Origin of the sequence: Rickettsia endosymbiont of Urophora cardui, assembly GCF_964030725.1 — a bacterium.
Classification (GTDB): domain Bacteria; phylum Pseudomonadota; class Alphaproteobacteria; order Rickettsiales; family Rickettsiaceae; genus Rickettsia.
Window position 1 is genome coordinate 288,357 of sequence record NZ_CAXIPY010000007.1, and the last position, 115,343, is coordinate 403,699.

Consider the following 115,343-nt stretch of genomic DNA (forward strand, 5'->3'; position numbering starts at 1 on the left):
TTCTCCATGGCCAAAACCATTGATAGAGAAGATTAACTCAATGGTGCACAGAGTATACTCTAAATCTTTAGATATAAAAAAATTAACAATAAAGCAATTACAAGAAATTGAGAATTTTTTAAATAATTTACCAAGAAAAGTGCTCGGTTATAAAACACCCAATGAGGTATGGGAAGAAAATATAAATCTGGCTTAATTAATACTGGAATTTACCGCTCATTCTTTGTTTTACCATCAGTGTCTTTATCATATATTCTATAATCTACGGGAGTAGATTGAGCAATTTTAGTATTGTAATGTAGTAAGTTTACCATTCCTATACCAGGTATAACATCATGTACAGCTCCAGAATATTGATAACGTACAAGCTCAATCTTCTGACTGTATTGCTTTGATAATAAGGTGTCATCCCCCACTAATAAACACGGTGCTTCCCAATCTATATATTTTGACACTTCCTTATAGATTTCGCTAGGACGAAAATCCTTACTCTTTAACCATCGACTTGCACTATCGTGAGATAGATCTACTGGACTCACTTCAGATAATGCCTTGCTAGTATATCTGACACTACTTGCTTGTAAAAATGATTTATATAAGTCCTTGCTACATTTTGTTCTTGTCATTTTTATCTAAAACTATTTTTCTCTAGATTAACATACTTTTTGCTAAGTGCGAAACTCCTGATACTGATAAAACAGCTTTAACTGCTGCTGATATGCTTAATGACCGAGTGTTACCATGGTATGAGACTCAAGGAATACCAATACTTCGTATTCTGACAGATCGTGGGTCAGAATATAAGGGGAATATAGAGCATCATGCTTTTGAATTATTTCTAAGTATCGAAGGTATAGAGCATACTACTACGAAAGCATATTCTCCTCAAACAAACGGTATGTGTGAGCGTTTTAATAAAACCATGAAACAAGAATTCTTTGATACAGCTATGCGGAAAAAGATTTATACAGATCTTGATGACCTACAATTAGATCTTGATATCTGGCTAGAGTATTTCAATAATGAAAGACCTCATTCTGGTAAATATTGTTATGGAAAAACTCCTATGCAAACTTTTAAGGATAGTAAGAAATTAGCTGTTGAAAAGAATAATGAAATCTTGTATCTTAAATAGTCTATCCGCCAAAAACACTTCAAATCCTGATCATTTGTAATGGGATAGAGTTTTGACAACAAATTGCTAAGATTTTCAATAAAAATTAATAAGTTATGTTAATTTTTACTGATACATTTCTGTGTTGGTCTAATTTTGATATGGAGCTATTGTTAACGATTTTTTATCGTTCATCTAGTTTTTGCATGATGATATTTTTGATTTATGTGGAGTTAGACACGATTTGTAAATGATTTGCAATGCATCGTAAATTCAAACCAATAGCAGAGATTATTGGATTGATAATATCTCCTATCATACCTTTCAAGAAGTTTCTACCCATCCGACCATATTGCTTTAAGTGACCTATTATTGGTTCTATGGCACTGCGTCTCTTGATCATAGACTTGTCCTCTTGTAACAACTTCTTCCGCGTTTTTGGGGTATATACCTTACTCTTCTCCTTTACATTGCTACCACTATACCCAAGATCAACAAATGATTTCTTTATCTTGATTCCAGTGACACTCTCTACTGCTTCAAAGCTCTGATGCAATGTATGACCATCATAAGGATTATTATGAAACGATTTTGCGGATAAAACAAAATTTCTACGACCACTTACTACTACCGCTACTTTATTGCCAAACTCATATGGCTTGTTGCGTTTTCCCTTTCCTATACACTCTACTTCAGGGGCATGAAAACTATATAATACTTTGTTATCTTCTTTATATTGCTTTTTAGCTTCTCTTTTTAAAACAGATTGGTTATGTATTTGTTTTATTTTTTGCAATACTTCTTGATTTTTGAGAGACAAGTTTAATTGCTTATTTTTGATCTCACGCTCACATACTCTAATCAAACGACCCAGTAATATTTTTAAATGCTTCATTATTTTCCAACGCTTCTTGGCTTTACTATGTTCTTTATATTTCCATAGCTTTACTATATCGCGTTTATAGGTTCTAGCGTATGTTTCATTCAAATGTATACCCAAACTGTTGCAAAGCTTTACTATGCTAAGCCTAGCTTTATCCATTAAATAAACATCGTGTGGGTGTTTGATATTCTTAATTTGTACAGTCGTATCAGCGATGATTAATTCCAAATCTTTTTTTTTAATTGTGTTAGTTTTTATCCCAACCCTGATCAACTCCGATAATATCTCATTATATCCAGCTTCACCTAATACACTACGAAACCGTCGTATACTAGTTTCCGAGATAGCTATGTCTTTTTCTATATATTCCCACCCGCAGAAATACTGCCAATACATATTCTCTTTTAGCTCTTCCTCTGATAATGAATCTGAAAAATTATACATTGCTTGTAGCATCGTTATGCCAAGCATCACTCTATGACATTTTCTATTTCTACCAAATTTCTTAATACAAACATTTTTTGATAACCACTCTTCGAGCCTAGACCAATTTATTAATTCTCTTAATTTATATAGCTTATTATTTGGGTTTAATTCTTCTTTTAACAGGAGTTTCGCACTTAGCAAAATTGTGTATTAGTTAGAAGCCATTTAATGTTGTTCTGAATTGATGTTTTTATAACTTCCCAAGTTTGTTGATATAAAGTAATGTTTTCATTTATCCTCCTTTTGTTCATATCAAGCCAGGCCAATACAGCAAGGCAAATATGATTTCTTTGAGCTCGACCCGTGCGTGCCTGACAGCATTCAATACCACAAGTTTGTTTCAATTCTCGATGATAAACTTCTATAGACCAACGCGCCTTAACAATTTTCTCTATTTGCTCACGTGTAGGATTCTCTAAATTAGTTGTTATGTAATCAATGCGACCATTTTTTGCCACAAACTTAAATACCGTAACCCAACCGTATCCACGTAGGTGAATTTTTAGCCCTTCATCGGGAATCTCTAAAGTTTCCAAGCTAACATTACGATTAACTTTTCTATTTTTTCTTAGGTTGGTAACCCATATCCAACCTAAATTACGTATATGTTTTAAATTATCCAAACCACTATACCAAGCATCCATAACTATAGCATCAGGCTTGATACCTCTTTCTTTAGCTAAAGTAAGCATATCACAAAAATGCTCGTTCTTTGTTTTACCATCAGTTTCTTTATCATATATTCTATAATCTACAGGAGTAGATTGATCAATTTGAGTATTGTAATGCAGTAAGTTTACCATTCCTATACCAGGTATAACATCATGTACAGCCCCAGAATATTGATAATTTACAAGCTCGATCCTCTTACTGTATTGCTTTGACAATAAGGTGTCATCTCCTACTAATAAACAAGGATCTTCCAGATCAATATATTTTGACACTTTGCTATAGATTTCGCTAGGGCGAAAATCCTTACTCTTTAACCATCGACTTGCACTATCGTGCGATAGATCTAATGGACTTACTTCAGATAATGCTTTGCTAGTATATCTTACACTACTTGCTTGTAAGAATGATTTATATAAATCTTTGCTACATTTTGATCTTGTCATTTTTATCTAAAACTATTTTTCTCTAGATTAGCATATTATTTGCTAAGTGCGAAACTCCTGTTTTAATTTATAACCAAACAGTTTCCCTTGTTCTTGCGATTTGATAATGTTGTCTATTGGCATTGACTGAAATCCATAAGGTTTATGACCATATTTTATCATTTTCTTACGGATTGTTGTATTACTTCTTGTCTTAAAACCATATTATCTATAAGGCTTGTAGAGTTTTGGCGGACGGACTAAATATGTATCTGACAGTCAAAATTTAACTGACAATCAGGGGCAAAATTTATAGTGTCTGTAAGATCAAATCTTGACTTCTACAATTTAGATGAGATGAGCATCAAGATCAAAGGCGAAGTATTCATATTATGGAGAGCTGTTGACTCTGAGGGGCATGAATTAGAAGTGTTATTACAGAAGCGTCGCAACAAGAAATCAGCTATTCGCTTTTTATCAAGATTATTGGGTAATTATCCGACTCCAAGAGTAATTGTTACTGATAAGCTCAAGAGTTACATTAAACCGATTAAGCTTATGTGTTCTAAAACTGAGCATCGTACCCATAAGAGACTAAATAATCGCGTTGAGAATGCTCATCAACCAACTAGGCGAAAAGAAAAGATACTGATTAAATTTAAGCATCCTAATTCAGCACAATATACATTATCACTGATGGGAAAAGTCAGAAATATATTTGCTGTAAATGTTGGTAGATATACTAAAACAGCATCTGAACAAAGAATTGCATTTGCATCCGCTAAAGACATTTGGGATGAAGCGACTCAAAGACTTCTTGCTGCCTGAAATCTAAAAATATAGCTCTTCTTGACAAGATCTTACTTAACTTGACGGTGCCCTTGAAGCTGATATAATACATAGTTCTAAAGTGTACGGTGCACACTTTGGTGATGAGTTACTCGATATAATGAATTTTGCTGAGCCTGATAATATACGTTTTATGCCTGATTGGTTTAAGATGACATTAACTGGTGCTATTGCAGATGATCAAATTATTGATTTATCTAATAAAGGTATAAATGATCAGAAATCATTAAAAAGTTTATTATTAGCCCATGGATTAGACAAGATAGAGGGCTTAGATTTATCATATAATACCCTGTAATAGTTGAGATTATATCTTACATTTAGTAAAATAAATTAATTATTAAATGGAGATAAAGAATGAACTTAAATCAAAAAATAATAAAACCAAAATTAGGTTTACTTGAATTAGCTAAGAGCCTTGGTAGTATATCATCAGCATGTAAAGCGATGGGATATAGTAGAGATAGTTATTACAGATTTAAAGAACTGTATGAAACTGGTGGCGAAGAAGCGTTGTATGAAATTAGTCGAAGAAAGCCAATAATAGCGAATAGAGTTGATCCTGCTGTAGAGAAAGCAGTACTAGATATGGCAATAGAATATCCAGCATATGGTCAGCTAAGAGTATCAAATGAGCTTAAAAAAACTGGTGTACTTGTATCACCTGGGGGAGTAAGATCAATTTGGTTACGTAATGATTTAAACAACATCAGTAAAAGACTTAAAGCATTAGAAGCAAAAATGGCTCAAGATGGTATTGTGCTTACTGAGGCACAATTACAAGTGCTAGAGAAGCGTCGTAATGAAAAAGAAGCTCATGGAGAAATTGAGACACAGCATCCAGGGTATCTAGGATGCCAAGATACATATTATGTAGGCAACTTTAAGGGTATAGGTAAGGTTTATTCTCAGGTATTTATTGATAGCTACAGCAGAGTAGCTGATGTTAAACTATATACTGATAAAACAGCTTTAACTGCTGCTGATATGCTTAATGACCGAGTGTTACCATGGTATGAGACTCAAGGGATACCAATACTTCGTATTCTTACAGATCGTGGGTCAGAATATAAGGGGAATATAGAGCATCATGCTTTTGAATTATTTCTAAGTATCGAAGGTATAGAGCATACTACTACTAAAGCATATTCTCCTCAAACAAACGGTATGTGTGAGCGTTTTAATAAAACAATGAAACAAGAATTCTTTGATACAGCTATGCGGAAAAAGATTTATACAAATCTTGATGACCTACAATTAGATCTTGATATCTGGCTAGAGTATTTCAATAATGAAAGACCTCATTCTGGTAAATATTGTTATGGTAAAACTCCTATGCAAACTTTTAAGGATAGTAAGAAATTAGCTGTTGAAAAGAATAATGAAATCTTGTATCTTGAATATGTATCTGACAGTCAAAATTTAACTGACAATCAGGTACGAAATTTATAGTGTCTGTAAGATCAAATCTTGACTTCTACAAATACCCTTACAGAAGGCATTTATGCCGTAATCTTAAGCCCTCCATTTTACAAAATGCAGGGTGATTAACTTTTAGCACTTGTTTTTAACTAGGCGCCCTATATGTCTATGAAGACTTTAGAGTCTTGGCTGATGAACTGGGTCTACATAACTTGTAATAAACATCTATTTAAACCCTGAGGCTCATATGACCCATCAAATACACGATATAGTCTATCCGCCAAAAACACTTCAAATCCTGATCATTTGTAATGGGATAGAGTTTTGACAACAAATTGCTAAGATTTTCAATAAAAATTAATAAGTTATGTTAATTTTTACTGATACATTTCTGTGTTGGTCTAATTTTGATATGGAGCTATTGTTAACGATTTTTTATCGTTCATCTAGTTTTTGCATGATGATATTTTTGATTTATGTGGAGTTAGACACGATTTGTAAATGATTTGCAATGCATCGTAAATTCAAACCAATAGCAGAGATTATTGGATTGATAATATCTCCTATCATACCTTTCAAGAAGTTTCTACCCATCCGACCATATTGCTTTAAGTGACCTATTATTGGTTCTATGGCACTGCGTCTCTTGATCATAGACTTGTCCTCTTGTAACAACTTCTTCCGCGTTTTTGGGGTATATACCTTACTCTTCTCCTTTACATTGCTACCACTATACCCAAGATCAACAAATGATTTCTTTATCTTGATTCCAGTGACACTCTCTACTGCTTCAAAGCTCTGATGCAATGTATGACCATCATAAGGATTATTATGAAACGATTTTGCGGATAAAACAAAATTTCTACGACCACTTACTACTACCGCTACTTTATTGCCAAACTCATATGGCTTGTTGCGTTTTTCCTTTCCTATACACTCTACTTCAGGGGCATGAAAACTATATAATACTTTGTTATCTTCTTTATATTGCTTTTTAGCTTCTCTTTTTAAAACAGATTGGTTATGTATTTGTTTTATTTTTTGCAATACTTCTTGATTTTTGAGAGACAAGTTTAATTGCTTATTTTTGATCTCACGCTCACATACTCTAATCAAACGACCCAGTAATATTTTTAAATGCTTCATTATTTTCCAACGCTTCTTGGCTTTACTATGTTCTTTATATTTCCATAGCTTTACTATATCGCGTTTATAGGTTCTAGCGTATGTTTCATTCAAATGTATACCCAAACTGTTGCAAAGCTTTACTATGCTAAGCCTAGCTTTATCCATTAAATAAACATCGTGTGGGTGTTTGATATTCTTAATTTGTACAGTCGTATCAGCGATGATTAATTCCAAATCTTTTTTTTTAATTGTGTTAGTTTTTATCCCAACCCTGATCAACTCCGATAATATCTCATTATATCCAGCTTCACCTAATACACTACGAAACCGTCGTATACTAGTTTCCGAGATAGCTATGTCTTTTTCTATATATTCCCACCCGCAGAAATACTGCCAATACATATTCTCTTTTAGCTCTTCCTCTGATAATGAATCTGAAAAATTATACATTGCTTGTAGCATCGTTATGCCAAGCATCACTCTATGACATTTTCTATTTCTACCAAATTTCTTAATACAAACATTTTTTGATAACCACTCTTCGAGCCTAGACCAATTTATTAATTCTCTTAATTTATATAGCTTATTATTTGGGTTTAATTCTTCTTTTAATTTATAACCAAACAGTTTCCCTTGTTCTTGCGATTTGATAATGTTGTCTATTGGCATTGACTGAAATCCATAAGGTTTATGACCATATTTTATCATTTTCTTACGGATTGTTGTATTACTTCTTGTCTTAAAACCATATTATCTATAAGGCTTGTAGAGTTTTGGCGGACGGACGATATAATATCATCACACAATCTTAATAATATATCAAAGCAAAAGCTAATTGAATTAATTAAACCTTTCAAAAAGGATATCAACACAAAAGACAAGGATGGTCGCACACCTATTATGTTGTACTGCATATTATTCAGCGAAAATACCAACCCCCTTGTACTGCAGACATTAATCTAACTGAAATTATAAACTTATTAGTACAATATACCACTTTACATTCTCTAGTATCTCGCTCAACTGGTGAGGAGAGTATAACAGAAAAAATGTTCAAGTCAACATCCTTATTTAAAGCAGGAGTACTAAATCAATTACTGAACTATTATAATGCATTATTACCGTTTAAGAATGATTCTATATTTAAAAAAGAGTTAGAAAGCTTTTATTTCCAAATTGTACTGATATTACCATATGTTGAAGATGAGATAATGCTAAGAAATATATTGGATAATATAGAGCTTCAAGTGGATCTATTATATGATCCAGCATTGTATAATGATTCATGGGTTAATACACTGTTATGTGAAGCAATTCATTTAGAAAATCAGGTGTTGGTTCGAGTGTTAATCTCGTATGATAGTCGGTATAACACCAGAAGCGATCTATTGGATTTTATTAGAAAACATCCAGCACTGGAGCAATTGATTGTTAATGATCTTAGGATACTGAAGGTTGGTACTATTATAGCACAACAATTTATTAGACTTGAGGAATTTAACAATCATCAAGCATTAGCCCTAAAAATTAATAGCATAGTCCAGTTATCTTTAGTACACAATCAAGACTTTAATGTGCTGAAACAAGAATTTGGATTCAATAATAATATATTCCATGCTATTGCATTAGATAACACTATAAGTGTACAAGATTGTTTTAAAATTTTTAAACATTTCGGTCAGCGGATAGAGTATTTATTGGAATATAATGCTTTAGGTCATAGACCTCTTTATAATGCGGTTTTCATTTGCAATAAGAACTTCTTAACGTTTTATAGTAGTGTCACTAAAATAAATAACGTTGATATTGATGATAAATGGATCGTAGATAAATATGCTAATAATGTTGCACATATTTTAGCAAGAATACAATATGATGATAACGTAAAGTATGTATTAACGTTATGTAATGCAGTATATGAAGTATTACCTTACAAAAATCATTATCAACAAAGTGCTATATGTGATGCAATTATATTCAGGAATATTCCATTTATCAATTACTGGGAACAGAATAACTTTGGTTTCACAGAACTAGATAAGGGTGGCAATTCACTGTGGCAGTATTATGTAATATCAGGGTATGAATCTCAAGAACCATATATATTAGAACAGTCATTAGAATTGATATATGAGAAACTAAAATCAAAGATTGCGCAAACTATATATAAGAAAAATCATATGGGTCTTACTCCAATTCAATTGGCAATCAAAACACTTCGCGTAACAGCATTAGAATTACTCTTAAATTCACATACTTTAAAGGACCGAATAACTTTCACTGATAAAGATAACGAAGGGTATTCAATCTCAGATATTATGGCTATGAATTTTGGTAAAAATTATCATAATAATGTGCGAATAGCAGCTATACGAAATATTGTAAATTTATTAATACCGTTTGTTAATTCAATAAAAAGTAATTATCATGATGGCTCTCAAAGAATTCTTGATATTCTGACACAAAAATTACAGAAACCATTATGGTTATTTCTGAATGACTTATTTCGGACGGAAGTGCTCAATATTCTAAGAAAGAATGGCCACACCACCATATCGGATCAGCATAATGATTTTTTCATTAGAGCTAATGATGTAATACAAGCAGCTATATCAAGGATCAAACTTCAAGATTTATCTCAAAAGTTTAAAGATACAATAAATGCATTACAATTTGATATTGTCTTCTGCAAAACAAATGTATGGGGTGATAATTTAATCAATGTGCTAATGACCAAAGAGCATATAGGCTTTACTCAGGAGTATATGATTCCATTGATAATAGAACTCTTGTCGCCTGAATTAAAGCAACATTATATGCACATGAGCAATAATATTGGACAATTGCCAGTTCATATAGCTGCTGAGAGTCCTAACGATATTATAGATTATTTTTTATTATCGGCTCTGTCTCATCAATTGTGTAAATTTCGTGAACCATTAAATTCTACCATCAAATTTGATCATAAAATGAGCCATAGCTTCATTCCAATTGGGGATAGGCATAGACCATTTTTTGGTAATATAATCAATTGTCAGATATAAAACTTTAAATACTGCGTCATCATTTGGAAAGATGCGTTTATTCTTAGTAACTTTTCTCAATTGGCTATTCAGCGATTCTATCGCATTTGTAGTGTAAATAATCTTACGAATCTCCTTTGGATATTGCAAGAAAATTATCAAATTATCCCAATTATTATACCAAGATTTAGCTATATGCGGATATTGCTTACTCCATTTTTGATCAAATGACTCAAGAGCTAATTCTGCTTCTTTTTCAGTAGCAGAAGTATAGATTAGTTTCAAATCCGCTGCTAATTGCTTTCTATCTTTATATGATACATATTTGAGGCTATTCCTGATCTGATGGACAATACAAATTTGATGTTCAGTTTTCGGATATACTGATGCAATAGCATCAGACATACCAGTTAGATTATCACTACAAGCAATTAAGATATCTTTTACTCCTCGATTCTTCATTTCAGTAAAATTACCAAGCCAAAATTTAGCTCCTTCATTCTCACTTATCCATAAGCCTAAAATATCCTTTCTGCCAGATAAATCTATTCCTAAAGCTACATATACTGATTTATTAATAATAAGTTTATCTTGTCTTACTTTCACTACTAAACAGTCAAAATATACTATAGGGTATACTGATTCAAGAGGTCTACTCTGCCAAATCTTGACCTCATCTATTACTTCATCTGTAATCCTGCTGATTAGGCTCTCACTGATCTCAGCTCCATATAATTCTTGCAATTGTGTTTTAATATCAGACACACTCATACCCTTCGCATATAAGGATATTATCTTTTGGTCTAAGCCATCTATTCTTGTTTGTTTCTTTGAGACTATTATAGGTTCAAATTTACCTTGTCTGTCTCTTGGAACATTTAGCTCTATAGTACCATTCTCACTAATCAGATTCTTACTAAAACTACCATTCCTCGCATTCTCAGTTTCAGCTCTATCATACTTGCTATAACCTAAATGTTCTGACATCTCAGCATGCAGTGCTCGCTCTAAAATACCCTTGGTTAATTCCTTAATTAATCCATTCTGACTTAGTACTGTTTTTAAATCTACTCCGCCTTCTATCAGCAAATCTATTGCTTCATTTATTTTTTTATTCTTCTCTATTTGCATTTCTGTTACCTATATTTTTAATTACTTCTAATATAGGCTCAACAAAAATTTACACAATCATTGCAAAAGACTCTTATTATCAAATGTCAATAGTATTAATACACTCACATCTCCTCCAGAACGTACGTTATATTCTATGAATGTTGTCGATTATACTGCATTATTGGATAATCCAGCTTTATTCAAACGTTTACTTCATGCATTAATAAACGCAAAGTTAAAACTAAAAATATCAGATCCCATAATATTCAAAACAGCATTTTTGAAAAAACTGCATTCTTGGTTATCAAAGGATGAATTAGAAAACCTAAAAATATTTAGTATAATATTATCTCAAAATGCAATACCAAGTAGTATTAGCACAAAGCAATCCCTAGAACTGATCAAAGCAAGACAATCGAGTATTAATGCACGTGATGTATCGTACTACGGTGTAAATTATTCATTATATTCCTATATAATTAACAGTGGTCATTATATCAAATTTAAAGATTCTGTATCCATAATAATAACGGAGAAATATTTAACAACCTTATTAAAATCATTTCATCAGTCATCATCGCAGATAATACTTATAGCATTATTATTTGATGGTCATGCTAGTGCGGCTATTATCACTAAAAACAGTTTAAAGGAATATCATGCATATTTCCAAGATTCAAGTTATACAGAAGGAGAAAGGAAAGTTCTATAATTAGTCCGTCCGCCAAAACTCTACAAGCCTTATAGATAATATGGTTTTAAGACAAGAAGTAATACAACAATCCGTAAGAAAATGATAAAATATGGTCATAAACCTTATGGATTTCAGTCAATGCCAATAGACAACATTATCAAATCGCAAGAACAAGGGAAACTGTTTGGTTATAAATTAAAAGAAGAATTAAACCCAAATAATAAGCTATATAAATTAAGAGAATTAATAAATTGGTCTAGGCTCGAAGAGTGGTTATCAAAAAATGTTTGTATTAAGAAATTTGGTAGAAATATAGCTAACACGGAAATGTTTCTACCACATATTAGGAAAAACTTAGGCATTGATCAATAATTTTATGTAAACAGTTTTTAAAGTTAGTCCAGCAATGTTTAATAGGATTTAGATCTGGTGAATATGTGAGTAAATACAAAAACTATGGTAAAAACCTTTTCGCGTTAGCTATAGAAAATGTCATAGAGTGATGCTTGGCATAACGATGCTACAAGCAATGTATAATTTTTCAGATTCATTATCAGAGGAAGAGCTAAAAGAGAATATGTATTGGCAGTATTTCTGCGGGTGGGAATATATAGAAAAAGACATAGCTATCTCGGAAACTAGTATACGACGGTTTCGTAGTGTATTAGGTGAAGCTGGATATAATGAGATATTATCGGAGTTGATCAGGGTTGGGATAAAAACTAACACAATTAAAAAAAAAGATTTGGAATTAATCATCGCTGATACGACTGTACAAATTAAGAATATCAAACACCCACACGATGTTTATTTAATGGATAAAGCTAGGCTTAGCATAGTAAAGCTTTGCAACAGTTTGGGTATACATTTGAATGAAACATACGCTAGAACCTATAAACGCGATATAGTAAAGCTATGGAAATATAAAGAACATAGTAAAGCCAAGAAGCGTTGGAAAATAATGAAGCATTTAAAAATATTACTGGGTCGTTTGATTAGAGTATGTGAGCGTGAGATCAAAAATAAGCAATTAAACTTGTCTCTCAAAAATCAAGAAGTATTGCAAAAAATAAAACAAATACATAACCAATCTGTTTTAAAAAGAGAAGCTAAAAAGCAATATAAAGAAGATAACAAAGTATTATATAGTTTTCATGCCCCTGAAGTAGAGTGTATAGGAAAGGGAAAACGCAACAAGCCATATGAGTTTGGCAATAAAGTAGCGGTAGTAGTAAGTGGTCGTAGAAATTTTGTTTTATCCGCAAAATCGTTTCATAATAATCCTTATGATGGTCATACATTGCATCAGAGCTTTGAAGCAGTAGAGAGTGTCACTGGAATCAAGATAAAGAAATCATTTGTTGATCTTGGGTATAGTGGTAGCAATGTAAAGGAGAAGAGTAAGGTATATACCCCAAAAACGCGGAAGAAGTTGTTACAAGAGGACAAGTCTATGATCAAGAGACGCAGTGCCATAGAACCAATAATAGGTCACTTAAAGCAATATGGTCGGATGGGTAGAAACTTCTTGAAAGGTATGATAGGAGATATTATCAATCCAATAATCTCTGCTATTGGTTTGAATTTACGATGCATTGCAAATCATTTACAAATCGTGTCTAACTCCACATAAATCAAAAATATCATCATGCAAAAACTAGATGAACGATAAAAAATCGTTAACAATAGCTCCATATCAAAATTAGACCAACACAGAAATGTATCAGTAAAAATTAACATAACTTATTAATTTTTATTGAAAATCTTAGCAATTTGTTGTCAAAACTCTATCCCATTACAAATGATCAGGATTTGAAGTGTTTTTGGCGGATAGACTAATTAATTAAGCCAGATATAATCAATTTTTAATCTCTCAGGGTTTAATTCCCCGAAGCTCTGCTTCGTGATATCATAAGAAACAACTAAAACTTTTTTAGATACCTCGTAGCTCTGCTGCGAGGAGCATCATTTAAATATAGATATATCATGGCTCATTTAACGATAGATGAAAGATTTAAAATATACGAAATGAATAAGAGTGGTTATAGCTCGCGATATATAGGGACAAAGATTGGCCGTGATAAAAGCACTATATGTTATGAACTCAAGAGAATGAGGCATAATTATAGACCAGATAGGGCTAACACACTTGCTTGCAGTTTAAGGCAAGGTAAGAGAAAAAGAAAATTAGATATTGATAATAATTTACGAGCAGAAATAATAAAGCAGTTAACACAGGGTATTTCACCAGATATAATTTCAGGTAGACGTAAACTATCACGAGATACTGTCAATATTTCTACAGAGAGTATATACCAGTTTATTTATACATCTCCTATAGCACAAAGGCAAAAATTATATTTATCTTTAGCAAGAAAAAGGAAAAATAGGTTGCATCATGGTACAAGAATCAGAAACAAAAGAATTACAATACCAAATCGAGTTTCCATTACTGAAAGACCAGAGATAAATAGAAAGATAGCAGCAATAGGTCATTTAGAAGGTGATTTAACTTTTAACAAAGGTAATCAAAGTCGTAATATAGGCGCTCTTGTGGATATCAGAACACAAAAAGTGTTTCTCACTTTAAACCGTTCAAAAAGAACACAAGATGTGATTGGTAACATGAATAAAAAACTTAAACAATTGTCGCATATAATCAAAAGCATAACGTTAGATAATGGCAAAGAATTTACCAATCATGAACAACTATTGCCAAAATCTGAACGAAAAGTATATTTTTGCAATCCTTATTCTCCATGGCAAAAACCATTGATAGAGAAGATTAACTGTAATAGTTGAGATACCGTCTTGAGTGTCAACAACTTTTTCATTATTTTACCTCAATTTTATTTTACAGGGTTTTTATATTTGCACTAAAAGATGTTTTGTTATTAAGAACACCATAAATTATGTGAAGCAACTTACGCATAGCAGCAATCACTATAACCATTTTAGATTTTCCAACATTGCTCAAACGTTGACTAAAATCCTTAATAATCGGATTATGTTTTATAGTCTATCCGCCAAAAACACTTCAAATCCTGATCATTTGTAATGGGATAGAGTTTTGACAACAAATTGCTAAGATTTTCAATAAAAATTAATAAGTTATGTTAATTTTTACTGATACATTTCTGTGTTGGTCTAATTTTGATATGGAGCTATTGTTAACGATTTTTTATCGTTCATCTAGTTTTTGCATGATGATATTTTTGATTTATGTGGAGTTAGACACGATTTGTAAATGATTTGCAATGCATCGTAAATTCAAACCAATAGCAGAGATTATTGGATTGATAATATCTCCTATCATACCTTTCAAGAAGTTTCTACCCATCCGACCATATTGCTTTAAGTGACCTATTATTGGTTCTATGGCACTGCGTCTCTTGATCATAGACTTGTCCTCTTGTAACAACTTCTTCCGCGTTTTTGGGGTATATACCTTACTCTTCTCCTTTACATTGCTACCACTATACCCAAGATCAACAAATGATTTCTTTATCTTGATTCCAGTGACACTCTCTACTGCTTCAAAGCTCTGATGCAATGTATGACCATCATAAGGATTATTATGAAACGATTTTGCGGATAAAACAAAATTTCTACGACCACTTACTACTACCGCTACTTTATTGCCAAACTCATATGGCTTGTTGCGTTTTCCCTTTCCTATACACTCTACTTCAGGGGCATGAAAACTATATAATACTTTGTTATCTTCTTTATATTGCTTTTTAGCTTCTCTTTTTAAAACAGATTGGTTATGTATTTGTTTTATTTTTTGCAATACTTCTTGATTTTTGAGAGACAAGTTTAATTGCTTATTTTTGATCTCACGCTCACATACTCTAATCAAACGACCCAGTAATATTTTTAAATGCTTCATTATTTTCCAACGCTTCTTGGCTTTACTATGTTCTTTATATTTCCATAGCTTTACTATATCGCGTTTATAGGTTCTAGCGTATGTTTCATTCAAATGTATACCCAAACTGTTGCAAAGCTTTACTATGCTAAGCCTAGCTTTATCCATTAAATAAACATCGTGTGGGTGTTTGATATTCTTAATTTGTACAGTCGTATCAGCGATGATTAATTCCAAATCTTTTTTTTTAATTGTGTTAGTTTTTATCCCAACCCTGATCAACTCCGATAATATCTCATTATATCCAGCTTCACCTAATACACTACGAAACCGTCGTATACTAGTTTCCGAGATAGCTATGTCTTTTTCTATATATTCCCACCCGCAGAAATACTGCCAATACATATTCTCTTTTAGCTCTTCCTCTGATAATGAATCTGAAAAATTATACATTGCTTGTAGCATCGTTATGCCAAGCATCACTCTATGACATTTTCTATTTCTACCAAATTTCTTAATACAAACATTTTTTGATAACCACTCTTCGAGCCTAGACCAATTTATTAATTCTCTTAATTTATATAGCTTATTATTTGGGTTTAATTCTTCTTTTAATTTATAACCAAACAGTTTCCCTTGTTCTTGCGATTTGATAATGTTGTCTATTGGCATTGACTGAAATCCATAAGGTTTATGACCATATTTTATCATTTTCTTACGGATTGTTGTATTACTTCTTGTCTTAAAACCATATTATCTATAAGGCTTGTAGAGTTTTGGCGGACGGACTAGCTCCATATCAAAATTAGACCAACACAGAAATGTATCAGTAAAAATTAACATAACTTATTAATTTTTATTGAAAATCTTAGCAATTTGTTGTCAAAACTCTATCCCATTACAAATGATCAGGATTTGAAGTGTTTTTGGCGGATAGACTACACAATTGATGAGACAGAGCCCGTGATCACTATAGCGTCTAGGTCTTCCTCGTTTCATTTCCTCTCTGTAATCAGCATACCAGCCAATCGCCAAATCACTGGCAATCATAAAATCTATGCGACCCCTATTGCGTAAAAAATTATTATATTCTGACCAATTCGTTATTTTATCAGGAGTTTCGCACTTAGCAAAAAGTATGTTAATCTAGAGAAAAATAGTTTTAGATAAAAATGACAAGAACAAAATGTAGCAAGGACTTATATAAATCATTTTTACAAGCAAGTAGTGTCAGATATACTAGCAAGGCATTATCTGAAGTGAGTCCAGTAGATCTATCTCACGATAGTGCAAGTCGATGGTTAAAGAGTAAGGATTTTCGTCCTAGCGAAATCTATAAGGAAGTGTCAAAATATATAGATTGGGAAGCACCGTGTTTATTAGTGGGGGATGACACCTTATTATCAAAGCAATACAGTCAGAAGATTGAGCTTGTACGTTATCAATATTCTGGAGCTGTACATGATGTTATACCTGGTATAGGAATGGTAAACTTACTACATTACAATACTAAAATTGCTCAATCTACTCCCGTAGATTATAGAATATATGATAAAGACACTGATGGTAAAACAAAGAATGAGCATTTTTGTGATATGCTTACTTTAGCTAAAGAAAGAGGTCTCAATCCTGATGCCATAGTCATGGATGCTTGGTATAGCGGGTTGGAGAATTTAAAACATATACGTAATTTAGGCTGGCTATGGGTTACCACCCTAAGGAAAAATAGAAAAGTTAATCATAATGTTAGCTTGGAAAGTTTAGAGATACCCGATGAGGGGCTAAAAATTCACCTACGTGGATACGGTTGGGTTACGGTATTTAAGTTTGTGGCAAAGAATGGTCGCATTGATTACATAACAACGAACTTGGAAAATCCCACACGTGAGCAAATAGAGAAAATTGTTAAGGCACGTTGGTCTATAGAGGTTTATCATCGAGAATTAAAACAAACTTGTGGTATTGAACGCTGTCAGGCACGCACGGGCCGAGCTCAAAGAAATCATATTTGCCTTGCAGTATTTGCCTGGCTTGATATGAATAAAAGGAGGATAAATGAAAACATTACTTTATATCAACAAACTTGGGAAGTTATAAAAACATCAATTCAAAACAATATCAGATGGCTTTTAACTGATTCGCAACTTTGCTAAGTGCGAAACTCCTGTTTATATTTAGAATACTTGCGTGATTTACTAAAAGGGGCTTTCTTCCGAGATCTCATATAATCTGGATTATTTTTAATTCAGGACATCTTACCAGATTATCACCACTCTTGCTCTACAAATCTTATTTATGCAACAAAGCCATGCGGTTAAACTGCTTTGTTTCTTTTTCAATTTTATCCATTGCGTTTAGTTGATTTTGGTATCCACACAAAGTGATACATTATTCTAAAAACATGATGACTATTACGCCTCAATTCCATTCTACTAAATTATAATATGCCAACGCTTATATTATAACGCTATCCATCTAGGGAGCAAGCTCCCTAGATTTTCGCTATGCGGTTAAATCTACTCCGCCTTTTATCAGTAAATCTATTGCTTCATTTATTTTTTTATTCTTCTCTATTTGCATTTCTGTTACCTATATTTTTAATTACTTCTAATATAGGCTCAACAAAAATTTACACAATCATTGCAAAAGACTCGTTTTTTCTTTCTTATTCCATGCGAATCAAAAAACTTCATTGCGAGGAACGAAGCGACGTGGCAATCTCATCAAACATCCTGAGATTGCACACATACAAAACTTACAGTTTCTCCTCGCAATGACAATTCTTAATCCACGCCACCACGGAGTGGCAACTAACCCACTATCTTATTACTACCCATAACGTTATAGCCGCAATCTACATAATGAATTTCGCCCGTAACTCCGGATGCAAGTTGGCTAAATAAATATACCGCCGCTCCTGCTACGTCTTGCTGAAGAGTATTGCGTCTTAGCGGAGCAGTTGCCGCATGAGATTTAAGCATAGTATTAAAGTCACCAATAACGCTACCTGAAAGAGTCTTAATAGGACCTGCTGAAATAGCATTTACACGGATATTATTTTCACCCATATCATTTGCTAAATACCTAACACTTGCCTCTAATGCAGCTTTTGCTACACCCATAACGTTGTAATTTGGTATAACTTTCTCAGCACCGTAATAGCTTAATGTTACTATACTACCACCATCATTCATTAACTTTTCAGCTTCTCTTGCAAGCTCAACTAAAGAGTAGCATGATATATGCAAACTATTATTGAAATTGCCAAGGCTAGTATCTATATACCGTCCTTTAAGTTCGTTTCTATCGGAAAAAGCCATGCCGTGCAGTAAGAAGTCAAAAGTTCCCCATTTTTCTTTTACTTCAGCAAATAAATTAGTAATTGATTCTGGATTTGTAACATCAAGCTCGCTAACAAAATTGCATCCAACTTCTTCCGCAAGAGGTTTAACTCTTTTTTCTAAAATTTCTGATTGATAAGTAAAGCAAAGTTCAGCACCATGTTTGCGTGCGAGCTGTGCTATCGCCCATGATATGGACATATTATTTGCAATACCGGTAATTATACCTTTTTTCCCCTGTAATAATCCTGTAGTCATAATCTCCTGTATAAATATAAAACATCAAGTAGACGAAGTTCAACTTGGAAAAGAGCAAGGAGCCTATAAGGCGAGGAACGGAGCGTATACTTAATACGTGAGTACCGCAGATCTTATAAGACGACGCAGCCAATTTTTCAAGTTCAACGAGTATACCAAAATATAACTTGCCTGGATGATAGCATGATGTATTATTTTGTAAATAAAATAATTGTGATAAAAAAATGTATAAACCGAAGATTAGCTGTTTATTATTAGGTCTATTAAGCGGCTTGGTTTTTGCTCCGACTTTTCTATTACCTGCATTGTTAACCTTATCTTATCTTTGCTATTTGGTACAAAAATCTAAAGATTGGCAAGAGGCAGCAAAGCTTGGATATATATTCGGTTTTGGGCATTTTTTAAGTGGCATATATTGGATTAGCATCGGTGTTAGCGTTTATATATCAGATTTTTGGTGGGCTATTCCTTTCGCATTATGTGGCTTACCTATAATTTTAGCTGTTTTCGTATCTGCAAGTTGTGTATTTAGTTTTTTCGTTAGAAATAACAAATATTATCACTTTATATTTTGCCTATATTGGGTGTTATTTGAGTGGGTAAGATCGTGGATATTTACCGGTCTTCCTTGGAATTTAATAGGTTATGCTTTTTCATTCTCGGATATTTTAATCCAATCTTTAAATATAATTGGAATATATGGGCTTAGTTTTATAGTAATCTATATTTCCACTTCTTTTTATCCATTTTTTACCAAACAGTTTGATCAGTTAAAAGTTTTATTACTGACTTCCAGCATCACCTTAGCCGTGATAATTACTTATGGCAGTGTAAGGCTATATAATAATCCTACAAATTTTACTGATATAAAAGTCCGTTTAGTGCAACCATCAATCCCTCAAACCGATAAATGGAATGAAGAAGAATTTTGGCATAATTTAATGCGCCATATTAATTTATCAGAGCACTCACAGCCTATAGACTTAGTTATTTGGTCGGAGGCAGCTTTAGTAGTACCTTATGATATACCTGTGGTTAAATCAGAGTTGTTAGGGCTACTAAATTCGGTAGATGCTACTTTGATTACAGGTGGGATATCCGATAATAAAAAACGGGGAGAGGATTTTGAACTCTATACTGCTATGTATGCTCTTGAAAAGAACGGCAATAAATTATTTGAATATCATAAATCTCATCTAGTGCCTTTTGGTGAATATATGCCATTTAAAAAAATACTACCTTTTAAAAAGCTAACTCATGGTTTTATTGATTATACTGAAGGGAATGGCGAACTTGTCCATCTTGATAAATATAACCTAAAAATAAAACCTTTGATTTGCTATGAATCTATTTTCCCTGATTTTGTCCGAACAAATAATGAAACAGCTGATGTAATAATTAACGTTACAAATGATGCATGGTATGGAAAATCTAGCGGACCATATCAACATTTTCATATTAGCAAAAGTAGAGCTGTAGAAAATGGTTTACCGATGGTTAGATTAGCAAATAATGGTATTTCTGCAATAATAGACCCTCTTGGTAGGGTAATAAAAAAATTAGATTTAAACGAAACAAATTATATTGACGGTTTAATTCCTAAAAAACTAGATTCTCCCACAATTTTTTCGAAATTCGGAAATATTACTATTCTGCTAATCGTATTTTTTATATTTTTAGTTAACTATTTATTAGATAAAAAGTCCGTCCGCCAAAACTCTACAAGCCTTATAGATAATATGGTTTTAAGACAAGAAGTAATACAACAATCCGTAAGAAAATGATAAAATATGGTCATAAACCTTATGGATTTCAGTCAATGCCAATAGACAACATTATCAAATCGCAAGAACAAGGGAAACTGTTTGGTTATAAATTAAAAGAAGAATTAAACCCAAATAATAAGCTATATAAATTAAGAGAATTAATAAATTGGTCTAGGCTCGAAGAGTGGTTATCAAAAAATGTTTGTATTAAGAAATTTGGTAGAAATAGAAAATGTCATAGAGTGATGCTTGGCATAACGATGCTACAAGCAATGTATAATTTTTCAGATTCATTATCAGAGAAAGAGCTAAAAGAGAATATGTATTGGCAGTATTTCTGCGGGTGGGAATATATAGAAAAAGACATAGCTATCTCGGAAACTAGTATACGACGGTTTCGTAGTGTATTAGGTGAAGCTGGATATAATGAGATATTATCGGAGTTGATCAGGGTTGGGATAAAAACTAACACAATTAAAAAAAAAGATTTGGAATTAATCATCGCTGATACGACTGTACAAATTAAGAATATCAAACACCCACACGATGTTTATTTAATGGATAAAGCTAGGCTTAGCATAGTAAAGCTTTGCAACAGTTTGGGTATACATTTGAATGAAACATACGCTAGAACCTATAAACGCGATATAGTAAAGCTATGGAAATATAAAGAACATAGTAAAGCCAAGAAGCGTTGGAAAATAATGAAGCATTTAAAAATATTACTGGGTCGTTTGATTAGAGTATGTGAGCGTGAGATCAAAAATAAGCAATTAAACTTGTCTCTCAAAAATCAAGAAGTATTGCAAAAAATAAAACAAATACATAACCAATCTGTTTTAAAAAGAGAAGCTAAAAAGCAATATAAAGAAGATAACAAAGTATTATATAGTTTTCATGCCCCTGAAGTAGAGTGTATAGGAAAGGGAAAACGCAACAAGCCATATGAGTTTGGCAATAAAGTAGCGGTAGTAGTAAGTGGTCGTAGAAATTTTGTTTTATCCGCAAAATCGTTTCATAATAATCCTTATGATGGTCATACATTGCATCAGAGCTTTGAAGCAGTAGAGAGTGTCACTGGAATCAAGATAGTCCGTCCGCCAAAACTCTACAAGCCTTATAGATAATATGGTTTTAAGACAAGAAGTAATACAACAATCCGTAAGAAAATGATAAAATATGGTCATAAACCTTATGGATTTCAGTCAATGCCAATAGACAACATTATCAAATCGCAAGAACAAGGGAAACTGTTTGGTTATAAATTAAAAGAAGAATTAAACCCAAATAATAAGCTATATAAATTAAGAGAATTAATAAATTGGTCTAGGCTCGAAGAGTGGTTATCAAAAAATGTTTGTATTAAGAAATTTGGTAGAAATAGAAAATGTCATAGAGTGATGCTTGGCATAACGATGCTACAAGCAATGTATAATTTTTCAGATTCATTATCAGAGGAAGAGCTAAAAGAGAATATGTATTGGCAGTATTTCTGCGGGTGGGAATATATAGAAAAAGACATAGCTATCTCGGAAACTAGTATACGACGGTTTCGTAGTGTATTAGGTGAAGCTGGATATAATGAGATATTATCGGAGTTGATCAGGGTTGGGATAAAAACTAACACAATTAAAAAAAAAGATTTGGAATTAATCTCTCAGGGTTTAATTCCCCGAAGCTCTGCTTCGTGATATCATAAGAAACAACTAAAACTTTTTTAGATACCTCGTAGCTCTGCTGCGAGGAGCATCATTCATCGCTGATACGACTGTACAAATTAAGAATATCAAACACCCACACGATGTTTATTTAATGGATAAAGCTAGGCTTAGCATAGTAAAGCTTTGCAACAGTTTGGGTATACATTTGAATGAAACATACGCTAGAACCTATAAACGCGATATAGTAAAGCTATGGAAATATAAAGAACATAGTAAAGCCAAGAAGCGTTGGAAAATAATGAAGCATTTAAAAATATTACTGGGTCGTTTGATTAGAGTATGTGAGCGTGAGATCAAAAATAAGCAATTAAACTTGTCTCTCAAAAATCAAGAAGTATTGCAAAAAATAAAACAAATACATAACCAATCTGTTTTAAAAAGAGAAGCTAAAAAGCAATATAAAGAAGATAACAAAGTATTATATAGTTTTCATGCCCCTGAAGTAGAGTGTATAGGAAAGGGAAAACGCAACAAGCCATATGAGTTTGGCAATAAAGTAGCGGTAGTAGTAAGTGGTCGTAGAAATTTTGTTTTATCCGCAAAATCGTTTCATAATAATCCTTATGATGGTCATACATTGCATCAGAGCTTTGAAGCAGTAGAGAGTGTCACTGGAATCAAGATAAAGAAATCATTTGTTGATCTTGGGTATAGTGGTAGCAATGTAAAGGAGAAGAGTAAGGTATATACCCCAAAAACGCGGAAGAAGTTGTTACAAGAGGACAAGTCTATGATCAAGAGACGCAGTGCCATAGAACCAATAATAGGTCACTTAAAGCAATATGGTCGGATGGGTAGAAACTTCTTGAAAGGTATGATAGGAGATATTATCAATCCAATAATCTCTGCTATTGGTTTGAATTTACGATGCATTGCAAATCATTTACAAATCGTGTCTAACTCCACATAAATCAAAAATATCATCATGCAAAAACTAGATGAACGATAAAAAATCGTTAACAATAGCTCCATATCAAAATTAGACCAACACAGAAATGTATCAGTAAAAATTAACATAACTTATTAATTTTTATTGAAAATCTTAGCAATTTGTTGTCAAAACTCTATCCCATTACAAATGATCAGGATTTGAAGTGTTTTTGGCGGATAGACTAAAAAGCTTAAAATGATGCTCCTCGCAGCAGAGCTACGAGGTATCTAAAAAAGTTTTAGTTGTTTCTTATGATATCACGAAGCAGAGCTTCGGGGAATTAAACCCTGAGAGATTAATTTTTACTGAACAAACAGTTTGAGTCTGGCTATTTAGTAAATCTGTAATATGATCAATTATTGGCTCAATCTTCTTTTCTAATAGCACTTCTAATGCAGTAACTACATTCAATTCTCCATACATTTTTGCTAATTGTAATATTTTAAGATATATTTTATGCCCTTTATATGGATATATAGAGATAAGCTGGTCATATACCTGACGAAATATAGCACGTGGGAATAAAGCTTCATAATATTGATATTGAACAAATGCTCCAGGTTTACGTACTAAACTATCAATAATATGTCTATAATCAATAACATAGCCATTGCTGATTCTAGACATTTTGTAGAAGTCAAGATTTGATCTTACAGACACTATAAATTTCGTACCTGATTGTCAGTTAAATTTTGACTGTCAGATACATATTCAAGATACAAGATTTCATTATTCTTTTCAACAGCTAATTTCTTACTATCCTTAAAAGTTTGCATAGGAGTTTTACCATAACAATATTTACCAGAATGAGGTCTTTCATTATTGAAATACTCTAGCCAGATATCAAGATCTAATTGTAGGTCATCAAGATTTGTATAAATCTTTTTCCGCATAGCTGTATCAAAGAATTCTTGTTTCATTGTTTTATTAAAACGCTCACACATACCGTTTGTTTGAGGAGAATATGCTTTAGTAGTAGTATGCTCTATACCTTCGATACTTAGAAATAATTCAAAAGCATGATGCTCTATATTCCCCTTATATTCTGACCCACGATCTGTAAGACTGAAGTTTTGACAAAAAGATAACCAAACTTATAAAGTATGATATAAATACGCTCAAATACAAAATGGTTTTTAGTGTGTATGATTATGCAAGAAATGTTGCAAGAAATAAAAAATTTTCCCCTATAATCAAGATGTGGTTTTAGAATTAATACTATCACTAGTAACTAATGATAGCGTTAAAGCAAGATCTGTTGTTGAATTAACAACTAATAAATATTTTCAGCGTAGTTGGTCAAGTGTATACAGAGCTATAGAGAATTTTTACTGTGCTCGTGATGAATCATTAAATATAAGAGATGAGCAACGTTTTAAGACTCGAGAAGATATAGAAAAATACTTAATAAGTAAACTGATTAATGAGGGTAAAAACTTACTGCAAATAGATACTACAGTGAATACCAGCCAATCGCCAAATCACTGGCAATCATAAAATCTATGCGACCCCTATTGCGTAAAAAATTATTATATTCTGACCAATTCGTTATTTTATATTTAGAATACTTGCGTGATTTACTAAAAGGGGCTTTCTTCCGAGATCTCATATAATCTGGATTATTTTTTAATTCAGGACATCTTACCAGATTATCACCACTCTTGCTCTACAAATTTTATTTATAGCTAACACGGAAATGTTTCTACCACATATTAGGAAAAACTTAGGCATTGATCAATAATTTTATGTAAACAGTTTTTAAAGTTAGTCCAGCAATGTTTAATAGGATTTAGATCTGGTGAATATGTGAGTAAATACAAAAACTATGGTAAAAACCTTTTCGCGTTAGCTATATGCAACAAAGCCATACCTCATTGGGTGTTTTATAACCGAGCACTTTTCTTGGTAAATTATTTAAAAAATCCTCAATTTCTTGTAATTGCTTTATTGTTAATTTTTTTATATCTAAAGATTTAGAGTATACTCTGTGCACCATTGAGTTAATCTTCTCTATCAATGGTTTTTGCCATGGAGAATAAGGATTGCAAAAATATACTTTTCGTTCAGATTTTGGCAATAGTTGTTCATGATTGGTAAATTCTTTGCCATTATCTAACGTTATGCTTTTGATTATATGCGACAATTGTTTAAGTTTTTTATTCATGTTACCAATCACATCTTGTGTTCTTTTTGAACGGTTTAAAGTGAGAAACACTTTTTGTGTTCTGATATCCACAAGAGCGCCTATATTACGACTTTGATTACCTTTGTTAAAAGTTAAATCACCTTCTAAATGACCTATTGCTGCTATCTTTCTATTTATCTCTGGTCTTTCAGTAATGGAAACTCGATTTGGTATAGCTAACGCGGAAAGGTTTTTACCATAGTTTTTGTATTTACTCACATATTCACCAGATCTCAATCCTATTAAACATTGCTGGACTAACTTTAAAAACTGTTTACGTAAAATTATTGATCAATGCCTAAGTTTTTCCTAATCTGTGGTAGAAACATTTCCGTGTTAGCTATATTGTAATTCTTTTGTTTCTGATTCTTGTACCATGATGCAACCTATTTTTCCTTTTTCTTGCTAAAGATAAATATAATTTTTGCCTTTGTGCTATAGGAGATGTATAAATAAACTGGTATATACTCTCTGTAGAAATATTGACAGTATCTCGTGATAGTTTACGTCTACCTGAAATTATATCTGGTGAAATACCCTGTGTTAACTGCTTTATTATTTCTGCTCGTAAATTATTATCAATATCTAATTTTCTTTTTCTCTTACCTTGCCTTAAACTGCAAGCAAGTGTGTTAGGCTTTGTTGCATAAATAAGATTTGTAGAGCAAGAGTGGTGATAATCTGGTAAGATGTCCTGAATTAAAAATAATCCAGATTATATGAGATCTCGGAAGAAAGCCCCTTTTAGTAAATCACGCAAGTATTCTAAATATAAAATAACGAATTGGTCAGAATATAATAATTTTTTACGCAATAGGGGTCGCATAGATTTTATGATTGCCAGTGATTTGGCGATTGGCTGGTATGCTGATTACAGAGAGGAAATGAAACGAGGAAGACCTAGACGCTATAGTGATCACGCTATATTACAGTGTTTGAAGATCAGATGCTTATTCGGTCTTAAGTTACGCCAAACCCAAGGCTTTATAAACTGGCTCTTTGAAATATCGGGTTTATCTATTAGATGTCCAGACTATACAACATTAAGTAAGCGTATGAAGTCATTAGATCTTAGGTATTTACATGGAAATCAAGATAAAGAATTTAGTTGTATTTCAATGGATAGTACAGGGATACAAGCCTACACAGGGAACGAATGGCTAGAAAATAAGCATGGTAAGCAATATAAGCGTCGCATATGGAAAAAGCTACATATCGTTATAGAAGATCAAGGTATGATACTTGCCGATAGTACCACAGAGCATACTATAGATGATAGATCACAGATTGGACTACTAATAGCTAATGTCAGAGCCAAGGATTTTCTGGGAGATCGAGGGTATGACGGTGAATCTACATATCAATTGTTGAGAAAGAAGAAGATAAAACCAGTTATTAGACCCCCAAACTCTTCAGTAAAAGTTCAATCGCTTAGGGATAAAACTGAGAGAGATGCAGCTGTTATATATCAACAAAACAAAGGATACCAAGCATGGAGGGTAAAGAATAATTATGGTAGAAGGGAGCGTGTAGAGAACACGTTCTTTCGATTTAAAACTTCTTTTGGTAGTAAGTTTCTATCAAGACATGATCAAAATATGACAAAAGAAATGTCTATTAAATGCCACTTATTAAACAAAATGTTTGAAATTGGTAAACCTATCTCTGTGCCTGTTGGCTAGGCTAGCATTGCGGGGTTAGGGGCAGTATATTCAAAAGCTTATTTATGCAACAAAGCCATGCAAAAGTAGGTAAGCAAAGGTTCTTGAGTAAATTATTTAGCGGTTGCGGAGTTATTATCTGTTTACTCATGCAACCTCCATTGTTTTAAAGCAATGTAATTGATCATATTCAGACAGTATTGGTTGATTAATTTTTACTGAACAAACAGTTTGAGTCTGGCTATTTAGTAAATCTGTAATATGATCAATTATTGGCTCAATCTTCTTTTCTAATAGCACTTCTAATGCAGTAACTACATTCAATTCTCCATACATTTTTGCTAATTGTAATATTTTAAGATATATTTTATGCCCTTTATATGGATATATAGAGATAAGCTGGTCATATATAGCTAACACGGAAATGTTTCTACCACAGATTAGGAAAAACTTAGGCATTGATAAATAATTTTACGTAAACAGTTTTTAAAGTTAGTCCAGCAATGTTTAATAGGATTGAGATCTGGTGAATATGTGAGTAAATACAAAAACTATGGTAAAAACCTTTCCGCGTTAGCTATACCTGACGAAATATAGCACGTGGGAATAAAGCTTCATAATATTGATATTGAACAAATGCTCCAGGTTTACGTACTAAACTATCAATAATATGTCTATAATCAATAACATAGCCATTGCTGATTCTAGACATTTTTTGTAAACATTTGTTACCATAGTAAAGCTCTATTTCTTCAGAATAAATATAAGCTTTTAAAGTATAACCTATTAAGCGACTAGGCACAGAATAAGCTACAGATAAAATACTAACTGTACTGCTTGGATTAACACGTACTGATAATATTGTAGGTGCATTCCATTTCCTGATTGGTAACTCTTTTAAATGAACTAATTCTTCAGCTAATTTTTCTTTTCTACAGCTATTTCGCTTTTCTTTAATTTGTGTAAGGAATAATTCATAAGCTTTTAAATCAACAAAATTACGTGATCCACGTAATAGCAGATGTTGATTCACTGCTTGCTTAAATGTATCATGACTTTTTTCAACAGAACCATTTTCATGACTGACGCCTGGATTATTTCGCGATGGTGCAACATTGTAATAACCAAGCAATTCTTGCCATCTTTCTGTAAATTGTCTACTATTACCACATTGCTTGGTAGCTGCACTTAAATTATCTGTACGATGCTCTGGTAAAACTCCACCTAACTCCCATACAGCTTTTTCAAACCCTGATGCTAATGTATCAAAACTTTCACTATGGCATATGCTAAAAGTTTCCCAACATGAATAAGGCAACATAAAATGAAATAGTAAGTGAGGATATGGTTGCCCACCAATACAAATACCCAATTGATTCATATTGGTCCAATCAGACTGACTCTGTTTGCCAGGAAGAATATTTTGTAAAAAGATTACTGTCTTATCCTTACCATGTGCAGCTCTCCATTGTTTCAACCTTTTCTGCAAACAGCGTAATTGCTTCCCATTATAATTCCCATGATACTTTTCTGTCAAATATGCTAATATGGTAGTTGCTTGCAACTCCGGTGCTGATTCTAGCATTGATTCTATTTCATCCCAGTGCTTCACAAATGGATCCTTACGTGTCCTATATTTACGTATTGTGCGTAATTCGCTTGGATACTTATTAATACGTAAATACTTACGTGCCGTTTTTACACTCATACCTGCTTTTGCAGCAGAAATTATCTGATTATATTTTTTGATCTTTTGCATTAAAATACCTACTTGGTTATTTGTACATGTCATCAGTAATTCTCGAATAATATTTAAATATTTAAAAATAAATTTTTATTCGATTTTACTGTCCATAGTTACTTCTTTTTTATAGGTAATTTTAATGTTCGTTGAGGGTAATTCTAATATTCGTTAGTCACCTAAATTAGCGTCTTGAGTCATTTGATCAAAAATGGAGTAAGCAATATCCGCATATAGCTAAATCTTGGTATAATAATTGGGATAATTTGATAATTTTCTTGCAATATCCAAAGGAGATTCGTAAGATTATTTACACTACAAATGCGATAGAATCGCTGAATAGCCAATTGAGAAAAGTTACTAAGAATAAACGCATCTTTCCAAATGATGACGCAGTATTTAAGGTTTTATATCTGACAATTGATTATATTACCAAAAAATGGTCTATGCCTATCCCCAATTGGAATGAAGCTATGGCTCATTTTATGATCAAATTTGATGGTAGAATTTAATGGTTCACGAAATTTACACAATTGATGAGACAGAGCCAGCTGTTGAAAAGAATAATGAAATCTTGTATCTTGAATATGTATCTGACAGTCAAAATTTAACTGACAATCAGGTGCGAAATTTATAGTGTCTGTAAGATCAAATCTTGACTTCTACACTTAATGGCTATGACCTATCAAAATATATGGGGATTGCGTCCTAAAAACAAAAATAGTCGTATTGTGATTGGAGGCAGCTTGTTTTTGCCATTATTACTGGAGTATCCGGAAGCTCCTAAAGCTCAGTCGCTTGCTGATAAGAAACGTTTTGAAATATTATATCTAACTGATTAATCCCTGTTGGGTTAAATTCCCCGTGGCTTGCCACGATTATTTTATCTATGTTTTTCATGTCCTAGTTTCTTATCTAATTTGATGTTTAATTTAGTTGGTGTTGTTATTATGCTCTTTTGAATATTTTGTCTTTTTTCTTGAGATAATAAATTTTCATTATTATTGGATATTTTCGCTATAATCTGATTAATATTATTCTGCTCCAGTTTTATCGCTTTATCGTTATTTAAAATTAGCTCTCCAATTTTTTCACCAATTTTAGGAGCATATTTTACGGCAAAAATTGAAACAGGTAGAACTACAATAGAAAAAGCTGCCCCTGCTGTTGCAACGCTAATCGCTCCGACTAAAAGGGCACAAGCAGCACCAGCAATTTTTCCGGTAGTTTGTTTAAATAGATTACTTTTTCTTGTAAGTTCTGAAGATATTTCTAATACTTTACTAAATTCTTGTTGTATATAAGTGTTTACTTCATTAGGGGTTTTGTACTTATTTATGCCATATCTTAAAGATGTACGGAATAATTTTACGTGCGATTGGGCATAATTAATTATTTCGTCGAAATTCTTTTCTTTTAAAAGAACTTTAAACACGTTTTTAATTTTTAATTTTTCTTCACTACTTATTTTTTCAGCTCCAAAATACATTTCTACTAGATTTTCTGCTACGATATCCTGTGATTGTTCAGAAATATTTTGATTATTCTCATCTTCTGGAGTAATCAGAATTACAAATAATTTTAGAGCTAGAGAAAAACTATCATCATTAATAACACGTAGCCTTAAGTGATTTTTAAGCCTTGAAATACATGTATTTATATATTTTTTAGCTTCAGGTTTTGAATTAAGTCTTATCGCATAATCTATAGCAAGCATATTTGCAAGAGTTGAGCAGGTAATTTCGGTAAGGTTATTAATAAAATTATTAATAATGTCTTTTTTAAATAAAGTAGTATCTATATTATTCATGTTGAAGATAATTCTCGTATATATAATATTAATTTGGCATAAATAAGGTTAGGAGGGTGAGCTACTGAAAGTTTGTAAATATTTTTAGGTGTTAATACTTCTTCATTTCGTACTCTTACAAATGATATAAGTGTGTTAGGCGGCATATAAGAATAGATTTTATGAAATATTTTTAGGAAAGTTATAAAATCCACAGCTGCATATTTTATATTTATACTATAATTATTTACACGAATATTTTCGTTTTCGATTGCCGGAATATTATTGTTAAAAAAGACTGAGTTTATTGATATATCTATAGGTTCTAGTAGATTATATTTATTGCTTAAACCTTTTATTTTAGGAATTAATTCTTGATAATTTAAGCAGGTTACTTTATTTGGTAAACTTAAATCGACATATTTCTTATAGGATTCTAAAATTTCTTCTTTAGAATTTTGTACGGAATAAAGCTTTAATACTTCTTCAGTTAAACTTTCTTGAGCTAATTGTTTATTAAGAATTGATTGTGCATATTCTTGCTGTAAACTTTTTATTACCCAAACAGTTAATGAAATAAAGAAAAAATATATAATAAATTGAAAGAATATAAGATTCTTTAAATACACAATATATTTTTGAAACATCTCTTTACCTTAAATAATTTAAGTTTTTTCGTCAATGATACTAACAAATAAAGGGATTTCTACTCTATTTGATATATCAATTATTTTATCCTTATATATAACGTAATCTATATACAAATGAGGTAATTTATTTTTTACGCTTGTCATATGATCATTAAGCATTTTGATTGACTCATCTACTGAGATGCCTTGAGTATTGTAATTAAGCAATAGTTTAATTAATAAGTGTCTTTTTGAGACCAGTAAAATATTATCTATATTTGTTAATTCCCATTTTATTTCTTTTACTTTAAAAGATGGATTAAGGGTAATAATAAGTTTTTCAAGTAGTTCAAATGGTAATGGTACTGGTGCTTCCAGTAATTTGTCTATTACGTATAAGTCAGCAAGACTAGTAGTATTTTTAATATATGGATATTTATGTTTTATATTATCATATTCTTGATTTGTGGCATAATATTTTTCATTAATAAAGTTAGTATCTTTATAATTTATATCTGTACGATATTTCATAACACCAGCAGTAATTATTAGTGTTGCAAGTAATGCAGCAGATAATTTAAATGTTAAGCTTCTTATAATAGTTAGCTTTTTTATTGATTTTAGATAACTATTAGAAGCAGGAAAGTTTTTATGTTTGATAAGTAATTTACTGATATTTGTATCTATAAGCCGAGTATTCTCTAGATTCGGTTCGTTTAATATGTTATCAACTGGAACAAGGATTACACGATAATCTTCAAAGCTTATAGGCTCTAATAAAGATTTTAATTCTTCATCTACTATAAGAATAATGCAAACTTCTTTATTGAGATTATTGATATAGTTTTTAAATAATATTAAATAGTCATTAATTTCCTGTTCTATAATACCTTGAACATAACTAGCTGTCTTATCAAATGGATATTCAAAATTTCTAATGGTGATTATATTATTTTTATGTTTGATAATGAACTTTATACCGCCAGCTTGTGTTGTAAAAGTACAAATTTGAAAATAATTTGCAAATTTATTATTTTCTACATTTTGAACTATTTTATTGATAATAACTTGTAGTTCTAGCGTTAAAAAATACATTCCTTTAAAATTAAACAATCTATTTTCTATTACGCATGAAACTATATCGCTTAAAGGAGCTTTTAAAGGAGATGACATAATTAAAAGCGACCAAATCTCGCTTGGTTGAGAAGTAACCTCATAAACACAATGAGCTATAATATCTTCTTTCTCAAAATACCCTGCAATAAATTGTTCAATAGGATCTATCTTGACTATAGATTGCAATACTGGCAACTGATCATGACGCATCTTGCATTCAGTATTATCAAGTAAAAAGTAAATATCACTTTTGGAAAATTTATTAAAAAAATTCTTATATAAGCTTAAATCAATTTGCTCTTCTTCCTTATAAGGAATAAATAATTTATCTAATATTTTATCGCCAAGAAAAGCACTAAGAAAAATGCCTTTATTGCCTAATAAAACTACAATATTTTTTTTCAGTTTAAATAAGTCAAAAATATTTTTCATGAATATTTTTTATAAATTAAGTTTATTTTGATTATAATTCATTATATATAATTAATTTTTATACTTATCATAATATATATGTCTAAATTTACCACCGAAGAAATTAGAAGTAAATTCATATCTTACTTTAAAGCAAATAATCATACGCATGTAAGTAGCAGTCCGCTCATTCCTCATAACGATCCGAGCCTTATGTTTGTTAATTCTGGTATGGTACAGTTTAAAAATGTCTTTACTGGGCAAGAAAAAAGACCGTACGACAAAGTAGTAACCAGTCAAAAATCGCTGCGGGCAGGCGGAAAACATAATGACCTTGAAAATGTTGGCTATACTGCAAGGCATCATACGTTTTTTGAGATGCTCGGTAATTTTTCTTTCGGTGATTATTTTAAAGAGCAGGCTATATATTATGCTTGGAATTTACTGACTAAAGAGTTTGAATTACCAAAGGATAAGCTTTATGCAACAGTTTATCACACTGACGACGAAGCAGCCTCTTATTGGAAAAAAATAGCGGAGTTTTCAGATGATCGCATAATTAGAATTAAAACAAATGATAATTTTTGGTCAATGGGGGATCTAGGTCCATGCGGTCCGTGTTCAGAAATATTTTATGATCATGGTGAGCAAATATATGGTGGTTTACCTAGCACCAAAGATGAAGATGGTGACCGCTTTATCGAAATTTGGAATATGGTATTTATGCAACATGAACAGATTGATAAAGACACCAGAATAGATTTGCCGAAGAAGTCGATTGATACCGGCATGGGTCTTGAGCGTATGACAGCAGTGCTACAGCATGTTAATAATAATTATGATATAGATCTATTCCAAGAAATAATTAGTTTCACAGAGAATATATTAAAGGTGAAAGTAGAGGCAGAGGCAAAATTCTCATACCGTGTTATTGCTGATCACTTAAGAGCTTGTAGCTTTTTGATAGCTGATGGGGTAGTGCCATCAAATGAGGGACGTGGTTACGTGCTACGCCGCATTATGAGAAGAGCTATGCGTCACGCTCATATACTCGGGTCAAAAGAGCCGCTAATGTATAAGTTACTGCCGAAACTTGTTGATTTAATGGGTAATACATACCCTGAGCTTAAACGAGCAGAAAGCTTTATAAGTATTATATTGGAGCAGGAAGAAATTAGATTTAAAACTACTTTAGAGCGTGGTTTAAAATTACTTTCCGAAGAAACAGAAAATCTAAATGCAGGCGGTAGATTATCAGGTGAAGTAGCATTTAAGTTATATGACACATATGGGTTTCCTCTTGATTTGACCGAAGATATTTTAAAAAATTGTAATATTGCTGTTGATCATCAAGGATTCGAGCAGCAAATGCTTGAGCAAAAAGAGCGTGCTAGAAAATCTTGGCTTGGATCAGGTGAATCTAAAACTGATCAGCTATGGTTTGATATTAAAGCAAAATATGGCAGTACGGAGTTTTTAGGCTACAATCTTAATGAAGCTGATGGAAAAATAGTTGCTTTAATTAAAGATAATGCTTTAGTAAACGATATTAGCGAAATAGATACGCAATTTCTCTTAATAGCCAACCAAACGCCTTTTTATGGTGAGTCAGGTGGGCAGATGGGCGATATCGGAGTAATTAAAACCCAAAATTGTGAAATAGACGTAATAGATACTCTAAAATATCTAGGTTCTATCATAGTTCATAAATGTATATTGAAAAAAGGTAAGGTTACTACGGATGAAAATGCTAATTTTAGTATTGATGTTAAGTATAGGCAAAATTTAAGAATTCACCATTCGGCAACTCATTTGCTTCATGCTGTATTGCATCAGGTACTTGGCAAGCATGTTACGCAAAAAGGATCACTCGTTGCTACTTCTTATTTAAGATTTGATATTAGCCATCCTAAAGCTTTAACTCCTGAAGAAATTGTTTTAATTGAAGATAAGGTAAATGAGATTATTAGAGATAATCATGAAGTAGATACTACGCTTATGTCTACCGAAGATGCGGTAAAACAAGGAGCTATGGCATTATTTGGCGAGAAATACGATTCTGAAGTTAGAGTAGTTAAGATGGGTGAAACTTCGCTTGAGCTATGTGGCGGTACGCATGTCAGACATACCGGTGATATTGGTTGCTTTAAAATTACCAGCGAATCAGCTATTGCAGCAGGTATTCGTAGAATCGAAGCAGTTTGCGGTGAGTTTGTAATTAAGCTAATTAGGGAAAAAGAGGGGCTACTTAAAAATATAGAAAATAGCCTAAAGACCAACAAAAATGAGCTTGTTAGTAAAGTTAACAATATTTTAGAGCGTAATAAAGAGCTTGAAAAGGAGTTAGAAAAAACTTATTTAGCTAGTTTAGATTTAAGCGTCGAGCAGATTGAAAAACAAGCCGAAAAGATCAAGGAAATTAAGTTAATTTATCGTCATGTAGAAAATTTAGACAATAAAATTTTACGTCAAGCTGCCGAGAATTTAGTTAAAAAAGCAGAAAATTTAGTAGTGGTGTATGTTGGAAATAATAGCTCTAAACTATCTATTACTGTTGCAATAAGTAAGGCTATAACAGATAAATTTAAAGCAGGTATAATTGCAAAAGAACTTTCGTTATTTTTAGGTGGTAGCGGTGGCGGTGGGCAGCCTTCCATTGCCCAAGCTGGCGGAAGCGACCTTGCCAAATTACCGAAAGTCAAAGAAAAGCTACAAAGCCTATTAGATATTTAATATAAACTTTAAAAATGATGCTCCTCGCAGCAGAGCTACGAGGTATCTAAAAAAGTTTTAGTTGTTTCTTATGATATCACGAAGCAGAGCTCCGGGGAATTAAACCCTGAGAGATTAAAAATTGATTATATCTGGCTTAATTAATTATAGAACTTTCCAAGCTTTAACTGTTTTTGTTGAAATGCTTTATAAGAAGGTTTGCCTGAACCTTGATTCTGTACATAATTACGTAATTTCTGCTCATCACCATGTTTACCTACTGTGCTCATAAAATATCCTTTACTCCAAAACTCACTTCCCCATAATTTTTCTTTAAGATTTGGATATTTCTCAAACATTTTCTTAGAAGTAATACTTTTTATGATTTGAGTTATTTTTGTTGGGCTATACATTGGTATTGACTGTAATAAAAAATGTACGTGATCTTTATCTACTCCTATTTCTAAAAATCTAATTTCATAACGATCTTCTATGTGCTCACAAATTTTACACAAATAATCATCTAGTTCTTGATTGAATATTACTCTTCTATACTTTGCCGGCGTTACTAAATGATATATTAGTACTGTGACATTATGACTCTTATGTATATAACTGCTTTCTTCCATTCAAGTAGTATATCACGAAGCAGAGCTTCGGGGAATTAAACCCTGAGAGATTAATTTTTACTGAACAAACAGTTTGAGTCTGGCTATAGTAAATCTGTAATATGATCAATTATTGGCTCAATCTTCTTTTCTAATAGCACTTCTAATGCAGTAACTACATTCAATTCTCCATACATTGTTGCTAATTGTAATATTTTAAGATATATTTTATGCCCTTTATATGGATATATAGAGATAAGCTGGTCATATACCTGACGAAATATAGCACGTGGGAATAAAGCTTCATAATATTGATATTGAACAAATGCTCCAGGTTTACGTACTAAACTATCAATAATATGTCTATAATCGATAACATAGCCATTGCTGATTCTAGACATTTTTTGTAAACATTTGTTACCATAGTAAAGCTCTATTTCTTCAGAATAAATATAAGCTTTTAAAGTATAACCTATTAAGCGACTAGGCACAGAATAAGCTACAGATAAAATACTAACTGTACTGCTTGGATTAACACGTACTGATAATATTGTAGGTGCATTCCATTTCCTGATTGGTAACTCTTTTAAATGAACTAATTCTTCAGCTAATTTTTCTTTTCTACAGCTATAGCTAACACGGAAATGTTTCTACCACAGATTAGGAAAAACTTAGGCATTGATCAATAATTTTACGTAAACAGTTTTTAAAGTTAGTCCAGCAATGTTTAATAGGATTGAGATCTGGTGAATATGTGAGTAAATACAAAAACTATGGTAAAAACCTTTCCGCGTTAGCTATATTTCGCTTTTCTTTAATTTGTGTAAGGAATAATTCATAAGCTTTTAAATCAACAAAATTACGTGATCCACGTAATAGCAGATGTTGATTCACTGCTTGCTTAAATGTATCATGACTTTTTTCAACAGAACCATTTTCATGACTGACGCCTGGATTATTTCGCGATGGTGCAACATTGTAATGACCAAGCAATTCTTGCCATCTTTCTGTAAATTGTCTACTATTACCACATTGCTTGGTAGCTGCACTTAAATTATCTGTACGATGCTCTGGTAAAACTCCACCTAACTCCCATACAGCTTTTTCAAACCCTGATGCTAATGTATCAAAACTTTCACTATGGCATATGCTAAAAGTTTCCCAACATGAATAAGGCAACATAAAATGAAATAGTAAGTGAGGATATGGTTGCCCACCAATACAAATACCCAATTGATTCATATTGGTCCAATCAGACTGACTCTGTTTGCCAGGAAGAATATTTTGTAAAAAGATTACTGTCTTATCCTTACCATGTGCAGCTCTCCATTGTTTCAACCTTTTCTGCAAACAGCGTAATTGCTTCCCATTATAATTCCCATGATACTTTTCTGTCAAATATGCTAATATGGTAGTTGCTTGCAACTCCGGTGCTGATTCTAGCATTGATTCTATTTCATCCCAGTGCTTCACAAATGGATCCTTACGTGTCCTATATTTACGTATTGTGCGTAATTCGCTTGGATACTTATTAATACGTAAATACTTACGTGCCGTTTTTACACTCATACCTGCTTTTGCAGCAGAAATTATCTGATTATATTTTTTGATCTTTTGCATTAAAATACCTACTTGGTTATTTGTACATGTCATCAGTAATTCTCGAATAATATTTAAATATTTAAAAATAAATTTTTATTCGATTTTACTGTCCATAGTTACTTCTTTTTTATAGGTAATTTTAATGTTCGTTGAGGGTAATTCTAATATTCGTTAGTCATTGATAGAAACTTACTACAAAAAGAAGTTTTAAATCGAAAGAACGTGTTCTCTACACGCTCCCTTCTACCATAATTATTCTTTACCATCCATGCTTGGTATCCTTTGTTTTGTTGATATATAACAGCTGCATCTCTCTCAGTTTTATCCCTAAGCGATTGAACTTTTACTGAAGAGTTTGGGGGTCTAATAACTGGTTTTATCTTCTTCTTTCTCAACAATTGATATGTAGATTCACCGTCATACCCTCGATCTCCCAGAAAATCCTTGGCGCTGACATTAGCTGTTAGTAGTCCAATCTGTGATCTATCCAGGAGTTTCGCACTTAGCAAAAAGTATGTTAATCTAGAGAAAAATAGTTTTAGATAAAAATGACAAGAACAAAATGTAGCAAGGACTTATATAAATCATTTTTACAAGCAAGTAGTGTCAGATATACTAGCAAGGCATTATCTGAAGTGAGTCCAGTAGATCTATCTCACGATAGTGCAAGTCGATGGTTAAAGAGTAAGGATTTTCGTCCTAGCGAAATCTATAAGGAAGTGTCAAAATATATAGATTGGGAAGCACCGTGTTTATTAGTGGGGGATGACACCTTATTATCAAAGCAATACAGTCAGAAGATTGAGCTTGTACGTTATCAATATTCTGGAGCTGTACATGATGTTATACCTGGTATAGGAATGGTAAACTTACTACATTACAATACTAAAATTGCTCAATCTACTCCCGTAGATTATAGAATATATGATAAAGACACTGATGGTAAAACAAAGAATGAGCATTTTTGTGATATGCTTACTTTAGCTAAAGAAAGAGGTCTCAATCCTGATGCCATAGTCATGGATGCTTGGTATAGCGGGTTGGAGAATTTAAAACATATACGTAATTTAGGCTGGCTATGGGTTACCACCCTAAGGAAAAATAGAAAAGTTAATCATAATGTTAGCTTGGAAAGTTTAGAGATACCCGATGAGGGGCTAAAAATTCACCTACGTGGATACGGTTGGGTTACGGTATTTAAGTTTGTGGCAAAGAATGGTCGCATTGATTACATAACAACGAACTTGGAAAATCCCACACGTGAGCAAATAGAGAAAATTGTTAAGGCACGTTGGTCTATAGAGGTTTATCATCGAGAATTAAAACAAACTTGTGGTATTGAACGCTGTCAGGCACGCACGGGCCGAGCTCAAAGAAATCATATTTGCCTTGCAGTATTTGCCTGGCTTGATATGAATAAAAGGAGGATAAATGAAAACATTACTTTATATCAACAAACTTGGGAAGTTATAAAAACATCAATTCAAAACAATATCAGATGGCTTTTAACTGATTCGCAACTTTGCTAAGTGCGAAACTCCTGCTATCATCTATAGTATGCTCTGTGGTACTATCGGCAAGTATCATACCTTGATCTTCTATAACGATATGTAGCTTTTTCCATATGCGACGCTTATATTCTGAAGTTTTGACAAAAATTCTAATTTTTCTGACTAAAGTAAAAATTTATATTTAAAGTTAAATATTTAGTGCTTTTATCAGCTTAAAAGCGATATTTCTACAATTTAAAGTAAATTATTGGATATATAATACAAATTATAGATTGATACACTCGCCACTTTTTTTAATAAAAATTTTTTGTCAAAACTTCAGTAACAATGTTAAAGAGTTAAAAGAGGGGATTGATCATTATCTGAATAAATATAATTATCACAGATTTCATTCAAGTATTGGTTATAAAAAGCCTATGAATGTATATCTGAATTATATGCAAAATTATCAGCAAATTGCTGCCTGATAATCGAAAAATTAGGAAAACATACTACTCATTTTTTTGTCTTGATTTTTCATGTATGGACCTCCTGTAGAATGCAAGAAAAAAATAACATCAATAATAAAAACAAACAAATGCAGTCATGTATCCGGCTTATAGCTGATAAATCAACCTAATTTATTCTACAGCCCTGATGGAATTCGCTGGCTTACAAACTATATACTTATCAGTCCATCGGCTTCTAAAAGAGCCACTGAAAAACGCAGTTTTTTTGTAAGCTAAGGTTTGTCTTATTTACCATCAATATTAATTATCTCAAGCATATTTCGGGTTGGAATCTCTTACATATTGTTTTGCTTTTACCTATTCATTATATAAATCACCATTTATTTTACTTATAAGTGCTATGCTACACACTCTTTAGCTACAAACTTTACTCTCTACATAATCATCTCCTGATCTTAGTACAGCAAACACCACTCTTGCCAACTTATTAGCTATGGCAACTGTCGTTTTATTATGGCTACTTCGCTCAGATATAGCTAACGCGAAAAGGTTTTTACCATAGTTTTTGTATTTACTCACATATTCACCAGATCTAAATCCTATTAAATATTGCTGGACTAACTTTAAAAACTGTTTACATAAAATTATTGATCAATGCCTAAGTTTTTCCTAATCTGTGGTAGAAACATTTCCGTGTTAGCTATAAATTAAACATCCATTTCGTAAATTGGCTAAAATCTTTTTTAGATTTCTGTTCTTCCGATGTAAATCTTATCTTGGCATTTAGTACAGCTCTAGCCCCTTGAATTAATAAAGTGCGTAAGTATACATCACCTCGCTTGCTAATTCCCAGCAGCTTATCCTTCCCACCACTTGAATGTTGTCTTGGCACTAATCCTAGCCATGCCGATAATTGCCTGCCATTCTCAAAACTTGTAGCATTACCTATTGATGCTATTAAAGCAGTAGCAGTAATTAAACCAAGACCAGGTATAGCTCTTAATCGTTGATATTGAGTTAGGTTACTTGCTATCATTGTTAATCGTTTTTCTATCTCTTTTATTTTTCTGTTATTATCTAAGAATTCTTCTTTTAGTTCACTAAATGTTTGATAACTTAACTGGCTTAATTTCCCTGCATCTAAAATCTCAATTAATTTTGTGATAACCTTATTAATGCCTTGAGGAACAATAAAACCAAACTCATGTAGTAGCCCCCTAATTTCATTAGCAAGTGCTGTACGATTTTTTACCAATCTCTCTCTTACCCTATGTATTGATAAAATTTCTTGTTGCTCTATAGTTTTAATTGCAACAAATCTCATATTAGGTCTTGTCACGGCTTCACATATCGCTTCAGCATCTGCTTGATCATTTTTATTAGTTTTAACATATGGTTTGACAAATTGCGGTGCCATTAGTTTTACTTCATGCCCTAATTTAGTTATTTCTCTTGCCCAATAACTAGAACCACCACAAGCTTCCATCCCTACTAAACATTGTGGTAAATTAGCCATAAATGTCAAAACCTGATCTCTCATCAATTTTTTCTTTAATACTGTCTTGCCATTTTTATCTACACCATGAATTTGAAAAATTCTTTTTGCAATATCTATACCAATTGTAGTAACCTCCATATGGACCTCCTTAATTGTTGTTTTAATATGTTAAATATTAACCCTAGAAGATTAGCAACTGCTTTTCATTCTCTATATCAGGAGGTCCATACCATTAGTCCACTATCACCAGATCATAGAAATATTAGAAATAATCATCAGGTCAAACCATTTGCACCAGTAATACGCAAAAGTAATAAACATGGTAAGTGGGAAATTACAATAAAATCAAGTTTTGATGGAAGTAATCAAATTACCAAAACCTCATTTAATAAAAAGCTAGCATTACCCAATAATATTAGTGAGTATAAACCAGCAATATTAGACAAAATTGCTACAGTTTTTGATACATTATGTACCCAAATAGAATAAATAAATTTTGTTATTACTAAAAAAGTATAAAAAAATTGGAATACATTTCTCCTTATTGAAAGGATTTTGTCAAAACTTCAGTTATTATTGCTTACCATGCTTATTTTCTAGCCATTCGTTCCCTGTGTAGGCTTGTATCCCTGTACTATCCATTGAAATACAACTAAATTCTTTATCTTGATTTCCATGTAAATACCTAAGATCTAATGACTTCATACGCTTATTTACTGAAGTTTTGTCAAAACTTCAGTAAAATCTATGCGACCCCTATTGCGTAAAAAATTATTATATTCTGACCAATTCGTTATTTTATATTTAGAATACTTGCGTGATTTACTAAAAGGGGCTTTCTTCCGAGATCTCATATAATCTGGATTATTTTTAATTCAGGACATCTTACCAGATTATCACCACTCTTTCTCTACAAATCTTATTTATGCAACAAAGCCGGAGTTCATAAGGCGAGGAACGGAGCGTATAGTTAATACGTGAGTATCACAGCTCTTATAGAATGACAATGCCAATTTTTGAAATTCATCGAGTATATCACCATCTAATGAGGGCACTACCCCAAGTAAGACCCGCACCAATAGCCGAGAATAAAATAATATCACCTTTTTTGATTTTACCTGAAGCTTTGAGAGTACTTAAAGCAAGGGGAATAGAAGCAGCTGAACAATTAGCATGTTTTTCTACAGTTTTTACTACTTTATGATCTTCGACATTTAATAGCTCGGCAAGCTTATTAATGATGCGTACATTTGCTTGATGGGGGATAAAATAGTCAATATCGTTTACAGTAAAATTATTATTGCGTAATAATTCCTCTATAGATTGGTGCATTTTCTCTACTGCAAGACGGAATAGTTTCTGCCCCTGCATAATGATTTTACCGCTGCTGCCATTCATACTTACGCCACCATTGGTGTATAATATTTCGTAATCTGCACCGCTTGAAAAAATATTACTATCTATTACACCAGAATTATCATCGCTACGTTGTAGGATTACACTGCCTGCTCCGTCGCCAAATAAAACACAAGTAGCTCTATCTTCCCAATCCAGTAAAGAGGTCATTTTTTCAGCACCTATCAGCAGGATAGTTTTATATTTACCGGAGGAAATAAGAGAATTTGCTACTTGCACGCCATAAACAAAACCGGCACATACGGCTTGTAAATCAAATGACGGAACATTATTTAAACCAAGATAACCTTGTAGTTTAGTTGCAACTGATGGAAAGCTATTATCAGGAGTAGTAGTGCATGTAATAATTAAATCAATATCATTTACTGAAATGCCAGCATCTGCTATAGCCTTTTCAGCGGCTTTTAAAGCAATATGAGAAGTATATTCAGTATCACCTGCTATATGACGCTGCGAAATACCGGTTCTTGTTCTGATCCATTCATCGTTAGTGTCAACAAATTTTGCAAGTTCATCATTGCTAACAATTTTTGAAGGAAGATATCCGCCGCAGCCAATAATTTTACAGGTCATAAAAATTTAAGTTTAAGCTACTTCTTCTTCAGTTTCGATTTTTTTCGTTACTACTTGACGATTATTATAAGTACCATCAATTAAAGAAACGTGATGCGGAAGTTTATATTCACCAGTGTGAGAGTCAACTATTACATTAACTTTACCAAGTGCTAAATGTGAACGTCTCATATTACGTCTTGATTTTGATGTTTTCTTCTTTGGAACTGCCATTATTTACCTCTTTTATTAAAAAGTATTTGTCAAATTAGTGAAGCAGTATATTATAATCTTATAATAAAATCTAGATAAAATTAAATTTATGAAATTTTTCTTAATATTCGTCTCCACTATATTCGTCATTTTTTCCTTAAGCGGTTGCCAAACTATTGAAAATAGAGGGCAATCTATAGATGACTCAGCACTTACAAAATTAGAAGCAAAAAAACTAAGTAAAACAGAAGTGGTAGAGCTAATCGGTACTCCTACCATGATTCCAGAATATTCTCAAGATACCTGGTATTATGTCGAGCGAGTGATGTCACAAAGAGCTTGGCTTAATCCTAAAATCGTAAAACAGAGAATAGTAAAAATTACCTTTGATAGTCGTAATTTAATGCAAGAGGTTGTTGTAATTGATGATTCACATAGACATGATATTGAAACGATCAGTGAATATACGAAAACATACGGCACTGAACTTCATGGCTTACAAAAATTCGTTAAAAACCTAGGTAGATTTAATAAAACTACTGGTGGAAATAAGAATAAAAGCAAGAAAAAGAAATAAGTTGTTGTACTGTCATCCTGCGTAAGGCTTGCCTTGCGTGGATACCGGCTTTGTTGCATAAATAAGCTTTTGAATATACTGCCCCTAACCCCGCAATGCTAGCCTAGCCAACAGGCACAGAGATAGGTTTACCAATTTCAAACATTTTGTTTAATAAGTGGCATTTAATAGACATTTCTTTTGTCATATTTTGATCATGTCTTGATAGAAACTTACTACCAAAAGGGCTCTGTCTCATCAATTGTGTAAATTTCGTGAACCATTAAATTCTACCATCAAATTTGATCATAAAATGAGCCATAGCTTCATTCCAATTGGGGATAGGCATAGACCATTTTTTGGTAATATAATCAATTGTCAGATATAAAACTTTAAATACTGCGTCATCATTTGGAAAGATGCGTTTATTCTTAGTAACTTTTCTCAATTGGCTATTCAGCGATTCTATCGCATTTGTAGTGTAAATAATCTTACGAATCTCCTTTGGATATTGCAAGAAAATTATCAAATTATCCCAATTATTATACCAAGATTTAGCTATATGCGGATATTGCTTACTCCATTTTTGATCAAATGACTCAAGAGCTAATTCTGCTTCTTTTTCAGTAGCAGAAGTATAGATTAGTTTCAAATCCGCTGCTAATTGCTTTCTATCTTTATATGATACATATTTGAGGCTATTCCTGATCTGATGGACAATACAAATTTGATGTTCAGTTTTCGGATATACTGATGCAATAGCATCAGACATACCAGTTAGATTATCACTACAAGCAATTAAGATATCTTTTACTCCTCGATGCTTCATTTCAGTAAAATTACCAAGCCAAAATTTAGCTCCTTCATTCTCACTTATCCATAAGCCTAAAATATCCTTTCTGCCAGATAAATCTATTCCTAAAGCTACATATACTGATTTATTAATAATAAGTTTATCTTGTCTTACTTTCACTACTAAACAGTCAAAATATACTATAGGGTATACTGATTCAAGAGGTCTACTCTGCCAAATCTTGACCTCATCTATTACTTCATCTGTAATCCTGCTGATTAGGCTCTCACTGATCTCAGCTCCATATAATTCTTGCAATTGTGTTTTAATATCAGACACACTCATACCCTTCGCATATAAGGATATTATCTTTTGGTCTAAGCCATCTATTCTTGTTTGTTTCTTTGAGACTATTATAGGTTCAAATTTACCTTGTCTGTCTCTTGGAACATTTATCTCTATAGTACCATTCTCACTAATCAGATTCTTACTAAAACTACCATTCCTCGCATTCTCAGTTTCAGCTCTATCATACTTGCTATAACCTAAATGTTCTGACATCTCAGCATGCAGTGCTCGCTCTAAAATACCCTTGGTTAATTCCTTAATTAATCCATTCTGACTTAGTACTGTTTTTAAATCTACTCCGCCTTCTATCAGCAAATCTATTGCTTCATTTATTTTTTTATTCTTCTCTATTTGCATTTCTGTTACCTATATTTTTAATTACTTCTAATATAGGCTCAACAAAAATTTACACAATCATTGCAAAAGACTCACCAAAAGAAGTTTTAAATCGAAAGAACGTGTTCTCTACACGCTCCCTTCTACCATAATTATTCTTTACCCTCCATGCTTGGTATCCTTTGTTTTGTTGATATATAACAGCTGCATCTCTCTCAGTTTTATCCCTAAGCGATTGAACTTTTACTGAAGAGTTTGGGGGTCTAATAACTGGTTTTATCTTCTTCTTTCTCAACAATTGATATGTAGATTCACCGTCATACCCTCGATCTCCCAGAAAATCCTTGGCTCTGACATTAGCTATTAGTAGTCCAATCTGTGATCTATCATCTATAGTATGCTCTGTGGTACTATCGGCAAGTATCATACCTTGATCTTCTATAACGATATGTAGCTTTTTCCATATGCGACGCTTATATTGCTTACCATGCTTATTTTCTAGCCATTCGTTCCCTGTGTAGGCTTGTATCCCTGTACTATCCATTGAAATACAACTAAATTCTTTATCTTGATTTCCATGTAAATACCTAAGATCTAATGACTTCATACGCTTACTTAATGTTGTATAGTCTGGACATCTAATAGATAAACCCGATATTTCAAAGAGCCAGTTTATAAAGCCTTGGGTTTGGCGTAACTTAAGACCGAATAAGCATCTGATCTTCAAACACTGTAATATAGCGTGATCACTATAGCGTCTAGGTCTTCCTCGTTTCATTTCCTCTCTGTAATCAGCATACCAGCCAATCGCCAAATCACTGGCAATCATAAAATCTATGCGACCCCTATTGCGTAAAAAATTATTATATTCTGACCAATTCGTTATTTTATATTTAGAATACTTGCGTGATTTACTAAAAGGGGCTTTCTTCCGAGATCTCATATAATCTGGATTATTTTTAATTCAGGACATCTTACCAGATTATCACCACTCTTGCTCTACAAATCTTATTTATGCAACAAAGCCATACTACCAAGGCTCTTAGCTAATTCAAGTAAACCTAATTTTGGTTTTATTATTTTTTGATTTAAGTTCATTCTTTATCTCCATTTAATAATTAATTTATTTTACTAAATGTAAGATATAATCTCAACTATTACACTTTATAAGTTTGGTTATCTTTTTGTCAAAACTTCAGTGATTAGGCTCTCACTGATCTCAGCTCCATATAATTCTTGCAATTGTGTTTTAATATCAGACACACTCATACCCTTCGCATATAAGGATATTATCTTTTGGTCTAAGCCATCTATTCTTGTTTGTTTCTTTGAGACTATTATAGGTTCAAATTTACCTTGTCTGTCTCTTGGAACATTTATCTCTATAGTACCATTCTCACTAATCAGATTCTTACTAAAACTACCATTCCTCGCATTCTCAGTTTCAGCTCTATCATACTTGCTATAACCTAAATGTTCTGACATCTCAGCATGCAGTGCTCGCTCTAAAATACCCTTGGTTAATTCCTTAAATGATGCTCCTCGCAGCAGAGCTACGAGGTATCTAAAAAAGTTTTAGTTGTTTCTTATGATATCACGAAGCAGAGCTTCGGGGAATTAAACCCTGAGAGATTAATCCATTCTGACTTAGTACTGTTTTTAAATCTACTCCGCCTTCTATCAGCAAATCTATTGCTTCATTTATTTTCAGGAGTTTCGCACTTAGCAAAGTTGCGAATCAGTTAAAAGCCATCTGATATTGTTTTGAATTGATGTTTTTATAACTTCCCAAGTTTGTTGATATAAAGTAATGTTTTCATTTATCCTCCTTTTATTCATATCAAGCCAGGCAAATACTGCAAGGCAAATATGATTTCTTTGAGCTCGGCCCGTGCGTGCCTGACAGCGTTCAATACCACAAGTTTGTTTTAATTCTCGATGATAAACCTCTATAGACCAACGTGCCTTAACAATTTTCTCTATTTGCTCACGTGTGGGATTTTCCAAGTTCGTTGTTATGTAATCAATGCGACCATTCTTTGCCACAAACTTAAATACCGTAACCCAACCGTATCCACGTAGGTGAATTTTTAGCCCCTCATCGGGTATCTCTAAACTTTCCAAGCTAACATTATGATTAACTTTTCTATTTTTCCTTAGGGTGGTAACCCATAGCCAGCCTAAATTACGTATATGTTTTAAATTCTCCAACCCGCTATACCAAGCATCCATGACTATGGCATCAGGATTGAGACCTCTTTCTTTAGCTAAAGTAAGCATATCACAAAAATGCTCATTCTTTGTTTTACCATCAGTGTCTTTATCATATATTCTATAATCTACGGGAGTAGATTGAGCAATTTTAGTATTGTAATGTAGTAAGTTTACCATTCCTATACCAGGTATAACATCATGTACAGCTCCAGAATATTGATAACGTACAAGCTCAATCTTCTGACTGTATTGCTTTGATAATAAGGTGTCATCCCCCACTAATAAACACGGTGCTTCCCAATCTATATATTTTGACACTTCCTTATAGATTTCGCTAGGACGAAAATCCTTACTCTTTAACCATCGACTTGCACTATCGTGAGATAGATCTACTGGACTCACTTCAGATAATGCCTTGCTAGTATATCTGACACTACTTGCTTGTAAAAATGATTTATATAAGTCCTTGCTACATTTTGTTCTTGTCATTTTTATCTAAAACTATTTTTCTCTAGATTAACATACTTTTTGCTAAGTGCGAAACTCCTGATTTTTTTATTCTTCTCTATTTGCATTTCTGTTACCTATATTTTTAATTACTTCTAATATAGGCTCAACAAAAATTTACACAATCATTGCAAAAGACTCCCAAATGATGACGCAGTATTTAAGGTTTTATATCTGACAATTGATTATATTACCAAAAAATGGTCTATGCCTATCCCCAATTGGAATGAAGCTATGGCTCATTTTATGATCAAATTTGATGGTAGAATTTAATGGTTCACGAAATTTACACAATTGATGAGACAGAGCCTCAGGCAAACCTTCTTATAAAGCATTGCAACAAAAACAGTTAAAGCTTTTTGGATAGATACCTCGTAGCTCTGCTGCGAGGAGCATCATTTAAATTCAAGCAGCATCTGACCTTGGACCACATTATCCTTTTCGCTTACGAAAATTTTGGCTATTTTCCCGTCACGTTCGGCTAAGATGATATTTTCCATTTTCATAGCGGTTAAGATCATAATTTCCTGCCCTATTGTTACTTCTTGTCCTTCTTTCACTTTAATTGATGAAATTTGACCGTTAAGAGGAGCTTGCAGTTCAGCATTTTCTTCTGTTACTACTTTCGAAACCATTAACCCTTCAAGTTCTGAAATACGAGGGGAGCGAACAAAGGCTTTTACGCTAATACCAGCATGTGATAGTAAATAACCAGTTCTGATATTTTCAATTTTAATATTTGTCTTTTTGCCATTAATTATGGCTACAAAAAGCTCATTACCTAAATTCCAGTTACTACGAATATATATTCGGTCACTTTCATGGCGTATATTATAGCCATTTTCAACAGGCGTAATTAGAACGGGGAATAATTTATCGTCAATCGTTACCACCCATCTAGTACCGATTTTATTAGCTTGGTTATTGATATTTCCAGAAATTAAAGAAGCACGTCTTTGCTCAGATATATAAATAAAAATAGCGGTTGCTAAAAATACTCCCGTTACTTCTGATGTTAGACTTGCACCGGAAAACCCATCTGGATATTCTTCTTGAATAAAAGCAGTAGAAATATCACCGCTAACAAAACGAGGATGAAGCATCACTGCTTCTAAGAAACTAATATTATGAGAAATACCATTAATAATGTAAGAGCTTAAGGCAGAACGCATTACCTCAATTGCCTGCTCTCTTGTTTCGCCGTAAGTACATAATTTTGCGATCATCGAATCGTAGAACATGCTAACTTCACCGCCAAGTCCAATGCCCGTATCTATACGAATATTTGGGCTTTTTACAGGTTCAGAATACGCCGTAATCCTACCACTTGAAGGCAAGAAACCACGACTTGGATTTTCAGCACAAATTCGTGACTCAAACGCCCAGCCCTTTAACTTTACGTCATCTTGCGTAAATGATAATTTTTTACCGGCAGCAATTTTTATCATTTCCTTAACGATATCTATACCGGTTATTAATTCGGTAACAGGGTGTTCTACCTGCAATCTCGTATTCATTTCTAAGAAATAGAAATTTCTCTCACTATCTACTATAAACTCAACAGTACCTGCAGAGTAATATCCAACCTTTTTAGATAGCGATATTACTTGCCTATACATTTCTTGCCTTATTTCTTCGGTAATGAATGAGCTTGGAGCCTCTTCAATTACTTTTTGATGGTGACGCTGTATTGAACATTCACGTTCCCCAAGACATACGCTATTGCCATACTGATCAGCAAGCAGTTGAATTTCAATATGACGAGGTCTTTGGATCAATTTTTCAATAAACAACCTATCATCACTAAAACTATTACCGGCTTCAAGCTTGGCAGATTCAAAAGCATTTGCCATTTCAGAAGGATTATTTACCACCCTCATACCACGCCCGCCACCACCGGCAGCTGCTTTGACAATCACCGGAAAGCCTATTTCTTTTGCGATATCTATTGCTTGTTTAACATCATTTATAGTTCCCATATAGCCAGGAACAGTACTAACTCCCGCATCTATTGCTATTTTCTTTGCTTCAATTTTATCACCCATTTTCTTTATAGTAGCAGCATTAGGACCTATTAAAACTACTCCCTCTCTTTTAAGAACATTGGCAAAATTAGGGTTTTCAGATAAAAAGCCATAGCCGGGATGTACGGCATTTGCACCGCTTTCACGAATTGCCGAAACAAGATTCTTAATAGATAAATAGCTCTCTGTTGCAGGTGAATCACCTATATAATAAGCTTCATCTGCATGCTGAACATACATTGAGTTTGTATCGGCTTCAGAATATACGGCAACCGACCTTATCCCCATTCTTCTTAAAGTACGGATTATCCTAACAGCAATTTCGCTACGATTAGCGATTAAAATTTTATCAAATAAAGGTTTAGGCATAGTTTTTTGTTTATATTATTATGAACTTTAATAATGTCATTCTTTCATAGGGTTGGCGTTATTGCGTAGAACGTATGTCATTCCCGCTTAAGGCTTGCCCCACGTGGATCGAAAAGCACCCTCGGTGTCATGCCGTGGCTTGACCACAGCATCTATAAAACAATTAAAAATACTAAATTTTATTAGTATTTTTAACTGGATCCCGTGGTCAAGCCACGCGGGATAACATCAAATGCGTCTTACCTACGCAAGGATGACAGCTATAACGGCAAATTATCATGCTTCTTCCAAGGCAATTCTATCTTTTTAGTACGTAAAAAATTTAGGGCTTTACATATTCGCCATCTTGTATTTTGTGGTCTTATTATATCATCTAAATAGCCTCTAGATGCTGCAACAAAAGGCGATGTTACTACTTTTTTATATTCATCGATTTTTTGTTTTTTAGCCTCCGGATCTTTGCATTCTTCCCTAAATATTATTTCAGCAGCTCCCTCTGCCCCCATCACGGCAATCTCGGAATTAAACCAAGCATAATTTATATCGCCTCTAAGATGCTTAGAGTTCATCACTATATAAGCTCCGCCGTAAGCTTTGCGAGTAATCACGGTAATTTTCGGCACTGTTGCTTCAGCATAAGCATATAAAAGTTTAGCACCATGCTTAATAATACCATCATGCTCTTGCGAAGTACCTGGCAAAAACCCCGGCACGTCAACAAGACTTACTATAGGAATATTGAAAGCATCACAAAATCTAATAAATCTTGCTGCTTTTCTTGAAGCATTAATATCTAAACATCCCGCTAAATGCAATGGTTGATTCGCAACAAATCCTACCGGATAACCTTCCATATAGCCAAAACCAATGATGATATTCTTAGCAAAATCCGGTTGTAATTCAAAAAATTCTCCCTCATCTACAATACGCTCGACAAGCTCTTTCATATCATAAGGTTTATTCGGAGTATTAGGGATTAGAGTACTTAAAGACATATCAACCCTATCAGCAGGGTCAACAGTAGGACGAATAGGAAGGGGACTACGATTAGATGACGGCAGAAAATTAAAGAACCTACGAATTTCTAGCAATGCTTCTATGTCATTATTAAATGCAAGATCAGCCACACCGCTTTTGGTAGTGTGCATACGTGCACCGCCAAGTTTCTCTTGGCTTACGTCCTCGCCAGTAACGGTTTTTACTACATCAGGACCGGTTACAAACATATAGGAAGTATTTTTAACCATGAATATAAAATCGGTTAAAGCAGGCGAATAAACAGCACCGCCCGCACAAGGACCCATAATTAAGGTAATCTGAGGAATAACACCTGATGCTAAAACATTACGCTGGAATAGCTCACCATATCCAGCAAGAGCATCCACACCCTCTTGAATTCTTGCACCACCTGAATCATTAATGCCGATTACGGGAGCACCAGTTGCTATAGCTTGATCTAAAATATCGCAGATCTTTTTAGCATGATACTCACCAAGTGAACCGCCAAGCACTGTAAAATCTTGGCTATAAATAAAAACTAATCTACCATTTATTGTGCCATGACCCGTTACAACACCATCACCTAAAAACTTCTTATCATCCATCCCAAAATTTTCGCATCTATGAGCTACAAACATTCCTGTTTCGGTGAAACTATTAGGATCTAGTAATACTTCTATTCGCTCACGTGCTGTTAACTTATCTTTCTTATGCTGGGTATTAATTCTATCTTCACCACCCCCTTGCCTCGCAATATTTTTTTTCTTGTCAAGTAACTCCGCAGAGATTATATTACTTTGATTCATAGATATTTATAATTTTATTTTTCAAAATATCCGTAGTATAATGCAATAATGTTAGCGTGAAAAGATAATTATTTATGTCATCTACCAAAGATAGCAAAGAACAAACTATAAAAACTAAAATAAAGCCTAATTTTAGCAATTTATCATCTGCTCTAAAAAAGAATTTACAGAGACGAAAAAAAGCTAAGGAAGAAAAACCTAACAAATGATGCTCCTCGCAGCAGAGCTACGAGGTATCTATCCAAAAAGCTTTAACTGTTTTTGTTGAAATGCTTTATACTGAAGTTTTGACAAAAATTCTAATTTTTCTGACTAAAGTAAAAATTTATATCTAAAGTTAAATATTTAGTGCTTTTATCATCTTAAAAGCGATATTTCTACAATTTAAAGTAAATTATTTGATATATAATACAAATTATAGATTGATACACTCGCCACTTTTTTTAATCTCTCAGGGTTTAACCGCATAGCGAAAATCTAGGGAGCTTGCTCCCTAGATGGATAGCGTTATAATATAAGCGTTGGCATATTATAATTTAGTAGAATGGAATTGAGGCGTAATAGTCATCATGTTTTTAGAATAATGTATCACTTTGTGTGGATACCAAAATCAACTAAACGCAATGGATAAAATTGAAAAAGAAACAAAGCAGTTTAACCTGTTTTGAAACTCGGTCGCTTGCGGCCGAGTTCTTCATTTCCCCGAAGCTCTGCTTCGTGATATACTACTTGAATGGAAGAAAGCAGTTATATACATAAGAGTCATAATGTCACAGGGTAAATTCCAGTATTAATTAAGCCAGATTTATATTTTCTTCCCATACCTCATTGGGTGTTTTATAACCGAGCACTTTTCTTGGTAAATTATTTAAAAAATCCTCAATTTCTTGTAATTGCTTTATTGTTAATTTTTTTATATCTAAAGATTTAGAGTATACTCTGTGCACCATTGAGTTAATCTTCTCTATCAATGGTTTTTGCCATGGAGAATAAGGATTGCAAAAATATACTTTTCGTTCAGATTTTGGCAATAGTTGTTCATGATTGGTAAATTCTTTGCCATTATCTAACGTTATGCTTTTGATTATATGCGACAATTGTTTAAGTTTTTTATTCATGTTACCAATCACATCTTGTGTTCTTTTTGAACGGTTTAAAGTGAGAAACACTTTTTGTGTTCTGATATCCACAAGAGCGCCTATATTACGACTTTGATTACCTTTGTTAAAAGTTAAATCACCTTCTAAATGACCTATTGCTGCTATCTTTCTATTTATCTCTGGTCTTTCAGTAATGGAAACTCGATTTGGTATTGTAATTCTTTTGTTTCTGATTCTTGTACCATGATGCAACCTATTTTTCCTTTTTCTTGCTAAAGATAAATATAATTTTTGCCTTTGTGCTATAGGAGATGTATAAATAAACTGGTATATACTCTCTGTAGAAATATTGACAGTATCTCGTGATAGTTTACGTCTACCTGAAATTATATCTGGTGAAATACCCTGTGTTAACTGCTTTATTATTTCTGCTCGTAAATTATTATCAATATCTAATTTTCTTTTTCTCTTACCTTGCCTTAAACTGCAAGCAAGTGTGTTAGCCCTATCTGGTCTATAATTATGCCTCATTCTCTTGAGTTCATAACATATAGTGCTTTTATCACGGCCAATCTTTGTCCCTATATATCGCGAGCTATAACCACTCTTATTCATTTCGTATATTTTAAATCTTTCATTTATCGTTAAATGAGCCATGATATATCTATATTTAAATGATGCTCCTCGCAGCAGAGCTACGAGGTATCTAAAAAAGTTTTAGTTGTTTCTTATGATATCACGAAGCAGAGCTTCGGGGAATTAAACCCTGAGAGATTAAAAATTGATTATATCTGGCTTAATTAATTATAGAACTTTCCCAGTACTAATATATCATTTAGTAACGCCGGCAAAGTATAGAAGAGTAATATTCAATCAAGAACTAGATGATTATTTGTGTAAAATTTGTGAGCACATAGAAGATCGTTATGAAATTAGATTTTTAGAAATAGGAGTAGATAAAGATCACGTACATTTTTTATTACAGTCAATACCAATGTATAGCCCAACAAAAATAACTCAAATCATAAAAAGTATTACTTCTAAGAAAATGTTTGAGAAATATCCAAATCTTAAAGAAAAATTATGGGGAAGTGAGTTTTGGAGTAAAGGATATTTTATGAGCACAGTAGGTAAACATGGTGATGAGCAGAAATTACGTAATTATGTACAGAATCAAGGGATAGTGGACTAATGGTATGGACCTCCTGATATAGAGAATGAAAAGCAGTTGCTAATCTTCTAGGGTTAATATTTAACATATTAAAACAACAATTAAGGAGGTCCATATGGAGGTTACTACAATTGGTATAGATATTGCAAAAAGAATTTTTCAAATTCATGGTGTAGATAAAAATGGCAAGACAGTATTAAAGAAAAAATTGATGAGAGATCAGGTTTTGACATTTATGGCTAATTTACCACAATGTTTAGTAGGGATGGAAGCTTGTGGTGGTTCTAGTTATTGGGCAAGAGAAATAACTAAATTAGGGCATGAAGTAAAACTAATGGCACCGCAATTTGTCAAACCATATGTTAAAACTAATAAAAATGATCAAGCAGATGCTGAAGCGATATGTGAAGCCGTGACAAGACCTAATATGAGATTTGTTGCAATTAAAACTATAGAGCAACAAGAAATTTTATCAATACATAGGGTAAGAGAGAGATTGGTAAAAAATCGTACAGCACTTGCTAATGAAATTAGGGGGCTACTACATGAGTTTGGTTTTATTGTTCCTCAAGGCATTAATAAGGTTATCACAAAATTAATTGAGATTTTAGATGCAGGGAAATTAAGCCAGTTAAGTTATCAAACATTTAGTGAACTAAAAGAAGAATTCTTAGATAATAACAGAAAAATAAAAGAGATAGAAAAACGATTAACAATGATAGCAAGTAACCTAACTCAATATCAACGATTAAGAGCTATACCTGGTCTTGGTTTAATTACTGCTACTGCTTTAATAGCATCAATAGGTAATGCTACAAGTTTTGAGAATGGCAGGCAATTATCGGCATGGCTAGGATTAGTGCCAAGACAACATTCAAGTGGTGGGAAGGATAAGCTGCTGGGAATTAGCAAGCGAGGTGATGTATACTTACGCACTTTATTAATTCAAGGGGCTAGAGCTGTACTAAATGCCAAGATAAGATTTACATCGGAAGAACAGAAATCTAAAAAAGATTTTAGCCAATTTACGAAATGGATGTTTAATTTATCTGAGCGAAGTAGCCATAATAAAACGACAGTTGCCATAGCTAATAAGTTGGCAAGAGTGGTGTTTGCTGTACTAAGATCAGGAGATGATTATGTAGAGAGTAAAGTTTGTAGCTAAAGAGTGTGTAGCATAGCACTTATAAGTAAAATAAATGGTGATTTATATAATGAATAGGTAAAAGCAAAACAATATGTAAGAGATTCCAACCCGAAATATGCTTGAGATAATTAATATTGATGGTAAATAAGACAAACCTTAGCTTACAAAAAAACTGCGTTTTTCAGTGGCTCTTTTAGAAGCCGATGGACTGATAAGTATATAGTTTGTAAGCCAGCGAATTCCATCAGGGCTGTAGAATAAATTAGGTTGATTTATCAGCTATAAGCCGGATACATGACTGCATTTGTTTGTTTTTATTATTGATGTTATTTTTTTCTTGCATTCTACAGGAGGTCCATACATGAAAAATCAAGACAAAAAAATGAGTAGTATGTTTTCCTAATTTTTCGATTATCAGGCAGCAATTTGCTGATAATTTTGCATATAATTCAGATATACATTCATAGGCTTTTTATAACCAATACTTGAATGAAATCTGTGATAATTATATTTATTCAGATAATGATCAATCCCCTCTTTTAACTCTTTAACATTGTTAAAATCATTAATAAAGATACAATTATATTTTAAAGTTCTAAAAAACCTTTCTATTACTATATTATCAATACTTCTACCTTTGCCATTCATTGAAATTTGGATATCATGCTCCTTGAGAATATTTATGTGGTCATAACTGGTATATTGGCTACCTTGATCACTATTAAATATCTGTGGAGCGTTATACTTACTGAGAGCTTGTTTCAAGACATCAGTTACAAGAGATGCATCCATAGAATTTGACAGTTTATAGCTCAATATGGCCTTGCTATGCCAATCTATAATAGCTGCCATATACATAAAGCCACCATTAGTTCTAATGTAAGTAATGTCACCACTCCAAACCTCATTCACATTAGGCACATACACTTGCTTTGTTGAGCCAGATTTAGTCCAATATTGATCAAGTAAGTAGCTATAGATCTTATGCTCACTATCGTTTCGAGAAGTAGATTTTTTCTTATGTGGGTAAATAGCTTCTATACCCATCATCCTCATATATTTCAGTACTCGATCTTTACCGACAATAAAACCATCTTCTAGTAACTGTTGATGAATATAGCGATAACCAAATTCAGGATTATCTGTATATATTTCATCTATTCTATTTAAAATACTTAATTTATTTATACTCATCTCCTTGGATTTATAGTAGGCTGTAGATCGACTAATCTTTAATAGTTCACACTGTCTTGATTTTGAGAGTTGATTTAGCTTGGAGTGTACAAGACTCTTTTTATTTGATAAATCCAAGCTTTTGAGCTTTCCCACGGCCCAGTCCCTCTCAACTGTGATTCTACCAAGAGCTTTAGCAAGTTCATCATTTTGCTCTTGTAAATGATTTATTTGTTCTTGATATTCACTCAAAACTTTAGCTGGTTCAAAAGCTAATGCCGCATTACCTAAAAACTGTTTTTTCCAATTTTGAATTGTTTTAACACTTATTGCATATTTTGAAGCTAACTGACCAAGTGTCGACTCCTCTTTTATTAATTCTAATACTATCCCCGTTTTTTCTGAAGCACTGAAAATTTTTACTTTATTTTTCTTCATCTTTCCTCTTAAGTTTATTGCTATTTATTCTAACTTATTGCGGAAACACACTCCTTCATTTTTTTGTCCAATTTTTTCATGTATGGACCTCCTGTAGAATGCAAGAAAAAAATAACATCAATAATAAAAACAAACAAATGCAGTCATGTATCCGGCTTATAGCTGATAAATCAACCTAATTTATTCTACAGCCCTGATGGAATTCGCTGGCTTACAAACTATATATAGCTAACACGGGAAGGTTTTTACCATTGCTGCCGTTATTGCATCACGAAAATCTTTAAAGTTTTTAATAATTTTTCTCAAGTAATTTTTAAAATTAGCCCAACAGTGTTCAATAGAATTTAAATCTGGAGAATAGACCGGTAGATAAATAAGAGTACAACCCGCTTTTTCTATTAATTCCTTTACCAACGGTGACTTATGAATACTCGCATTATCCATTATTACACATTGTCCAGGTTTTAGTGATGGGCATAATAGCTCACCTACCCACTGATTAAATAATTGCTTATCAATATAACCGGAATGCTCTAACGGAGCAATTAATTCTTTGGTGCCCTTATTATAACCAGCAACTATATTTACTCGCTCAGTAGCAAAACCTGCTTGCTCTGAGTAAGCTCTTGTTCCTCTTTCTGACCATCCGTACAACATGGTTATATTATTACTTACCCCCATTTCGTCACAATACACAAGTTTATCAGATGCTATTTGATCAATATATTCCACAAATTGTTTTCTAGCTTCTTCATCCCTGCCTTTGTATTTTGGCTCTTTTTTTATATGTAATTTTCATTCTATGAAGCGTGTCATAAAATGTGCTCATTGGCAGCTCGGGCGCTACTGCATCTCTTATATCTATAGCTCGGCTATCAGGATTATTTGCTAAAAATTCAATTATATTCTCCTTATTAGTAAACCTAGCATCACGTCCACTTTGCAGATGTTGTCTTGAGCTGTAGTCTCCATTTTCTTTATAACGTCTAATCCAATTTGATATCGTATGACGCTCTATACCTAATAAGTCTGATATTGCTTTTATTCTATATTTAGAGGTTTTGTGAAGACTGATTACCCTATCTCTTAAATCCTGACTGTATGCTTTCATCTCTACCGTAGTTAAAATCATTATCTTACATTATTCTAAGGAATAATTCTAGTCGCGTTAGCTATACTTATCAGTCCATCGGCTTCTAAAAGAGCCACTGAAAAACGCAGTTTTTTTGTAAGCTAAGGTTTGTCTTATTTACCATCAATATTAATTATCTCAAGCATATTTCGGGTTGGAATCTCTTACATATTGTTTTGCTTTTACCTATTCATTATATAAATCACCATTTATTTTACTTATAAGTGCTATGCTACACACTCTTTAGCTACAAACTTTACTCTCTACATAATCATCTCCTGATCTTAGTACAGCAAACACCACTCTTGCCAACTTATTAGCTATGGCAACTGTCGTTTTATTATGGCTACTTCGCTCAGATAAATTAAACATCCATTTCGTAAATTGGCTAAAATCTTTTTTAGATTTCTGTTCTTCCGATGTAAATCTTATCTTGGCATTTAGTACAGCTCTAGCCCCTTGAATTAATAAAGTGCGTAAGTATACATCACCTCGCTTGCTAATTCCCAGCAGCTTATCCTTCCCACCACTTGAATGTTGTCTTGGCACTAATCCTAGCCATGCCGATAATTGCCTGCCATTCTCAAAACTTGTAGCATTACCTATTGATGCTATTAAAGCAGTAGCAGTAATTAAACCAAGACCAGGTATAGCTCTTAATCGTTGATATTGAGTTAGGTTACTTGCTATCATTGTTAATCGTTTTTCTATCTCTTTTATTTTTCTGTTATTATCTAAGAATTCTTCTTTTAGTTCACTAAATGTTTGATAACTTAACTGGCTTAATTTCCCTGCATCTAAAATCTCAATTAATTTTGTGATAACCTTATTAATGCCTTGAGGAACAATAAAACCAAACTCATGTAGTAGCCCCCTAATTTCATTAGCAAGTGCTGTACGATTTTTTACCAATCTCTCTCTTACCCTATGTATTGATAAAATTTCTTGTTGCTCTATAGTTTTAATTGCAACAAATCTCATATTAGGTCTTGTCACGGCTTCACATATCGCTTCAGCATCTGCTTGATCATTTTTATTAGTTTTAACATATGGTTTGACAAATTGCGGTGCCATTAGTTTTACTTCATGCCCTAATTTAGTTATTTCTCTTGCCCAATAACTAGAACCACCACAAGCTTCCATCCCTACTAAACATTGTGGTAAATTAGCCATAAATGTCAAAACCTGATCTCTCATCAATTTTTTCTTTAATACTGTCTTGCCATTTTTATCTACACCATGAATTTGAAAAATTCTTTTTGCAATATCTATACCAATTGTAGTAACCTCCATATGGACCTCCTTAATTGTTGTTTTAATATGTTAAATATTAACCCTAGAAGATTAGCAACTGCTTTTCATTCTCTATATCAGGAGGTCCATACCATTAGTCCATTATAAGGTTCAGGCAAACCTTCTTATAAAGCATTTCAACAAAAACAGTTAAAGCTTTTTGGATAGATACCTCGTAGCTCTGCTGCGAGGAGCATCATTAATATTGATATGCAAATTATAAAAATTTTTCTTATAGCTAACGCGAAAAGGTTTTTACCATAGTTTTTGTATTTACTCACATATTCACCAGATCTAAATCCTATTAAACATTGCTGGACTAACTTTAAAAACTGTTTACATAAAATTATTGATCAATGCCTAAGTTTTTCCTAATCTGTGGTAGAAACATTTCCGTGTTAGCTATAACATTTGAGTTATCAATTTATTTTTCTATTTGTTGTGGTTGAGAATTTGCTGCTTCTACTTCAATAATTTCGGATTTGGAAGAAACAATTTGATAGCGTTCAAGACTTGCAGGTAGCGTTTTATTTCCTGAATCAATACCAAGTTTTTGGATATTCTTAACTCTTGACATAAAATTACGATTAAAAGAAGCCGCAAACTTATCATAATTAGTAACCATATTATGTAGATTATTACCAATTTTTTGAGAATAATCTGCTATAGTACCAATAGAGCTTAATAACTTTCTTACCTCTTCAATGATTATGTTATAATTTTCTGAACGACGATGATCGGTAATTTGAAATTTTGCGAATGACAGCATATTCATAAGTCCACTAGGTCCTACTGGAAAAATACTACAACCCCAAGCTTTTTGTAAAAAATTAGGATCGGCTGCAATAACTTTCTCGACCGCCTGTTCAGTGGGTAAAAACATCAAAGTAATGACATTGTTATAATTCTGCTCTTTTTTATTTAAGTCAGCTAAAATATTTTCAGCATAATCTTTATTAGCTAACGATTTTAAATGATAATTCATAGTTTTGCTAAGATTTCCGCTATTATCCTGCTCATCAACCAAAAATTTGGAAGCTTTTGAATCAATCACCATCAAATTACCGGAAGGCAGAAAAATAAGTGCATCAGGTCTTAATTTAGTACTATCTGAGGTAGTTAAACCATATTGCATGATGAAATCTAAATTAGAACGTAATCCTGATGATTTTAAGATATTTTCGAGAGTAATCTCAGCAAGTAGCCCTGCCCCAATAGGCGAAAGTAACGATTGTTTGATTAAGTCCACTGTGCTTTTAGATTGCTCAATATCTTTGTTAAGCGTTCCTACCATAGTAATTAAACGCTCAAACTCACTATTAAACTTTCCAGAAGCAGTAGCAATATTTTTCTCAGCTAGCTCTCTTGCTGCTGTGTTTTCCATTTTATGGATTTCGATAAGTTGCTTGGATAAATCCTTGCCTAGATCAAATAAAGCAGCTTTAGCCGAAGAAAAGGACTCATTGCGTATTTTTTCCGAATCTTTAATAGATTGTTCTTGATACTCTACTCTGCACTTTAGTTGCTCGATTTTTTGTAAGTAAGCTATTTTTTCTTGATTAAGTAGCTGATTATTATTAGTAATTTCCAAATTTTGATCTGTTAAGAATTGTAGCTCTGTTTTTAAAGTTCTAACTTTTATATAAAACCATATATTTAAGCTCACTAAAACGAGTAAAACTATTGCAGCACTTGATAGTAAATAATTCATAAAATATGATAAGCAGTTTTAATCCCTGTTGGGTTAAATTCCCCGTGGCTTGCCACGATTATTTGAATCAAAGCAGGACGGTCCGCAGGAAAATTTGCCGTAAATACCCCGTAGGCTTGCCTCGGGAATAGGCAAATTTAGTTCTGCGAATTTATTTTTAATTATACTTGATCTTTTTAAATTTGCACTATTTATTCTTTTTAAGAAATAGTTAAAAATTTAAAAATGATGCTCCTCGCAGCAGAGCTACGAGGTATCTATCCAAAAAGCTTTAACTGTTTTTGTTGAAATGCTTTATAAGAAGGTTTGCCTGAACCTTGATTCTGTACATAATTACGTAATTTCTGCTCACATGACTAACGAATATTAGAATTACCCTCAACGAACATTAAAATTACCTATAAAAAAGAAGTAACTATGGACAGTAAAATCGAATAAAAATTTATTTTTAAATATTTAAATATTATTCGAGAATTACTGATGACATGTACAAATAACCAAGTAGGTATTTTAATGCAAAAGATCAAAAAATATAATCAGATAATTTCTGCTGCAAAAGCAGGTATGAGTGTAAAAACGGCACGTAAGTATTTACGTATTAATAAGTATCCAAGCGAATTACGCACAATACGTAAATATAGGACACGTAAGGATCCATTTGTGAAGCACTGGGATGAAATAGAATCAATGCTAGAATCAGCACCGGAGTTGCAAGCAACTACCATATTAGCATATTTGACAGAAAAGTATCATGGGAATTATAATGGGAAGCAATTACGCTGTTTGCAGAAAAGGTTGAAACAATGGAGAGCTGCACATGGTAAGGATAAGACAGTAATCTTTTTACAAAATATTCTTCCTGGCAAACAGAGTCAGTCTGATTGGACGAGTCTTTTGCAATGATTGTGTAAATTTTTGTTGAGCCTATATTAGAAGTAATTAAAAATATAGGTAACAGAAATGCAAATAGAGAAGAATAAAAAAATAAATGAAGCAATAGATTTGCTGATAGAAGGTGGAGTAGATTTAAAAACAGTACTAAGTCAGAATGGATTAATTAAGGAATTAACCAAGGGTATTTTAGAGCGAGCACTGCATGCTGAGATGTCAGAACATTTAGGTTATAGCAAGTATGATAGAGCTGAAACTGAGAATGCGAGGAATGGTAGTTTTAGTAAGAATCTGATTAGTGAGAATGGTACTATAGAGCTAAATGTTCCAAGAGACAGACAAGGTAAATTTGAACCTATAATAGTCTCAAAGAAACAAACAAGAATAGATGGCTTAGACCAAAAGATAATATCCTTTATATGCGAAGGGTATGAGTGTGTCTGATATTAAAACACAATTGCAAGAATTATATGGAGCTGAGATCAGTGAGAGCCTAATCAGCAGGATTACAGATGAAGTAATAGATGAGGTCAAGATTTGGCAGAGTAGACCTCTTGAATCAGTATACCCTATAGTATATTTTGACTGTTTAGTAGTGAAAGTAAGACAAGATAAACTTATTATTAATAAATCAGTATATGTAGCTTTAGGAATAGATTTATCTGGCAGAAAGGATATTTTAGGCTTATGGATAAGTGAGAATGAAGGAGCTAAATTTTGGCTTGGTAATTTTACTGAAATGAAGAATCGAGGAGTAAAAGATATCTTAATTGCTTGTAGTGATAATCTAACAGGAGTTTCGCACTTAGCAAAAAGTATGTTAATCTAGAGAAAAATAGTTTTAGATAAAAATGACAAGAACAAAATGTAGCAAGGACTTATATAAATCATTTTTACAAGCAAGTAGTGTCAGATATACTAGCAAGGCATTATCTGAAGTGAGTCCAGTAGATCTATCTCACGATAGTGCAAGTCGATGGTTAAAGAGTAAGGATTTTCGTCCTAGCGAAATCTATAAGGAAGTGTCAAAATATATAGATTGGGAAGCACCGTGTTTATTAGTGGGGGATGACACCTTATTATCAAAGCAATACAGTCAGAAGATTGAGCTTGTACGTTATAGCTAACACGGAAAGGTTTTTACCATAGTTTTTGTATTTACTCACATATTCACCAGATCTAAATCCTATTAAACATTGCTGGACTAACTTTAAAAACTGTTTACGTAAAATTATTGATCAATGCCTAAGTTTTTCCTAATCTGTGGTAGAAACATTTCCGTGTTAGCTATATCAATATTCTGGAGCTGTACATGATGTTATACCTGGTATAGGAATGGTAAACTTACTACATTACAATACTAAAATTGCTCAATCTACTCCCGTAGATTATAGAATATATGATAAAGACACTGATGGTAAAACAAAGAATGAGCATTTTTGTGATATGCTTACTTTAGCTAAAGAAAGAGGTCTCAATCCTGATGCCATAGTCATGGATGCTTGGTATAGCGGGTTGGAGAATTTAAAACATATACGTAATTTAGGCTGGCTATGGGTTACCACCCTAAGGAAAAATAGAAAAGTTAATCATAATGTTAGCTTGGAAAGTTTAGAGATACCCGATGAGGGGCTAAAAATTCACCTACGTGGATACGGTTGGGTTACGGTATTTAAGTTTGTGGCAAAGAATGGTCGCATTGATTACATAACAACGAACTTGGAAAATCCCACACGTGAGCAAATAGAGAAAATTGTTAAGGCACGTTGGTCTATAGAGGTTTATCATCGAGAATTAAAACAAACTTGTGGTATTGAACGCTGTCAGGCACGCACGGGCCGAGCTCAAAGAAATCATATTTGCCTTGCAGTATTTGCCTGGCTTGATATGAATAAAAGGAGGATAAATGAAAACATTACTTTATATCAACAAACTTGGGAAGTTATAAAAACATCAATTCAAGAGTCTTTTGCAATGATTGTGTAAATTTTTGTTGAGCCTATATTAGAAGTAATTAAAAATATAGGTAACAGAAATGCAAATAGAGAAGAATAAAAAAATAAATGAAGCAATAGATTTGCTGATAGAAGGTGGAGTAGATTTAAAAACAGTACTAAGTCAGAATGGATTAATTAAGGAATTAACCAAGGGTATTTTAGAGCGAGCACTGCATGCTGAGATGTCAGAACATTTAGGTTATAGCAAGTATGATAGAGCTGAAACTGAGAATGCGAGGAATGGTAGTTTTAGTAAGAATCTGATTAGTGAGAATGGTACTATAGAGCTAAATGTTCCAAGAGACAGACAAGGTAAATTTGAACCTATAATAGTCTCAAAGAAACAAACAAGAATAGATGGCTTAGACCAAAAGATAATATCCTTATATGCGAAGGGTATGAGTGTGTCTGATATTAAAACACAATTGCAAGAATTATATGGAGCTGAGATCAGTGAGAGCCTAATCAGCAGGATTACAGATGAAGTAATAGATGAGGTCAAGATTTGGCAGAGTAGACCTCTTGAATCAGTATACCCTATAGTATATTTTGACTGTTTAGTAGTGAAAGTAAGACAAGATAAACTTATTATTAATAAATCAGTATATGTAGCTTTAGGAATAGATTTATCTGGCAGAAAGGATATTTTAGGCTTATGGATAAGTGAGAATGAAGGAGCTAAATTTTGGCTTGGTAATTTTACTGAAATGAAGAATCGAGGAGTAAAAGATATCTTAATTGCTTGTAGTGATAATCTAACTGGTATGTCTGATGCTATTGCATCAGTATATCCGAAAACTGAACATCAAATTTGTATTGTCCATCAGATCAGGAATAGCCTCAAATATGTATCATATAAAGATAGAAAGCCATTAGCAGCGGATTTGAAACTAATCTATACTTCTGCTACTGAAAAAGAAGCAGAATTAGCTCTTGAGTCATTTGAGCAAAAATGGAGTAAGCAATATCCGCATATAGCTAAATCTTGGTATAATAATTGGGATAATTTGATAATTTTCTTGCAATATCCAAAGGAGATTCGTAAGATTATTTACACTACAAATGCGATAGAATCGCTGAATAGCCAATTGAGAAAAGTTACTAAGAATAAACGCATCTTTCCAAATGATGACGCAGTATTTAAAGTTTTATATCTGACAATTGATTATATTACCAAAAAATGGTCTATGCCTATCCCCAATTGGAATGAAGCTATGGCTCATTTTATGATCAAATTTGATGGTAGAATTTAATGGTTCACGAAATTTACACAATTGATGAGACAGAGCCTGATATGGAGCTATTGTTAACGATTTTTTATCGTTCATCTAGTTTTTGCATGATGATATTTTTGATTTATGTGGAGTTAGACACGATTTGTAAATGATTTGCAATGCATCGTAAATTCAAACCAATAGCAGAGATTATTGGATTGATAATATCTCCTATCATACCTTTCAAGAAGTTTCTACCCATCCGACCATATTGCTTTAAGTGACCTATTATTGGTTCTATGGCACTGCGTCTCTTGATCATAGACTTGTCCTCTTGTAACAACTTCTTCCGCGTTTTTGGGGTATATACCTTACTCTTCTCCTTTACATTGCTACCACTATACCCAAGATCAACAAATGATTTCTTTATCTTGATTCCAGTGACACTCTCTACTGCTTCAAAGCTCTGATGCAATGTATGACCATCATAAGGATTATTATGAAACGATTTTGCGGATAAAACAAAATTTCTACGACCACTTACTACTACCGCTACTTTATTGCCAAACTCATATGGCTTGTTGCGTTTTCCCTTTCCTATACACTCTACTTCAGGGGCATGAAAACTATATAATACTTTGTTATCTTCTTTATATTGCTTTTTAGCTTCTCTTTTTAAAACAGATTGGTTATGTATTTGTTTTATTTTTTGCAATACTTCTTGATTTTTGAGAGACAAGTTTAATTGCTTATTTTTGATCTCACGCTCACATACTCTAATCAAACGACCCAGTAATATTTTTAAATGCTTCATTATTTTCCAACGCTTCTTGGCTTTACTATGTTCTTTATATTTCCATAGCTTTACTATATCGCGTTTATAGGTTCTAGCGTATGTTTCATTCAAATGTATACCCAAACTGTTGCAAAGCTTTACTATGCTAAGCCTAGCTTTATCCATTAAATAAACATCGTGTGGGTGTTTGATATTCTTAATTTGTACAGTCGTATCAGCGATGATTAATTCCAAATCTTTTTTTTTAATTGTGTTAGTTTTTATCCCAACCCTGATCAACTCCGATAATATCTCATTATATCCAGCTTCACCTAATACACTACGAAACCGTCGTATACTAGTTTCCGAGATAGCTATGTCTTTTTCTATATATTCCCACCCGCAGAAATACTGCCAATACATATTCTCTTTTAGCTCTTCCTCTGATAATGAATCTGAAAAATTATACATTGCTTGTAGCATCGTTATGCCAAGCATCACTCTATGACATTTTCTATTTCTACCAAATTTCTTAATACAAACATTTTTTGATAACCACTCTTCGAGCCTAGACCAATTTATTAATTCTCTTAATTTATATAGCTTATTATTTGGGTTTAATTCTTCTTTTAATTTATAACCAAACAGTTTCCCTTGTTATTGCGATTTGATAATGTTGTCTATTGGCATTGACTGAAATCCATAAGGTTTATGACCATATTTTATCATTTTCTTACGGATTGTTGTATTACTTCTTGTCTTAAAACCATATTATCTATAAGGCTTGTAGAGTTTTGGCGGACGGACTATATACTCTCTGTAGAAATATTGACAGTATCTCGTGATAGTTTACGTCTACCTGAAATTATATCTGGTGAAATACCCTGTGTTAACTGCTTTATTATTTCTGCTCGTAAATTATTATCAATATCTAATTTTCTTTTTCTCTTACCTTGCCTTAAACTGCAAGCAAGTGTGTTAGCCCTATCTGGTCTATAATTATGCCTCATTCTCTTGAGTTCATAACATATAGTGCTTTTATCACGGCCAATCTTTGTCCCTATATATCGCGAGCTATAACCACTCTTATTCATTTCGTATATTTTAAATCTTTCATCTATCGTTAAATGAGCCATGATATATCTATATTTAAATGATGCTCCTCGCAGCAGAGCTACGAGGTATCTAAAAAAGTTTTAGTTGTTTCTTATGATATCACGAAGCAGAGCTTCGGGGAATTAAACCCTGAGAGATTAAAAATTGATTATATCTGGCTTAATTAATTATAGAACTTTCCTATTACTTAAAGCTACATTGCAAATAAGATAAAATTATTATATAATTCCTTAAAACAATACTAATGGTTATATTATGTTAGACATACTTCTTTTTGTACATATTACTATCGCAATATTATTAATTATAGTTATCCTAATGCAACGTAGTGGTTCAGATGGAATTAGCAGTATAAGCGGTGGGGGAAATATGGGAGTAATAAGTGCTAAGACAGCAAATAATTTTCTTACTAAAAGCACTGTAATACTTGCTTCATTATTTTTAATAAATGCAATAATACTTGCTAATCTTTCTTCTCAGAAGAAACCGGATTTGGTATCTAAAATCAATGAAATTGAAGAAAATCAAGTAGATAATAGTCTGCCTATAGCTAAATAAATTGTAATAAAAAATTATGCAAAAAATAATAAAGTTAAAAGATTTAAAAATAGGCAATGATCTACCTTTTACTCTGATTGCAGGACCTTGTCAAATTGAGGGGCTAGATCACGCTTTGTTTATGGCAGAAGAGCTTGTTAAATTAACTACTAAACTTAATATTCCATTTATATATAAGTCTTCTTTTGATAAAGCTAATAGAACTTCTATAAACGGTGCTAGAGGTCTTGGAATTGATAAAGGCTTGGAAGTTTTAGCAGAAGTAAAAAGAGCATTTAACTGTCCTATAGTTACTGATGTTCATAGTGAAAATCAATGTGCTGAGGTAGCTAAAATAGTTGACATGTTACAAATCCCAGCGTTTTTGTGCAGACAAACAGATTTACTTCAGGCTGCAGCTGCAACCGGAACAATAGTAAATGTTAAGAAAGGGCAGTTTCTAGCTCCTTGGGATATGAAAAATGTACACAAGAAGTTAGAATCATTTGGAGCAAAAAATATATTGTTAACTGAACGTGGTACATGTTTTGGTTATAATAATTTAGTATCAGATATGCGTGGTCTTGCAATAATGGCTGAGCTAAATACTCCTGTAATTTTTGATGCTACTCACTCCGTGCAGCAACCTGGTGGGCTTGGAGGAAGCACTGGAGGAGAGCGTAAATATGTAGAATTACTTGCAAAAGCTGCAGTTGCAGTAGGTGTTGCTGGTCTTTATATGGAAGTACATCAGGATCCGGATAATGCTCCAAGTGATGGTCCATGCATGATTAGGTTAGATAATTTAGAGCGTGTCCTTACAAAGCTCAAAAAATATGATGAAATTACTAAAGAAAAATAGTAATGATAACCTACAAAGAATCTGAGAATGTTGAGTTACGTTCAGGGACAATTACGGCTTTGTTGCATAAATTGTAGAAGTCAAGATTTGATCTTACAGACACTATAAATTTCGTACCTGATTGTCAGTTAAATTTTGACTGTCAGATACATATTCAAGATACAAAATTTCATTATTCTTTTCAACAGCTAATTTCTTACTATCCTTAAAAGTTTGCATAGGAGTTTTACCATAACAATATTTACCAGAATGAGGTCTTTCATTATTGAAATACTCTAGCCAGATATCAAGATCTAATTGTAGGTCATCAAGATTTGTATAAATCTTTTTCCGCATAGCTGTATCAAAGAATTCTTGTTTCATTGTTTTATTAAAACGCTCACACATACCGTTTGTTTGAGGAGAATATGCTTTAGTAGTAGTATGCTCTATACCTTCGATACTTAGAAATAATTCAAAAGCATGATGCTCTATATTCCCCTTATATTCTGACCCACGATCTGTAAGAATACGAAGTATTGGTATCCCTTGAGTCTCATACCATGGTAACACTCGGTCATTAAGCATATCAGCAGCAGTTAAAGCTGTTTTATCAGTATATAGTTTAACATCAGCTACTCTGCTGTAGCTATCAATAAATACCTGAGAATAAACCTTACCTATACCCTTAAAGTTGCCTACATAATATGTATCTTGGCATCCTAGATACCCTGGATGCTGTGTCTCAATTTCTCCATGAGCTTCTTTTTCATTACGACGCTTCTCTAGCACTTGTAATTGTGCCTCAGTAAGCACAATACCATCTTGAGCCATTTTTGCTTCTAATGCTTTAAGTCTTTTACTGATGTTGTTTAAATCATTACGTAACCAAATTGATCTTACTCCCCCAGGTGATACAAGTACACCAGTTTTTTTAAGCTCATTTGATACTCTTAGCTGACCATATGCTGGATATTCTATTGCCATATCTAGTACTGCTTTCTCTACAGCAGGATCAACTCTATTCGCTATTATTGGCTTTCTTCGACTAATTTCATACAACGCTTCTTCGCCACCAGTTTCATACAGTTCTTTAAATCTGTAATAACTATCTCTACTATATCCCATCGCTTTACATGCTGATGATATACTACCAAGGCTCTTAGCTAATTCAAGTAAACCTAATTTTGGTTTTATTATTTTTTGATTTAAGTTCATTCTTTATCTCCATTTAATAATTAATTTATTTTACTAAATGTAAGATATAATCTCAACTATTACAGATGATTTTTGTAAAATTAGCGAGCAGTGGATTAATCCATTCTGACTTAGTACTGTTTTTAAATCTACTCCACCTTTTATCAGCAAATCTATTGCTGCATTTATTTTTTTATTCTTCTCTATTTGCATTGCTGTTACCTATATTTTTAATTACTTCTAATATAGGCTCAACAAAAATTTACACAATCATTGCAAAAGACTCGATTATATTACCAAAAAATGGTCTATGCCTATCCCCCAATTGGAATGAAGCTATGGCTCATTTTATGATCAAATTTGATGGTAGAATTTAATGGTTCACGAAATTTACACAATTGATGAGACAGAGCCGATGTTTTATTCATATTAGCTTTGAAAAATTCTTTAAAAAATTCTGAATCTTTGATCTCATGACTATGCCCTTTCTGATAACCAGTCGCTGCCTCTAAAGTACCTTGCTTATCTTTTAATTTTTTCCATTTATATATAGTATCACGACTTACATTAAATAATTTACTTACCTTACTTATTCGTATCCCTACCTCTACAGCTTTTATAACTCTTAGTCTTAGTTCTATTGCATATGCTCGTGCCATATCTCTTTATATGCTTATTAATAATTGCTTAGTATAACTTGATACTTTCACTTTGTCAGTATATTAATGATTTTTGCTATACTTACTTCCAAACCTAGATTAATCCAGAATTCAGGTTAATACGAAACTCGCGTAAAGTTAGCATTTTTTTACTTCCTTGCTTCGTCAATTACCTCGTAATTTCCTCGCAATGACGACTCTCAATCCATGCAACAAAGCCTACTGTGGCTTAGGAACTAGATCCAGAAAATAATAAAAAATACTAATTTTATTAGTATTTTTAACTGGCTCTAGTTCATAAATCACGGGATGACAATTGGAAAACCGATCTATGAGGGCAAGCCTTAAGCGGGAATGACATAGAATAGATACCGGGCCATTACTTCCAAATTAGCTTGGATTGACCTTTAGGAATGTGCTATACTTTATCCATTAAATTCTTAGCTATATCGGTTTCTGAAAGATTATTATTTTGGGTTGAGTGAAAATATTCTGAAACAAGTTTAACAACTTCATCAGAAAATTCATCTTGTAGTTCTTTACTTGCTAATAATTTTTGGCTTTCAATTAATTTAATAGTTTCAACTTTCTTATGCTCTAAAAATTCTTCAATTTCTTTAGTTTTTTCTTGAACTATTTTTTCTGTAATTTCATTATTTTCTTTGGTCATTTGAAGTTGTAGAGCTTCTAAATTTTTTATTTGCTCTTCAGTTTGTTCAAATAATAATTTTGCATCGTCTTTTAATTTTTCAGCTTTTAGAACTCTCTCTTGTACTTCTAAAACTTTCGTATCCAAAGATTTTAAAATTGCTTTTTTTGCTGGTCTATAAATTAAATACACAAAAATTATAAAACTAATAGCAAGCCAAAAGCTTTCATCTAGAAAATGCATTATTATTGTATTTTTATATTTTTTAGTAAGTTTATATCTGCTTTAGTGCCAGTGATTTTTTCGATAATACTAGCAGCAAGCATTATAGTCGCATCTACTTTACTAGTTCTAAATTTTTCTGCAACTAATTTTATATCTTTAATATTTTGATTTATCAGCTTTCGTAGGTTTTGTTCTAAATTAGTTTTTTTAATCAAAAATTCTGCCTCTAAAGAATCTATTTTTTCTTTTTTTAACCTATCTATTTTAGTACTTATTCTTATTATTTCTTCATTATAGTATTTATTTAACTTTTCGATTTCTAAAGCTAATTCATCGGCTTTTGCAATATTATCTTGAATATTGGATTGTCTATTATTTAAAACTCTTTCAATTTTAGGAACTATAAATTTGTAGACAAAAATATATAATAAGCTAAAAGTAACTATTAGCCAAAAAATTTGTGAATAATATGTATTAATATCAAATTGAGGCATATTATTTAAAAGCAAATCTTAGGAAAAGATAAGTAGCATTGCGATTACAAAAGAAAAAAGCCCCATTGCTTCAGCAAGACCTGCACCAATAAGTGCCATTCTCTGAAGCTGTGTGGTAGCTGAAGGATTTCTAGCTATTGAATTAAGTAGTGAACTAAATATATTACTGACGCCTAAAGCTGCACCAAGCATTCCAATAGCCATACAACCAACACCGATGAACTTTAAAGAAACCATATCCATAAAAAAACTCAACTTTAATTAATTAAAAAACTCTAGTGTAAATTAACTGCATCATTAAGATATACACAAGATAAAATAGTAAAAATATAAGCCTGAAGAATCGCAACAAAGATTTCAAACCCAATTAATATAACCATAAGAGGTATTGGTAGAAATTTCAAGTAAATCATCAATGTTACAACAAAGCTAGCAATTACTTTTAATAAAATATGACCTGCCATCATATTTGCCGCAAGCCTTAAGGATAAACTAGCTGGTCTTGCTAGATATGTAAATAATTCAATTATGATCATTAGCGGGGCAAGCCATAGAGGCGTACCGTGGGGCAAGAAAAGTGATAAGAAACGCATACCGTGCTTTACAAAGCCAACTATAGTCACCATTAAAAATACTAGAATTGCTAAAGCAAAAGTAATAATGATATGGCTGGTAACAGTAAACCCGTAAGGTATCATGCCAAATAAATTACAAAATAAAATAAAAACAAATAGAGTGAAAATTACAGGAATAAACTTGCGTCCTTTACTGCCTACATTCTGATTTAGCATATCAGTTACAAGGTTATAGATTATTTCGCCACTTATTTGTAACCTTGATGGTACTAACCTAGGATTTGAAAAAGCCAAGTAAAAATAAGTTAAAGCTAAAACACTAGCAAGTAGCATATAGGCAGCTGAATTAGTAAAGCTAATATCGAAATCCATAACTTTAATTTCTATCAGCTTTTTTATATCAAATTGTACTAAAGGATTATGAAGCATTTTGTTATTTCTTACTGATTAGCCTTTGCCTGACTATATTAAATCCTGCTATAATTCCGATTATAGTAAATATAATAATAAATAAAGATTTAGAATGAAAGAATTTATCAGTTAATAAACCAATAACAAACCCTACCATTGTTCCGGAAACTAAATCTATAGCTATAGTAAACGGACTTATTTCCTGTTGCAAGTTAGAACTAGGGGTTTTATCAATTTTTAACTGATTAATTCTTGTTTTAATATCTTTTAATTTATCATTATCCACTATAAATCTATTTTATTTTTTGATTCTTCTATGGCTTTATCTATTGCTGCTGAAATACTATTTATACTATAATTCTCAGTTTGTACTCCGTTAACAAAGAAAGAAGGAGTTCCTATAAATTTTGGTGCTTTTGTTATAAAATTAGTGTTAGCAATTAAGGTTTCAGTAATTTGATCATCGCTTAAACATTTTTTGTACTCTTCCGGAGTAACGCCGCCGAGCTGACCTATATCAGTTAATAACTCTCTATATTTATTGCTAACTGACCATTTATCTTGTTGCTTTAACATAATATCATGAAACAGCATAAAGCTATTTATGTCACCTTTGCAACGTGCTAAAATAGAAGCATCTAAATCTTGTTTAGTAGCAATAAATTCTCTAGTAACATATGCTATTTTATTAGTATCTATATATTTTTGTTTAAGTTCAGGAAAAATTGTAGAGTGATAATAAGCACAATGCGGGCAAGTAGGAGAGAAATATTCAACTAAAACTATTTTAGAGTCTTTATTCCCAAGAACCATATCATTTTCATCAATCTTAAAAGTAACCTTAAAAGTTTTTACTTCAGGCTTTTGCTCTATTTGTTCTTGCACAGCCGGAGTTATTACAGCTGGAGTTGTTGTTTCGGTTGTTTGATTGTTGTTTTCATCTGAAGTTGAAGCCTGAGCTGGAGTTATGGATTCAGATGATTCTTGCTCTACTACTTTCTCTTCTGAGCAACCACTCAAAAGCAATAGAAATATTAACGTAATAAAACTATTTTGCATAATTTAACCCTTTATAATATTGATTTAACAATCTGAAGTTTTGACAAAAAATTTTTATTAAAAAAAGTGGCGAGTGTATCAATCTATAATTTGTATTATATATCAAATAATTTACTTTAAATTTGTAGAAATATCGCTTTTAAGCTGATAAAAGCACTAAATATTTAACTTTAAATATAAATTTTTATTTTAGTCAGAAAAATTAGAATTTTTGTCAAAACTTCAGAACAATACAATAAGGTTTTATTTACTTTATTTCAATAGTAAATAAATTTGCTATATAAAATTATCTGCTTTATCATTTAAGCAAAATGTGTTATGCTAGACAGGATAATAGTCTAACATTGGATTCTTAAGCACTAAGTAATTACTACGGAGGGATTAATAATGGTAAATATAGCACAATCCGAAGACAAAACAGAACAACAAAAATCTGAGTTTAAAATAGGACAAAGAATTGTTTATCCTGCACACGGAGTAGGTGCAATTACAAATATAGAGAACCATACTATCGCAGGTACTGAGATAAAGGTATATGTAATCTCTTTCCTTCAAGATAAAATGACTCTAAAAGTACCGGTTAGTAGAGCTACAGTTGTAGGGCTTAGAGCAGTTGCGAGCAAAAAAGATCTAGATTTAATATATTCAACCCTTCAAGGCAAGCCAAAACAGGGTAATAGAATGTGGAGCAGAAGAGCTCAAGAATATGAAGGAAAGATTAATTCAGGTAATATTGTAGCAGTTGCTGAGGTATTACGTGACTTACATAAAAATGTCGATAATGATCGTTCTTATAGTGAAAGAACTCTTTATGAAGCAGCTCTAAATAGACTTGCAGGTGAACTTGCTATTCTTGAAAACATAGATTCATCTGAAGCTATTAATAAGTTAGTGGAAGTATTACGCGAAAAGTTGGTGGTATAGTATCCCTTTGATACTTCAAGATTTGGTAAGTCAAATTTCGGGGTTCGCCTTTGCTCACGTATTAATCTCTCAGGGTTTAATTCCCCGAAGCTCTGCTTCGTGATATACTACTTGAATGGAAGAAAGCAGTTATATACATAAGAGTCATAATGTCACAGTACTAATATATCATTTAGTAACGCCGGCAAAGTATAGGAGAGTAATATTCAATCAAGAACTAGATGATTATTTGTGTAAAATTTGTGAGCACATAGAAGATCGTTATGAAATTAGATTTTTAGAAATAGGAGTAGATAAAGATCACGTACATTTTTTATTACAGTCAATACCAATGTATAGCCCAACAAAAATAACTCAAATCATAAAAAGTATTACTTCTAAGAAAATGTTTGAGAAATATCCAAATCTTAAAGAAAAATTATGGGGAAGTGAGTTTTGGAGTAAAGGATATTTTATGAGCACAGTAGGTAAACATGGTGATGAGCAGAAATTACGTAATTATGTACAGAATCAAGGTTCAGGCAAACCTTCTTATAAAGCATTTCAACAAAAACAGTTAAAGCTTTTTGGATAGATACCTCGTAGCTCTGCTGCGAGGAGCATCATTATGTATTAGTTGATATTTGATCTTACATTTAATAAAAATAATGTATTAAAAATACAGATAAAAAAATGGAAGGTCACAATGCACTTAAATCAAAAAATAATAAAGCCAAAATTAGGTTTACTAGAATTAGCTAAGAGTCTTGGTAGTATATCATCAGCATGTAAAGCGATGGGATATAGTAGAGATAGTTATTACAGATTTAAAGAACTATATGAAACAGGAGGTGAAGAAGCGTTGTATGAAATTAGTCGCAGGAAGCCAATAATAGCGAATAGAGTTGATCCAGCGATAGAGAAGGCAGTAATGGATATGGCAATAGAATATCCAGCATATGGTCAAGATGCGAGTATCAAATGAGCTTAAGAAGAGCGGTATACTTGTATCACCTGGAGGAGTAAGATCAATTTGGCTACGTAATGATTTAAACAATATCAGTAAAAGGCTTAAAGCATTAGAAGCAAAGATGGCTCAAGATGGGATTGTTCTTACTGAAGCTCAGTTACAAGTACTACTGAAGTTTTGACAAAAATTCTAATTTTTCTGACTAAAATAAAAATTTATATTTAAAGTTAAATATTTAGTGCTTTTATCAGCTTAAAAGCGATATTTCTACAATTTAAAGTAAATTATTTGATATATAATACAAATTATAGATTGATACACTCGCCACTTTTTTTAATAAAAATTTTTTGTCAAAACTTCAGTAAAACGACTTCTTTACAAAAACTCAAATGAAAAAAATTTTAGGAATTGAATCAAGTTGTGATGATACTAGTGTTTCTATAATAACTGAAAATAGGGAAATCTTATCGAATATAGTCATATCACAAAATACAGAACATGCAGACTATAAGGGAGTAGTGCCGGAAATAGCCGCACGTTCTCATTTAGCTAATCTCGAAAAAGCTATGAAGCAGGCTTTACTTGAAAGCAATACTAGCTTAGCTGCAATTACGGCAATAGCTGCAACTTCAGGACCTGGTTTAATTGGCGGCGTTATAGTCGGATCAATGTTTGCAAAGTCCCTTTCTAGCGTTTTAAATAAGCCTTTTATTGCAGTAAATCATTTAGAAGGACACGCATTAACTGCAAGATTAACCGATAATATCCCATATCCATATTTGCTTTTATTAGCTTCCGGTGGGCATTGTCAATTTGTCACAGTACTTGGGCTTGGAAAATATAAGATTCTTGGTAGTACTATAGACGATGCAGTAGGTGAGGCTTTTGACAAAGTAGCTAAAATGCTTGATTTACCTTTCCCAGGTGGTCCTAAAATCGAAAAAAGGGCCAAGCTGGGCGATTCTTACAAATATAAATTCCCAAAGCCAATTATTAATAGTGGTGATTGTAATATGTCTTTCTCAGGGCTTAAAACGGCAGTGCGTACTCTAATAATGAGTTTACAAAAGATTAACGATACTGTAATTAACGATATAGCAGCAAGTTTTCAGTTTACGATAGGGGAAATTTTAAGCAGCAAAATACTAGAAGCTATTAAAGTTTATGAACGAATAACAAATGATTTTAATAGAAATATAGTAATAGCCGGCGGGGTGGCTGCTAATAAATATTTGCAAAAAGTGTTAAGTGATTGTACCAAAATACATGGCTATCAGCTTATTTATCCGCCCACAACGCTATGTACCGATAATGCTGCGATGATTGCTTATGTTGGACTTGAGCGTTATAATAATGGGTTATTTACGCCTTTAAATTTCTGTCCTAAAGCTAGATGGAGCTTAGAAGAAATATAATTATACCTTTGATACTTCAATATTTGGTAAACCGTAAGCGTCTTGTAAAAGCGGTCTAGACAAAATGTGACTATTCCAGTTTCTGAAGTTTTGACAAAAATTCTAATTTTTCTGACTAAAGTAAAAATTATAATGGACTAATGGTATGGACCTCCTGATATAGAGAATGAAAAGCAGTTGCTAATCTTCTAGGGTTAATATTTAACATATTAAAACAACAATTAAGGAGGTCCATATGGAGGTTACTACAATTGGTATAGATATTGCAAAAAGAATTTTTCAAATTCATGGTGTAGATAAAAATGGCAAGACAGTATTAAAGAAAAAATTGATGAGAGATCAGGTTTTGACATTTATGGCTAATTTACCACAATGTTTAGTAGGGATGGAAGCTTGTGGTGGTTCTAGTTATTGGGCAAGAGAAATAACTAAATTAGGGCATGAAGTAAAACTAATGGCACCGCAATTTGTCAAACCATATGTTAAAACTAATAAAAATGATCAAGCAGATGCTGAAGCGATATGTGAAGCCGTGACAAGACCTAATATGAGATTTGTTGCAATTAAAACTATAGAGCAACAAGAAATTTTATCAATACATAGGGTAAGAGAGAGATTGGTAAAAAATCGTACAGCACTTGCTAATGAAATTAGGGGGCTACTACATGAGTTTGGTTTTATTGTTCCTCAAGGCATTAATAAGGTTATCACAAAATTAATTGAGATTTTAGATGCAGGGAAATTAAGCCAGTTAAGTTATCAAACATTTAGTGAACTAAAAGAAGAATTCTTAGATAATAACAGAAAAATAAAAGAGATAGAAAAACGATTAACAATGATAGCAAGTAACCTAACTCAATATCAACGATTAAGAGCTATACCTGGTCTTGGTTTAATTACTGCTACTGCTTTAATAGCATCAATAGGTAATGCTACAAGTTTTGAGAATGGCAGGCAATTATCGGCATGGCTAGGATTAGTGCCAAGACAACATTCAAGTGGTGGGAAGGATAAGCTGCTGGGAATTAGCAAGCGAGGTGATGTATACTTACGCACTTTATTAATTCAAGGGGCTAGAGCTGTACTAAATGCCAAGATAAGATTTACATCGGAAGAACAGAAATCTAAAAAAGATTTTAGCCAATTTACGAAATGGATGTTTAATTTATCTGAGCGAAGTAGCCATAATAAAACGACAGTTGCCATAGCTAATAAGTTGGCAAGAGTGGTGTTTGCTGTACTAAGAGATCAGGAGATGATTATGTAGAGAGTAAAGTTTGTAGCTAAAGAGTGTGTAGCATAGCACTTATAAGTAAAATAAATGGTGATTTATATAATGAATAGGTAAAAGCAAAACAATATGTAAGAGATTCCAACCCGAAATATGCTTGAGATAATTAATATTGATGGTAAATAAGACAAACCTTAGCTTACAAAAAAACTGCGTTTTTCAGTGGCTCTTTTAGAAGCCGATGGACTGATAAGTATATAGTTTGTAAGCCAGCGAATTCCATCAGGGCTGTAGAATAAATTAGGTTGATTTATCAGCTATAAGCCGGATACATGACTGCATTTGTTTGTTTTTATTATTGATGTTATTTTTTTCTTGCATTCTACAGGAGGTCCATACATGAAAAAATTGGACAAAAAAATGAAGGAGTGTGTTTCCGCAATAAGTTAGAATAAATAGCAATAAACTTAAGAGGAAAGATGAAGAAAAATAAAGTAAAAATTTTCAGTGCTTCAGAAAAAACGGGGATAGTATTAGAATTAATAAAAGAGGAGTCGACACTTGGTCAGTTAGCTTCAAAATATGCAATAAGTGTTAAAACAATTCAAAATTGGAAAAAATAGTTTTTAGGTAATGCGGCATTAGCTTTTGAACCAGCTAAAGTTTTGAGTGAATATCAAGAACAAATAAATCATTTACAAGAGCAAAATGATGAACTTGCTAAAGCTCTTGGTAGAATCACAGTTGAGAGGGACTGGGCCGTGGGAAAGCTCAAAAGCTTGGATTTATCAAATAAAAAGAGTCTTGTACACTCCAAGCTAAATCAACTCTCAAAATCAAGACAGTGTGAACTATTAAAGATTAGTCGATCTACAGCCTACTATAAATCCAAGGAGATGAGTATAAATAAATTAAGTATTTTAAATAGAATAGATGAAATATATACAGATAATCCTGAATTTGGTTATCGCTATATTCATCAACAGTTACTAGAAGATGGTTTTATTGTCGGTAAAGATCGAGTACTGAAATATATGAGGATGATGGGTATAGAAGCTATTTACCCACATAAGAAAAAATCTACTTCTCGAAACGATAGTGAGCATAAGATCTATAGCTACTTACTTGATCAATATTGGACTAAATCTGGCTCAACAAAGCAAGTGTATGTGCCTAATGTGAATGAGGTTTGGAGTGGTGACATTACTTACATTAGAACTAATGGTGGCTTTATGTATATGGCAGCTATTATAGATTGGCATAGCAAGGCCATATTGAGCTATAAACTGTCAAATTCTATGGATGCATCTCTTGTAACTGATGTCTTGAAACAAGCTCTCAGTAAGTATAACGCTCCACAGATATTTAATAGTGATCAAGGTAGCCAATATACCAGTTATGACCACATAAATATTCTCAAGGAGCATGATATCCAAATTTCAATGAATGGCAAAGGTAGAAGTATTGATAATATAGTAATAGAAAGGTTTTTTAGAACTTTAAAATATAATTGTATCTTTATTAATGATTTTAACAATGTTAAAGAGTTAAAAGAGGGGATTGATCATTATCTGAATAAATATAATTATCACAGATTTCATTCAAGTATTGGTTATAAAAAGCCTATGAATGTATATCTGAATTATATGCAAAATTATCAGCAAAGTGCTGCCTGATAATCGAAAAATTAGGAAAACATACTACTCATTTTTTTGTCTTGATTTTTCAGTCCACTATCTAATTAAGGAATTAACCAAGGGTATTTTAGAGCGAGCACTGCATGCTGAGATGTCAGAACATTTAGGTTATAGCAAGTATGATAGAGCTGAAACTGAGCATGCGAGGAATGGTAGTTTTAGTAAGAATCTGATTAGTGAGAATGGTACTATAGAGATAAATGTTCCAAGAGACAGACAAGGTAAATTTGAACCTATAATAGTCTCAAAGAAACAAACAAGAATAGATGGCTTAGACCAAAAGATAATATCCTTATATGCGAAGGGTATGAGTGTGTCTGATATTAAAACACAATTGCAAGAATTATATGGAGCTGAGATCAGTGAGAGCCTAATCAGCAGGATTACAGATGAAGTAATAGATGAGGTCAAGATTTGGCAGAGTAGACCTCTTGAATCAGTATACCCTATAGTATATTTTGACTGTTTAGTAGTGAAAGTAAGACAAGATAAACTTATTATTAATAAATCAGTATATGTAGCTTTAGGAATAGATTTATCTGGCAGAAAGGATATTTTAGGCTTATGGATAAGTGAGAATGAAGGAGCTAAATTTTGGCTTGGTAATTTTACTGAAATGAAGAATCGAGGAGTAAAAGATATCTTAATTGCTTGTAGTGATAATCTAACTGGTATGTCTGATGCTATTGCATCAGTATATCCGAAAACTGAACATCAAATTTGTATTGTCCATCAGATCAGGAATAGCCTCAAATATGTATCATATAAAGATAGAAAGCAATTAGCAGCGGATTTGAAACTAATCTATACTTCTGCTACTGAAAAAGAAGCAGAATTAGCTCTTGAGTCATTTGATCAAAAATGGAGTAAGCAATATCCGCATATAGCTAAATCTTGGTATAATAATTTGTAATAGTTGAGATACCGTCTTGAGTGTCAACAACTTTTTCATTATTTTACCTCAATTTTATTTTACAGGGTTTTTATATTTGCACTAAAAGATGTTTTGTTATTAAGAACACCATAAATTATGTGAAGCAACTTACGCATAGCAGCAATCACTATAACCATTTTAGATTTTCCAACATTGCTCAAACGTTGACTAAAATCCTTAATAATCGGATTATGTTTTATAGCAACTATGGCAGGCATATAAAAAGCTTTACGTAAATTAGCATCTCCTGTTTTTGATATTTTTCCTATTCCATGGACAGAAGTGCCTGATTGTTTTGGCTTTGGGTTAAGACCAACAAACGCAGCTAGTTGTTTTGCAGAATTAAAATTTTCTACAACAAGAAAAGCAAGTATCACTCCTATTGTTTTTTCTCCTATACCAGGGATTGAATCAAGAAGTTTACTTTTATCATGTAAGTCTTTGTGTCCTTTAATATGATTAGAGATAAGTTCTTCTACTTCCTTAATTTGCTTATCCAGAAATTCAATATGAATCATAATGTTAATGGCAACTGCTTTACTTGCTCCGCTCAATCTATTATTTTCTTGATTTTTATTAGCAATCAAACTATCCAAGCGTCTTACCCATTGTTGTAATTCTTTAATATGTATAGGGGTTGGTTGCCAAAGATCAGGTTGCATAGCCTTGCAAAAAGAAGCTATCAATTCACAATCAGATTTGTCAGTTTTAACTCTTGAAAGCTTGCTCATTGCAAAGCCCTTGATGCGAGCTGGATTTACGACACTAACTTTAAATGTATTATCATAAAGATATTGAGCTAACCTAACTTCGTAACCACCTGTTGATTCCATACAAGCGTGAGCAGTATCTATTCCCTTTTTTTCTAACCATTGTTTTAGTGCAGCAAAGCCTTTTGCAGTATTATTAAACTTTTTGGTTTTGATTTTATTATCATTTAATAAAGCTACGTCAAATGTTGCTTTAGAAATATCTATACCCAAAATAATGCTACTCATATTTGACCTTCTATGTTAATAATAAGTAGAATACCCAAAGATCAACCTTGTAAATACAGGTTCATTGATTAATTTCAAGACCTAAGAATACCGTCCGATCTTTAATGAGTATGTGAAGACTAATTGTTTGATCTCAACTACAGGGTTACATAGCCCTAAGATTTAATACGGCATATTAGTCTTCTTACTTAAGTGCCCTTAAGTATCTTATAGTTGTTTACTAAAGACAATACTAAGATACAAGATTATATCTTACATTTAGTAAAATAAATTAATTATTAAATGGAGATAAAGAATGAACTTAAATCAAAAAATAATAAAACCAAAATTAGGTTTACTTGAATTAGCTAAGAGCCTTGGTAGTATATCATCAGCATGTAAAGCGATGGGATATAGTAGAGATAGTTATTACAGATTTAAAGAACTGTATGAAACTGGTGGCGAAGAAGCGTTGTATGAAATTAGTCGAAGAAAGCCAATAATAGCGAATAGAGTTGATCCTGCTGTAGAGAAAGCAGTACTAGATATGGCAATAGAATATCCAGCATATGGTCAGCTAAGAGTATCAAATGAGCTTAAAAAGACAGGTGTACTGAGTCTTTTGCAATGATTGTGTAAATTTTTGTTGAGCCTATATTAGAAGTAATTAAAAATATAGGTAACAGAAATGCAAATAGAGAAGAATAAAAAAATAAATGAAGCAATAGATTTGCTGATAGAAGGTGGAGTAGATTTAAAAACAGTACTAAGTCAGAATGGATTAATTAAGGAATTAACCAAGGGTATTTTAGAGCGAGCACTGCATGCTGAGATGTCAGAACATTTAGGTTATAGCAAGTATGATAGAGCTGAAACTGAGAATGCGAGGAATGGTAGTTTTAGTAAGAATCTGATTAGTGAGAATGGTACTATAGAGCTAAATGTTCCAAGAGACAGACAAGGTAAATTTGAACCTATAATAGTCTCAAAGAAACAAACAAGAATAGATGGCTTAGACCAAAAGATAATATCCTTATATGCGAAGGGTATGAGTGTGTCTGATATTAAAACACAATTGCAAGAATTATATGGAGCTGAGATCAGTGAGAGCCTAATCAGCAGGATTACAGATGAAGTAATAGATGAGGTCAAGATTTGGCAGAGTAGACCTCTTGAATCAGTATACCCTATAGTATATTTTGACTGTTTAGTAGTGAAAGTAAGACAAGATAAACTTATTATTAATAAATCAGTATATGTAGCTTTAGGAATAGATTTATCTGGCAGAAAGGATATTTTAGGCTTATGGATAAGTGAGAATGAAGGAGCTAAATTTTGGCTCGGTAATTTTACTGAAATGAAGAATCGAGGAGTAAAAGATATCTTAATTGCTTGTAGTGATAATCTAACTGGTATGTCTGATGCTATTGCATCAGTATATCCGAAAACTGAACATCAAATTTGTATTGTCCATCAGATCAGGAATAGCCTCAAATATGTATCATATAAAGATAGAAAGCAATTAGCAGCGGATTTGAAACTAATCTATACTTCTGCTACTGAAAAAGAAGCAGAATTAGCTCTTGAGTCATTTGATCAAAAATGGAGTAAGCAATATCCGCATATAGCTAAATCTTGGTATAATAATTGGGATAATTTGATAATTTTCTTGCAATATCCAAAGGAGATTCGTAAGATTATTTACACTACAAATGCGATAGAATCGCTGAATAGCCAATTGAGAAAAGTTACTAAGAATAAACGCATCTTTCCAAATGATGACGCAGTATTTAAGGTTTTATATCTGACAATTGATTATATTACTAAAAAATGGTCTATGCCTATCCCCAATTGGAATGAAGCTATGGCTCATTTTATGATCAAATTTGATGGTAGAATTTAATGGTTCACGAAATTTACACAATTGATGAGACAGAGCCGGTGTACTTGGCTTTGTTGCATAAATAAGCTTTTGAATGTAATAGTTGAGATTATATCTTACATTTAGTAAAATAAATTAATTATTAAATGGAGATAAAGAATGAACTTAAATCAAAAAATAATAAAACCAAAATTAGGTTTACTTGAATTAGCTAAGAGCCTTGGTAGTATATCATCAGCATGTAAAGCGATGGGATATAGTAGAGATAGTTATTACAGATTTAAAGAACTGTATGAAACTGGTGGCGAAGAAGCGTTGTATGAAATTAGTCGAAGAAAGCCAATAATAGCGAATAGAGTTGATCCTGCTGTAGAGAAAGCAGTACTAGATATGGCAATAGAATATCCAGCATATGGTCAGCTAAGAGTATCAAATGAGCTTAAAAAGACAGGTGTACTTGTATCACCTGGGGGAGTAAGATCAATTTGGTTACGTAATGATTTAAACAACATCAGTAAAAGACTTAAAGCATTAGAAGCAAAAATGGCTCAAGATGGTATTGTGCTTACTGAGGCACAATTACAAGTGCTAGAGAAGCGTCGTAATGAAAAAGAAGCTCATGGAGAAATTGAGACACAGCATCCAGGGTATCTAGGATGCCAAGATACATATTATGTAGGCAACTTTAAGGGTATAGGTAAGGTTTATTCTCAGGTATTTATTGATAGCTACAGCAGAGTAGCTGATGTTAAACTATATACTGATAAAACAGCTTTAACTGCTGCTGATATGCTTAATGACCGAGTGTTACCATGGTATGAGACTCAAGGGATACCAATACTTCGTATTCTGACAGATCGTGGGTCAGAATATAAGGGGAATATAGAGCATCATGCTTTTGAATTATTTCTAAGTATCGAAGGTATAGAGCATACTACTACTAAAGCATATTCTCCTCAAACAAACGGTATGTGTGAGCGTTTTAATAAAACCATGAAACAAGAATTCTTTGATACAGCTATGCGGAAAAAGATTTATACAGATCTTGATGACCTACAATTAGATCTTGATATCTGGCTAGAGTATTTCAATAATGAAAGACCTCATTCTGGTAAATATTGTTATGGAAAAACTCCTATGCAAACTTTTAAGGATAGTAAGAAATTAGCTGTTGAAAAGAATAATGAAATCTTGTATCTTGAATATGTATCTGACAGTCAAAATTTAACTGACAATCAGGGGCAAAATTTATAGTGTCTGTAAGATCAAATCTTAACTTCTACATTTTGAATATACTGCCCCTAACCCCGCAATGCTAGCCTAGCCAACAGGCACAGAGATAGGTTTACCAATTTCAAACATTTTGTTTAATAAGTGGCATTTAATAGACATTTCTTTTGTCATATTTTGATCATGTCTTGATAGTCTATCCGCCAAAAACACTTCAAATCCTGATCATTTGTAATGGGATAGAGTTTTGACAACAAATTGCTAAGATTTTCAATAAAAATTAATAAGTTATGTTAATTTTTACTGATACATTTCTGTGTTGGTCTAATTTTGATATGGAGCTATTGTTAACGATTTTTTATCGTTCATCTAGTTTTTGCATGATGATATTTTTGATTTATGTGGAGTTAGACACGATTTGTAAATGATTTGCAATGCATCGTAAATTCAAACCAATAGCAGAGATTATTGGATTGATAATATCTCCTATCATACCTTTCAAGAAGTTTCTACCCATCCGACCATATTGCTTTAAGTGACCTATTATTGGTTCTATGGCACTGCGTCTCTTGATCATAGACTTGTCCTCTTGTAACAACTTCTTCCGCGTTTTTGGGGTATATACCTTACTCTTCTCCTTTACATTGCTACCACTATACCCAAGATCAACAAATGATTTCTTTATCTTGATTCCAGTGACACTCTCTACTGCTTCAAAGCTCTGATGCAATGTATGACCATCATAAGGATTATTATGAAACGATTTTGCGGATAAAACAAAATTTCTACGACCACTTACTACTACCGCTACTTTATTGCCAAACTCATATGGCTTGTTGCGTTTTCCCTTTCCTATACACTCTACTTCAGGGGCATGAAAACTATATAATACTTTGTTATCTTCTTTATATTGCTTTTTAGCTTCTCTTTTTAAAACAGATTGGTTATGTATTTGTTTTATTTTTTGCAATACTTCTTGATTTTTGAGAGACAAGTTTAATTGCTTATTTTTGATCTCACGCTCACATACTCTAATCAAACGACCCAGTAATATTTTTAAATGCTTCATTATTTTCCAACGCTTCTTGGCTTTACTATGTTCTTTATATTTCCATAGCTTTACTATACAGGAGTTTCGCACTTAGCAAAAAGTATGTTAATCTAGAGAAAAATAGTTTTAGATAAAAATGACAAGAACAAAATGTAGCAAGGACTTATATAAATCATTTTTACAAGCAAGTAGTGTCAGATATACTAGCAAGGCATTATCTGAAGTGAGTCCAGTAGATCTATCTCACGATAGTGCAAGTCGATGGTTAAAGAGTAAGGATTTTCGTCCTAGCGAAATCTATAAGGAAGTGTCAAAATATATAGATTGGGAAGCACCGTGTTTATTAGTGGGGGATGACACCTTATTATCAAAGCAATACAGTCAGAAGATTGAGCTTGTACGTTATCAATATTCTGGAGCTGTACATGATGTTATACCTGGTATAGGAATGGTAAACTTACTACATTACAATACTAAAATTGCTCAATCTACTCCCGTAGATTATAGAATATATGATAAAGACACTGATGGTAAAACAAAGAATGAGCATTTTTGTGATATGCTTACTTTAGCTAAAGAAAGAGGTCTCAATCCTGATGCCATAGTCATGGATGCTTGGTATAGCGGGTTGGAGAATTTAAAACATATACGTAATTTAGGCTGGCTATGGGTTACCACCCTAAGGAAAAATAGAAAAGTTAATCATAATGTTAGCTTGGAAAGTTTAGAGATACCCGATGAGGGGCTAAAAATTCACCTACGTGGATACGGTTGGGTTACGGTATTTAAGTTTGTGGCAAAGAATGGTCGCATTGATTACATAACAACGAACTTGGAAAATCCCACACGTGAGCAAATAGAGAAAATTGTTAAGGCACGTTGGTCTATAGAGGTTTATCATCGAGAATTAAAACAAACTTGTGGTATTGAACGCTGTCAGGCACGCACGGGCCGAGCTCAAAGAAATCATATTTGCCTTGCAGTATTTGCCTGGCTTGATATGAATAAAAGGAGGATAAATGAAAACATTACTTTATATCAACAAACTTGGGAAGTTATAAAAACATCAATTCAAAACAATATCAGATGGCTTTTAACTGATTCGCAACTTTGCTAAGTGCGAAACTCCTGTATATCGCGTTTATAGGTTCTAGCGTATGTTTCATTCAAATGTATACCCAAACTGTTGCAAAGCTTTACTATGCTAAGCCTAGCTTTATCCATTAAATAAACATCGTGTGGGTGTTTGATATTCTTAATTTGTACAGTCGTATCAGCGATGATTAATTCCAAATCTTTTTTTTTAATTGTGTTAGTTTTTATCCCAACCCTGATCAACTCCGATAATATCTCATTATATCCAGCTTCACCTAATACACTACGAAACCGTCGTATACTAGTTTCCGAGATAGCTATGTCTTTTTCTATATATTCCCACCCGCAGAAATACTGCCAATACATATTCTCTTTTAGCTCTTCCTCTGATAATGAATCTGAAAAATTATACATTGCTTGTAGCATCGTTATGCCAAGCATCACTCTATGACATTTTCTATTTCTACCAAATTTCTTAATACAAACATTTTTTGATAACCACTCTTCGAGCCTAGACCAATTTATTAATTCTCTTAATTTATATAGCTTATTATTTGGGTTTAATTCTTCTTTTAATTTATAACCAAACAGTTTCCCTTGTTCTTGCGATTTGATAATGTTGTCTATTGGCATTGACTGAAATCCATAAGGTTTATGACCATATTTTATCATTTTCTTACGGATTGTTGTATTACTTCTTGTCTTAAAACCATATTATCTATAAGGCTTGTAGAGTTTTGGCGGACGGACTTGATAGAAACTTACTACCAAAAGAAGTTTTAAATCGAAAGAACGTGTTCTCTACACGCTCCCTTCTACCGTAATTATTCTTTACCCTCCATGCTTGGTATCCTTTGTTTTGTTGATATATAACAGCTGCATCTCTCTCAGTTTTATCCCTAAGCGATTGAACTTTTACTGAAGAGTTTGGGGGTCTAATAACTGGTTTTATCTTCTTCTTTCTCAACAATTGATATGTAGATTCACCGTCATACCCTCGATCTCCCAGAAAATCCTTGGCTCTGACATTAGCTATTAGTAGTCCAATCTGTGATCTATCATCTATAGTATGCTCTGTGGTACTATCGGCAAGTATCATACCTTGATCTTCTATAACGATATGTAGCTTTTTCCATATGCGACGCTTATATTGCTTACCATGCTTATTTTCTAGCCATTCGTTCCCTGTGTAGGCTTGTATCCCTGTACTATCCATTGAAATACAACTAAATTCTTTATCTTGATTTCCATGTAAATACCTAAGATCTAATGACTTCATACGCTTACTTAATGTTGTATAGTCTGGACATCTAATAGATAAACCCGATATTTCAAAGAGCCAGTTTATAAAGCCTTGGGTTTGGCGTAACTTAAGACCGAATAAGCATCTGATCTTCAAACACTGTAATATAGCGTGATCACTATAGCGTCTAGGTCTTCCTCGTTTCATTTCCTCTCTGTAATCAGCATACCAGCCAATCGCCAAATCACTGGCAATCATAAAATCTATGCGACCCCTATTGCGTAAAAAATTATTATATTCTGACCAATTCGTTATTTTATATTTAGAATACTTGCGTGATTTACTAAAAGGGGCTTTCTTCCGAGATCTCATATAATCTGGATTATTTTTTAATTCAGGACATCTTACCAGATTATCACCACTCTTGCTCTACAAATTTTATTTATGCAACAAAGCCACAAAGATTGGCCGTGATAAAAGCACTATATGTTATGAACTCAAGAGAATGAGGCATAATTATAGACCAGATAGGGCTAACACACTGGCTTTGTTGCATAAATAAGCTTTTGAATATACTGCCCCTAACCCCGCAATGCTAGCCTAGCCAACAGGCACAGAGATAGGTTTACCAATTTCAAACATTTTGTTTAATAAGTGGCATTTAATAGACATTTCTTTTGTCATATTTTGATCATGTCTTGATAGAAACTTACTACCAAAAGAAGTTTTAAATCGAAAGAACGTGTTCTCTACACGCTCCCTTCTACCATAATTATTCTTTACCCTCCATGCTTGGTATCCTTTGTTTTGTTGATATATAACAGCTGCATCTCTCTCAGTTTTATCCCTAAGCGATTGAACTTTTACTGAAGAGTTTGGGGGTCTAATAACTGGTTTTATCTTCTTCTTTCTCAACAATTGATATGTAGATTCACCGTCATACCCTCGATCTCCCAGAAAATCCTTGGCTCTGACATTAGCTATTAGTAGTCCAATCTGTGATCTATCATCTATAGTATGCTCTGTGGTACTATCGGCAAGTATCATACCTTGATCTTCTATAACGATATGTAGCTTTTTCCATATGCGACGCTTATATTGCTTACCATGCTTATTTTCTAGCCATTCGTTCCCTGTGTAGGCTTGTATCCCTGTACTATCCATTGAAATACAACTAAATTCTTTATCTTGATTTCCATGTAAATACCTAAGATCTAATGACTTCATACGCTTACTTAATGTTGTATAGTCTGGACATCTAATAGATAAACCCGATATTTCAAAGAGCCAGTTTATAAAGCCTTGGGTTTGGCGTAACTTAAGACCGAATAAGCATCTGATCTTCAAACACTGTAATATAGCGTGATCACTATAGCGTCTAGGTCTTCCTCGTTTCATTTCCTCTCTGTAATCAGCATACCAGCCAATCGCCAAATCACTGGCAATCATAAAATCTATGCGACCCCTATTGCGTAAAAAATTATTATATTCTGACCAATTCGTTATTTTATATTTAGAATACTTGCGTGATTTACTAAAAGGGGCTTTCTTCCGAGATCTCATATAATCTGGATTATTTTTAATTCAGGACATCTTACCAGATTATCACCACTCTTGCTCTACAAATCTTATTTATGCAACAAAGCCATCATGAACAACTATTGCCAAAATCTGAACGAAAAGTATATTTTTGCAATCCTTATTCTCCATGGCAAAAACCATTGATAGAGAAGATTAACTCAATGGTGCACAGAGTATACTCTAAATCTTTAGATATAAAAAAATTAACAATAAAGCAATTACAAGAAATTGAGGATTTTTTAAATAATTTACCAAGAAAAGTGCTCGGTTATAAAACACCCAATGAGGTATGGGAAGAAAATATAAATCTGGCTTAATTAATACTGGAATTTACCAATGAAGGAGCTAAATTTTGGCTTGGTAATTTTACTGAAATGAAGAATCGAGGAGTAAAAGATATCTTAATTGCTTGTAGTGATAATCTAACTGGTATGTCTGATGCTATTGCATCAGTATATCCGAAAACTGAACATCAAATTTGTATTGTCCATCAGATCAGGAATAGCCTCAAATATGTATCATATAAAGATAGAAAGCAATTAGCAGCGGATTTGAAACTAATCTATACTTCTGCTACTGAAAAAGAAGCAGAATTAGCTCTTGAGTCATTTGATCAAAAATGGAGTAAGCAATATCCGCATATAGCTAAATCTTGGTATAATAATTGGGATAATTTGATAATTTTCTTGCAATATCCAAAGGAGATTCGTAAGATTATTTACACTACAAATGCGATAGAATCGCTGAATAGCCAATTGAGAAAAGTTACTAAGAATAAACGCATCTTTCCAAATGATGACGCAGTATTTAAGGTTTTATATCTGACAATTGATTATATTACCAAAAAATGGTCTATGCCTATCCCCAATTGGAATGAAGCTATGGCTCATTTTATGATCAAATTTGATGGTAGAATTTAATGGTTCACGAAATTTACACAATTGATGAGACAGAGCCCGTAGCTCTGCTGCGAGGAGCATCATGTTTTCTTTTTTTTCTTACTATATATTAAAACTAACGTTGGTAAAGCAGTAATAACAGCAGCTAAAATATAATGAATAACAAGCGGTCTATCCACCATATGACACTGTCCATCATCTGGAATCGTCTGAGCCAAAACCATATAGGCAACTATTATCGTTACTGCTATATATAGAAAAGCAAAAAATAAGTATTTCATAAATTTTTTCATATTGATCCTTTATAAATAATCGAGTATACCATAGATATTTTATCGACACATTACATTATGATAGTATCATATGATACTATCATGGTATAGAAAGAAATATATTTTATGTCCAATTCAGCTTTTTTAATTGCGTTTTTTGTATCTATAATTCGTTACTACGATTATGCATTATTCGGCTTATCAGCTCACATTTTAGCACAAAATTTTTTACCTAGAAGTACGCATGAAACACAGCTACTTGGCTTTTTTGCCTTGCTGAGTGCGGCTGTTGTGATCCGTCCTTTAGGCTCTATAATTTTCGGCTATATAGGGGATAGATATGGACGCACTAAATCCATCAAAATATCGATGTTTATTAGCAGTATCTCTACCTTACTAATTGCCGTTACCCCTTCCTTTGATAAAATAGGTATTCTTGCTACAATTATGCTTACATTTTGCCGGATGATTTTTCTTGCAAGTTTAGCTGGCGAAGTTGATGGCATAAAAGTTTATGTAGCAGAAAAAACAAAAAATAACCGAAAAAATTTAGGGCTAGGAGTAGTTGCAAGCTGCACTCAAATAGGAGCATTACTTGCTGCTATGGCTTATTATTGTGCGACTAACCTTAATATTTATTATTTGTGGCGGATTAACTTTTTTGTAGGTGCTACATTTGGATTATTTGCGATTTTGATGAGAAGCTATTTTGAGGAAAGTAGAGAGTTTTTACATAACAAAAATAAACAATCTGATAATATTCCTATCTTTCAATCTCTAAAAAACTCTAAAAAGTCTTTTATTTTGGCACTACTAATAAATGGTACAATCGGCGGTATATACCATTTTTTAGTATATTTCTTAGGAGTATTTTTAGCAAAAATAGCTTTTATAAACCCTATAGAAACTGAGTTTATGAACATAAGCCTAATTATTACTTACGGGATAGCGGCTATTTTCGCAGGAATGCTTGCTGATAAAATAAATCCTTTAAAACAAATTATATTTGCCCTGCTACTTAGTCTTGTAACAGCTTTTACTATGCAAACTTTACTATATCAGCAAATATTTACTGTTATATGTCCTATTATACTAATTGGGCTTGCCGCATTTTACGCGGTTCCACTGCAAATTATCGTCCAATCCTTATTTAAAACAGCTATTAGAATGCGGCTTTATAGCTTATCTCACTCCCTTGGCGGTATTATATTATCCTCAAGCACACCTTTCTTCAGTATGTTACTATGGCAAAACTTCAAATCATTATGGGTAACATTTAGCTTCTTTACTTTCCTACTTATAATACTAACCATTGCAGTAGTAGTTTTACGTAAAACTATTACACGCTAAAGGATTTGCTGCAACGCAATTGTTTTTTCTAGGGAATTACTATAGTTATGGATGTGTTGTAATTGTTAAAATGGTAATATTATCTTTTTTAGGTCCATAATGCCAAAAAACTCTATAAGCCGCAGGAGTATTATTTTCAGCATAAGCTTCAAATATTTCTTCTCCGTTATTTCCTTTAATCTGAAGTTTTGACAAAAAATTTTTATTGTCCCAAATTTGGGAGAAAAACCCCGCACTTGCAGTGCGTCGTTTTAACATATAGAATGAAGAGATGCAGTATTACAAGAAGCTAAGCCAGGAGTTTCGCACTTAGCAAAGTTGCGAATCAGTTAAAAGCCATCTGATATTGTTTTGAATTGATGTTTTTATAACTTCCCAAGTTTGTTGATATAAAGTAATGTTTTCATTTATCCTCCTTTTATTCATATCAAGCCAGGCAAATACTGCAAGGCAAATATGATTTCTTTGAGCTCGGCCCGTGCGTGCCTGACAGCGTTCAATACCACAAGTTTGTTTTAATTCTCGATGATAAACCTCTATAGACCAACGTGCCTTAACAATTTTCTCTATTTGCTCACGTGTGGGATTTTCCAAGTTCGTTGTTATGTAATCAATGCGACCATTCTTTGCCACAAACTTAAATACCGTAACCCAACCGTATCCACGTAGGTGAATTTTTAGCCCCTCATCGGGTATCTCTAAACTTTCCAAGCTAACATTATGATTAACTTTTCTATTTTTCCTTAGGGTGGTAACCCATAGCCAGCCTAAATTACGTATATGTTTTAAATTCTCCAACCCGCTATACCAAGCATCCATGACTATGGCATCAGGATTGAGACCTCTTTCTTTAGCTAAAGTAAGCATATCACAAAAATGCTCATTCTTTGTTTTACCATCAGTGTCTTTATCATATATTCTATAATCTACGGGAGTAGATTGAGCAATTTTAGTATTGTAATGTAGTAAGTTTACCATTCCTATACCAGGTATAACATCATGTACAGCTCCAGAATATTGATAACGTACAAGCTCAATCTTCTGACTGTATTGCTTTGATAATAAGGTGTCATCCCCCACTAATAAACACGGTGCTTCCCAATCTATATATTTTGACACTTCCTTATAGATTTCGCTAGGACGAAAATCCTTACTCTTTAACCATCGACTTGCACTATCGTGAGATAGATCTACTGGACTCACTTCAGATAATGCCTTGCTAGTATATCTGACACTACTTGCTTGTAAAAATGATTTATATAAGTCCTTGCTACATTTTGTTCTTGTCATTTTTATCTGAAGTTTTGACAAAATCCTTTCCATAAGGAGAAATGTATTCCAATTTTTTTATACTTTTTTAGTAATAACAAAATTTATTTATTCTATTTGGGTACATAATGTGTCAAAAACTGTAGCAATTTTGTCTAATATTGCTGGTTTATACTTACTAATATTATTTGGTAATTCTAGCTTTTTATTAAATGAGGTTTTGGTAATTTGGTTACTTCCATCAAAACTTGATTTTATTGTAATTTCCAACTTACCGTGTTTATTACTTTTGCGTATTACTGGTGCAAATGGTTTGACCTGATGATTATTTCTAATATTTCTATGATCTGGTATCCCTCTGGATATAGACTTTTCTAATATTTCTTCAAGGGCAATTTGTGGCATAGATCTATAAACTTCACTTGGAGACAACATATTGCTATTGATTTTTTTATCCCATGCCCTTACTTTTCTTGCCTTAACTGAAGATTGTGCATGATACAATATGTTGTACGCTAGCATTACGAATAACATATAATCCTCATCTTTATTTGGATCATTCGTTTGAAATTTATCCATCAATAATTTTGACTTACCAAATTTAAAAAAATGCTCAATATCAAACCTTTGTCTATAGTATTCATATACTTCTTTACCACTGATTTTATCTTTTTGTTGGCCAGAAACACATAACCATAAATCTCTGTTATATTTCCTATTTCCTGATGCATCTAACACCTTAACCTGAATAAAATTCAGCGGTTTATCAGACATGATATGCTGTTTCTTGCCCTTGATTAGATAATTCTTAAATAGTGAAATACTAATTGATATGTCACCATTTTTTGTAGCCTTTACTACAGTTTCTTCTGTATCTGGAATCAGTAAATTATCAGAACTACTACAAGAAATCTTAGCTCCATAAGATCTTTTACGACCTCTTGTTTTTTGCTCCTCTATATATATTTTGTAAATACTGCGATTAATTCTTTGGCGGGTTATTGTTACCGTATTTGCTTCATTGTGCAGCGGGTGAATGAAAGATAGAGCGCTATAACCTGCATCACCTACTGTTATATTTAGAGCCTTTTGTGGTATTTGCTTAACAATTTTCATTATTTGTTTGCTACCTTTGCTATACTTATTCTCATCTGATTTTACTCTATTTATAGATATTGGTACAGACCATTTAGGCTGAGCACCGATGCAAACTACACTATATTCATAACCCGCAACTGGTCGGTTATTAGCATTCTGTCTAATATATGTACGATCAATTGCTTTCTTGGAATCTTTCTTGCTACTCACTGTAGTATCTATTTGCAGTAAGTTTTTACCCTCATTAATCAGTTTACTTATTAAGTATTTTTCTATATCTTCTCGAGTCTTAAAACGTTGCTCATCTCTTATATTTAATGATTCATCACGAGCACAGTAAAAATTCTCTATAGCTCTGTATACACTTGACCAACTACGCTGAAAATATTTATTAGTTGTTAATTCAACAACAGATCTTGCTTTAACGCTATCATTAGTTACTAGTGATAGTATTAATTCTAAAACCACATCTTGATTATAGGGGAAAATTTTTTATTTCTTGCAACATTTCTTGCATAATCATACACACTAAAAACCATTTTGTATTTGAGCGTATTTATATCATACTTTATAAGTTTGGTTATCTTTTTGTCAAAACTTCAGTTTTATCTAAAACTATTTTTCTCTAGATTAACATACTTTTTGCTAAGTGCGAAACTCCTGTAAGCCACACAGTTTACGATTGTACTTATCATATAGTATGGGTGACTAAATATCGCTATAATATATTGGTAGGAGAGTCAAGGACCTAATCCAAGAGATATGTAAGAATAATGGTGTAGAGATATTAAGAGGGAAGATAGCTTCAAATCACGTACATATCTATGTATCTGTGCCACCTTATCAAAGTATTAGTAAGGTGGTACAGTATCTAAAAGGAAAGAGTTCAAGGAAGATTCCGCAGGAATTTCCAGAATTACGGCAACAGTATTGGGGTAAACACTTATGGGCTGTTGGATATTTTGTCAGAACCACAGGCAATGTGACTGACAAAATGATTAAGGATTATATTGATAAACATGAATCGAGAGATGATAAGTTTGGAAACTTTCAAGTTGAAAACTAGCTATAGCTAAGGCATTTATGCCGTAATCTTAAGCCCTGCATTTACAATGCAGGGTGATTAACTAAAAAAAGTGGCGAGTGTATCAATCTATAATTTGTATTATATATCAAATAATTTACTTTAAATTGTAGAAATATCGCTTTTAAGCTGATAAAAGCACTAAATATTTAACTTTAAATATAAATTTTTACTTTAGTCAGAAAAATTAGAATTTTTGTCAAAACTTCAGTTTAATAGACTTATAAACCTGAATTCTGGATTAGCTAATTTTGAGATATAGCAGGTTTGTTAGGTTTCATACAGTATGCAATGAGGGCGGATAAGATATGTACAAAGGCATTCCAAATTGATCTATGTCTTGTATGTTCGATCTCGAAAGCACCCTTCAGCACACTAAATACTGTTTCGATAATTGAGCGTTTGCGTAATAATATTTTTTCAAATAATGGCATAAGTTTATTCTTCATTTTCTTCTTTATGCCAGTTACTAACTTGATTCCTTTGCTGTATAGATCATCAAAGAGCTCCTGTTTGATATAACCCTTATCGCCAAACAATAATCCCGTGATATGTTTGGTGATTATCGAAACCGGCGCTCTATCATCTACATTACCAGGCGTTAGTTTTAGACCTTGAATCTCACCTTTTTTGTTAATAACCAAATGTAATTTTAGACCAAAAAACCAACTTTTTGTTGTTTTACCCAAAGCAGCAATACCGGCAAAGACTTTATTACGAGAGATTCTTTTTCGATGACAAACCTCTAAAGATGTGCGTCAATATAAGAAACTCCCGTAGATTGAGCTGCCTGCATATACCATTCAAGTAATAAAACTAAATAACTCAGAACTCTTGGTTTTAGAGCTATAAAACGAGTATATGATGGAAGAGTTACAAAGTCTGATTTATATAATTGTAGATAGGACATATAAAAATATTTAAAGTTTTTACAAGGTGATTGATGGTATAAAAGCACTATTGTTAACAGCTCAGAATAGCTTATTTCAGGCTTTCTTGTAGGGTTTTTATTAATTAATGGTAGAAATGATTTATTAATCTCTCAGGGTTTAATTCCCCGAAGCTCTGCTTCGTGATATCATAAGAAACAACTAAAACTTTTTTAGATACCTCGTAGCTCTGCTGCGAGGAGCATCATTAGTTCACACTGTCTTGATTTTGAGAGTTGATTTAGCTTGGAGTGTACAAGACTCTTTTTATTTGATAAATCCAAGCTTTTGAGCTTTCCCACGGCCCAGTCCCTCTCAACTGTGATTCTACCAAGAGCTTTAGCAAGTTCATCATTTTGCTCTTGTAAATGATTTATTTGTTCTTGATATTCACTCAAAACTTTAGCTGGTTCAAAAGCTAATGCCGCATTACCTAAAAACTGTTTTTTCCAATTTTGAATTGTTTTAACACTTATTGCATATTTTGAAGCTAACTAACCAAGTGTCGACTCCTCTTTTATTAATTCTAATACTATCCCCGTTTTTTCTGAAGCACTGAAAATTTTTACTTTATTTTTCTTCATCTTTCCTCTTAAGTTTATTGCTATTTATTCTAACTTATTGCGGAAACACACTCCTTCATTTTTTTGTCCAATTTTTTCAGTCCAAAATAGTTATAAACACTAGTCATAAATTAAGTCATCCCTCCAATACTCCTATTATACATAATAAAAATACGCAAGAAAAACAAAGATAATAATATCTATATAATACTTGACTAATTTACTAGGACATTCTATTGTAATGCCAATATTTATTGGTAAATAATCCTATGATGCTAACGACAAAAGGTAGGTATGCCGTAATGGCGATATTAGAGATGGCTTCAAATGTAGGCGATGAGCCTATAACTTTGAATGAAATTTCTTTAAAACAAAATATATCACTTAATTATTTAGAGCAAATATTTTCTAAACTTAAAAAAGCCAATTTAGTTAAGGCTATTAGAGGACCAAACGGAGGATATATCTTAATAGGAAAATTAGAAGAAATAAAAATTTCTAATATTATGGATGCCGTAAATGAGAACTTCATAATGACCGGCTGTTATAAAAAGTCGATAAAAAATTGTGCCTCGAGTACAATAAAATGTAATTCGCATAAATTATGGAAAGGGCTTGGTAAGCATATCAGAGATTATTTTGAAAATATTTCAGTTAAAGATGCTTTAAACCTGAATTTAAATATATGATATATTTAGATCATAACTCTACTACTTCTATTGCACCAAAGGTTAAGGAATATGTAATGAGCTTGATGAATAAGGAGCTTAATTCTTCATCTGCTCATAGCTCAGGTAGGTTTGCTAAGAATATTATAGAAACAGCACGCTCTCAAATAGCAGCAGCTTTAGTAATATCATCTAGAGAATATGATATTACTTTTACTTCTTCAGGAACTGAAAGTAATAATTTAATAATGAAAAATTTTTATGATGGTGATATTTTCATTTCTGCTATTGAACATTTATCGATCTATAACCATATAAAGCATGCTCCGAATATTAAAATTATTAGAGTTGATAAGCAAGGGGTAGTTGAGCTTGAGCATTTAGAGGAGCTATTAGCCCAAAGTACGACTTCTAAGAAGTTAGTGTCCGTCATGATGGCTAATAATGAAAGCGGAGTGCTACAAGATTTAGCTAAAATAAGTGAGATAGCTAAAAAATATGATGCAAGATTTCATAGCGATTTAGTACAAAGTTTTGGTAAAATACCAACAAATATCAAAGTGTTAGGGTTAGATTTTGCTACAATTTCAGGGCATAAAATAGGAGGTGGACTAGGTGGTGCTGCTTTAATCTCTACTTCTCGCTTTCCGCTTACTCCAATAATTATAGGAGGTGGACAGGAAAAGTCAGTACGTTCAGGCACTGAAAATGTTTTAGCAATTGCAGGATTCGGCTTAGCAGCTGAATTAATGAAAGAAAATATCGTAGAGAACTATGTAAAACTCAAAAGCTTACAAGAAGTTTTAGAGAAAAAACTAAAGAAGTATCAACGCGTAAATATTATTAGCGAAAACGCAAAGAGATTACCTAATACTACCTTGTTTACTGTGCCAGGTACAGACGCTCAGACAAAACTGATCGGTTTTGATTTGCGTTATATTTGTGTTAGTTCTGGCTCTGCTTGCTCATCAGGTAAAATATCTAAATCGCATATGTTAACTAATATGGGGCTAGATGAAGAAGAAGTAAAATCATCTATTAGGGTATCGTTTGGGCATAATAACACAATTGATGATATAAAGGCATTTATGATGGCTTTTAAAGAAGTGTACAATGTTGCATAGCGTCATTGCGAGGAAATTATGAAATAATTGACGAAGCAATCTCAGGAGTTAAGCTTATTATTTCATAAGATTGCAACAAAGCTTTGCTCCTCGCAATGATGATTAAAAAGCCACGGTATGACACAAAAATAAAAAAAATTTTTAATACTCACAATTATATGAACATACAATTAAACAATTTAATCCTCCCAATATATATGGATTATCAGGCAACGACGCCGTTAGATCCACGTGTGATGGAAGCGATGCTGCCATATTTTACTACCAAGTTTGGCAATCCTCATTCACGTAGTCATTCTTTTGGGTGGGAAGCTGAAAACGCTGTAGAAGAGGCAAGAGGTGATACTGCAAAACTAATAGGGGCTGAAGCTAAAGAAATAATCTTTACCTCCGGTGCAACTGAGTCTAATAACCTTGCTATAAAAGGCATAGCAAAATTCTATGGCAATAAAAAGAACCATATTATTACAGTAGTTAGTGAACATAAATGTGTCCTTGATGCTTGCAGGCATTTAGAGCAGGAAGGGGTAAAAGTCACCTACTTACCAATCAAACCTAACGGAATAATCGATTTAGAGGTTTTAAAAAATGCTATAACCGATCAGACTATGCTTGTATCAGTTATGGCGGTGAATAACGAAATAGGTGTGATTCAGCCCTTAAAGGAAATTGGAAAAATTTGTCGTGAGAAAGGTGTTTTCTTTCATTCTGATATTGCTCAAGGGTTTGGCAAAATTCCAATTGATGTTAATGAGTGCAATATTGACCTTGCAAGTATCTCAGGGCATAAAATTTATGGTCCAAAAGGCATAGGTGCTTTGTATGTTAGAAAAAAACCTCGTGTGCGTATTACTCCGCTAATAAATGGTGGTGGTCAAGAGCGTGGTATGCGTTCCGGTACGCTGCCGACACCCTTAATAGTAGGACTTGGCACAGCTGCTAATATCGCTTATAATAAGATGGAAAAAGATACCAAGCATGTAAATCAATTATTTGATAAGTTTTTAGGTGCTATAAACAGTCAAATTTCTGAAGTTTACCTAAATGGTGATAAAGATCAAAGGTATAAAGGAAATTTAAACTTAAGCTTTGCAGGTGTTGAAGGAGAATCAATTATCCTTGCCATTAAAGATTTAGCGGTTTCTTCCGGTTCGGCTTGTACTTCAGCCTCGCTTGAACCATCATATGTGTTGCGTTCTATGGGAGTTGATGAGGAACTTGCTCATACTTCGATTAGATTTGGCATAGGTAGATTTACTACTGAGCAAGAAGTTGATTATGCAGTAAAGTTAATATGCTCAAAAATCAATAAGCTACGGGACTTAAGCCCGCTTTGGGAAATGATGCAAGAGGGGATTGATTTAAAGAAAATTAAATGGGCTGTGCATTGAAAATCGTCATTGCGAGGAGCGAAGCGACGCGGCAATCTTGTCAAATATCCTAAGATTGCTTCGTCAAAACTTGTAGTTTTTCCTCGCAATGACGTTGAAACAATTAAAACTAAAATTTTAGAGAATAACAATGGCTTATAGCAAAAAAGTAATAGATCATTATGAAAATCCACGTAATGTTGGATCACTTGATAAAGAGAAGAAAAACGTTGGTACGGGACTCGTTGGTGCACCTGCTTGCGGTGACGTTATGAAGCTACAAATCGAAGTTGATGATAATGGGATTATTACGGATGCAAAATTTAAAACATTCGGCTGTGGTTCGGCTATTGCCTCAAGTTCTTTAGTAACAGAATGGGTAAAAGGTAGATCAATAGACGATGCTGAAGAGATTAAAAATACCGAAATAGCAAAAGAATTATCATTGCCGCCGGTAAAACTTCATTGTTCACTTCTTGCTGAAGATGCCATAAAAGCAGCTATAGCCAATTACAAGCTTAAAAAAGAAAATAAAAAAGACTCTTAACATATGAAGAAAAGCGTTATTTCATTAACTGATTCGGCTGCAAAACAAGTGCAGTTACTGATAGAAAAACGTAATAAGCCTACATATGGAATTAGGGTAGGCGTTAAGTCAGGCGGTTGTGCCGGTCAAACTTATTATGTTGAGTATGCCGATAATAAAAACCAATTTGATGAAGTAGTCGAAGAAAAAGGCGTGCGGATCCTAATAGATCCAAAAGCATTAATGTATATATTAGGTTCTGAAATGGATTATGTAGAGAGCAAATTCAAATCCCAATTCACTTTTACCAATCCTAACGAAAAAGCTAATTGTGGTTGCGGTAAGTCTTTTAGCGTATAATCCCACTTGAATTAATAAATCAGTATATGTAGCTTTAGGAATAGGTTTATCTGGCAGAAAGGATATTTTAGGCTTATGGATAAGTGAGAATGAAGGAGCTAAATTTTGGCTTGGTAATTTTACTGAGATGAAAAATAGAGGAGTAAAAGATATCTTAATTGCTTGTAGTGATAATCTAACTGGTATATCTGATGCTATTGCATCAGTATACCCGAAAACTGAACATCAAATTTGTATTGTCCATCAGATCAGGAATAGCCTCAAATATGTATCATATAAAGATAGAAAGCAATTAGCAGCGGATTTGAAACTAATCTATACTTCTGCTACTGAAAAAGAAGCAGAATTAGCTCTTGAGTCATTTGATCAAAAATGGAGTAAGCAATATCCGCATATAGCTAAATCTTGGTATAATAATTGGGATAATTTGATAATTTTCTTGCAATATCCAAAGGAGATTCGTAAGATTATTTACACTACAAATGCGATAGAATCGCTGAATAGCCAATTGAGAAAAGTTACGGCTCTGTTTCATCAATTGTGTAAATTTCGTGAACCATTAAATTCTACCATCAAATTTGATCATAAAATGAGCCATAGCTTCATTCCAATTGGGGATAGGCATAGACCATTTTTTGGTAATATAATCAATTGTCAGATATAAAGCCTTAAATAGTCCGTCCGCCAAAACTCTACAAGCCTTATAGATAATATGGTTTTAAGACAAGAAGTAATACAACAATCCGTAAGAAAATGATAAAATATGGTCATAAACCTTATGGATTTCAGTCAATGCCAATAGACAACATTATCAAATCGCAAGAACAAGGGAAACTGTTTGGTTATAAATTAAAAGAAGAATTAAACCCAAATAATAAGCTATATAAATTAAGAGAATTAATAAATTGGTCTAGGCTCGAAGAGTGGTTATCAAAAAATGTTTGTATTAAGAAATTTGGTAGAAATAGAAAATGTCATAGAGTGATGCTTGGCATAACGATGCTACAAGCAATGTATAATTTTTCAGATTCATTATCAGAGGAAGAGCTAAAAGAGAATATGTATTGGCAGTATTTCTGCGGGTGGGAATATATAGAAAAAGACATAGCTATCTCGGAAACTAGTATACGACGGTTTCGTAGTGTATTAGGTGAAGCTGGATATAATGAGATATTATCGGAGTTGATCAGGGTTGGGATAAAAACTAACACAATTAAAAAAAAAGATTTGGAATTAATCATCGCTGATACGACTGTACAAATTAAGAATATCAAACACCCACACGATGTTTATTTAATGGATAAAGCTAGGCTTAGCATAGTAAAGCTTTGCAACAGTTTGGGTATACATTTGAATGAAACATACGCTAGAACCTATAAACGCGATATAGTAAAGCTATGGAAATATAAAGAACATAGTAAAGCCAAGAAGCGTTGGAAAATAATGAAGCATTTAAAAATATTACTGGGTCGTTTGATTAGAGTATGTGAGCGTGAGATCAAAAATAAGCAATTAAACTTGTCTCTCAAAAATCAAGAAGTATTGCAAAAAATAAAACAAATACATAACCAATCTGTTTTAAAAAGAGAAGCTAAAAAGCAATATAAAGAAGATAACAAAGTATTATATAGTTTTCATGCCCCTGAAGTAGAGTGTATAGGAAAGGGAAAACGCAACAAGCCATATGAGTTTGGCAATAAAGTAGCGGTAGTAGTAAGTGGTCGTAGAAATTTTGTTTTATCCGCAAAATCGTTTCATAATAATCCTTATGATGGTCATACATTGCATCAGAGCTTTGAAGCAGTAGAGAGTGTCACTGGAATCAAGATAAAGAAATCATTTGTTGATCTTGGGTATAGTGGTAGCAATGTAAAGGAGAAGAGTAAGGTATATACCCCAAAAACGCGGAAGAAGTTGTTACAAGAGGACAAGTCTATGATCAAGAGACGCAGTGCCATAGAACCAATAATAGGTCACTTAAAGCAATATGGTCGGATGGGTAGAAACTTCTTGAAAGGTATGATAGGAGATATTATCAATCCAATAATCTCTGCTATTGGTTTGAATTTACGATGCATTGCAAATCATTTACAAATCGTGTCTAACTCCACATAAATCAAAAATATCATCATGCAAAAACTAGATGAACGATAAAAAATCGTTAACAATAGCTCCATATCAAAATTAGACCAACACAGAAATGTATCAGTAAAAATTAACATAACTTATTAATTTTTATTGAAAATCTTAGCAATTTGTTGTCAAAACTCTATCCCATTACAAATGATCAGGATTTGAAGTGTTTTTGGCGGATAGACTAAATACTGCGTCATCATTTGGAAAGATGCGTTTATTCTTAGTCACTTTTCTCAATTGGCTATTCAGCGATTCTATCGCATTTGTAGTGTAAATAATCTTACGAATCTCCTTTGGATATTGCAAGAAAATTATCAAATTATCCCAATTATTATACCAAGATTTAGCTATATGCGGATATTGCTTACTCCATTTTTGATCAAATGACTCAAGAGCTAATTCTGCTTCTTTTTCAGTAGCAGAAGTATAGATTAGTTTCAAATCCGCTGCTAATTGCTTTCTATCTTTATATGATACATATTTGAGGCTATTCCTGATCTGATGGACAATACAAATTTGATGTTCAGTTTTCGGATATATAGTCTATCCGCCAAAAACACTTCAAATCCTGATCATTTGTAATGGGATAGAGTTTTGACAACAAATTGCTAAGATTTTCAATAAAAATTAATAAGTTATGTTAATTTTTACTGATACATTTCTGTGTTGGTCTAATTTTGATATGGAGCTATTGTTAACGATTTTTTATCGTTCATCTAGTTTTTGCATGATGATATTTTTGATTTATGTGGAGTTAGACACGATTTGTAAATGATTTGCAATGCATCGTAAATTCAAACCAATAGCAGAGATTATTGGATTGATAATATCTCCTATCATACCTTTCAAGAAGTTTCTACCCATCCGACCATATTGCTTTAAGTGACCTATTATTGGTTCTATGGCACTGCGTCTCTTGATCATAGACTTGTCCTCTTGTAACAACTTCTTCCGCGTTTTTGGGGTATATACCTTACTCTTCTCCTTTACATTGCTACCACTATACCCAAGATCAACAAATGATTTCTTTATCTTGATTCCAGTGACACTCTCTACTGCTTCAAAGCTCTGATGCAATGTATGACCATCATAAGGATTATTATGAAACGATTTTGCGGATAAAACAAAATTTCTACGACCACTTACTACTACCGCTACTTTATTGCCAAACTCATATGGCTTGTTGCGTTTTCCCTTTCCTATACACTCTACTTCAGGGGCATGAAAACTATATAATACTTTGTTATCTTCTTTATATTGCTTTTTAGCTTCTCTTTTTAAAACAGATTGGTTATGTATTTGTTTTATTTTTTGCAATACTTCTTGATTTTTGAGAGACAAGTTTAATTGCTTATTTTTGATCTCACGCTCACATACTCTAATCAAACGACCCAGTAATATTTTTAAATGCTTCATTATTTTCCAACGCTTCTTGGCTTTACTATGTTCTTTATATTTCCATAGCTTTACTATATCGCGTTTATAGGTTCTAGCGTATGTTTCATTCAAATGTATACCCAAACTGTTGCAAAGCTTTACTATGCTAAGCCTAGCTTTATCCATTAAATAAACATCGTGTGGGTGTTTGATATTCTTAATTTGTACAGTCGTATCAGCGATGATTAATTCCAAATCTTTTTTTTTAATTGTGTTAGTTTTTATCCCAACCCTGATCAACTCCGATAATATCTCATTATATCCAGCTTCACCTAATACACTACGAAACCGTCGTATACTAGTTTCCGAGATAGCTATGTCTTTTTCTATATATTCCCACCCGCAGAAATACTGCCAATACATATTCTCTTTTAGCTCTTCCTCTGATAATGAATCTGAAAAATTATACATTGCTTGTAGCATCGTTATGCCAAGCATCACTCTATGACATTTTCTATTTCTACCAAATTTCTTAATACAAACATTTTTTGATAACCACTCTTCGAGCCTAGACCAATTTATTAATTCTCTTAATTTATATAGCTTATTATTTGGGTTTAATTCTTCTTTTAATTTATAACCAAACAGTTTCCCTTGTTCTTGCGATTTGATAATGTTGTCTATTGGCATTGACTGAAATCCATAAGGTTTATGACCATATTTTATCATTTTCTTACGGATTGTTGTATTACTTCTTGTCTTAAAACCATATTATCTATAAGGCTTGTAGAGTTTTGGCGGACGGACTATTTAAGGTTTTATATCTGACAATTGATTATATTACCAAAAAATGGTCTATGCCTATCCCCAATTGGAATGAAGCTATGGCTCATTTTATGATCAAATTTGATGGTAGGATTTAATGGCTCACGAAATTTACACAATTGATGAAACAGAGCCGTAATTTCTGCTCATCACCATGTTTACCTACTGAAGTTTTGACAAAAATTCTAATTTTTCTGACTAAAGTAAAAATTTATATTTAAATATTTAGTGCTTTTATCAGCTTAAAAGCGATATTTCTACAATTTAAAGTAAATTATTTGATATATAATACACATTATAGATTGATACACTCGCCACTTTTTTTAATCTCTCAGGGTTTAATTCCCCGAAGCTCTGCTTCGTGATATCATAAGAAACCACTAAAACTTTTTTAGATACCTCGTAGCTCTGCTGCGAGGAGCATCATTAAAAATTTTTTGTCAAAACTTCAGTTACCTACTGTGCTCATAAAATATCCTTTACTCCAAAACTCACTTCCCCATAATTTTTCTTTAAGATTTGGATATTTCTCAAACATTTTCTTAGAAGTAATACTTTTTATGATTTGAGTTATTTTTGTTGGGCTATACATTGGTATTGACTGTAATAAAAAATGTACGTGATCTTTATCTACTCCTATTTCTAAAAATCTAATTTCATAACGATCTTCTATGTGCTCACAAATTTTACACAAATAATCATCTAGTTCTTGATTGAATATTACTCTTCTATACTTTGCCGGCGTTACTAAATGATATATTAGTACTGTGACATTATGACTCTTATGTATATAACTGCTTTCTTCCATTCAAGTAGTATATCACGAAGCAGAGCTTCGGGGAATTAAACCCTGAGAGATTAAAATTTTCTTTTACTGTTGAGGATAAGGGTTATTACTTGCCACTTGAGCAGTAACAGTTTTTACACTATTATCATCAAAGAACACAGTTATATCAACTGTGTCACCAACTTTTAGATCTTTCCTTATATCATAAAGCATTATATGCATACCTCCAGGTACAAAACCAACGTTAAGATTACCAGAAATTAAAAACGGATAATCTACTTTCACCATTTGACTAACACCATTACTGTCGGTAACTGTTTGGTGCATCTCTATTCTACCTATTTGATCTGAAGATATATTAACTATATTATAGCTAGCCGGTCTAGTATTTACTAATGTAAAATACATAGCAGAATTGCTTAGTACATTATTAACATTTGTTGTAGGTCTTACCCAAGATTGTGCAAATTGTACAGCTCCTGCCGCATTTAACTTAGATAAAGTAGCAGATGAATCTGTAGGGTTAGTATTTTGGGCTGGCTGAGTGTTAGGGCTAGCATAGCTTGTTATACTAGCAAAAGCTATGAAACCAGCCAATAAAGTTTTTATCATAATTAACACCTTTTAATAGTTTTATAAAATACTAGCATAAATTTTATATAAAGCTAGTTTTTTAGAATATAATGCCTGCGTGTTTCTTTAGAAAATCTCTCAATCGCATAACGCAATGTAGTTCTAGGCATTTGCGATATATGTTGATTTAGAAAATCTATCAGCTGCTTTTCATCCTTTTTTCCTGCTTCACGTAGCATCCACCCTACCGCTTTATGAATTAAATCGTGCTTATCGTTCAGTAATAATTGTGCTATTTTAAAAGTTAAATTGAGTTCATTTTTGCGAATAAAATACCAAGTTGCAACCATTGCTATTCTTCTTTCCCAAAGATTTTCAGATTTTGCTAATTTGAAAAGATATTCCTTATCTTTATCCCATAAATAAGCTCCGATAATATAATGAGCTGAAGCATCAACCAAATTCCAATTATTAACATATTTTGTGTTATCTATATAGAATTCATAAAAAAATTTCTTATCATTATCAGAAGCTTTTTGATATTGATTGATAAGGATAACTAATGCTAAAAGTCTTTCTTCATTAAATCTTGATTTAATAAGCCTGCCTAAATCATCCTTACTTAAATTATAATAAGTTTTAGCTATTTTACGTAAAGTCGGCACAGTCACCCCTATAAACCTATCATGCTCACCATATTGCCCTTCTTTAGTTTTAAAAAAAACTGTTAAGCGTTCTACCGGAATAGTCGCCGAATTAAGTAAAATATTTCTAATTTCTTGTAAATTTTCTTTCATGTTCAATAAGCCATTTTTTACGATGTAATCCTGAACCATATCCGCCAAGCTCGCCATTATTATTAATAATGCGGTGGCATGGAATAATTATAGCAAATCTATTTGCTCCGTTAGCATGTGCAACAGCTCTATAAGCAGTTTCTTTGCCCACTGCCTTAGCTTGTGTAAAGTAGCTCCTTGTTTCGCCATATGGCACATTCATTAGCTTTTCCCATACTAATCTCTGAAACTCGCTTCCTACAAGACATAAAGATGTATTAAATTTTTGTAAATTGCCGTCAAAATATGACTTAAGTTCTTTTTCAACTGATGAAATAGGTTTGGTATTGCCATCAATAACAGACAATTTAGCCTTAACTTTAAGCATTTTAATCTCTCAGAACCTGAATTCTGGATTAATCTAGGTTTGGAAGTCAGTATTTACAAAGGATAGAAGACACTCTATATAATTTTTAGCAAAAAAACAAGAGTATCCCCATGAAGAAAGATATTACTGCATTATTTTGTTTTGTCGATGATTTTTGTAAAATTAGCGAGCAGTGGATTAATGATGAACGAACATTAGAATTACCCATGACGAATATTAAAATTACCCATTTTTGAGTAAAAAATATTGTCTAAAGTGTTACATTATTATCCTCCGATTTTATAGTTAATTTTTTGCCTTTAGCTGTAGCGATTCTATAACTTTCAGTATTGAGTTCAAGAATTGAAGAATGGTGAACCAATCTGTCAATAACTGCTGACGTAGTCATTTCATCTTTAAAAATAGTATTCCATTTTGCAAAAACTAAATTGCTAGTAATTAATACACTACGCATTTCATAACGTTCAGCTAATAAGGTAAATAAAACATCAGTTTCTTCACGATTATATGGTACATATGATATATCATCAATTATCAATATTTCAAAATAATCGAATTTTTTAATAATTTGCTTAAGTTTTAAACTAAGCTTTGCTTCTAGTAATTGTTGAACCAAATTAGCTGCTGTTGTATATAATACACGTCTACCAGCAAGACACCACTCACGTGCTAAACCTATACTAAGATGACTTTTGCCAGTGCCAGGATTACCAACAATAAGTATATTTTCATAGCGATCCATAAATTCTCCTTGTGCAAGATATTGGATCTTAGTTGGCGATAATCCTGGGATACGCTTAATATCAAAGTTGCTTAATAACTTATCTCGAGAGAGTTTTGCTTGCTTCAGCAATCTGGCAATACGTTGTTGTTGTCTATGTTCTAACTCACGTATGGCTAACTCCTGTAGATAATCTATATATGTTTTCTTTTCTTGCTCAAAGCTTTCTGCAACTGATTTATAGCACGATGCAAAAGTAGGTAAGCAAAGGTTCTTGAGTAAATTATTTAGCGGTTGCGGAGTTATTATCTGTTTACTCATGCAACCTCCATTGTTTTAAAGCAATGTAATTGATCATATTCAGACAGTATTGGTTGATTAATTTTTACTGAACAAACAGTTTGAGTCTGGCTATTTAGTAAATCTGTAATATGATCAATTATTGGCTCAATCTTCTTTTCTAATAGCACTTCTAATGCAGTAACTACATTCAATTCTCCATACATTTTTGCTAATTGTAATATTTTAAGATATATTTTATGCCCTTTATATGGATATATAGAGATAAGCTGGTCATATACCTGACGAAATATAGCACGTGGGAATAAAGCTTCATAATATTGATATTGAACAAATGCTCCAGGTTTACGTACTAAACTATCAATAATATGTCTATAATCAATAACATAGCCATTGCTGATTCTAGACATTTTTTGTAAACATTTGTTACCATAGTAAAGCTCTATTTCTTCAGAATAAATATATAATGGACTAAAAAAATTGGACAAAAAAATGAAGGAGTGTGTTTCCGCAATAAGTTAGAATAAATAGCAATAAACTTAAGAGGAAAGATGAAGAAAAATAAAGTAAAAATTTTCAGTGCTTCAGAAAAAACGGGGATAGTATTAGAATTAATAAAAGAGGAGTCGACACTTGGTCAGTTAGCTTCAAAATATGCAATAAGTGTTAAAACAATTCAAAATTGGAAAAAACAGTTTTTAGGTAATGCGGCATTAGCTTTTGAACCAGCTAAAGTTTTGAGTGAATATCAAGAACAAATAAATCATTTACAAGAGCAAAATGATGAGCTTGCTAAAGCTCTTGGTAGAATCACAGTTGAGAGGGACTGGGCCGTGGGAAAGCTCAAAAGCTTGGATTTATCAAATAAAAAGAGTCTTGTACACTCCAAGCTAAATCAACTCTCAAAATCAAGACAGTGTGAACTATTAAAGATTAGTCGATCTACAGCCTACTATAAATCCAAGGAGATGAGTATAAATAAATTAAGTATTTTAAATAGAATAGATGAAATATATACAGATAATCCTGAATTTGGTTATCGCTATATTCATCAACAGTTACTAGAAGATGGTTTTATTGTCGGTAAAGATCGAGTACTGAAATATATGAGGATGATGGGTATAGAAGCTATTTACCCACATAAGAAAAAATCTACTTCTCGAAACGATAGTGAGCATAAGATCTATAGCTACTTACTTGATCAATATTGGACTAAATCTGGCTCAACAAAGCAAGTGTATGTGCCTAATGTGAATGAGGTTTGGAGTGGTGACATTACTTACATTAGAACTAATGGTGGCTTTATGTATATGGCAGCTATTATAGATTGGCATAGCAAGGCCATATTGAGCTATAAACTGTCAAATTCTATGGATGCATCTCTTGTAACTGATGTCTTGAAACAAGCTCTCAGTAAGTATAACGCTCCACAGATATTTAATAGTGATCAAGGTAGCCAATATACCAGTTATGACCACATAAATATTCTCAAGGAGCATGATATCCAAATTTCAATGAATGGCCAAGGTAGAAGTATTGATAATATAGTAATAGAAAGGTTTTTTAGAACTTTAAAATATAATTGTATCTTTATTAATGATTTTAACAATGTTAAAGAGTTAAAAGAGGGGATTGATCATTATCTGAATAAATATAATTATCACAGATTTCATTCAAGTATTGGTTATAAAAAGCCTATGAATGTATATCTGAATTATATGCAAAATTATCAGCAAATTGCTGCCTGATAATCGAAAAATTAGGAAAACATACTACTCATTTTTTTGTCTTGATTTTTCAGTCCACTATCATATAAGCTTTTAAAGTATAACCTATTAAGCGACTAGGCACAGAATAAGCTACAGATAAAATACTAACTGTACTGCTTGGATTAACACGTACTGATAATATTGTAGGTGCATTCCATTTCCTGATTGGTAACTCTTTTAAATGAACTAATTCTTCAGCTAATTTTTCTTTTCTACAGCTATTTCGCTTTTCTTTAATTTGTGTAAGGAATAATTCATAAGCTTTTAAATCAACAAAATTACGTGATCCACGTAATAGCAGATGTTGATTCACTGCTTGCTTAAATGTATCATGACTTTTTTCAACAGAACCATTTTCATGACTGACGCCTGGATTATTTCGCGATGGTGCAACATTGTAATAACCAAGCAATTCTTGCCATCTTTCTGTAAATTGTCTACTATTACCACATTGCTTGGTAGCTGCACTTAAATTATCTGTACGATGCTCTGGTCAAACTCCACCTAACTCCCATACAGCTTTTTCAAACCCTGATGCTAATGTATCAAAACTTTCACTATGGCATATGCTAAAAGTTTCCCAACATGAATAAGGCAACATAAAATGAAATAGTAAGTGAGGATATGGTTGCCCACCAATACAAATACCCAATTGATTCATATTGGTCCAATCAGACTGACTCTGTTTGCCAGGAAGAATATTTTGTAAAAAGATTACCGTCTTATCCTTACCATGTGCAGCTCTCCATTGTTTCAACCTTTGCTGCAAACAGCGTAATTGCTTCCCATTATAATTCCCATGATACTTTTCTGTCAAATATGCTAATATGGTAGTTGCTTGCAACTCCGGTGCTGATTCTAGCATTGATTCTATTTCATCCCAGTGCTTCACAAATGGATCCTTACGTGTCCTATATTTACGTATTGTGCGTAATTCGCTTGGATACTTATTAATACGTAAATACTTACGTGCCGTTTTTACACTCATACCTGCTTTTGCAGCAGAAATTATCTGATTATATTTTTTGATCTTTTGCATTAAAATACCTACTTGGTTATTTGTACATGTCATCAGTAATTCTCGAATAATATTTAAATATTTAAAAATAAATTTTTATTCGATTTTACTGTCCATAGTTACTTCTTTTTTATAGGTAATTTTAATGTTCGTTGAGGGTAATTCTAATATTCGTTAGTCAGTAGAGAAAGAGTGGTGATAATCTGGTAAGATGTCCTGAATTAAAAATAATCCAGATTATATGAGATCTCGGAAGAAAGCCCCTTTTAACCTGAATTCTGGATTAGCTAATTTTGAGATATAGCAGGTTTGTTAGGTTTCATACAGTATGCAATTAGGGCGGATAAGATATGTACAAAGGCATTCCAAATTGATCTATGTCTTGTATGTTCGATCTCGAAAGCACCCTTCAGCACACTAAATACTGTTTCGATAATTGAGCGTTTGCGTAATAATATTTTTTCAAATAATGGCATAAGTTTATTCTTCATTTTCTTCTTTATGCCAGTTACTAACTTGATTCCTTTGCTGTATAGATCATCAAAGAGCTCCTGTTTGATATAACCCTTATCACCAAACAATAATCCCGTGATATGTTTGGTGATTATCGAAACCGGCGCTCTATCATCTACATTACCAGGCGTTAGTTTTAGACCTTGAATCTCACCTTTTTCGTTAATAACCAAATGTAATTTTAGACCAAAAAACCAACTTTTTGTTGTTTTACCCAAAGCAGCAATACCGGCAAAGACTTTATTACGAGAGATTCTTTTTCGATGACAAACCTCTAAAGATGTGGCGTCAATATAAGAAACTCCCGTAGATTGAGCTGCCCGCATATACCATTCAAGTAATAAAACTAAATAACTCAGAACTCTTGGTTTTAGAGCTATAAAACGAGTATATGATGGAAGAGTTACAAAGTCTGATTTATATAATTGTAGATAGGACATATAAAAATATTTAAAGTTTTTACAAGGTGATTGATGGTATAAAAGCACTATTGTTAACAGCTCAGAATAGCTTATTTCAGGCTTTCTTGTAGGGTTTTTAATGATGCTCCTCGCAGCAGAGCTACGAGGTATCTATCCAAAAAGCTTTAACTGTTTTTGTTGAAATGCTTTATAAGAAGGTTTGCCTGAACCTTGATTCTGTACATAATTACGTAATTTCTGCTCATCACCATGTTTACCTACTGTGCTCATAAAATATCCTTTACTCCAAAACTCACTTCCCCATAATTTTTCTTTAAGATTTGGATATTTCTCAAACATTTTCTTAGAAGTAATACTTTTTATGATTTGAGTTATTTTGGTTGGGCTATACATTGGTATTGACTGTAATAAAAAATGTACGTGATCTTTATCTACTCCTATTTCTAAAAATCTAATTTCATAACGATCTTCTATGTGCTCACAAATTTTACACAAATAATCATCTAGTTCTTGATTGAATATTACTCTTCTATACTTTGCCGGCGTTACTAAATGATATATTAGTACTGTGACATTATGACTCTTATGTATATAACTGCTTTCTTCCATTCAAGTAGTATATCACGAAGCAGAGCTTCGGGGAATTAAACCCTGAGAGATTAAAAATAGCTATCTGCTGGCTTTAATGCAAGGGTAAAATAAAAATATAGAAGAAAAAGAGAGATTATTAATTGCTTTATCAATTATAGAGAACGAGGAATAAGTGATTTTATTAGAAAATCTTAAATTTATGGCATCGTTTTTGAATTAGGGGAGTTTTTTAAAACTTCTTTATAAACTTCAAGATCCTTTCGGAGCATTAAATCAAGAGAGAAGTCATTAATTACAGTATGTCTTGCGGCGGTTTGAATTTTCTTAGCTTCTTCAGTATTTAGAATAGATAAGCAATGATCAATTTTTTCAGCTAAATCTTCAGCATCATTTGGCTTTACGTGGAAACCTGTTACATTATCATTTATTGTTTCAGTAGCTCCACCAATATTAGTGGCAATAACAAGCTTTTCCATAGCCTGCCCTTCAATAATAGTACGCCCAAAAGCTTCAGGCTCAATCGAAGCAGAAACAATAATATCTGAAATACCATAAAGATTTATGATATCAGAATCATTACCAAAAATTTGAATTTTATTTTGAAGTTTTAAATTTGCGATAAGTTCTTTTACTCTATTAGTAAAACTTGGATGTCTTGATAAATCACCGACCATTAAACAATAAAAGTTTCTGTGCTTTAATTTGCTTAATGCCTCTACTAAAACAAGATGTCCTTTCCAGCTAGTCATTCTAGAGGGCATCGATATTATCGGTACATTATCTGGAGCATCATATTTATCACGACATTTTTTAAGTCTTTCTGGTGTTAAATTTGCTGGATCAAAATAATCACAATTTACACCACGCTCAATTACCACTATT

At 32.7% G+C, this 115,343-nt stretch carries 107 protein-coding genes and 32 pseudogenes (2 of these 139 cut by a window edge); 60 read left to right on the top strand and 79 right to left on the bottom strand.

The features are described 5' to 3' along the window. A pseudogene (locus AAHI98_RS15420) lies at positions 1-196 on the top strand (transposase) (its annotated part extends 80 nt beyond the left edge of the window); the annotation flags it as partial. A 19-nt stretch (positions 197-215) separates the two neighbouring features. On the opposite strand, the pseudogene AAHI98_RS15425 reads toward AAHI98_RS15420, so the two are convergent. Then, positions 216-626, bottom strand: a pseudogene (locus tag AAHI98_RS15425) (IS701 family transposase); the annotation flags it as partial. Positions 627-688: 62 nt separating this feature from the next. Between AAHI98_RS15425 and AAHI98_RS15430 the strand changes: the two are divergent. Further along, positions 689-1,135, top strand: a pseudogene (locus AAHI98_RS15430) (integrase core domain-containing protein); the annotation flags it as partial. A gap of 202 nt (positions 1,136-1,337) precedes the next feature. On the opposite strand, the gene AAHI98_RS15435 reads toward AAHI98_RS15430, so the two are convergent. Together AAHI98_RS15435 and AAHI98_RS15440 are read right to left on the bottom strand one after the other, a co-directional pair. Beyond that, positions 1,338-2,624, bottom strand: coding sequence for an IS5 family transposase (locus tag AAHI98_RS15435; RefSeq protein ID WP_342226396.1), 1,287 nt, complete (start codon positions 2,622-2,624; stop codon positions 1,338-1,340). Continuing rightward, the gene (locus AAHI98_RS15440) at positions 2,618-3,598 is read right to left on the bottom strand and encodes an IS701 family transposase (RefSeq protein ID WP_342224656.1); all 981 of its coding nucleotides are present in this window, start codon (positions 3,596-3,598) and stop codon (positions 2,618-2,620) included. The genes AAHI98_RS15435 and AAHI98_RS15440 overlap by 7 nt, the downstream gene beginning before the upstream one ends. Positions 3,599-3,892: 294 nt before the next feature. Here AAHI98_RS15440 and AAHI98_RS15445 point away from each other — a divergent pair, with 294 nt between their 5' ends. The 3 genes from AAHI98_RS15445 (at position 3,893) to AAHI98_RS15455 (ending at position 5,878) form a co-directional block, all read left to right on the top strand. Then, entirely contained in the window at positions 3,893-4,405 is a 513-nt protein-coding gene (locus AAHI98_RS15445; RefSeq protein WP_342226397.1) for a DDE-type integrase/transposase/recombinase, read from the top strand. 172 nt (positions 4,406-4,577) lie between these two features. Then, positions 4,578-4,724, top strand: a complete 147-nt coding sequence (locus tag AAHI98_RS15450; protein ID WP_342226398.1) for a hypothetical protein — start codon at positions 4,578-4,580, stop codon at positions 4,722-4,724. A gap of 59 nt (positions 4,725-4,783) precedes the next feature. Beyond that, positions 4,784-5,878 carry an IS481 family transposase gene (locus AAHI98_RS15455; protein WP_342225236.1) on the top strand — a complete coding sequence of 365 codons (1,095 nt, stop codon included), beginning with the start codon at positions 4,784-4,786 and terminating at the stop codon, positions 5,876-5,878. A gap of 444 nt (positions 5,879-6,322) precedes the next feature. On the opposite strand, the gene AAHI98_RS15460 is transcribed toward AAHI98_RS15455, so the two are convergent. Beyond that, positions 6,323-7,684, bottom strand: a complete 1,362-nt coding sequence (locus AAHI98_RS15460) for an IS5 family transposase (protein WP_342226399.1) — start codon at positions 7,682-7,684, stop codon at positions 6,323-6,325. Positions 7,685-8,025: 341 nt separating this feature from the next. Between AAHI98_RS15460 and AAHI98_RS15465 the strand changes: the two genes are divergently transcribed. Further along, positions 8,026-10,020 (top strand): hypothetical protein, encoded by a 1,995-nt coding sequence (locus AAHI98_RS15465; protein WP_342226400.1) that lies wholly within the window; start codon positions 8,026-8,028, stop codon positions 10,018-10,020. On the opposite strand, the gene AAHI98_RS15470 is transcribed toward AAHI98_RS15465, so the two are convergent. Beyond that, positions 9,916-11,130, bottom strand: a complete 1,215-nt coding sequence (locus tag AAHI98_RS15470; protein ID WP_342224662.1) for an IS256 family transposase — start codon at positions 11,128-11,130, stop codon at positions 9,916-9,918. The two genes, AAHI98_RS15465 and AAHI98_RS15470, sit on opposite strands and share 105 nt — an antisense overlap. Before the next feature lie 136 nt (positions 11,131-11,266). Here AAHI98_RS15470 and AAHI98_RS15475 point away from each other — a divergent pair, with 136 nt between their 5' ends. From AAHI98_RS15475 to AAHI98_RS15490, 4 genes and pseudogenes are all read left to right on the top strand, one after another. Further along, the gene (locus AAHI98_RS15475) at positions 11,267-11,824 is read left to right on the top strand and encodes a hypothetical protein (protein WP_342226401.1); all 558 of its coding nucleotides are present in this window, start codon (positions 11,267-11,269) and stop codon (positions 11,822-11,824) included. 81 nt (positions 11,825-11,905) lie between these two features. After that, positions 11,906-12,178 carry a hypothetical protein gene (locus AAHI98_RS15480; RefSeq protein WP_342226402.1) on the top strand — a complete coding sequence of 91 codons (273 nt, stop codon included), beginning with the start codon at positions 11,906-11,908 and terminating at the stop codon, positions 12,176-12,178. 127 nt (positions 12,179-12,305) lie between these two features. Beyond that, a complete protein-coding gene (locus AAHI98_RS15485) occupies positions 12,306-13,439 on the top strand; it encodes an IS5 family transposase (protein ID WP_342226403.1) in 1,134 nt (377 codons plus the stop codon). 353 nt (positions 13,440-13,792) lie between these two features. After that, positions 13,793-14,596 (top strand): annotated as a pseudogene (locus AAHI98_RS15490) (IS30 family transposase); the annotation flags it as partial. 64 nt (positions 14,597-14,660) lie between these two features. Here the strand turns inward: AAHI98_RS15490 and AAHI98_RS15495 are convergent. Then, a pseudogene (locus tag AAHI98_RS15495) lies at positions 14,661-14,822 on the bottom strand (IS110 family transposase); the annotation flags it as partial. Positions 14,823-15,026: 204 nt separating this feature from the next. Then, positions 15,027-16,388, bottom strand: a complete 1,362-nt coding sequence (locus tag AAHI98_RS15500) for an IS5 family transposase (RefSeq protein ID WP_342224717.1) — start codon at positions 16,386-16,388, stop codon at positions 15,027-15,029. 461 nt (positions 16,389-16,849) lie between these two features. Between AAHI98_RS15500 and AAHI98_RS15505 the strand changes: the two genes are divergently transcribed. Then, positions 16,850-17,830, top strand: coding sequence for an IS701 family transposase (locus AAHI98_RS15505; protein WP_342224659.1), 981 nt, complete (start codon positions 16,850-16,852; stop codon positions 17,828-17,830). A gap of 657 nt (positions 17,831-18,487) precedes the next feature. Here the strand turns inward: AAHI98_RS15505 and fabI are convergent. Next, the gene (fabI, locus tag AAHI98_RS15510; protein ID WP_342226405.1) at positions 18,488-19,276 is read right to left on the bottom strand and encodes an enoyl-ACP reductase FabI; all 789 of its coding nucleotides are present in this window, start codon (positions 19,274-19,276) and stop codon (positions 18,488-18,490) included. A 224-nt stretch (positions 19,277-19,500) separates the two neighbouring features. Here fabI and lnt point away from each other — a divergent pair, with 224 nt between their 5' ends. From lnt to AAHI98_RS15530, 4 genes are all read left to right on the top strand, one after another. Further along, complete coding sequence (gene lnt / locus AAHI98_RS15515) at positions 19,501-21,060, top strand: apolipoprotein N-acyltransferase (protein ID WP_342226406.1); 1,560 nt, start codon at positions 19,501-19,503, stop codon at positions 21,058-21,060. Beyond that, positions 21,057-22,169, top strand: a complete 1,113-nt coding sequence (locus tag AAHI98_RS15520) for an IS5 family transposase (RefSeq protein WP_342226407.1) — start codon at positions 21,057-21,059, stop codon at positions 22,167-22,169. The genes lnt and AAHI98_RS15520 overlap by 4 nt, the downstream gene beginning before the upstream one ends. A 42-nt stretch (positions 22,170-22,211) precedes the next feature. Beyond that, positions 22,212-22,733 (top strand): transposase, encoded by a 522-nt coding sequence (locus AAHI98_RS15525; protein ID WP_342226408.1) that lies wholly within the window; start codon positions 22,212-22,214, stop codon positions 22,731-22,733. A gap of 121 nt (positions 22,734-22,854) precedes the next feature. Next, entirely contained in the window at positions 22,855-23,673 is an 819-nt protein-coding gene (locus AAHI98_RS15530) for a hypothetical protein (protein ID WP_342224702.1), read from the top strand. A 270-nt stretch (positions 23,674-23,943) separates the two neighbouring features. Here AAHI98_RS15530 and AAHI98_RS15535 read toward each other — a convergent pair whose 3' ends face one another. Further along, positions 23,944-24,321 (bottom strand): hypothetical protein, encoded by a 378-nt coding sequence (locus AAHI98_RS15535; protein ID WP_342226409.1) that lies wholly within the window; start codon positions 24,319-24,321, stop codon positions 23,944-23,946. A gap of 32 nt (positions 24,322-24,353) precedes the next feature. Beyond that, a pseudogene (locus AAHI98_RS15540) lies at positions 24,354-24,758 on the bottom strand (integrase core domain-containing protein); the annotation flags it as partial. A gap of 136 nt (positions 24,759-24,894) precedes the next feature. On the opposite strand from AAHI98_RS15540, the gene AAHI98_RS15545 reads away from it, so the two are divergent. After that, on the top strand, positions 24,895-25,191 hold the full coding sequence (locus AAHI98_RS15545; protein ID WP_342226410.1) for a hypothetical protein: 297 nt from the start codon (positions 24,895-24,897) through the stop codon (positions 25,189-25,191). Here the strand turns inward: AAHI98_RS15545 and AAHI98_RS15550 are convergent. From AAHI98_RS15550 to AAHI98_RS18855, 3 genes and pseudogenes are all read right to left on the bottom strand, one after another. Then, positions 25,148-25,303, bottom strand: a complete 156-nt coding sequence (locus AAHI98_RS15550; protein WP_342226411.1) for a hypothetical protein — start codon at positions 25,301-25,303, stop codon at positions 25,148-25,150. The genes AAHI98_RS15545 and AAHI98_RS15550 overlap by 44 nt on opposite strands. 240 nt (positions 25,304-25,543) lie before the next feature. Further along, positions 25,544-26,098 carry an IS30 family transposase gene (locus tag AAHI98_RS15560; RefSeq protein WP_342226412.1) on the bottom strand — a complete coding sequence of 185 codons (555 nt, stop codon included), beginning with the start codon at positions 26,096-26,098 and terminating at the stop codon, positions 25,544-25,546. Between the two features lie 127 nt (positions 26,099-26,225). Next, positions 26,226-26,519, bottom strand: a pseudogene (locus tag AAHI98_RS18855) (IS30 family transposase); the annotation flags it as partial. Between the two features lie 79 nt (positions 26,520-26,598). On the opposite strand from AAHI98_RS18855, the gene AAHI98_RS15565 reads away from it, so the two are divergent. Continuing rightward, positions 26,599-27,561, top strand: a complete 963-nt coding sequence (locus AAHI98_RS15565) for an IS5 family transposase (RefSeq protein WP_342224734.1) — start codon at positions 26,599-26,601, stop codon at positions 27,559-27,561. Between the two features lie 126 nt (positions 27,562-27,687). Here AAHI98_RS15565 and AAHI98_RS15570 read toward each other — a convergent pair whose 3' ends face one another. Both AAHI98_RS15570 and istA (AAHI98_RS15575) read right to left on the bottom strand, forming a co-directional pair. Then, positions 27,688-27,999 carry a hypothetical protein gene (locus AAHI98_RS15570; protein ID WP_342226413.1) on the bottom strand — a complete coding sequence of 104 codons (312 nt, stop codon included), beginning with the start codon at positions 27,997-27,999 and terminating at the stop codon, positions 27,688-27,690. A gap of 118 nt (positions 28,000-28,117) precedes the next feature. After that, positions 28,118-29,332, bottom strand: coding sequence for an IS21 family transposase (gene istA, locus AAHI98_RS15575; protein WP_342226414.1), 1,215 nt, complete (start codon positions 29,330-29,332; stop codon positions 28,118-28,120). Between the two features lie 140 nt (positions 29,333-29,472). On the opposite strand from istA (AAHI98_RS15575), the pseudogene AAHI98_RS15580 reads away from it, so the two are divergent. The 3 genes and pseudogenes from AAHI98_RS15580 to AAHI98_RS15590 all read left to right on the top strand — a co-directional run. Further along, positions 29,473-29,793 (top strand): annotated as a pseudogene (locus AAHI98_RS15580) (transposase); the annotation flags it as partial. After that, on the top strand, positions 29,793-29,918 hold the full coding sequence (locus tag AAHI98_RS15585) for a hypothetical protein (protein WP_342226415.1): 126 nt from the start codon (positions 29,793-29,795) through the stop codon (positions 29,916-29,918). The pseudogene AAHI98_RS15580 and the gene AAHI98_RS15585, both read left to right, overlap by 1 nt. 34 nt (positions 29,919-29,952) lie before the next feature. Continuing rightward, positions 29,953-30,123, top strand: a complete 171-nt coding sequence (locus tag AAHI98_RS15590) for a hypothetical protein (RefSeq protein WP_342226416.1) — start codon at positions 29,953-29,955, stop codon at positions 30,121-30,123. 41 nt (positions 30,124-30,164) lie between these two features. Here AAHI98_RS15590 and AAHI98_RS15595 read toward each other — a convergent pair whose 3' ends face one another. From AAHI98_RS15595 to AAHI98_RS15605, 3 genes are read right to left on the bottom strand one after another with little or no spacing between them, the layout of a single operon-like run. Further along, on the bottom strand, positions 30,165-31,091 hold the full coding sequence (locus AAHI98_RS15595; protein ID WP_410526265.1) for an RP853 family protein: 927 nt from the start codon (positions 31,089-31,091) through the stop codon (positions 30,165-30,167). Then, positions 31,088-31,717, bottom strand: coding sequence for a hypothetical protein (locus AAHI98_RS15600; RefSeq protein ID WP_342226417.1), 630 nt, complete (start codon positions 31,715-31,717; stop codon positions 31,088-31,090). The genes AAHI98_RS15595 and AAHI98_RS15600 overlap by 4 nt, the downstream gene beginning before the upstream one ends. A gap of 18 nt (positions 31,718-31,735) precedes the next feature. Then, positions 31,736-33,247: a hypothetical protein gene (locus AAHI98_RS15605; RefSeq protein WP_342226418.1), complete on the bottom strand. Its 1,512-nt coding sequence runs from the start codon at positions 33,245-33,247 to the stop codon at positions 31,736-31,738. A 78-nt stretch (positions 33,248-33,325) separates the two neighbouring features. Between AAHI98_RS15605 and alaS the strand changes: the two genes are divergently transcribed. Next, complete coding sequence (gene alaS / locus AAHI98_RS15610) at positions 33,326-35,959, top strand: alanine--tRNA ligase (RefSeq protein WP_342226419.1); 2,634 nt, start codon at positions 33,326-33,328, stop codon at positions 35,957-35,959. A gap of 140 nt (positions 35,960-36,099) precedes the next feature. Here alaS and tnpA (AAHI98_RS15615) read toward each other — a convergent pair whose 3' ends face one another. The 5 genes and pseudogenes from tnpA (AAHI98_RS15615) to AAHI98_RS15630 all read right to left on the bottom strand — a co-directional run bounded on the left by tnpA (AAHI98_RS15615) (position 36,100) and on the right by AAHI98_RS15630 (position 38,657). Then, on the bottom strand, positions 36,100-36,567 hold the full coding sequence (gene tnpA, locus AAHI98_RS15615) for an IS200/IS605 family transposase (protein WP_342226420.1): 468 nt from the start codon (positions 36,565-36,567) through the stop codon (positions 36,100-36,102). An 83-nt stretch (positions 36,568-36,650) separates the two neighbouring features. After that, on the bottom strand, positions 36,651-36,947 hold the full coding sequence (locus AAHI98_RS15620) for a hypothetical protein (protein ID WP_342226421.1): 297 nt from the start codon (positions 36,945-36,947) through the stop codon (positions 36,651-36,653). Between the two features lie 63 nt (positions 36,948-37,010). Continuing rightward, positions 37,011-37,121 (bottom strand): annotated as a pseudogene (locus tag AAHI98_RS18325) (hypothetical protein); the annotation flags it as partial. 196 nt (positions 37,122-37,317) lie between these two features. Beyond that, positions 37,318-38,199, bottom strand: a complete 882-nt coding sequence (gene istA / locus AAHI98_RS15625; RefSeq protein WP_342226422.1) for an IS21 family transposase — start codon at positions 38,197-38,199, stop codon at positions 37,318-37,320. Positions 38,200-38,309: 110 nt separating this feature from the next. Then, entirely contained in the window at positions 38,310-38,657 is a 348-nt protein-coding gene (locus AAHI98_RS15630; protein WP_342226423.1) for a transposase, read from the bottom strand. A 39-nt stretch (positions 38,658-38,696) separates the two neighbouring features. Here AAHI98_RS15630 and AAHI98_RS15635 point away from each other — a divergent pair, with 39 nt between their 5' ends. Beyond that, on the top strand, positions 38,697-39,677 hold the full coding sequence (locus AAHI98_RS15635) for an IS701 family transposase (RefSeq protein ID WP_342224659.1): 981 nt from the start codon (positions 38,697-38,699) through the stop codon (positions 39,675-39,677). An 845-nt stretch (positions 39,678-40,522) separates the two neighbouring features. Here the strand turns inward: AAHI98_RS15635 and AAHI98_RS15640 are convergent. Both AAHI98_RS15640 and AAHI98_RS15645 read right to left on the bottom strand, forming a co-directional pair. After that, a complete protein-coding gene (locus AAHI98_RS15640) occupies positions 40,523-40,687 on the bottom strand; it encodes a hypothetical protein (RefSeq protein WP_342226424.1) in 165 nt (54 codons plus the stop codon). Positions 40,688-40,892: 205 nt separating this feature from the next. Then, a pseudogene (locus AAHI98_RS15645) lies at positions 40,893-41,744 on the bottom strand (IS110 family RNA-guided transposase); the annotation flags it as partial. A gap of 27 nt (positions 41,745-41,771) precedes the next feature. Between AAHI98_RS15645 and AAHI98_RS15650 the strand changes: the two are divergent. Further along, positions 41,772-42,095: a hypothetical protein gene (locus tag AAHI98_RS15650; RefSeq protein ID WP_342226425.1), complete on the top strand. Its 324-nt coding sequence runs from the start codon at positions 41,772-41,774 to the stop codon at positions 42,093-42,095. An 84-nt stretch (positions 42,096-42,179) separates the two neighbouring features. Here AAHI98_RS15650 and AAHI98_RS15655 read toward each other — a convergent pair whose 3' ends face one another. The 4 genes from AAHI98_RS15655 to rpmF form a co-directional block, all read right to left on the bottom strand. Next, the gene (locus AAHI98_RS15655) at positions 42,180-42,311 is read right to left on the bottom strand and encodes a hypothetical protein (RefSeq protein WP_342226426.1); all 132 of its coding nucleotides are present in this window, start codon (positions 42,309-42,311) and stop codon (positions 42,180-42,182) included. Between the two features lie 8 nt (positions 42,312-42,319). Beyond that, the gene (locus tag AAHI98_RS15660) at positions 42,320-42,460 is read right to left on the bottom strand and encodes a hypothetical protein (RefSeq protein ID WP_342226427.1); all 141 of its coding nucleotides are present in this window, start codon (positions 42,458-42,460) and stop codon (positions 42,320-42,322) included. Positions 42,461-42,641: 181 nt separating this feature from the next. Beyond that, positions 42,642-43,595: a beta-ketoacyl-ACP synthase III gene (locus AAHI98_RS15665; RefSeq protein WP_342226428.1), complete on the bottom strand. Its 954-nt coding sequence runs from the start codon at positions 43,593-43,595 to the stop codon at positions 42,642-42,644. Positions 43,596-43,607: 12 nt separating this feature from the next. Beyond that, the gene (gene rpmF / locus AAHI98_RS15670) at positions 43,608-43,808 is read right to left on the bottom strand and encodes a 50S ribosomal protein L32 (protein WP_342226429.1); all 201 of its coding nucleotides are present in this window, start codon (positions 43,806-43,808) and stop codon (positions 43,608-43,610) included. An 88-nt stretch (positions 43,809-43,896) separates the two neighbouring features. Here rpmF and AAHI98_RS15675 point away from each other — a divergent pair, with 88 nt between their 5' ends. Next, positions 43,897-44,364 carry an outer membrane protein assembly factor BamE gene (locus tag AAHI98_RS15675; RefSeq protein ID WP_342226430.1) on the top strand — a complete coding sequence of 156 codons (468 nt, stop codon included), beginning with the start codon at positions 43,897-43,899 and terminating at the stop codon, positions 44,362-44,364. Between the two features lie 103 nt (positions 44,365-44,467). On the opposite strand, the gene AAHI98_RS15680 is transcribed toward AAHI98_RS15675, so the two are convergent. The 6 genes and pseudogenes from AAHI98_RS15680 to AAHI98_RS15705 all read right to left on the bottom strand — a co-directional run bounded on the left by AAHI98_RS15680 (position 44,468) and on the right by AAHI98_RS15705 (position 48,523). Further along, on the bottom strand, positions 44,468-44,602 hold the full coding sequence (locus AAHI98_RS15680; protein WP_342226431.1) for a hypothetical protein: 135 nt from the start codon (positions 44,600-44,602) through the stop codon (positions 44,468-44,470). A gap of 24 nt (positions 44,603-44,626) precedes the next feature. After that, complete coding sequence (locus AAHI98_RS15685) at positions 44,627-45,841, bottom strand: IS256 family transposase (protein ID WP_342226432.1); 1,215 nt, start codon at positions 45,839-45,841, stop codon at positions 44,627-44,629. A gap of 49 nt (positions 45,842-45,890) precedes the next feature. Next, on the bottom strand, positions 45,891-46,763 hold the full coding sequence (locus AAHI98_RS15690; protein WP_342226433.1) for an IS5 family transposase: 873 nt from the start codon (positions 46,761-46,763) through the stop codon (positions 45,891-45,893). 248 nt (positions 46,764-47,011) lie between these two features. Further along, a pseudogene (locus tag AAHI98_RS15695) lies at positions 47,012-47,350 on the bottom strand (transposase); the annotation flags it as partial. Between the two features lie 64 nt (positions 47,351-47,414). Then, entirely contained in the window at positions 47,415-47,549 is a 135-nt protein-coding gene (locus AAHI98_RS15700; RefSeq protein WP_342226434.1) for a hypothetical protein, read from the bottom strand. Beyond that, positions 47,543-48,523 (bottom strand): IS701 family transposase, encoded by a 981-nt coding sequence (locus AAHI98_RS15705; protein ID WP_342224659.1) that lies wholly within the window; start codon positions 48,521-48,523, stop codon positions 47,543-47,545. The genes AAHI98_RS15700 and AAHI98_RS15705 overlap by 7 nt, the downstream gene beginning before the upstream one ends. A gap of 159 nt (positions 48,524-48,682) precedes the next feature. On the opposite strand from AAHI98_RS15705, the pseudogene AAHI98_RS18860 reads away from it, so the two are divergent. After that, positions 48,683-48,814: pseudogene (locus AAHI98_RS18860) on the top strand (IS256 family transposase); the annotation flags it as partial. A 122-nt stretch (positions 48,815-48,936) separates the two neighbouring features. Here the strand turns inward: AAHI98_RS18860 and AAHI98_RS15710 are convergent. The 3 genes from AAHI98_RS15710 to AAHI98_RS15720 all read right to left on the bottom strand — a co-directional run bounded on the left by AAHI98_RS15710 (position 48,937) and on the right by AAHI98_RS15720 (position 54,496). Beyond that, on the bottom strand, positions 48,937-50,934 hold the full coding sequence (locus AAHI98_RS15710; RefSeq protein WP_342226435.1) for an acetyl/propionyl/methylcrotonyl-CoA carboxylase subunit alpha: 1,998 nt from the start codon (positions 50,932-50,934) through the stop codon (positions 48,937-48,939). 260 nt (positions 50,935-51,194) lie between these two features. Then, on the bottom strand, positions 51,195-52,739 hold the full coding sequence (locus AAHI98_RS15715) for an acyl-CoA carboxylase subunit beta (protein WP_342226436.1): 1,545 nt from the start codon (positions 52,737-52,739) through the stop codon (positions 51,195-51,197). 794 nt (positions 52,740-53,533) lie between these two features. Next, positions 53,534-54,496, bottom strand: a complete 963-nt coding sequence (locus AAHI98_RS15720) for an IS30 family transposase (protein ID WP_342226437.1) — start codon at positions 54,494-54,496, stop codon at positions 53,534-53,536. 127 nt (positions 54,497-54,623) lie between these two features. On the opposite strand from AAHI98_RS15720, the gene tnpA (AAHI98_RS15725) reads away from it, so the two are divergent. Further along, on the top strand, positions 54,624-55,031 hold the full coding sequence (gene tnpA, locus AAHI98_RS15725) for an IS200/IS605 family transposase (protein WP_342226677.1): 408 nt from the start codon (positions 54,624-54,626) through the stop codon (positions 55,029-55,031). Positions 55,032-55,125: 94 nt separating this feature from the next. After that, entirely contained in the window at positions 55,126-56,175 is a 1,050-nt protein-coding gene (locus AAHI98_RS15730) for an IS110 family RNA-guided transposase (protein ID WP_342224642.1), read from the top strand. Between the two features lie 396 nt (positions 56,176-56,571). Here AAHI98_RS15730 and AAHI98_RS15735 read toward each other — a convergent pair whose 3' ends face one another. The 5 genes from AAHI98_RS15735 to AAHI98_RS15755 form a co-directional block, all read right to left on the bottom strand. Then, complete coding sequence (locus tag AAHI98_RS15735) at positions 56,572-57,768, bottom strand: IS3 family transposase (protein ID WP_342224663.1); 1,197 nt, start codon at positions 57,766-57,768, stop codon at positions 56,572-56,574. Between the two features lie 228 nt (positions 57,769-57,996). Next, positions 57,997-58,500 (bottom strand): IS630 family transposase, encoded by a 504-nt coding sequence (locus AAHI98_RS15740; protein ID WP_342224695.1) that lies wholly within the window; start codon positions 58,498-58,500, stop codon positions 57,997-57,999. Positions 58,501-58,519: 19 nt separating this feature from the next. Then, entirely contained in the window at positions 58,520-58,900 is a 381-nt protein-coding gene (locus AAHI98_RS15745; protein WP_342224696.1) for an IS630 transposase-related protein, read from the bottom strand. A 243-nt stretch (positions 58,901-59,143) separates the two neighbouring features. Further along, positions 59,144-60,193 (bottom strand): IS110 family RNA-guided transposase, encoded by a 1,050-nt coding sequence (locus AAHI98_RS15750; protein WP_342224642.1) that lies wholly within the window; start codon positions 60,191-60,193, stop codon positions 59,144-59,146. Between the two features lie 424 nt (positions 60,194-60,617). Then, positions 60,618-61,904, bottom strand: a complete 1,287-nt coding sequence (locus tag AAHI98_RS15755) for a DNA recombination protein RmuC (RefSeq protein ID WP_342226438.1) — start codon at positions 61,902-61,904, stop codon at positions 60,618-60,620. 480 nt (positions 61,905-62,384) lie between these two features. Between AAHI98_RS15755 and AAHI98_RS15760 the strand changes: the two genes are divergently transcribed. The 5 genes and pseudogenes from AAHI98_RS15760 (at position 62,385) to AAHI98_RS15785 (ending at position 66,045) form a co-directional block, all read left to right on the top strand. After that, entirely contained in the window at positions 62,385-62,807 is a 423-nt protein-coding gene (locus AAHI98_RS15760) for a hypothetical protein (RefSeq protein WP_342226439.1), read from the top strand. Between the two features lie 57 nt (positions 62,808-62,864). Then, positions 62,865-63,615: pseudogene (locus AAHI98_RS18865) on the top strand (IS256 family transposase); the annotation flags it as partial. 31 nt (positions 63,616-63,646) lie between these two features. Beyond that, positions 63,647-63,913, top strand: a pseudogene (locus tag AAHI98_RS15775) (IS701 family transposase); the annotation flags it as partial. 172 nt (positions 63,914-64,085) lie between these two features. Beyond that, a pseudogene (locus tag AAHI98_RS15780) lies at positions 64,086-64,781 on the top strand (IS701 family transposase); the annotation flags it as partial. A gap of 49 nt (positions 64,782-64,830) precedes the next feature. Then, complete coding sequence (locus AAHI98_RS15785) at positions 64,831-66,045, top strand: IS256 family transposase (protein ID WP_342224727.1); 1,215 nt, start codon at positions 64,831-64,833, stop codon at positions 66,043-66,045. A 103-nt stretch (positions 66,046-66,148) separates the two neighbouring features. On the opposite strand, the gene AAHI98_RS15790 is transcribed toward AAHI98_RS15785, so the two are convergent. Beyond that, positions 66,149-67,429 carry an IS5 family transposase gene (locus tag AAHI98_RS15790; RefSeq protein WP_342226678.1) on the bottom strand — a complete coding sequence of 427 codons (1,281 nt, stop codon included), beginning with the start codon at positions 67,427-67,429 and terminating at the stop codon, positions 66,149-66,151. Positions 67,430-67,590: 161 nt separating this feature from the next. Next, positions 67,591-67,917: pseudogene (locus AAHI98_RS15795) on the bottom strand (transposase); the annotation flags it as partial. Positions 67,918-68,152: 235 nt separating this feature from the next. Between AAHI98_RS15795 and secG the strand changes: the two are divergent. Then, positions 68,153-68,455, top strand: coding sequence for a preprotein translocase subunit SecG (gene secG, locus AAHI98_RS15800; protein ID WP_011477996.1), 303 nt, complete (start codon positions 68,153-68,155; stop codon positions 68,453-68,455). A 16-nt stretch (positions 68,456-68,471) separates the two neighbouring features. After that, positions 68,472-69,296: a 3-deoxy-8-phosphooctulonate synthase gene (kdsA, locus tag AAHI98_RS15805; protein WP_342226444.1), complete on the top strand. Its 825-nt coding sequence runs from the start codon at positions 68,472-68,474 to the stop codon at positions 69,294-69,296. Positions 69,297-69,398: 102 nt separating this feature from the next. Here the strand turns inward: kdsA and AAHI98_RS15810 are convergent, their stop codons facing one another. The 9 genes and pseudogenes from AAHI98_RS15810 to AAHI98_RS15850 all read right to left on the bottom strand — a co-directional run bounded on the left by AAHI98_RS15810 (position 69,399) and on the right by AAHI98_RS15850 (position 74,544). Continuing rightward, positions 69,399-70,493, bottom strand: coding sequence for an IS481 family transposase (locus tag AAHI98_RS15810; protein ID WP_342225236.1), 1,095 nt, complete (start codon positions 70,491-70,493; stop codon positions 69,399-69,401). Between the two features lie 33 nt (positions 70,494-70,526). Further along, entirely contained in the window at positions 70,527-70,685 is a 159-nt protein-coding gene (locus tag AAHI98_RS15815; RefSeq protein WP_342226445.1) for a hypothetical protein, read from the bottom strand. A gap of 266 nt (positions 70,686-70,951) precedes the next feature. Further along, positions 70,952-71,131 (bottom strand): annotated as a pseudogene (locus AAHI98_RS18870) (IS630 transposase-related protein); the annotation flags it as partial. Between the two features lie 418 nt (positions 71,132-71,549). Beyond that, positions 71,550-72,023 carry a F0F1 ATP synthase subunit B gene (locus AAHI98_RS15825; RefSeq protein WP_342226447.1) on the bottom strand — a complete coding sequence of 158 codons (474 nt, stop codon included), beginning with the start codon at positions 72,021-72,023 and terminating at the stop codon, positions 71,550-71,552. Between the two features lie 2 nt (positions 72,024-72,025). Beyond that, on the bottom strand, positions 72,026-72,499 hold the full coding sequence (locus AAHI98_RS15830; RefSeq protein WP_342226679.1) for a F0F1 ATP synthase subunit B family protein: 474 nt from the start codon (positions 72,497-72,499) through the stop codon (positions 72,026-72,028). An 18-nt stretch (positions 72,500-72,517) separates the two neighbouring features. Further along, complete coding sequence (locus AAHI98_RS15835; RefSeq protein ID WP_342226448.1) at positions 72,518-72,742, bottom strand: F0F1 ATP synthase subunit C; 225 nt, start codon at positions 72,740-72,742, stop codon at positions 72,518-72,520. A gap of 32 nt (positions 72,743-72,774) precedes the next feature. Beyond that, positions 72,775-73,503, bottom strand: coding sequence for a F0F1 ATP synthase subunit A (locus AAHI98_RS15840; protein ID WP_342226449.1), 729 nt, complete (start codon positions 73,501-73,503; stop codon positions 72,775-72,777). Positions 73,504-73,507: 4 nt separating this feature from the next. Beyond that, positions 73,508-73,771: an AtpZ/AtpI family protein gene (locus AAHI98_RS15845; RefSeq protein WP_342226450.1), complete on the bottom strand. Its 264-nt coding sequence runs from the start codon at positions 73,769-73,771 to the stop codon at positions 73,508-73,510. Continuing rightward, positions 73,771-74,544, bottom strand: coding sequence for a DsbA family protein (locus AAHI98_RS15850; protein WP_342226451.1), 774 nt, complete (start codon positions 74,542-74,544; stop codon positions 73,771-73,773). Before AAHI98_RS15850 ends, AAHI98_RS15845 begins: the two co-directional genes overlap by 1 nt. A gap of 387 nt (positions 74,545-74,931) precedes the next feature. Here AAHI98_RS15850 and AAHI98_RS15855 point away from each other — a divergent pair, with 387 nt between their 5' ends. The 7 genes and pseudogenes from AAHI98_RS15855 to AAHI98_RS15885 all read left to right on the top strand — a co-directional run. After that, positions 74,932-75,468: a CarD family transcriptional regulator gene (locus AAHI98_RS15855; RefSeq protein WP_342226452.1), complete on the top strand. Its 537-nt coding sequence runs from the start codon at positions 74,932-74,934 to the stop codon at positions 75,466-75,468. 115 nt (positions 75,469-75,583) lie between these two features. Further along, the gene (gene tnpA, locus AAHI98_RS15860) at positions 75,584-76,042 is read left to right on the top strand and encodes an IS200/IS605 family transposase (protein WP_342224823.1); all 459 of its coding nucleotides are present in this window, start codon (positions 75,584-75,586) and stop codon (positions 76,040-76,042) included. 111 nt (positions 76,043-76,153) lie between these two features. Further along, positions 76,154-76,586: pseudogene (locus AAHI98_RS15865) on the top strand (helix-turn-helix domain-containing protein); the annotation flags it as partial. Between the two features lie 220 nt (positions 76,587-76,806). Continuing rightward, on the top strand, positions 76,807-77,832 hold the full coding sequence (gene tsaD / locus AAHI98_RS15870) for a tRNA (adenosine(37)-N6)-threonylcarbamoyltransferase complex transferase subunit TsaD (protein ID WP_342226453.1): 1,026 nt from the start codon (positions 76,807-76,809) through the stop codon (positions 77,830-77,832). 235 nt (positions 77,833-78,067) lie between these two features. Continuing rightward, positions 78,068-79,099: an IS110 family RNA-guided transposase gene (locus AAHI98_RS15875; RefSeq protein ID WP_342226454.1), complete on the top strand. Its 1,032-nt coding sequence runs from the start codon at positions 78,068-78,070 to the stop codon at positions 79,097-79,099. 443 nt (positions 79,100-79,542) lie between these two features. Beyond that, positions 79,543-80,739: pseudogene (locus AAHI98_RS15880) on the top strand (IS3 family transposase). A gap of 10 nt (positions 80,740-80,749) precedes the next feature. Next, positions 80,750-81,667 (top strand): annotated as a pseudogene (locus AAHI98_RS15885) (IS256 family transposase); the annotation flags it as partial. Between the two features lie 65 nt (positions 81,668-81,732). Here the strand turns inward: AAHI98_RS15885 and AAHI98_RS15890 are convergent. Further along, positions 81,733-82,692 carry a transposase gene (locus AAHI98_RS15890; protein WP_342224639.1) on the bottom strand — a complete coding sequence of 320 codons (960 nt, stop codon included), beginning with the start codon at positions 82,690-82,692 and terminating at the stop codon, positions 81,733-81,735. A 295-nt stretch (positions 82,693-82,987) separates the two neighbouring features. Here AAHI98_RS15890 and AAHI98_RS15895 point away from each other — a divergent pair. From AAHI98_RS15895 to AAHI98_RS15905, 3 genes and pseudogenes are all read left to right on the top strand, one after another. Continuing rightward, positions 82,988-83,287 (top strand): annotated as a pseudogene (locus tag AAHI98_RS15895) (helix-turn-helix domain-containing protein); the annotation flags it as partial. 72 nt (positions 83,288-83,359) lie between these two features. Continuing rightward, positions 83,360-84,574, top strand: coding sequence for an IS256 family transposase (locus AAHI98_RS15900; RefSeq protein ID WP_342224662.1), 1,215 nt, complete (start codon positions 83,360-83,362; stop codon positions 84,572-84,574). 138 nt (positions 84,575-84,712) lie between these two features. After that, positions 84,713-85,807, top strand: coding sequence for an IS481 family transposase (locus AAHI98_RS15905; RefSeq protein ID WP_342225135.1), 1,095 nt, complete (start codon positions 84,713-84,715; stop codon positions 85,805-85,807). 373 nt (positions 85,808-86,180) lie between these two features. On the opposite strand, the gene AAHI98_RS15910 is transcribed toward AAHI98_RS15905, so the two are convergent. Further along, positions 86,181-86,924 (bottom strand): transposase, encoded by a 744-nt coding sequence (locus AAHI98_RS15910; RefSeq protein WP_342226456.1) that lies wholly within the window; start codon positions 86,922-86,924, stop codon positions 86,181-86,183. Between the two features lie 46 nt (positions 86,925-86,970). Here AAHI98_RS15910 and AAHI98_RS15915 point away from each other — a divergent pair, with 46 nt between their 5' ends. Next, positions 86,971-87,951, top strand: coding sequence for an IS701 family transposase (locus AAHI98_RS15915; protein WP_342224659.1), 981 nt, complete (start codon positions 86,971-86,973; stop codon positions 87,949-87,951). On the opposite strand, the gene AAHI98_RS15920 is transcribed toward AAHI98_RS15915, so the two are convergent. Continuing rightward, positions 87,948-88,601, bottom strand: a complete 654-nt coding sequence (locus tag AAHI98_RS15920; protein WP_342226457.1) for a transposase — start codon at positions 88,599-88,601, stop codon at positions 87,948-87,950. The genes AAHI98_RS15915 and AAHI98_RS15920 overlap by 4 nt on opposite strands. A gap of 46 nt (positions 88,602-88,647) precedes the next feature. Then, entirely contained in the window at positions 88,648-89,544 is an 897-nt protein-coding gene (locus tag AAHI98_RS15925) for an IS5 family transposase (RefSeq protein WP_342226458.1), read from the bottom strand. A 52-nt stretch (positions 89,545-89,596) separates the two neighbouring features. Between AAHI98_RS15925 and AAHI98_RS15930 the strand changes: the two genes are divergently transcribed. Next, positions 89,597-89,734: a hypothetical protein gene (locus AAHI98_RS15930; protein WP_342226459.1), complete on the top strand. Its 138-nt coding sequence runs from the start codon at positions 89,597-89,599 to the stop codon at positions 89,732-89,734. 38 nt (positions 89,735-89,772) lie between these two features. On the opposite strand, the gene AAHI98_RS15935 is transcribed toward AAHI98_RS15930, so the two are convergent. Beyond that, the gene (locus AAHI98_RS15935) at positions 89,773-90,735 is read right to left on the bottom strand and encodes an IS5 family transposase (protein WP_342224734.1); all 963 of its coding nucleotides are present in this window, start codon (positions 90,733-90,735) and stop codon (positions 89,773-89,775) included. 80 nt (positions 90,736-90,815) lie between these two features. Here AAHI98_RS15935 and AAHI98_RS15940 point away from each other — a divergent pair. Both AAHI98_RS15940 and AAHI98_RS15945 read left to right on the top strand, forming a co-directional pair. Then, a pseudogene (locus AAHI98_RS15940) lies at positions 90,816-91,070 on the top strand (transposase); the annotation flags it as partial. A 21-nt stretch (positions 91,071-91,091) separates the two neighbouring features. Continuing rightward, positions 91,092-91,673: pseudogene (locus tag AAHI98_RS15945) on the top strand (IS256 family transposase); the annotation flags it as partial. Positions 91,674-91,732: 59 nt separating this feature from the next. On the opposite strand, the gene AAHI98_RS15950 reads toward AAHI98_RS15945, so the two are convergent. Further along, complete coding sequence (locus AAHI98_RS15950; RefSeq protein ID WP_342226461.1) at positions 91,733-91,945, bottom strand: Holliday junction ATP-dependent DNA helicase RuvA; 213 nt, start codon at positions 91,943-91,945, stop codon at positions 91,733-91,735. Between the two features lie 105 nt (positions 91,946-92,050). Here AAHI98_RS15950 and AAHI98_RS15955 point away from each other — a divergent pair, with 105 nt between their 5' ends. Further along, complete coding sequence (locus AAHI98_RS15955) at positions 92,051-93,274, top strand: MFS transporter (RefSeq protein WP_342226462.1); 1,224 nt, start codon at positions 92,051-92,053, stop codon at positions 93,272-93,274. A gap of 45 nt (positions 93,275-93,319) precedes the next feature. On the opposite strand, the gene AAHI98_RS15960 is transcribed toward AAHI98_RS15955, so the two are convergent. From AAHI98_RS15960 to AAHI98_RS15970, 3 genes are all read right to left on the bottom strand, one after another. After that, on the bottom strand, positions 93,320-93,469 hold the full coding sequence (locus AAHI98_RS15960) for a hypothetical protein (protein WP_342226463.1): 150 nt from the start codon (positions 93,467-93,469) through the stop codon (positions 93,320-93,322). 114 nt (positions 93,470-93,583) lie between these two features. Continuing rightward, complete coding sequence (locus AAHI98_RS15965; RefSeq protein ID WP_342224659.1) at positions 93,584-94,564, bottom strand: IS701 family transposase; 981 nt, start codon at positions 94,562-94,564, stop codon at positions 93,584-93,586. An 87-nt stretch (positions 94,565-94,651) separates the two neighbouring features. Beyond that, positions 94,652-96,109, bottom strand: coding sequence for a transposase (locus AAHI98_RS15970; protein ID WP_342224664.1), 1,458 nt, complete (start codon positions 96,107-96,109; stop codon positions 94,652-94,654). A 167-nt stretch (positions 96,110-96,276) separates the two neighbouring features. On the opposite strand from AAHI98_RS15970, the pseudogene tnpA (AAHI98_RS15975) reads away from it, so the two are divergent. Beyond that, positions 96,277-96,707: pseudogene (gene tnpA / locus AAHI98_RS15975) on the top strand (IS200/IS605 family transposase). Between the two features lie 263 nt (positions 96,708-96,970). On the opposite strand, the pseudogene AAHI98_RS15980 reads toward tnpA (AAHI98_RS15975), so the two are convergent. Further along, positions 96,971-97,764: pseudogene (locus AAHI98_RS15980) on the bottom strand (IS982 family transposase). A gap of 63 nt (positions 97,765-97,827) precedes the next feature. After that, positions 97,828-98,052, bottom strand: a complete 225-nt coding sequence (locus AAHI98_RS15985) for a hypothetical protein (RefSeq protein ID WP_342226464.1) — start codon at positions 98,050-98,052, stop codon at positions 97,828-97,830. Positions 98,053-98,486: 434 nt separating this feature from the next. Here AAHI98_RS15985 and AAHI98_RS15990 point away from each other — a divergent pair, with 434 nt between their 5' ends. The 6 genes and pseudogenes from AAHI98_RS15990 to AAHI98_RS16015 form a co-directional block, all read left to right on the top strand. After that, entirely contained in the window at positions 98,487-98,906 is a 420-nt protein-coding gene (locus AAHI98_RS15990; protein WP_342226680.1) for an Rrf2 family transcriptional regulator, read from the top strand. Continuing rightward, entirely contained in the window at positions 98,903-100,009 is a 1,107-nt protein-coding gene (locus tag AAHI98_RS15995) for a cysteine desulfurase family protein (RefSeq protein WP_342226465.1), read from the top strand. The genes AAHI98_RS15990 and AAHI98_RS15995 overlap by 4 nt, the downstream gene beginning before the upstream one ends. Before the next feature lie 158 nt (positions 100,010-100,167). Next, complete coding sequence (locus AAHI98_RS16000) at positions 100,168-101,400, top strand: IscS subfamily cysteine desulfurase (RefSeq protein ID WP_342226466.1); 1,233 nt, start codon at positions 100,168-100,170, stop codon at positions 101,398-101,400. 130 nt (positions 101,401-101,530) lie between these two features. Continuing rightward, positions 101,531-101,926, top strand: coding sequence for a Fe-S cluster assembly scaffold IscU (gene iscU / locus AAHI98_RS16005; protein WP_342226467.1), 396 nt, complete (start codon positions 101,531-101,533; stop codon positions 101,924-101,926). Positions 101,927-101,929: 3 nt separating this feature from the next. Then, complete coding sequence (locus AAHI98_RS16010; protein WP_342226468.1) at positions 101,930-102,265, top strand: iron-sulfur cluster assembly accessory protein; 336 nt, start codon at positions 101,930-101,932, stop codon at positions 102,263-102,265. 13 nt (positions 102,266-102,278) lie between these two features. Beyond that, positions 102,279-102,788: pseudogene (locus AAHI98_RS16015) on the top strand (IS256 family transposase); the annotation flags it as partial. A 36-nt stretch (positions 102,789-102,824) separates the two neighbouring features. Here AAHI98_RS16015 and AAHI98_RS16020 read toward each other — a convergent pair. Further along, positions 102,825-102,947, bottom strand: a pseudogene (locus AAHI98_RS16020) (IS256 family transposase); the annotation flags it as partial. A 71-nt stretch (positions 102,948-103,018) separates the two neighbouring features. Here AAHI98_RS16020 and AAHI98_RS16025 point away from each other — a divergent pair. Further along, entirely contained in the window at positions 103,019-104,380 is a 1,362-nt protein-coding gene (locus AAHI98_RS16025; RefSeq protein ID WP_342224717.1) for an IS5 family transposase, read from the top strand. A 198-nt stretch (positions 104,381-104,578) separates the two neighbouring features. Here the strand turns inward: AAHI98_RS16025 and AAHI98_RS16030 are convergent. Then, positions 104,579-104,941, bottom strand: a pseudogene (locus tag AAHI98_RS16030) (IS256 family transposase); the annotation flags it as partial. Positions 104,942-105,145: 204 nt separating this feature from the next. Then, positions 105,146-106,507 (bottom strand): IS5 family transposase, encoded by a 1,362-nt coding sequence (locus AAHI98_RS16035; RefSeq protein WP_342224717.1) that lies wholly within the window; start codon positions 106,505-106,507, stop codon positions 105,146-105,148. Between the two features lie 71 nt (positions 106,508-106,578). On the opposite strand from AAHI98_RS16035, the pseudogene AAHI98_RS16040 reads away from it, so the two are divergent. Beyond that, positions 106,579-106,701 (top strand): annotated as a pseudogene (locus AAHI98_RS16040) (IS256 family transposase); the annotation flags it as partial. Positions 106,702-107,057: 356 nt separating this feature from the next. On the opposite strand, the pseudogene tnpA (AAHI98_RS16045) reads toward AAHI98_RS16040, so the two are convergent. The 4 genes and pseudogenes from tnpA (AAHI98_RS16045) to AAHI98_RS16060 all read right to left on the bottom strand — a co-directional run. After that, a pseudogene (tnpA, locus tag AAHI98_RS16045) lies at positions 107,058-107,411 on the bottom strand (IS200/IS605 family transposase); the annotation flags it as partial. Positions 107,412-107,474: 63 nt separating this feature from the next. Continuing rightward, complete coding sequence (locus AAHI98_RS16050) at positions 107,475-108,002, bottom strand: copper chaperone PCu(A)C (RefSeq protein WP_342226470.1); 528 nt, start codon at positions 108,000-108,002, stop codon at positions 107,475-107,477. Positions 108,003-108,055: 53 nt separating this feature from the next. Further along, positions 108,056-108,760, bottom strand: coding sequence for a DNA alkylation repair protein (locus AAHI98_RS16055; protein WP_342226471.1), 705 nt, complete (start codon positions 108,758-108,760; stop codon positions 108,056-108,058). Further along, positions 108,735-109,136 (bottom strand): annotated as a pseudogene (locus AAHI98_RS16060) (methylated-DNA--[protein]-cysteine S-methyltransferase); the annotation flags it as partial. The gene AAHI98_RS16055 and the pseudogene AAHI98_RS16060, both read right to left, overlap by 26 nt. A gap of 101 nt (positions 109,137-109,237) precedes the next feature. Between AAHI98_RS16060 and AAHI98_RS16065 the strand changes: the two are divergent. Further along, positions 109,238-109,363, top strand: a complete 126-nt coding sequence (locus tag AAHI98_RS16065; RefSeq protein ID WP_342226472.1) for a hypothetical protein — start codon at positions 109,238-109,240, stop codon at positions 109,361-109,363. Positions 109,364-109,377: 14 nt separating this feature from the next. Here the strand turns inward: AAHI98_RS16065 and istB are convergent, their stop codons facing one another. Both istB and AAHI98_RS16075 read right to left on the bottom strand, forming a co-directional pair. Further along, positions 109,378-110,169, bottom strand: a complete 792-nt coding sequence (gene istB, locus AAHI98_RS16070; RefSeq protein ID WP_342226473.1) for an IS21-like element helper ATPase IstB — start codon at positions 110,167-110,169, stop codon at positions 109,378-109,380. Next, positions 110,166-110,558: an integrase gene (locus tag AAHI98_RS16075; protein ID WP_342225848.1), complete on the bottom strand. Its 393-nt coding sequence runs from the start codon at positions 110,556-110,558 to the stop codon at positions 110,166-110,168. Before AAHI98_RS16075 ends, istB begins: the two co-directional genes overlap by 4 nt. Before the next feature lie 141 nt (positions 110,559-110,699). On the opposite strand from AAHI98_RS16075, the gene AAHI98_RS16080 reads away from it, so the two are divergent. Beyond that, positions 110,700-111,896 (top strand): IS3 family transposase, encoded by a 1,197-nt coding sequence (locus AAHI98_RS16080; RefSeq protein WP_342224752.1) that lies wholly within the window; start codon positions 110,700-110,702, stop codon positions 111,894-111,896. A 49-nt stretch (positions 111,897-111,945) separates the two neighbouring features. Here the strand turns inward: AAHI98_RS16080 and AAHI98_RS16085 are convergent, their stop codons facing one another. From AAHI98_RS16085 to AAHI98_RS16105, 5 genes and pseudogenes are all read right to left on the bottom strand, one after another. Beyond that, positions 111,946-112,329, bottom strand: a complete 384-nt coding sequence (locus AAHI98_RS16085) for a hypothetical protein (RefSeq protein WP_342226474.1) — start codon at positions 112,327-112,329, stop codon at positions 111,946-111,948. 81 nt (positions 112,330-112,410) lie between these two features. Then, positions 112,411-112,989: a hypothetical protein gene (locus AAHI98_RS16090; RefSeq protein ID WP_342226475.1), complete on the bottom strand. Its 579-nt coding sequence runs from the start codon at positions 112,987-112,989 to the stop codon at positions 112,411-112,413. 233 nt (positions 112,990-113,222) lie between these two features. Next, positions 113,223-113,987: pseudogene (locus AAHI98_RS16095) on the bottom strand (IS982 family transposase); the annotation flags it as partial. A 33-nt stretch (positions 113,988-114,020) separates the two neighbouring features. Next, positions 114,021-114,479, bottom strand: coding sequence for an IS200/IS605 family transposase (gene tnpA, locus AAHI98_RS16100; RefSeq protein WP_342224823.1), 459 nt, complete (start codon positions 114,477-114,479; stop codon positions 114,021-114,023). A gap of 179 nt (positions 114,480-114,658) precedes the next feature. Continuing rightward, positions 114,659-115,343, bottom strand: the 3' portion of a protein-coding gene (locus AAHI98_RS16105) for a glycosyltransferase family 4 protein (protein ID WP_342226476.1). Its footprint extends 503 nt past the window's final position; only the last 685 of its 1,188 coding nucleotides appear in the window; its start codon lies off the right edge, out of view — the gene reads right to left on this strand; it ends in the stop codon at positions 114,659-114,661.

What these genes read in the sequence shown, in the direction of transcription:
- AAHI98_RS15440 (WP_342224656.1), bottom strand. Translation starts at nt 3,598, where the DNA reads ATGACAAGATCAAAATGTAGCAAAGATTTATATAAATCATTCTTACAA.
- AAHI98_RS15450 (WP_342226398.1), top strand. Translation starts at nt 4,578, where the DNA reads ATGACATTAACTGGTGCTATTGCAGATGATCAAATTATTGATTTATCT.
- AAHI98_RS15455 (WP_342225236.1), top strand. Translation starts at nt 4,784, where the DNA reads ATGAACTTAAATCAAAAAATAATAAAACCAAAATTAGGTTTACTTGAA.
- AAHI98_RS15460 (WP_342226399.1), bottom strand. Translation starts at nt 7,684, where the DNA reads ATGATAAAATATGGTCATAAACCTTATGGATTTCAGTCAATGCCAATA.
- AAHI98_RS15465 (WP_342226400.1), top strand. Translation starts at nt 8,026, where the DNA reads ATGTTCAAGTCAACATCCTTATTTAAAGCAGGAGTACTAAATCAATTA.
- AAHI98_RS15470 (WP_342224662.1), bottom strand. Translation starts at nt 11,130, where the DNA reads ATGCAAATAGAGAAGAATAAAAAAATAAATGAAGCAATAGATTTGCTG.
- AAHI98_RS15475 (WP_342226401.1), top strand. Translation starts at nt 11,267, where the DNA reads ATGAATGTTGTCGATTATACTGCATTATTGGATAATCCAGCTTTATTC.
- AAHI98_RS15480 (WP_342226402.1), top strand. Translation starts at nt 11,906, where the DNA reads ATGATAAAATATGGTCATAAACCTTATGGATTTCAGTCAATGCCAATA.
- AAHI98_RS15500 (WP_342224717.1), bottom strand. Translation starts at nt 16,388, where the DNA reads ATGATAAAATATGGTCATAAACCTTATGGATTTCAGTCAATGCCAATA.
- AAHI98_RS15505 (WP_342224659.1), top strand. Translation starts at nt 16,850, where the DNA reads ATGACAAGAACAAAATGTAGCAAGGACTTATATAAATCATTTTTACAA.
- fabI (WP_342226405.1), bottom strand. Translation starts at nt 19,276, where the DNA reads ATGACTACAGGATTATTACAGGGGAAAAAAGGTATAATTACCGGTATT.
- lnt (WP_342226406.1), top strand. Translation starts at nt 19,501, where the DNA reads ATGTATAAACCGAAGATTAGCTGTTTATTATTAGGTCTATTAAGCGGC.
- AAHI98_RS15520 (WP_342226407.1), top strand. Translation starts at nt 21,057, where the DNA reads ATGATAAAATATGGTCATAAACCTTATGGATTTCAGTCAATGCCAATA.
- AAHI98_RS15525 (WP_342226408.1), top strand. Translation starts at nt 22,212, where the DNA reads ATGATAAAATATGGTCATAAACCTTATGGATTTCAGTCAATGCCAATA.
- AAHI98_RS15530 (WP_342224702.1), top strand. Translation starts at nt 22,855, where the DNA reads ATGGATAAAGCTAGGCTTAGCATAGTAAAGCTTTGCAACAGTTTGGGT.
- AAHI98_RS15535 (WP_342226409.1), bottom strand. Translation starts at nt 24,321, where the DNA reads ATGTCTAGAATCAGCAATGGCTATGTTATTGATTATAGACATATTATT.
- AAHI98_RS15550 (WP_342226411.1), bottom strand. Translation starts at nt 25,303, where the DNA reads ATGAGATCTCGGAAGAAAGCCCCTTTTAGTAAATCACGCAAGTATTCT.
- AAHI98_RS15565 (WP_342224734.1), top strand. Translation starts at nt 26,599, where the DNA reads ATGAGATCTCGGAAGAAAGCCCCTTTTAGTAAATCACGCAAGTATTCT.
- AAHI98_RS15570 (WP_342226413.1), bottom strand. Translation starts at nt 27,999, where the DNA reads ATGCCTAAGTTTTTCCTAATCTGTGGTAGAAACATTTCCGTGTTAGCT.
- istA (WP_342226414.1), bottom strand. Translation starts at nt 29,332, where the DNA reads ATGACATGTACAAATAACCAAGTAGGTATTTTAATGCAAAAGATCAAA.
- AAHI98_RS15585 (WP_342226415.1), top strand. Translation starts at nt 29,793, where the DNA reads ATGGTTCACGAAATTTACACAATTGATGAGACAGAGCCAGCTGTTGAA.
- AAHI98_RS15590 (WP_342226416.1), top strand. Translation starts at nt 29,953, where the DNA reads ATGGCTATGACCTATCAAAATATATGGGGATTGCGTCCTAAAAACAAA.
- AAHI98_RS15595 (WP_410526265.1), bottom strand. Translation starts at nt 31,091, where the DNA reads ATGAATAATATAGATACTACTTTATTTAAAAAAGACATTATTAATAAT.
- AAHI98_RS15600 (WP_342226417.1), bottom strand. Translation starts at nt 31,717, where the DNA reads ATGTTTCAAAAATATATTGTGTATTTAAAGAATCTTATATTCTTTCAA.
- AAHI98_RS15605 (WP_342226418.1), bottom strand. Translation starts at nt 33,247, where the DNA reads ATGAAAAATATTTTTGACTTATTTAAACTGAAAAAAAATATTGTAGTT.
- alaS (WP_342226419.1), top strand. Translation starts at nt 33,326, where the DNA reads ATGTCTAAATTTACCACCGAAGAAATTAGAAGTAAATTCATATCTTAC.
- tnpA (WP_342226420.1), bottom strand. Translation starts at nt 36,567, where the DNA reads ATGGAAGAAAGCAGTTATATACATAAGAGTCATAATGTCACAGTACTA.
- AAHI98_RS15620 (WP_342226421.1), bottom strand. Translation starts at nt 36,947, where the DNA reads ATGTCTAGAATCAGCAATGGCTATGTTATCGATTATAGACATATTATT.
- istA (WP_342226422.1), bottom strand. Translation starts at nt 38,199, where the DNA reads ATGACATGTACAAATAACCAAGTAGGTATTTTAATGCAAAAGATCAAA.
- AAHI98_RS15635 (WP_342224659.1), top strand. Translation starts at nt 38,697, where the DNA reads ATGACAAGAACAAAATGTAGCAAGGACTTATATAAATCATTTTTACAA.
- AAHI98_RS15650 (WP_342226425.1), top strand. Translation starts at nt 41,772, where the DNA reads ATGTTAAATATTAACCCTAGAAGATTAGCAACTGCTTTTCATTCTCTA.
- AAHI98_RS15655 (WP_342226426.1), bottom strand. Translation starts at nt 42,311, where the DNA reads ATGAAGTCATTAGATCTTAGGTATTTACATGGAAATCAAGATAAAGAA.
- AAHI98_RS15660 (WP_342226427.1), bottom strand. Translation starts at nt 42,460, where the DNA reads ATGAGATCTCGGAAGAAAGCCCCTTTTAGTAAATCACGCAAGTATTCT.
- AAHI98_RS15665 (WP_342226428.1), bottom strand. Translation starts at nt 43,595, where the DNA reads ATGACCTGTAAAATTATTGGCTGCGGCGGATATCTTCCTTCAAAAATT.
- rpmF (WP_342226429.1), bottom strand. Translation starts at nt 43,808, where the DNA reads ATGGCAGTTCCAAAGAAGAAAACATCAAAATCAAGACGTAATATGAGA.
- AAHI98_RS15675 (WP_342226430.1), top strand. Translation starts at nt 43,897, where the DNA reads ATGAAATTTTTCTTAATATTCGTCTCCACTATATTCGTCATTTTTTCC.
- AAHI98_RS15680 (WP_342226431.1), bottom strand. Translation starts at nt 44,602, where the DNA reads ATGAGACAGAGCCCTTTTGGTAGTAAGTTTCTATCAAGACATGATCAA.
- AAHI98_RS15685 (WP_342226432.1), bottom strand. Translation starts at nt 45,841, where the DNA reads ATGCAAATAGAGAAGAATAAAAAAATAAATGAAGCAATAGATTTGCTG.
- AAHI98_RS15690 (WP_342226433.1), bottom strand. Translation starts at nt 46,763, where the DNA reads ATGAGATCTCGGAAGAAAGCCCCTTTTAGTAAATCACGCAAGTATTCT.
- AAHI98_RS15705 (WP_342224659.1), bottom strand. Translation starts at nt 48,523, where the DNA reads ATGACAAGAACAAAATGTAGCAAGGACTTATATAAATCATTTTTACAA.
- AAHI98_RS15710 (WP_342226435.1), bottom strand. Translation starts at nt 50,934, where the DNA reads ATGCCTAAACCTTTATTTGATAAAATTTTAATCGCTAATCGTAGCGAA.
- AAHI98_RS15715 (WP_342226436.1), bottom strand. Translation starts at nt 52,739, where the DNA reads ATGAATCAAAGTAATATAATCTCTGCGGAGTTACTTGACAAGAAAAAA.
- AAHI98_RS15720 (WP_342226437.1), bottom strand. Translation starts at nt 54,496, where the DNA reads ATGGCTCATTTAACGATAAATGAAAGATTTAAAATATACGAAATGAAT.
- AAHI98_RS15730 (WP_342224642.1), top strand. Translation starts at nt 55,126, where the DNA reads ATGGAGGTTACTACAATTGGTATAGATATTGCAAAAAGAATTTTTCAA.
- AAHI98_RS15735 (WP_342224663.1), bottom strand. Translation starts at nt 57,768, where the DNA reads ATGAAGAAAAATAAAGTAAAAATTTTCAGTGCTTCAGAAAAAACGGGG.
- AAHI98_RS15745 (WP_342224696.1), bottom strand. Translation starts at nt 58,900, where the DNA reads ATGATTTTAACTACGGTAGAGATGAAAGCATACAGTCAGGATTTAAGA.
- AAHI98_RS15750 (WP_342224642.1), bottom strand. Translation starts at nt 60,193, where the DNA reads ATGGAGGTTACTACAATTGGTATAGATATTGCAAAAAGAATTTTTCAA.
- AAHI98_RS15755 (WP_342226438.1), bottom strand. Translation starts at nt 61,904, where the DNA reads ATGAATTATTTACTATCAAGTGCTGCAATAGTTTTACTCGTTTTAGTG.
- AAHI98_RS15760 (WP_342226439.1), top strand. Translation starts at nt 62,385, where the DNA reads ATGACATGTACAAATAACCAAGTAGGTATTTTAATGCAAAAGATCAAA.
- AAHI98_RS15785 (WP_342224727.1), top strand. Translation starts at nt 64,831, where the DNA reads ATGCAAATAGAGAAGAATAAAAAAATAAATGAAGCAATAGATTTGCTG.
- secG (WP_011477996.1), top strand. Translation starts at nt 68,153, where the DNA reads ATGTTAGACATACTTCTTTTTGTACATATTACTATCGCAATATTATTA.
- kdsA (WP_342226444.1), top strand. Translation starts at nt 68,472, where the DNA reads ATGCAAAAAATAATAAAGTTAAAAGATTTAAAAATAGGCAATGATCTA.
- AAHI98_RS15810 (WP_342225236.1), bottom strand. Translation starts at nt 70,493, where the DNA reads ATGAACTTAAATCAAAAAATAATAAAACCAAAATTAGGTTTACTTGAA.
- AAHI98_RS15815 (WP_342226445.1), bottom strand. Translation starts at nt 70,685, where the DNA reads ATGCAAATAGAGAAGAATAAAAAAATAAATGCAGCAATAGATTTGCTG.
- AAHI98_RS15825 (WP_342226447.1), bottom strand. Translation starts at nt 72,023, where the DNA reads ATGCATTTTCTAGATGAAAGCTTTTGGCTTGCTATTAGTTTTATAATT.
- AAHI98_RS15830 (WP_342226679.1), bottom strand. Translation starts at nt 72,499, where the DNA reads ATGCCTCAATTTGATATTAATACATATTATTCACAAATTTTTTGGCTA.
- AAHI98_RS15835 (WP_342226448.1), bottom strand. Translation starts at nt 72,742, where the DNA reads ATGGATATGGTTTCTTTAAAGTTCATCGGTGTTGGTTGTATGGCTATT.
- AAHI98_RS15840 (WP_342226449.1), bottom strand. Translation starts at nt 73,503, where the DNA reads ATGCTTCATAATCCTTTAGTACAATTTGATATAAAAAAGCTGATAGAA.
- AAHI98_RS15850 (WP_342226451.1), bottom strand. Translation starts at nt 74,544, where the DNA reads ATGCAAAATAGTTTTATTACGTTAATATTTCTATTGCTTTTGAGTGGT.
- AAHI98_RS15855 (WP_342226452.1), top strand. Translation starts at nt 74,932, where the DNA reads ATGGTAAATATAGCACAATCCGAAGACAAAACAGAACAACAAAAATCT.
- tnpA (WP_342224823.1), top strand. Translation starts at nt 75,584, where the DNA reads ATGGAAGAAAGCAGTTATATACATAAGAGTCATAATGTCACAGTACTA.
- tsaD (WP_342226453.1), top strand. Translation starts at nt 76,807, where the DNA reads ATGAAAAAAATTTTAGGAATTGAATCAAGTTGTGATGATACTAGTGTT.
- AAHI98_RS15875 (WP_342226454.1), top strand. Translation starts at nt 78,068, where the DNA reads ATGGAGGTTACTACAATTGGTATAGATATTGCAAAAAGAATTTTTCAA.
- AAHI98_RS15890 (WP_342224639.1), bottom strand. Translation starts at nt 82,692, where the DNA reads ATGAGTAGCATTATTTTGGGTATAGATATTTCTAAAGCAACATTTGAC.
- AAHI98_RS15900 (WP_342224662.1), top strand. Translation starts at nt 83,360, where the DNA reads ATGCAAATAGAGAAGAATAAAAAAATAAATGAAGCAATAGATTTGCTG.
- AAHI98_RS15905 (WP_342225135.1), top strand. Translation starts at nt 84,713, where the DNA reads ATGAACTTAAATCAAAAAATAATAAAACCAAAATTAGGTTTACTTGAA.
- AAHI98_RS15915 (WP_342224659.1), top strand. Translation starts at nt 86,971, where the DNA reads ATGACAAGAACAAAATGTAGCAAGGACTTATATAAATCATTTTTACAA.
- AAHI98_RS15920 (WP_342226457.1), bottom strand. Translation starts at nt 88,601, where the DNA reads ATGATAAAATATGGTCATAAACCTTATGGATTTCAGTCAATGCCAATA.
- AAHI98_RS15925 (WP_342226458.1), bottom strand. Translation starts at nt 89,544, where the DNA reads ATGAGATCTCGGAAGAAAGCCCCTTTTAGTAAATCACGCAAGTATTCT.
- AAHI98_RS15935 (WP_342224734.1), bottom strand. Translation starts at nt 90,735, where the DNA reads ATGAGATCTCGGAAGAAAGCCCCTTTTAGTAAATCACGCAAGTATTCT.
- AAHI98_RS15950 (WP_342226461.1), bottom strand. Translation starts at nt 91,945, where the DNA reads ATGAAAAAATTTATGAAATACTTATTTTTTGCTTTTCTATATATAGCA.
- AAHI98_RS15955 (WP_342226462.1), top strand. Translation starts at nt 92,051, where the DNA reads ATGTCCAATTCAGCTTTTTTAATTGCGTTTTTTGTATCTATAATTCGT.
- AAHI98_RS15965 (WP_342224659.1), bottom strand. Translation starts at nt 94,564, where the DNA reads ATGACAAGAACAAAATGTAGCAAGGACTTATATAAATCATTTTTACAA.
- AAHI98_RS15990 (WP_342226680.1), top strand. Translation starts at nt 98,487, where the DNA reads ATGATGCTAACGACAAAAGGTAGGTATGCCGTAATGGCGATATTAGAG.
- AAHI98_RS15995 (WP_342226465.1), top strand. Translation starts at nt 98,903, where the DNA reads ATGATATATTTAGATCATAACTCTACTACTTCTATTGCACCAAAGGTT.
- AAHI98_RS16000 (WP_342226466.1), top strand. Translation starts at nt 100,168, where the DNA reads ATGAACATACAATTAAACAATTTAATCCTCCCAATATATATGGATTAT.
- iscU (WP_342226467.1), top strand. Translation starts at nt 101,531, where the DNA reads ATGGCTTATAGCAAAAAAGTAATAGATCATTATGAAAATCCACGTAAT.
- AAHI98_RS16010 (WP_342226468.1), top strand. Translation starts at nt 101,930, where the DNA reads ATGAAGAAAAGCGTTATTTCATTAACTGATTCGGCTGCAAAACAAGTG.
- AAHI98_RS16025 (WP_342224717.1), top strand. Translation starts at nt 103,019, where the DNA reads ATGATAAAATATGGTCATAAACCTTATGGATTTCAGTCAATGCCAATA.
- AAHI98_RS16035 (WP_342224717.1), bottom strand. Translation starts at nt 106,507, where the DNA reads ATGATAAAATATGGTCATAAACCTTATGGATTTCAGTCAATGCCAATA.
- AAHI98_RS16050 (WP_342226470.1), bottom strand. Translation starts at nt 108,002, where the DNA reads ATGATAAAAACTTTATTGGCTGGTTTCATAGCTTTTGCTAGTATAACA.
- AAHI98_RS16055 (WP_342226471.1), bottom strand. Translation starts at nt 108,760, where the DNA reads ATGAAAGAAAATTTACAAGAAATTAGAAATATTTTACTTAATTCGGCG.
- AAHI98_RS16065 (WP_342226472.1), top strand. Translation starts at nt 109,238, where the DNA reads ATGAAGAAAGATATTACTGCATTATTTTGTTTTGTCGATGATTTTTGT.
- istB (WP_342226473.1), bottom strand. Translation starts at nt 110,169, where the DNA reads ATGAGTAAACAGATAATAACTCCGCAACCGCTAAATAATTTACTCAAG.
- AAHI98_RS16075 (WP_342225848.1), bottom strand. Translation starts at nt 110,558, where the DNA reads ATGTCTAGAATCAGCAATGGCTATGTTATTGATTATAGACATATTATT.
- AAHI98_RS16080 (WP_342224752.1), top strand. Translation starts at nt 110,700, where the DNA reads ATGAAGAAAAATAAAGTAAAAATTTTCAGTGCTTCAGAAAAAACGGGG.
- AAHI98_RS16090 (WP_342226475.1), bottom strand. Translation starts at nt 112,989, where the DNA reads ATGACATGTACAAATAACCAAGTAGGTATTTTAATGCAAAAGATCAAA.
- tnpA (WP_342224823.1), bottom strand. Translation starts at nt 114,479, where the DNA reads ATGGAAGAAAGCAGTTATATACATAAGAGTCATAATGTCACAGTACTA.